The organism is Methylophilus sp. 3sh_L (assembly GCF_046766015.1).
Classification (GTDB): Bacteria; Pseudomonadota; Gammaproteobacteria; order Burkholderiales; family Methylophilaceae; genus Methylophilus.
This window is the reverse complement of record NZ_JBKOUF010000006.1, coordinates 57,672-173,014: the sequence shown is the minus strand read 5'-3', so window position 1 is coordinate 173,014 and position 115,343 is coordinate 57,672. Positions and strand designations below refer to the sequence as shown.

Sequence of the window (115,343 nt, the reverse complement as noted above, 5' to 3'; positions counted from 1 at the left end):
TCCAATAGCAAGGCGGTCGCAGATGAAAAATCAGACTCGCATTGTATCAAATTTACCCCCGGTTTGACTCGGATTGCCTTGTAATATGGCAGATTAAATTGCGCGCAATCCTGTGCAGACTCATCGCCATGAAACTGTAAACAATCCAGGCCAGCCACAGCCATCGTATGCCGTACCTCTTCAGCTGAGGCGTTCACAAACAATCCCACTTTGCTGACAAAGGGCGGTAACGCAGCCACAATAGCCTTTGCCTGCTGTGCATTTACCGCACGCGGGCTGGGCGCATAAAATACAAAACCTAGTGCATCAGCACCAGCAGCGACGGCTGCAAGCGCATCTTCGATACGGGTAATCCCGCAAATTTTAACTCTGGTTCTTCTCATGTTATTCAGTTAGGTTTAATCAGTGTTGAATACATCCCAATCGGCCTTGCATGACGGCAATTGCCAGTGCGGCTCGTACTCGACACCGGTAAAATACAAGCCATCTGGCATAAATGTCGGCGGTGACAGTGTCCGGTCCCGCTGCTGCATGAGTTGCGCAAATGCAGCAGGGCTCAGTTTACCTTGCCCGACATAGATCAAAGCGCCCACCATATTACGAATTTGGTGCTGTAAAAAAGCATTGGCCTGAAAACGGAAGATCAGGTAAGGGCCGTACTGTTTGAGTTCCGCTTGATACAACGTACGGATAGGACTACTGGCCTGGCATTCACTGGCCCGGAAGGCACTAAAATCATGTTCACCTACCAGTCCTTGCATGGCCTGTTGCATCGCCGTAAACGCCAGCGGCCTATGGTACCAGCCTACCCGCCCGTGCTGACTGGCTGGCGCCACCGGATGATTGTATAGCACATACTGATAACTGCGCGCCCGTGCGCTAAAACGCGCATGAAAATCCCCTGTCACCTCGCAAGCCCACAACACGCGTACCCAAGGGGGTAAATGCGCATTACTGCCACGCACCCAGGCAGTCAAAGGTCTGACCGCGCCCGTTTCAAAATGTGCCACTTGCATCAATGCGTGCACGCCGCTGTCGGTACGGCCTGCAGCATGTAAACGTATTGTCTCGCCCGAAACCTGCGCAATGGCATGCTCTAACGCATCCTGCACCCCAAGGCCATTTGGCTGGCTTTGCCAGCCCTGAAAATGAGCACCATGATATTCAATGCCAATCACAATTTTCATGGCGCCTAGTATAAGGGCTGTGGACAATAACGCCTAATCAAGACAGAAAAAAACAAGGCCGGAAACCCGGCCTTTGTTTATGCGATTTTATCAAGGAGCTCACGGGCTCGTTGCCGCTGGCGCTCACCGCCTTCGGCCATCACCTCTTCAATTAACTCCTTGGCACCAATCACATCTTCCATATCAATATAGGCCTGAATCAAATCCAGTTTGGTATTCACTTCTTCCGGTTCATCAACAGGCTCATCGGCAGACACAGAAGCCGCCTCACTGACATCCAGGGAGATTTCAGGAAACTCAGTTTCAGGAGTGGCTGGCTCTGCTGCTACCGGCTCATTCAAGGAAGCAACCGGCGCATCTAAATCCAGGTCTTCCAATGACAGGTCTTCATCGTCTGGCTGCGCAGCATCGTTAGGACCACCTAACTCCAGAGACAACTCTGGCAGGGACTCGAAGACTGCATCTTCATTAGACAAGGCAGGCTCACCGGTCAATGAAGCTGCAGGTGCAGCAAAGGGCGCAGCCGCCTGTTCGGCATCATCCAGATTCAAGGATGGCAGATCAAGTGACTTAGGCGTTAATTCTGGATCGGCATTCACCTCATCAGCAGTCAAAGACAGTGTATCAGGCTCTGCAGCCACCTCTTCAGCAGCAGCGATTTGCGCACGATCCACGCCTGCTAACGCAGGCGCAGGCGCGGCGTCCGCTGCCGCAGAAAATGATAGGGGCGTATCTTCCAGCGTCAATGCGTCATTCTTGGCAGGTGTTTCCGGCACGATGCTAAGATTATCGTCAGCGAGCCGTGTAGATTCAAATGCGAGCGGTTCATCGGCACCAGATTTAGCCGGGCGATCAGAAGCCGTTTCTGTTTCCAGAACCGCCTCCTCAACATTCTTGCCATCCTCCTCGCTGTCAGCCTCTGCAGAAACCGCAGCATTCGCAGACTCGAACTCTAACGCGGGCGCCTCGAAGTTAAAATGGTAGCCCTCTTCATTCTCTGCAGGAACGGGTGACTCGGCGGATCTTGCAGCAGCAATATTGCTTTCATCTGCCGCGCTGACTGGCTCGGCACTCACCTGGTATAAACTATTTTCAGGATCGAGCTTTTGCCCCATGGCAGAAACTTTTGCCCAAGTGCTATCAGCAGGCCCAAGTTTGGCATAGAGATCACTAGCCAGTGATTCAAATGCAGCCTTATTGGCGGCTGCCTGATAAATCTCCAGCAATTTAACCTTCAATTCCTGCCGCTCGGGGTCTTTTTGAATGGCATCCTTGAGGATTTCCTCAGCCTGAGCATCCCGGCCATAAGCCATGTACACCTCAGCCTCAGCAATCGGATCGACATCATGAGAGTCGATCATGCCGCCTACCCCGCTTTGCGAGAAGTCAGTCAGGAATGAGGTGTCCCCAGAAGCAGCGGCCTGCGTATCGCCGAACACCGTATTGTTTTGCATTTCGGTGGCGGGCGAAGTCACAATGACATCTTCAAAATTATCAATCTGCTTTTTGCGGCGGATACGGATCAGTGCCCAGATACAAAGCAAGACTGGCAAAGCAATCAAGGCATAAGGCAAGACCGGATTAATTGCCTTCAGGCGCGCCAGCAATACATGCATAAATGAGGGCTGGGTAGCAGCTGGTTCAACTGGGTTCGCTTCCGGTTTGTTTTCAGCAGCTGGTTTATTTTCTGCAACAGGCTTGGGAGACTCTGTGTTAGACGGCGCAACTTTGTCAGGACTGGCTTTTTCTGCATCTTTTGCAGCCTCAGGCTTGACTGGCTCAGCCGCTGGCTTGCCCTGCTGATCTGCGTTAGGTGCCGACTCTGCCTGCACAGCATTTTTCTCAGCTTGTGCCATGGCATTACTTTTCATCTCCACCAGTTTTTTCATATCGGCGACTTGCTTCTCAAGGGCGGCAGCGCGTGACTGTTCTTCCTTAATTGCATTCGCTTTAGCTGTGGCATCCTCTTGTGCAGCAGTTGCAGCGGCCTTGCCATTCGCTTTATCTGACAAAGCCGTCGATTTCTCGTCTCCGGCTGAAAGCTTCAGCACATCTTTAGTGGGTTTGGACTGTGGCAACGGTTTATCGCCAGCACTACCGATCTTACCTGCTGACTGCTGGGTGTTACCACCGGTCTGGACAGGCGCACTTTCTTTCACGACTTTGCCCAGGGTATTTTTATAAGCCAACCAATTCGCAGTGTGCTCCGCGACCACTTGCTGGGCTTGCTTACGTCCCAAACGCTCCAGGGCGGCCTGGTCTGGCAGGCGGATGATTTTACCCACTTTGAGACGGTTCATGTTCTTACCGTCAAAGGCATCCTGGTTAGATTGATAAAGCGCAGTCAGCATTTGGTCCATACTGACATTGTCAGGCTTCATCTGTCTGGCGATTGCGTAAAGCGTATCCCCACGTTCAGTGGTCAGGGTTTGTGCCTCGGTGGTATTTTCCGGCACAGGCATTTTAGGCGCTGTTTTTTTGGCAACTGGCTTGGCTGCAGGCTGTGATTTGGCGGTGGGAGTATCTGCCGGACGACTGTCTGTTTCTTGCGTTGCTTGGGCTGCCGGCTGTTTGGCTGCCGACTGTTTGGCCACAGGCGTTGCTGCCGCTTCGGCGGCATAGTTAGAGTTAAACCCAGGCGGGTCCAACAACAGGGTGTACTCTTTCACCAGGCGGCCCGTTGGCCAATCGACCTGGATCAACATGTCTAGGAAGGCCTCTGTGATCGGTTGGCTACTGCTTAATTTAAGGACAGGCTGGCCTTTAGTATTATTGCTTACCTCAATCTTAATAAAAGGATAAGCGGCTGGCTTTTCCAGCATTTGATCCTGATAGACCTGCTCACTGGCAAGTGCAGCTTGAATACTGGTCAACTCGGCAGGCGTCACCGCCAGCAGCTCAATTTCCGCATTGAGTGGTTCCCCCAGTTTTGAGCTCGACGTAATGGTACCCAATCCGGCAGCATGTGCCGACACGGCAGCGCCCAAGCTTAAGGCAAAGGCTATTTTTTTTAATTGAATTTTATGCACCGATACACCCTTTTTTCATTCATGGCGTTTGTCAAAATAGCATCATTCAGACAGCCACGCAAGCGCGTGCAGGCGGCTTGCAGGCAATAAATACACTGTTTTTAGTGTCTCACATCCATTAAACACCACCCCAAAAAAAGCAAAAGCCCGAAAAGACTATGATTTCATTGATAAATCATAGCTTTACGGGCTGCTACTTAACAAACTACTTAAGCTTCGACCAAAATTCTCAGCATACGCCGTAATGGCTCGGCCGCACCCCACAACAACTGGTCACCGACAGTGAACGCGGACAAATATTCACCGCCCATTGCCAGCTTACGCAAACGGCCAACCGGTGTGGTCAATGTGCCTGTAATCGCCGCAGGCGTTAACTCCCGCATGCTGATCTCACGCTCATTGGGGATCACTTTGGCCCAGGGGTTAGCCTCCGCCAGCATCTGGTTGATCTCATCCAACGGTACGTCTTTGCGCAATTTCAGCGTCAGCGCCTGTGAGTGGCAACGCATGGCGCCGATACGCACACACAAACCATCGATCACGATTGGATTGGCACTGCGACCCAAGATCTTATTGGTCTCAACGCCCCCCTTCCACTCTTCCTTACTTTGACCATTGCCCAAGTCTTTGTCTATCCAGGGGATCAGGCTACCGGCAAGTGGCACGCCAAAATTGGACTGCGGCAACGCATCACTGCGGATTGTATCTGCAACCTGTTTATCGATATCCAGAATGGCTGACGCCGGATCGGCCAACAATTCAGATACCGAGGCATGCACCACACCCATTTGCGTAATCAACTCACGCATATTCTGCGCACCTGCACCTGAGGCAGCCTGATAAGTCATGGAGGTGGCCCATTCCACCAGATCAGCCTTGAACAAGCCATTGAGTGCCATCAACATCAATGAAACGGTGCAGTTCCCACCAATCCAGTTTTTTCCACCATGGGCCAGCGCGTCTTTAATAACATGCATATTGACCGGATCGAGGATAATCACGGCATCCTCTTCCATACGCAAGGTAGAGGCCGCATCAATCCAATGACCATTCCAGCCTGCGGCGCGCAATTGCGGGAATACTTCGCTGGAATAATCACCGCCCTGGCAGGTGACAACCACGTCCATCTGCTTCAATGCGTCTATATTTTTCGCATCCTTCAACGCTGGGGATGCTTTACCGACATCAGGTGCCGCACCGCCCGTTTGCGAGGTGGTGAAAAACTGCGGTTCAATGTCCGCAAAATCATTTTCCTGACGCATGCGTTGCATAAGCACAGAACCCACCATGCCACGCCAGCCTACAAACCCTACCTTCAACATATTCAACCTTTATTGTTAACCGCACTTATTGTGCGGATAAACGCAGATAATTTTAACTCAACCGTTATTTGGTTGACTTTTGCACCGCTTCGCCAGCTTTCTCAATGTCTTTGCCCATACCATCAATGGTATTGCAGGCTGCCAGGCTCAATGCAGTGATTACACAAAAAATCAACGTCTTAAACATCATCCTCTCCTCACATGACCGTGCAGACAGTCATCAATCCCTAAAGTTACCAAATTTTAACGGAAAATCAGTAATACTCTTTTTCACAAACGCAATCGCTTCTTGCAAGACATCTCGCTTGGCGCCGTTCACGCGTACCGTATCCCCCTGAATACTGGCCTGCACTTTCATACCGCTGTCTTTAATCAGCTTGGTAATTTTCTTGGCCAGGTCGCTATCAATGCCATCGCGCACGCGCAACTCCTGCTTGACCTTGTTGCCAGACACCTTTTGCACATCTTTGTGCTCCAGGCGCTTGGAAGACTCAGGCTCTTTTTTTTCCATGGCTGGCAGCAGAATATCTTTCACCTGATCCAGCTGGAAATCATTATCCCCAAACAAAGTAATCACTTTGTCTTTCTCATTAAAGTCAATATTGGCCGAAGTGCCTTTGAAGTCATAGCGATTGGTGATCTGCTTGCTTGCAGCATCAATCGAGTTCTTCAAATTGACCATATCGACTTCGGATGTAATATCAAAGCTAGGCATTTTTTAAAACCTCACAAGCTATGGCAGGACAAGGCGGAAGCGCGCAGGCAGTACATTTAGACGACCAGCGCGACCAACGCAGTCATGCCGAGCAATCACGATTATTCGAAGTGGCAGACGTAGTCTACAGTTTCAATCACTTCGATATCAAAACTGGAATTACCTGGCACGGTAAACTTCTCACCGCCTTTGTAGGTCGTCCAGTTCTCTTCGCCTTTTTGACGGACTTTGCAGACCCCGTCATTAATTTCCATCAACTCCGGGGAGCCGGTATTAAAGGTCAGGCTACTTGGAAAAATCACACCCACGGTACAGCGTGTGCCGTTCGGGAACAACACGGTGTGGCTCACACATTTGCCATCAAAATAAACGTTGGCTTTCTTTTTTACACTGACGTTATCAAATTGCGCCATTTTTTAAATTCCTAATCAATACTAATTACGACTATATCTTAATATCAAGCGGACGGTATACATAGCCGACCGCTGCGTAGCCAGTTTTACATGGCCGCTACGATTTGGTCACCCATTTCAGAGCAAGAAACTTTCTTCGTGCCCTCTTCATAAATGTCGCCGGTGCGGTAACCTGCCGCCAATACCTTTTTCACCGCATTTTCAATGCGAGTGGCCGCGGCTTCGTTATCAAAGCTGTAACGCAACATCATGGCCGCAGACAAAATGGTCGCAATCGGGTTAGCCAGGTTTTTACCTGCGATATCCGGTGCTGAACCATGTGATGGCTCATATAGACCTTTTTTGCTTTCATTCAGTGATGCAGAAGCCAGCATACCGATAGAACCGGTCAGCATTGAAGCTTCATCAGACAAGATGTCACCAAAAATGTTACCGGTCACCATGACGTCAAACTGCTTAGGATTACGGATCAGCTGCATGGCGGCGTTGTCGACATACATATGGCTCAGTTCCACTTCTGGATACTCTTTAGCCACATCAATCACGATTTCTTTCCAGAACTCAGTCGTTTCCAACACGTTGGCTTTGTCCACAGAACACAATTTCCTGCCGCGTTTCATGGCAATATCAAACGCCACGTGTGCAATACGGCGCACTTCTGGCTCGCTGTAAATCATGGTGTTGAAGCCTTCGCGTACGCCTTGCTCGTTAGTGCGCATACCACGTGGTTGACCAAAGTAAACGTCACCGGTCAGTTCACGCACAATCATGATATCCAGGCCAGCCACCACTTCTGGTTTTAATGTAGAAGCATTCGCCAACTCCGGGAACAATACCGCAGGACGCAGGTTGGCAAACAAACCCAAGTCTTTACGAATCGCCAACAAACCGCGCTCAGGGCGCAGTGGGCGATCCAGGTTGTCGTATTGTGGTCCGCCTACAGCGCCCAATAATACTGCGTCGGCTTTGCGACAGATTTCTTGCGTAAACTCAGGGTATGGATGACCGTACTGGTCATAAGCCTGGCCGCCAAGCGGGGCTTCGGTAAAGGTCATGTCCAGACCTTCTTTTTTCAAGACCTCCAGTACACGCAACGCTTGCGCAATAATTTCAGGGCCGATGCCATCACCAGGCAACACTGCAATATTTAATGCCATTTAAAAATTCCTTTTATTTTTTGATGCCCCCACTTTATGTGAGAGCACACATTCCGTTAAGCAAATAACCAAGGCTGGCTTTGTTTATGCTTTTCTTCAAAAGTACGAATCTCATCCGCATGCTGCAAAGTCAGGCCAATTTCATCCAGACCGTTGAGCAAGTTGTGCTTACGGGTAGGCGTAATGTCAAAGCTGAATGACTGGCCGGATGGTGTGGTCACTGTTTGTGCTTCCAAATCCACGTTCAGTTTGTAGCCCTCATTGGCGAGGCATTCTTTAAACAGGCCATCTACCTGCTCGGCCGAAGCCACAATCGGCAAAATACCGTTCTTGTAGCAGTTATTAAAGAAAATATCCGCAAAGCTAGGTGCAATAATGACGCGGAAACCTTGGTCTTCAATCGCCCAAGGCGCGTGCTCTCGTGAAGAGCCACAACCAAAGTTGTCACGTGCCAGCAGTACCTGCGCACCTTGGTAACGTGGCTGGTTGAGGACAAAATCCGGGTTGAGCGGACGGGTACTGCAATCCATGCCAGGCTCGCCATAGTTGGTATAACGCCATTCATCAAACAGGTAAGGTCCAAAACCAGAACGTTTGATCGACTTCAAAAACTGTTTCGGAATAATCGCGTCCGTGTCGACATTGGCACGATCCAATGGACACACCAGGCCATTTAAAGTAGTAAATGCTTTCATCATGTTCTCCTCTTAAGCGCTGCGCACGTCCACAAAGTGACCGGCAATCGCAGCGGCAGCAGCCATTTCTGGGCTCACCAGGTGCGTACGGCCGCCTGGGCCCTGACGACCTTCAAAGTTACGGTTAGAGGTCGAGGCACAACGCTCACCGGGACTCAAACGGTCTGAGTTCATGGCCAAACACATGGAACAGCCTGGCTCACGCCATTCAAAACCAGCCTCAATAAAAATCTTGTCCAAGCCTTCAGCTTCGGCCTGGCGTTTTACCTGGCCAGAGCCCGGCACCACCATGGCCAGCTTGATGTTGCCAGCCACTTTCTTGCCTTTGGCCACGCTGGCCGCCGCGCGTAAATCTTCAATACGGGAGTTGGTGCATGAGCCGATAAAGATTTTATCCAGCTGAATCTGTTCAATCGGTGTATTCGCTGTCAGACCCATATATTTCAGGGCGTTTTCGATACTGGTGCGCTTGGTCGCATCGGCTTCCTGCGCCGGATCCGGCACGGTAGAACCAATAGGCAACACTTGCTCAGGTGAAGTCCCCCAGGTGACTTGCGGTGCAATTTCAGCCCCATTCAGTACCACCACAGTATCAAATGTGGCATCTGCGTCAGAGCTCAACGTGTTCCAATAAGCGACGGCCTTGGTCCAGTTTTCGCCTTTTGGTGCATGCAAACGACCTTCAAGATAAGCAGCAGTCTTTTCATCTGGTGCAACCAGGCCAGCACGGGCCCCGGCTTCAATCGCCATATTACACAGGGTCATGCGGCCTTCCATGGATAAACCACGGATGACTTCACCACCAAACTCAATCGCATAGCCAGTACCGCCAGCGGTACCGATTTTGCCAATAATAGCCAATGCCACGTCCTTCGCCGTTACGCCCTTACCCAATTGACCATCAACGCGCACCAGCATGCTTTTGGATTTTTTAGCCACCAGTGTTTGTGTCGCCAGCACGTGCTCCACTTCTGAGGTGCCAATCCCGTGTGCCAATGCCCCGAAAGCACCATGGGTAGACGTATGGCTGTCACCACAGACCACGGTCATGCCAGGCAATGTGGTACCGTTTTCAGGCCCGATCACATGGATAATGCCCTGGTCTTTGTTTTTGAATGGGAAATACACCAAGGCACCAAACTCTTTGATGTTATTGTCCAGCGTTTCCACTTGAAGACGAGAGATAGGGTCTTCAATGCCTTTGTCCCAATCTTTCGTTGGCGTATTGTGGTCAGGGTTAGCCACAATGCTGGAATTACGCCATGGCTTACGGCCAGCCATACGCAGACCTTCAAACGCCTGCGGGCTGGTGACTTCGTGTACCAAGTGACGATCGATATAGATCAAACAGGTGCCGTCAGTATCCTCACGCACCACATGCGATTCCCACAATTTGTCGTACAGCGTTTTGCCTGCCATGACAGTTCCTTTCTCACCACGCAAATATTGATAAAACCCGCGCAGAATACCTAAGTTTCAATACCCTTACAAGAAGATAGTTTATACTAGTATTAACACTACTACTTTAAGACTGTTTTAGCATGCAAGCGATTGAACCAACAGGTAAAACGATAGTGGATACCCGCCGTCAGGAACTGGCTGAATTTTTGCAAGCGATGCGTCAACGGGGCAGCCCGGAAGAATTCGGGTTCCCATCCGGTTCACGACGCCGCACCCAAGGCTTGCGCCGCGAAGAAGTGGCACAACTCGCAGGCATCAGTGCCACCTGGTATACATGGATAGAACAGGCACGCGAAGTAAATGTGTCAGCCGATGCGTTAGCCAGGCTGGCCACTGCCCTTAAATTAAGCAAGTCTGAACGCAGTTATTTATTCGATATGGCAGACCGCCGAGATCCGCAAGCGCATCATGCCGAAGTCGATACCGCACCTGAAACCTTGGTCGCCATGCTGGCCGAAATACAGATTCCCGCCTATATCATGGGCCGTACCTGGGACATCCTGGCCTGGAACCAGCCCGCAGGAACCTTATTTATCGGACTGCTGGATAAGGAGTGGCCAGCAGATCAACGCCCTAACCTGTTACGGTTTGTCTTTATCCACCCTTCAGCCAGGCAGTTTGTGGTGAATTGGGAGATGCGGGCACGACGCCTGGTGGCGGAGTTCAGGGCTGATAGCCGCTCTCGCCTGGAGGAGCCAGACGTCAAGCAACTCGTGGATGAACTCAGCAATGCCAGTATGGAGTTTGCCCAGTTCTGGAAACAGCACGATGTCCTGGAAAGACAGGGCGGACAGCGCGAATTTCAGCATCCGCAATCTGGATTCATTCAATTCCAGCAGGTCACCTTACGGCCGGTGGAACAAGAACATTTAAAACTGGTGCTGTTACAACCTGCCTGATCAGACAGCGACCAAGGGTTTAACGGTTTGTACCAGCTTGTATTCCAGCGCATCCTTAAGCGCCAGCCAGGAGGCCTGGATAATGTCAGAAGACACGCCTATCGTCGCCCAGCTGGAATGCTGGTCAGACGATTCGATCAGCACGCGCACTTTGGCAGCCGTGGCCAAGTTTGAATCGAGCACACGCACTTTGTAATCAATCAGCTTGATATCCTTGATCGCCGGATAAAACGGCTCCAAGGCTTTACGCATGGCTTTGTCCAGTGCATTCACCGGGCCATCGCCCTGCGCTGTCGCCGCAGTCTCCTGCCCACGCACACTCAGATGGATACTGACTGAGGAGTTCAGGCCATCTGCAGAAGGTTCATAGATATTGACGTTGTATTGCTTGAGGCTAAAAAATGGCTCAAACTTGCCCAGCAGTTTTTGCATTAACAGGTCAAAAGAACTCTCGGCATTTTCAAACTGGTAGCCTTCATGCTCCAGTGCTTTTAAATGCTCAAGGATATTGATAGCCGCGTCAGACTCTTTGGTCAGTGTGGGGTCTATTTGTTGCAGTTTACGTAATATCGCACCGCGACCAGCCACTTCAGACACCAGTATCTGCCGTTCGTTGCCCACCATGCCCGGATTGATGTGCTCATAGGACTTGGGGTTTTTATTCACGGCATCAATATGCATGCCACCTTTGTGCGCAAAGGCATCCTGACCCACATAAGGCGCTTTATCATTAAAAGCCACATTCGCGACTTCGCTCACAAAGCGGGCCGCGGCAGTGAGTTCTGAAAGCTGCACCTCAGAAATACAATCAAACCCGAGCTTGAGTTGCACATTAGGGATAATCGACACCAGGTTGGCATTGCCGCAGCGCTCACCTATGCCATTGATAGTACCCTGCACTTGAACGGCACCCGCCTGCACGGCCGCAACCGAGTTAGCTACCGCCATTTCGCAATCGTTATGGCAATGAATGCCAACTTGCACTGACGGAAACTGTTTAACCACGGCCTCAGTCACAGCAAATATTTCATTCGGGAACGTGCCGCCATTGGTATCGCACAAGGCCAGCACATCCGCGCCTGCTTCCACCGCCGCTTGCAGTGTTTGCATGGCGTAACCAGCATTGGCCTTATAGCCATCGTAAAAGTGTTCCGCGTCAAACACCACCTCTTTACCTTGCGCTTTCAGGTAAGCAATGGTGTCGCCTATCATCGCCAGGTTTTCGTCCAGCGTAGTACGCAGGATGTCTGTCACCTGATAATCCCAGCTTTTGCCAAAAATCGCCACGGCTTGAGTATTCGCTGACAACAACGACTGCAGGTTTTTATCCTCAGCAGCAGTAATCCCGATACGGCGGGTGCTGCCAAAGGCAATGATTTTAGCGTGCTGCAATTTCAGTTCGCCAACACGCGCGAAAAACTCCAGGTCTTTGGGATTAGAACCCGGATTGCCCGCTTCAATATAGCCTATGCCCAATTGGTCCAGACGCTGGACCACCTTGAGTTTATCCTCGACTGAAAACGAGACTCCTTGCGCTTGCGCGCCATCGCGCAAGGTAGAGTCATAGGCAATGACGCGTCGCTGGGCCATAAGAATTATTTTTTACGGTTGTGCAAGTTGGCTGCGATACGCATCCGTAAAGCATTCAGCTTGATAAAGCCGCCGGCATCTTTTTGGTCGTATGCGCCCTTGTCGTCTTCAAACGTGGCAATGGTAGAGTCAAACAGTGAATCCGTCTTGCTGTCACGGCCCACCACAATCACATTGCCTTTGTACAGTTTGACACGCACCCAGCCATTCACGGTCGCCTGTGTATGGTCGATCAGCGTTTGCAGCGCAACCCGCTCAGGGCTCCACCAGTAACCATTGTAGATCAGGCTGGCATAGCGTGGCATCAGGTCATCTTTCAGGTGCGCCACTTCGCGGTCCAGCGTAATGCTTTCAATCGCACGGTGAGCCTTGAGAATAATCGTACCGCCTGGGGTTTCGTAACAACCACGTGATTTCATACCGACATAGCGGTTTTCCACCAGGTCCAGACGACCTATACCGTGTTTACCACCGATACGGTTCAACTCAGCCAGAATTTCATGTGCTTTCAGCGCTTTGCCATTCAAGCTGACAATGTCACCATTCTTGAATTCGATATCCAGGTACTCAGCCGCATCTGGGGCTTTTTCCGGAGACACGGTCCAGCGCCACATGTCTTCTTCGGCTTCGGCTGCCGGGTCTTCAAGGTGACGGCCTTCGTAAGAAATATGCAACAGGTTGGCATCCATTGAATACGGACTGCCACCTTGCTTGTGCTTCATCTCGACTGGAATGCCATGTTTTTCAGCATAGGCCAGCAGTTTTTCACGGGACAACAAATCCCACTCACGCCAAGGGGCGATAATTTTGATGTTCGGATTAAGTGCATAGGCACCCAATTCAAAACGGACCTGGTCGTTGCCCTTGCCGGTCGCACCATGCGAAATGGCATCGGCTTTGGTTTCGTTGGCAATTTCAATCAGGCGTTTGGCGATGAGCGGACGTGCGATCGACGTGCCCAGCAAATACTCGCCTTCGTAAATGGTGTTGGCACGGAACATTGGGAACACAAAGTCACGCACAAACTCTTCACGCAAGTCATCAATGTAAATCTCGTTCACGCCAAATTTTTTGGCTTTTTCACGCGCGGGTTCCAGTTCTTCGCCCTGTCCAAGGTCAGCAGTAAACGTGACCACCTCACATTGATAAGTGTCTTGCAACCATTTCAGAATCACGGAAGTGTCCAGGCCGCCAGAATAGGCCAATACGGCTTTTTTAATATCGCTCATTGAAGTTGTATTTCCATAAAAAATATTTTTACCTCACAGCTAACGAGATAAAGAGAAAATTTGTAATAGCGCCTTTTCTCTGCGACCTCTATGTTATCTGTGGCTAACACATGTGTTTGGCGTCACGTTTGCTGTCACGCCAGTCTGGCACGCTTAATTTCAACTTCGTGTCAGAGTGAACCTATAAAAAAACAATTTTTTTGCCACAGAGATCGCAGAGGACTAGGAGAAAACCACCTTGAAACACTCGGAGTCTCTGTGGTGAAAAATCAAACCTTGCCTAATAACAAATATTCCATCAGCGCTTTTTGCGTATGCAGCCGATTCTCGGCTTCGTCCCAGACCACGCTTTGCGCGCCATCAATCACCTCGGCTGAAACTTCTTCACCGCGATGCGCAGGCAAACAGTGCATAAACACGGCATCGGCTTTGGCCACCTTCATCATGTCCGCATCCACTTGCCAATCGGCAAAGTCTTTGCGGCGCTCTTCATTTTCAGCCTCAAAGCCCATGCTGGTCCAGACATCGGTTGTCACCAAATCTGCGCCTCGTGCCGCTTCCATCGGGTCAGCAAATGACTCGAAATGATCCGTGCCATACAGGTTGGCGCGCTCTGGCTCAACCTCATAGCCAGGAGGAGTAGACACATGCACATTAAAGTCCAGCACTTCTGCCGCTTGTAACCAGGTGTTACAGACGTTGTTGCTATCGCCAATCCAGGCCACGGTCTTACCTTGAATTGAGCCTCTATGCTCAATAAAAGTAAAAATATCGGCCAGAATCTGGCATGGGTGGTATTCGTTGGTCAGGCCATTGATGACAGGCACCCGTGAATTTTGCGCAAAACGCTCAATGATGCTTTGCTCAAAGGTACGGATCATCACGATGTCGCTCATGCGCGAAATGACTTGTGCCGCGTCTTCGACCGGCTCACCACGGCCCAGTTGCGAATCGCGGGTATTGAGGTAGATCGCAGAACCCCCAAGTTGCTGCATGCCGGCCTCAAATGACAAGCGGGTACGTGTACTGGCTTTTTCAAAAATCATGACCAGCGTGCGGTCTACCAGCGGCCAGTATTGTTTATAGTTTTTAAATTGCGATTTAATCCATTTGGCACGGGTAAAGATATGCTCGATCTCGTCACGTGTCAGGTCATTAAATTGCAAAAAATGTTTAATACTCATGATGTATGGGTGCTTGTTAAATCAAGCACTTGCCTTTAAAAAATTTAAAATCAGGGGCGTTAACCTGCTTACTAACTCATCTGCTTCCTGCTTGCTCATGATCAGCGGTGGTAACAAACGGATCACTTTTTCTGAGGTGACGTTAATCAACAGTTTTGCTGCCAACGCCTGCTTGACCAGCTCGGCACATGGTTTGTCGAGCTCAATCCCAATCATCATGCCGGCATTGCGTACATTAACCACACCAGCCTCGCCTTTGAGCGCAAGCGTAAACTGTTCGCGAATATAGTCGCCAACCGTCTGTGCGTTTTCACGTAACTGTTCTTCGGCAATGATATTTAATGTGGCCAAGCCAGCAGCCGTTGCCAGCGGGTTACCGCCAAACGTAGAGCCATGCTTGCCTGGCGTAAAGGTTTCTGCAGCGACACCACGAGCCACGCACGCGCCAATCGGCACGCCTGAACCCAGACCCTTGGCCAGCGTCATCACATCCGGCAGAATGCCACTGTGCTGAAAAGCAAACCAGGTGCCGGTTCTAGCAATGCCTGACTGGACTTCATCCAGCATTAACAGCCAGCCATTGGCATCGCACAGCGCACGCAAGCCTTGCAAATAGGCTTTTAAGCTGGCAGGAATATGAATGCCGCCTTCGCCTTGCACAGGCTCAACCAGGATGGCGACCACGTTGTTTTTATGGGCAGCAATCGCTTTCACTGCTTCGATATCATCAAACGGCACGCGGATAAACCCACTGACCAATGGCTCAAAACCGGCTTGCACCTTGCGGTTTCCCGTCGCCGACAAGGTCGCCATGGTTCTGCCATGAAAGCTTTGGTCCATGACGATAATTTCAGGATGGTCTATGCCTTTGTTGTGTCCGTACAAGCGGGCCAGTTTAATGGCCGCCTCATTGGCTTCACAGCCAGAATTACAGAAAAACACGCGGTCCATACCGGACAGTTCAGCAACTTTATCCGCCAACGCCGCCTGCTCAGCAATCTGGTAAATATTGGAAACATGGATCAGCTTGGCAATTTGTGCATTGAGTGCTGCCACAAATTTTGGATGGGTATGACCCAAGCCATTCACGGCCACGCCAGAAAGTGCATCCAGATAGCGATCACCAGCAGTGTCTGTGAGCCAGACACCTTCACCTTTAACAAAGGTCACTGGCTGCCTGCCATATGTGTTCATTAAATGTTCCGAATGCATTTCAAACCCTTTATTCAAAAACAAAACGGCGGCTTAAGCCGCCGTAAACGTCTTAAACCCGCTAAAAACCTAATACGGCTCGATGACTTAATCCATTAACCATGAAAAAAATCATGGGCAAGGAAAGCATCAAGTTTGTGCGTGACGCCAGCATGGCGACACGTCTTGCTTTATTCTTGGCCGATTCATCTGCCACAACCAAGCCAAGTATCTTTTTCTGGTTAGGCCAAATCAGCACCCAGACATTAAACAGCATGACGGTTCCCAGCCAGGCACCGACGCCAATCAGCTCAAAATCGGGCCGCAAGGCAAACGCATCGGTAAAATGCGGACCGAGCAAGGCCGCCCCGGCTAACCAGGTGACTACAGCAGACCAGCGGAACCACAACAAAGCACGCGGCGCGATATGTTTGTTAATCCCCGCCGCCGTACCATCCGCCGCAGCCGCTTTCAAACCTGCCATTTGCACCAGGTTAAAATAATAAAGCAGGCCCACCCAGGTAATGCCTGCCAATACATGCATCCATCTTGCAAGTGCTGGAACCAGCTCCATCGCCTTAGCCCCCTGCCACTACAAAATTTTTGAGGAAAAAAACCAGAGCCAGCGTGAGTAACACGCCGCAAATGACGGAGCCTGTAACAGATTCCAATGGATTTTTCATATACACCCCAACGCTTTTGCGTGTTTAAGCCCGAATGATGGATGCTGGCCTCTATACTACAACCCAAGATAAACCTAAGCCAGGCTTGATTTTTTTGTGGTTTTTAACCTTTTTAACTGCATCCTCAAGCTTACCGTAAAAGCAATTTATTGACAAGTTAACCCCAGGCCTAGTGAGGTCGTTCACGAAAGCGTCAAGTTTAGATGATACGCATGGTTTTTCGATTTATAATGCGCGGCGTCAATATAATTTGCGCCCAATCTGCAGGCGCCACAATGAGGGGACTCTCGCACCATGGCAACAACAGACATCGATGTATTGCTGGTTGGCGGCGGCATTATGAGCGCGACACTGGCGTCTTTATTGCATCGACTCGACCCGACGTTAAGTATTTGCATGGTGGAGCAACTGGAAGATGTGGCGCTGGAGAGCTCTGATGCCCTGAATAATGCAGGCACGGGGCATGCAGGTTACTGTGAACTGAATTACACACCTCAAAACAGGCAGGGCGAGATTCAAATCCGCCGAGCCCTTGAGATCAACGCAGCATTTGAAATTTCGCTGCAATACTGGGCTACCCTGGCAAAAGAAGGCGCACTGCAAGCGGCCGACTTTATCCAGCGCGTTCCCCACTTGAGTGCAGTCTGGGGCGCGGATGATGGTGCGTTTTTACGTAAACGTTTTGAACTGTTACAAGCCCATCCCTTATTTGCCGAAATGCAATGGAGCAACCAGGCGGAAACGCTGAATGAGTGGATGCCGCTGATGATGCGTGGCCGTGAAAAAGGTATACCTATGTCAGCCACCCGCGTTGCCCACGGCTCAGATGTCAACTTTGGCGCACTGACACGGCAACTGGTGTCATCCCTCAAATCACAAGCCAATTTCACCTTGCTGACACAGTCCCGTGTGACCAAACTCAAGCAAATCAACAAACGCGAAAAGCATCCCTGGCAAGTTCAGGTGCAACATCAGGCGACAGGAAAAAAACAAACGCTGGAAGCGCAGTTTGTATTTTTAGGCGCAGGGGGCGGCGCACTCCCCTTGTTGCAGCAGTCAGGAATCCCCGAGGCGAATGGTTATGGCGGCTTTCCGGTCAGCGGCCAGTGGCTGATTTGTAATGAACCCTCTTTAATCAACACGCATCATGCCAAGGTCTACAGCCAGGCAGCCGTCGGCGCGCCGCCCATGTCTGTGCCACATCTGGATACGCGCATGATACAAGGCAAGCCTGCCCTGCTCTTTGGGCCTTATGCCGGCTTCACCACACGCTTTCTCAAACAGGGTTCGCGCTTCGATCTGGCAAAATCCGTCAAAGTCAGAAACATCAAGAGCCTGCTTGGCGCGGGCAGGCACAATCTGGACCTGACCAAATACCTGATCAAGGAAGTGTTTCAAACGCACGAGCAACGCATGGCTGCATTACGCGTATTTCTGCCCGCCGCCGATAGCCAGCACTGGCAACTGGCACACGCCGGGCAACGGGTCCAAATCATCAAGCGCTGCCACCAGCACTGGGGCAAGCTGGAGTTTGGCACTGAAATTGTGGCCAGTGGCGATGGCAGCCTGGCGGCCTTGCTTGGAGCATCTCCAGGCGCATCTGTCAGCGTCAAGGCCATGCTGGATGTTTTACAACGCTGTTTTGCCAAGCGCATGCAAAGCCAGGCCTGGCAAGAGACACTCAAGTCGTTGATTCCGTCTTATGGAGAATCGTTAATTGATGACGCCGAGCTACTTGCACGCGTACGTCGTGATACCTTGAGTATCTTGCAGCTGGGTTAATCACAAACACCCGAAGTGATGCGACAACTTGATAAAAAGTTGAATTTCCTCGACAGTCATGTGGTCATGTCTAGTGGACTGTATTAGAAAGCGAACTGTTTATGTATTCCAGCATAGCCGACAAAACACTATTGAATCTCTTTGGCGCAGGCCTTACCACACTGGTTTTAGCCGGGTGCCAGGCGGATGCCCATAAGGTACAAGCCACTGCCCCCGACTTTGGTGAAAACGTCTTTATCTTGGATCCACAAATGCCTGCAGAAGAAGTGCAGGCCAGGCTGGACAGCCTGTTTAAGCAACAAGAGAGTAACCAGTTTGGACCCGAACGCTATGCCGTTCTGTTCAAACCGGGCGTCTATCACAACAAGATCAAACTGGGTTTTTATACGCAGCTTATGGGCTTGGGCCGCTACCCCGATGACGTCATGTTGCAGGGTGGCATTGAGGTCAAGGCCACCTGGCACGAAGAAGACGCCACACAGAACTTCTGGCGTAGCGTAGAAAACCTGTCGGTCACGCCAGATAATGGCACCATGCAATGGGCGGTATCGCAAGCCTCGCCACTACGCCGCCTGCATGTCCGTGGCAATATGTTGCTGGATGACAATGGCGGCTGGTCGAGTGGTGGTTTTATCGCCGACAGTCTGATTGACCAGCAAGTCAACTCTGGCACCCAGCAGCAGTGGCTTACCCGCAACTCCAATATAGGCAGCTGGACCAATGCCAATTGGAATATGGTATTTGTTGGCGTCAAGCATGCCCCAGATGCAACGCATTGGCCTAATCCACCCTATACTGACGTCCCGCAAACACCGGTAGTACGGGAGAAACCATTCCTGACCCTCAGCCAATCTGGAGAATATCAGGTATACGTCCCGCCACTGCGCCAGCAGACACAAGGCATCAGCTGGCAAGATGCCCACCTGGACGGCACGACAATTCCTTTAAGCCGTTTTTATATCGCCAAAGCGGCAACAGATAACGCTGACAGCCTCAATGCGGCGCTCGCCAAAGGTCAGCATCTATTGCTGACGCCTGGCATTTACCAACTAGACAAAGCCCTCAACATTTCACATGCCAATACCGTCGTACTTGGCCTGGGTATTGCCACCCTGCTGCCGACGCAGGGAAATCCTGCCATGACGGTGCAAGATGTCGATGGCGTGATTCTGGGCGGTGTGTTGTTTGATGCAGGTGAAAAAAACAGCGAGGTGTTATTGCAGGTGGGACAAAGTAAAACGGCCACCTCGCATGTTCAAAACCCGATCAGCTTGCACGACGTGTTTTTCCGGGTAGGCGGCGCTACTGTGGGCAATGCGACGCAGAGTGTCATGATCAACAGCAATCACGTCATTGGCGACAACTTGTGGGTTTGGCGTGGCGACCATGGCAATGGCATAGGCTGGGCCACCAATAAAACCAAGCATGGCATTGTCGTGAATGGCGATGATGTCACCATGTATGGCTTGTTTGTGGAGCATTTTCATGATTATCAAACAGTGTGGAATGGCGAAAATGGTGCGGTGTATTTTTACCAGAGTGAAGCGCCCTATGACGTCCCCAACCAGGCCAGCTGGATGAATGGCAGTACCCATGGCTTTGCCTCTTACAAGGTAGCCGATCACGTCACCCAACACAAAGCCATCGGCATGGGCGTGTACTGCTTTTTTAACGAGAACCCAGAAGTCAAACTAAGCAGCGCGATTGAAGCCCCCGTAGGGGAGCACATCCAGTTTGAGCGCATGACCAGCGTCTCACTGGGCGGGACAGGTGAAATTACGCATGTCCTCAATACGCTGGGTGAGACAGCCAAACCTGGTAGCGAAGTTTCCCGCCTGCTAAAGCCTTAACGGATGACGTGGAGAGCGCCTGCTGCCATCACACCCAAGCAGGCGTTTGATGACTATCCGGCCTGCTGCTGCCCATACAGGCGCTGATAGACACTGCCGGCCTGCTGCACCAGTGTCTCATGCCGCCCTTCCTCAATAATGCGGCCACCGTCAAACACCAGCACGCGGTCAGCCTCTTTCACAGCAGATAATCTATGGGCAATGATGATGGTCGTGCGCCCATGTAAAAAGCCACGCATCGCCTGATGCAACAAGGCTTCTGTATGCGTATCCAGCATAGAAGTTGCTTCATCCAAAATCACAATTTGCGGCTGTTTCAGCATCATGCGTGCAATCGCCAAGCGTTGACGTTGCCCACCAGACAAGCGTACCCCACTGCGCCCAAGTTGTGATTCCAGGCCTTGTGGCAAATCGCGCACAAACTGCGCCAGCTGTGCGATTTCAAGCGCCTGCCATAAGTCCTCATCCGAATAAGCGGCATCCAGGCTCAGGTTTTGCCGCACGCTGTCATTAAACAGCATGGGTTGTTGCAGCACCACGCCCAGATGTTCGCGCACTTGCGCATAACCTAATTGCTCAATCGCTTGGCCGTTAAATAATATCTGCCCCTGACTGGGCGCATACAACCCCAGCAACAGTTGCACCAATGTCGATTTACCGGCACCCGAGACGCCTACCAGCGCCACTTGTTCGCCGGGCGCGATCTCCAGCGTGACATCAGCCAGAATAGGATCCCCCTCGCCATAAGCAAAGGTCACATTTTGCAGACGGATTGCGGCAGGTGACTGTACGTCCAGCGCTTGTACGACGGCCGGATATTGTGGTTCTTCATCCGCCGCCAATACCTGGTTGATCCGGCCGAGCGCCGCCCTGGCAGCATAATAAGACACTTGTACCGATAATAGCTCTTGCACCGGGCCCATCATGAACCACAAGTAGCCAAACACGGCGATCATCTGGCCGACAGACAAGTCTGAAAACACCACCATCAACATGGCGACAGCGCGAAAAATCTCAAAGCCAAATAAAAACACACCAAATGACAAGCGCGCCAGGGCGTCAGACTTCCAGCCGGAAGCGGTAGCGGCTTCCCTGACCGCCTCCGCCGCCTGTTTGGCTTTATCCAGAAAGCGGCGGTCACTATTGCTCGCCCGCAGTTGCTGCATGACTTCCAGCGTTTCCGTCACTGATTGTGACAGCACTTCAAAGGCGCCATTTTCACGTTGCTTCCAGGCTTTGACTTTTTTGCCTAGCACCATGGTGAGCGCGATGACGAACGGATTTAAAAACAAAATAATCAAGGCCAGTTGCCAGTGCATCCAGAGCAACACCACCGCTACCCCAATCACGCTTAAGATGGCGACCAGCACCTTGGCAATCGTTTCACCTAAAAACTTGTCCAGCGTCTCAATATCGGTGAGCAACCTGGCAGTCACCTGGCCAGCCCCCAAGCCTTCATAGACTTGCATGCGTATCCTGCCCAGCTTGTCCAATAAGGTTTGCCGGACGCCCAGCGTCACCTGTTTGGACAAACCGACAAAAATACGGGTGGTCGCTACGCCAAGCAGCACGCTACTCAACCGTAAGCTGATCGTGAAAAAGGTCACCACCATAATAATGGCAATCGGCCCCAGCCATTGGGCAGGGAGCAGCGCCGTCATTAATGCAGTGAGTTTTCCCGGTTGGTGTAGGAGGACTTCATCCACCAGCAAGGGCATGAGGAGCGGGATCGGTACCGCGACAACCGCACCACAAAATGCCAGGCATTGACCTAGCCATAAACGGCCAGAATGCTGACGCAGTTGCCGCCACAAATCCTGCAGGCTTAAAGTCATGTTGCGATGAGGCCGGTGAACTTAAGCGGACAGCACACGCTGGCGGCGGATCTCGTAGAGGGCAATCCCGCTGGCGACACTCACGTTCAGGCTTTGTACCGAGCCAAACATGGGGATGGTAATCAAGGCATCGCAGGTTTCCTGCGTCAAGCGGCGCATGCCATCGCCCTCGGCGCCCATCACTAAGGCAATCGGTCCTTGCAGCTTGGTATTGTGCAAGTTACCTGGGGCGTCCATGGTGGTGCCCACAATAAACACACCTGCCTCTTTGAGCTCACGCAAGGTGCGCGCCAGATTGGTGACAGCAATAAAAGGAACCGTCTCCGCCGCGCCACTCGCCACCTTGCGCACCGTGCCATTCAGGCCGACAGAGCGGTCTTTGGGTGCAATAATCGCATGCACACCCATGGCATCAGCCACGCGCAAACAAGCCCCAAGGTTATGCGGATCCTGTACGCCATCCAGCACCAGGAAAAATGGCGGTTCGTCGAGATCGGATTCCAGCACATCGTGGATATCCTTGTACGGCATAGGCGTTTCCACCACACGGGCAATTACGCCCTGATGGCGGCCATGCGCGCCAATAAATCCATCCAGACGCTGACGATCCGCCTGGATCACGCGGATATTCTGCCCTTTAGCCATCTCAAGCAAATCACGCATGCGCGCATCTACCCGGTCCTGGTCAATAATAATTTCCTGTATGCTGCCACCATGCTGACGCATGCGACTCAACACCGCATGAAAACCAAATAAAATGCGGGTTTCCGACATAATTACTCCTAAATGTTTAAGGCCTTTTGCTGATGATTTGGCAAAAGTAAAAATACGAATCGCGCAGAGGTAGCTGATATTCGCTACCCCTGCGCGACGAGACACCCCTGACGAGGCACTATTGCAACAACCGCTATTATCCCAGATTTTTCATGAGGCGATTTTTCAATCTGATTGCATGGCTGGGATTATCTGGCTCTTGCCTTGGGTTTGCCTTTGTTTTTTTGCGCCGAATGTCGGCCCTTATCTTTAGCGGAGCGGCTTCTGGCGGGTGCCGCTTTGCTTGCAGAAGGCTTTTCCGCGCTGCCACGTGACGAACCGGCGCTAGATCTGCTTGTTTTTTTCGCCGTTTGCTTCGTTGCTTTAGGCGTTTCCCACATCCTGGGTGCAGCGTCTTCTACCGGCTTTGCCTTGCTGGTAGCGTTGGTCTTTTTCGCATTGGAGGACGTACTATTCGAGGCATTAATGGTGGCCATCGCCTCTGCAGAAATACCTTCACTGACATCAGCCGCCTCGTTCTTACCGACCAGCGTAAAGTCAATCCGCGTGGTTTCGAGATCTACACGCACCACTTTCACCGTCAAGCGGTCACCCAAGCGATAGCGTACGCCGGTGCGCTCACCGACCATCTCGTGCCTGGCTTTATCATGGATAAAGTAGTCATTACCCAGATCTGTGACATGCAGCAAGCCTTCCACATAGACCTCATCCAGCGCTACAAATAAGCCAAAGCTGGTGACGCCTGCCACGGTGCCGCTGAACACCTCGCCCACTTTATCCTGCATATAAAAGCATTTGAGCCAGTTCGTCACATCGCGTGTCGCATCATCGGCACGGCGCTCGGTCATTGAGCAGTGTACGCCTAGGTGATGCCAGTCTTTAGCCTGATAGCGCTTGCCTTCTACCACGGCCTTAATCGCGCGATGGACTAACAAGTCAGGGTAACGGCGGATCGGCGAAGTGAAATGCGTATACGCCTCATAAGCCAGGCCAAAGTGGCCAACGTTATCCGGGCTATACACTGCTTGCTGCATGGAGCGCAGCATCACTGTTTGCAATAACTGTGCATCCGGGCGCGCTTTGATACGCTGCATGAGCTTGGCGTAATCTTTGGCGCGCGGGCTTTCGCCACCACCCACACCAAACCCAAACTCTCCCATAAACAGGCGCAAGGCTTCCAGTTTTTCCGGCGTTGGCCCTTCATGGATACGGAACAGGCAAGTCTGCTCGTTTTTGAGTAAAAAGTCAGCGGCACAAACATTTGCTGCCAACATGCACTCTTCAATCAGTTTATGCGCATCGTTACGCACCACCGGCACAATCTTGTCGATTTTGCCATTATCGTTAAACACCATCATGGTTTCAGTGGATTCAAACTCTACCGCACCGCGTTTTTCGCGCTGGGTCAGCATGAGCCTGAACACGCTGTTGAGGTTTTGCAAATGTGGCAACAGCCAGGCATATTCCTCACTCAGCGCCGCATCTTCGTCCTGCAATAAGGCAGCGACCTTGGTATAGGTCATGCGCGCTTTAGACCGCATGACCGAAGGATAAAACTGGTATTGCTTGACCACGCCCTGCCCGTCCACCTGCATATCGCACACCATACACAAGCGTTCAACGTCCGGGTTCAACGAACACAGCCCGTTAGACAAGGCTTCCGGCAACATCGGGATCACACGGCGGGGGAAGTAGACCGAGTTCCCACGGTCAAAGGCCTCTTTATCCAGCGCATCCCCAGGCTGCACATAAAAGCTCACGTCAGCAATCGCCACCACCAGGCGCCAGCCTTTGCCTTGCGGCTCGGCAAACACAGCATCGTCAAAGTCACGTGCAGTTTCGCCATCAATCGTGATCAAAGGTAATTCACGCAAATCCTTGCGGCCTTTGTAATCTTTAGCTTGTACGGTTTTAGGAAAGTCCTCAGCCTGCTTGAGCGCCGCAGGATTGAACTGGTGCGGCAAATGATGCTTGCGCAAGGCAATCTCAATCTCCATGCCGCTATCCGCATAATTGCCCAAAATTTCGACAATCTTGCCCATCGGGTTAGAGTGCGAAGAAGGATATTCGGTTAACTCAACCGTCACCACTTGCCCTACTTGCGCATCCATGTCCAGATGGTAAGGAATCAGGATATCCTGGCTGATACGCTTGTCTTCAGCCGCGACAATCGTCACGCCTTGGGCGCGGATCACCCGCCCGACCAGGGTCTTGTTCGCCCGCTCCAGCACCTCAACCAGCTTGCCCTCAGGCCGCCCCCTGCGGTCCAGCCCAGCCAAACGCACCATCGCGCGGTCACCATGCATGACCAAGGTCATTTCCTTAGGGCCTAAAAAGATATCTTCAGGATTTTTGGTTTTATCATCGGGCACCAGGAAACCATAACCATCGGTATGGCCAAACACCGTCCCCGCAATCAAATGGATTTTATCCGGCAAACAAAACGCACCCTTGCGGTTACGCATCAACTGCCCATCGCGCTCCATCGCGCCCAACCGGCGGTTAAAAATGTCACGCTCATCATGGCTGATGTCGAGCATCACATAAATCTGCTCAGCACTCAGGGGGATTCCCTGGTCTGACAACAACTGCAACACCAGCTCGCGACTAGGCAGCGGTGTTTGGTATAACTCAGCTTCACGCTGGGCCTGCGGGTCATTTGCACGCAGGGATTTTTTAGTTTTTCTGGTTGACAATATTTATTCTTCCTTTAAAATGCTCAGCTTCTTTAGCCCAGATGGCGAAATTGGTAGACGCGCTAGTTTCAGGTACTAGTGTTTAACGACGTGGAGGTTCGAGTCCTCTTCTGGGCACCAAAAATGGCTTATCAGCCATGCCAAATTTAGACTCCAAAGCATCGAATTTATTTTTAGTACTGATTGGTACTTTGTATTATTTGCTTTGCATGTTTTGTAAATCAACATAGAGTCAGTTTAACACCCTTTACTCTTTGATCTGGATTTAACATTCAATTTCATCAAAATCGACGCTGCCAAAGCTGAGATTATTATTTTGATGAGCACTAAAATTCGATCGCCATCGACTCATTTCTGGTGCCTTTTTTCTAGATCAAAGGCGCAGACTTGTTTCGCTACTCCTTTGAACCAAACCATCATTGAGTTGATCTTTTCAGAAAAACTACAAGCAATTGCCTTTTTTGGCTTGTCCAGGCGGGCAATGATCTTTGACAACTACACAGCCAGGTAATAAAAGGGTCAATATGACAATGGCTGCCATGATATTTTTCATTTGCTTTCCCCTTCGTAAAATTTGAATAACAAAGCTTGAAAAATCTCAATACGCTCTACTGGATATCACTGACTCTATAAGCGATGAGAGAGTAATAAGAACAGAAAGCTCAAAGCCCCAGTAACCTGAGGCTTTGGGGTTTACTCAAGCAAAAGTGTGTCTAGCGGTTATTGAAAAAACCGATATTCATCACTCTGTCATTCACAAAAGTGACTTCGGTTTCTTTGTAGGTGTTCTTTTTGTCGTATTTCACCAGGTTTTTGTAATACCACATCTCAACCTGTACAGGTTTTGAGCTGTCTTGTTGTTTGCCAATGCCTGCGATCATGCTGTTAGCGTTGGTGGGTTTGACAGATTGCTGTTTTTTAAAGGGTTGGCCGAGCTTTTCGAGCACCACCTTTTTGGATTTGCCACTAAAGCCGTTGATAAATTCGTTTTCATCATACGTTTTACCTGCCAGTGCGCTGGTAGCAGCCAGTGCGAGTGCGGCGGTGACCAAGGCGGTCATAAGATGGGTGTATACCTTCATGTTTACTTCCTGTTATCCAAAATCAAATTACTGAATTATTGTTTTGTGCAAGTATAACTGTTTATGTCTGGCTTTGGTTGACCTGGCTAATGAGCCAGTTTGCCTCAGGGCAAGATTTAAAGCCCTTGGCGCACCGTTAAAAATCAAGTTGCATGCCGTCATAACCGACCTGGACATTGGCCGGCAGCCTGGCTTGCAAAGCCTGGTATTCAAGCTCATGGGTCATATGAATGAGCACATTGCGTTTGGCACCTATGCGCGCAATCAAGGCCAGTGATTGCTCGACGTTGACATGGGTTGGGTGCGGTTTTTCACGCAGGCAATCTATGAGCAACAGGTCTACCCCCTGCAGCAATGCATAGGAGCTTTCCGGAATCTCGGAGACATCGGTCATATAGACAAAGTTAGCGATCCGGTAGGCATAGATGCGGATTTTGCCGTGCATGATGGGGATGGGAATAATGTGCTGGCCAGCTGCTGCAAACGGCCCCTCCACCACATGGGCAGCCAAAACAGGCAAGTCCCAATAAGTGGGAATGGGGTCACGTAGCGTATACCCAAATTTTTCCTGAATATGGGTAACCGCCTCGGGATAACTGTAGAGCGGGATCTGGCAGCGGTTGATCTGGCAAAACGCGCGTAAATCATCGATGCCGTGCAGATGATCTGCATGCGTGTGGGTGTATAACACGGCATCTACCCTGCGCATCTGCTGGCGCAAGGCTTGCTGGCGCAGGTCTGGCGAGGTGTCGATCAGAATCACCCGGCCGTCATCCAGCGTGACCATACTTGAGCAGCGCGTGCGCTTGTTGCGTACATTGGTCGAGCTGCAAGTGTCGCACTGGCAACCGACAGCAGGCGTCCCTGCGCTGGAACCTACGCCTAAAATGGTCAGTTGCATGGCTGGGCGTGCTTGAACAGTTTAAAAAAGTTTGCGGTGGTCGCATCCATGACCTGCTGCAACGGCTGTTCGCGCAAGCGCGCAATTTCTTCTGCCACATGCCGCACATAGGCGGGCTGGTTGGTTTTGCCACGGAACGGGATAGGCGCCAGATAAGGTGAATCGGTTTCTACCAGCATAGACGCCAAAGGCACTTTTTGCGCGACGTCTTTGAGCGACTGGGCATTTTTAAACGTCACGATGCCGGAAAACGAGATATAAAAGCCCATGGCAATCGCGGCCTGTGCCACCTCCCAGCTTTCTGTAAAGCAGTGCATGACACCCCCAACTTCAGCTGCGCCCTCCTCCTGCATAATCTTGATCGTATCTTCGGCAGCATTACGGGTATGGATAATCAGCGGTTTCCCGGTCTGTTTTGCTGCACGGATATGCGTCCTGAAGCGCTCGCGCTGCCAGGATAAATCGCCCGTCAAGCGGAAGTAATCCAACCCGGTTTCACCAATCGCCACCACGCGTGGATGGTTTGCCAGGTCGACCAGGCCTTGCACGGTAGGCTCTGTGATGTCTTCGTAATCGGGATGCACCCCGACAGAGGCATAAATATTGGGATACTGCTCGGCGATGGCCAGCACTTCAGGGAATTTATCCAGCGTCACAGAAACGCATAAGGCATGCCCTACCTGGTTGCTGCGCATGCTCTCCAATACTTGATCCATATTCTGGATCAGCTCGGGAAAATTCAGGTGGCAATGGGAATCTACTAACATATTCTTTCTGGCTTCAGGCTAAACGCTACTCAGGGCTAAACACTAAATGGTATTCGACGGTCGACTGGATTTGAGTGCCGCGCCCAAGATAGATTCAATCCGTTTTTTGGCTTCGGCGCCACCATCTTTGTCACTAAACTGAATGCCTATGCCCTGCGGTTTATTGTTGACCGCCTGCGGCGTGATCCAGATCACCTTACCCACCACTTTGAGCTTGTTTGGATCATTGAGCAACGTGAGCAACATAAACACTTCTTCGCCCATTTTAAAAGGCTTGCTGGTGGGGATAAACAAGCCGCCGCCTTTGACAAAAGGCATATACGCCGCAAACAGGGCGGCTTTTTCACGAATGGCCAGCGACAACACACCAGGTTTTGAGGCGGCAGAAGGTTGCATCTCGGTCATGACATAAGCTCCAGATGGCGTGAGCGGTTAATCAGATACACGGATAAAGACGACATGAGCCAACGGCTTGGCTGCTGGCAGATACGCTCGCCTACTCATTTACTCGGTGTTTCCTCAAATATTTTTTTGTATTGCAACAACAACTGCTCTAACTGCAGCTCTTGATTGAGCGGATGTTGTGCGGTCATTTTAAAACGATTTAACTGTTGCTGGAACGCCAAAAGCCGCGATAACTGGACCCGTCTGGCCAAACTTTGCAACGCGGCAGCCTCTGAAGGATGGTAGCGCAAGGCTTGCTGATGACAGGACAACCACAAATCCAGCAACCACTTTTGCAACACTTGTATCGCCGCCTCCATGCCTTGTTTGATCAGCACGGTTACCGCTGCAACAACGTCGATCTCGCCGCCGCGGCGTAAATGCGGTTGAAACTGCTGATACCAGGCATACCAGTCCAGATCGTCTTGCAGCACGGTAATCGGGGCGCCGCCACTGTAATGCCAGAGCCATTCAGGCTGGGCAATCCCTTGCGACTGCATCCATTGCAAGCCTTGTGACTCATTGGGCACCGGCATCTCCACCTGCATGCAGCGACTCAGGATGGTCGGCAACAACGCTTGCCGTTGATGCGAGACCAGCAGGAATTGCGTCCGTTGCGGGGGTTCTTCCAGCAATTTAAGCAAGGCATTGGAGGCCGCAACATTCATGGCCTCCAGCGGGTGAATCAAGATCACGCGCATGCCTTCCACACGGTGGCTGCTTAGCGACAAGTAATCATGCAGCGCACGAATCTGGTCGATGAGGATTTGCTGGCGTTTACGGGTTTTCTTTTTGCTGCCCTCTGCGCTATCTTCATCTTCTGGCGTGATCTCCCTAAAATCAGGATGGGCGCCTTCTGATAACCAATGGCAAGACTGGCACTGCCCGCAGGCATGCCCCTGATCAGGCTGCAAGCACAGCAAAGCGGCGGCCATCGCCCGCGCAAAAGCCAGTTTGCCGATGCCGGGTTTGCCGTGCAAGAGCAACGCATGATGACGCGATTGGCCCGCTTGCATCCATTGTGCAAACAACGCAGCCTGCCATGGGTATGCTTGGGTGCTCAACATTGCCGGATAATCTCTGCAACTGTCTGCTGCACATCCACCAGCGGCCGATTGGCATCAATGACCCGGAAACGTTGCGGATATTGGGCAGCACGGGCCAGGTATTGCGCGCGCAAGCGTTCAAAAAACGCCGCGCCCTGCGCTTCAAATTTATCCGGGGTGCGTGCGCCCGCCAACCGTTGCAGGCTGACTTCTACCGGCACATCAAACAGCAAGGTCAGGTCAGGTTGCAAGTCACCCTGCACCCAATGCTCGAGCTGCTGCATTTTTGCCATGGACAGTCCGCGTGCGCCACATTGATAAGCATAAGACGCATCGGTAAACCGGTCTGACAATACGATGGCTCCACGCTGCAAAGCGGGCAGAATGACTTGTTGCAAATGCTCGGCGCGCGCCGCAAACATCAATAGAGACTCTGTCTCTACATGCATCTCGCGGTGCAAAAGCAAGGCACGTAACTCTTCACCCAGCGGGGTGCCACCAGGTTCGCGTGTAGACACCACTTCTTTGCCGGTCGCTTGCAGCAACTGCAAAATGGTGGGGATATGCGTACTTTTGCCCGCGCCATCCATGCCTTCCAACGTAATAAACAACCCTGCCATGCCCCGATTTCCCTTTAACTTTACGACAATTATTTTTTTAACTGGTACGCCCGCACTGCCTGGTTATGCGCCTCTAGCGTCGCGGTAAACACATGCCTGCCCTGGCCATTGGCAACAAAATACAAGGCGTTGGTATTGGCCGGATGCAATGCTGCTTGGATCGAAGCCAGCCCTGGCAATGCAATCGGCGTTGGCGGCAAGCCGCTGCGCGTATAAGTGTTATACGGGGTATCAGCCAATAAATCCTTTTTCCGGATATTGCCCTGGTAACGTGTGCCCATGCCATAAATCACTGTGGGATCCGTTTGCAGGCGCATGCCCTTGCGCAAGCGGTTTACAAACACACCTGCAATCTGCGGCCGTTCTTCTTCCACGCCGGTTTCCTTCTCCACAATCGAGGCCATGATTAAGGCCTCATACATGGTGCGGTAAGGCAAGCCCGACGCGCGTTGCTCCCACGCCTGATTCAAGTGCTGCACCATTTTTTGATAAGCGCGCTTATACAAATCCAGGTCACTGCTTTGCGCATCCAGAAAATACGTATCCGGGAAAAACCAGCCCTCAGGCGGCACATTTTCGCCACTGACGGCATGCATCAACTCCGAGTCTGACAGCATCACGGTATCGTGCCGGATACCCGGCATTTGCGCCATTTTTTGCCTGAAGTCGGCAAAGGTTTTGCCTTCAGTCAATTGCAGTTTGAATTGGTCAAACGTCCCATGTTTGAGCACATCAATGAGGCCCATCACTTGCAAGGGCGTATTAAAGGCATAATCGCCAGCCTGTAGTTTATTGGCACTGCCAGTGAGTTTCACGACCAGCAAAAAACTATACGGCTCGGTGAGCACGCCGGAAGCCACCAATTGATCGGCAATCGCACGCACACTGGCCCCAGCTGGGACTTGCATGCCTATCGTTTCCGAGACCATAGGCAGTGGGCGGATCAAAAAGATGACGATCCAGGTCGCCAACGCCACCATGGCCAAGCCCAATAAGGCCAGGCTGTATTTAACAAAACGTTTAATGAACAACATAATGCAACTGGGTTCTGAGGGTACGCGCCCAATCATTGTGTGCCAGTGGCTGCGCGTCAAGCTGCGTCACTTGCAACACGCCATACACACTGTTGCTGATAATCACGGCATCGGCAGACAGCACATCCTGCACCGTCAATTGGGTCACGTTTACCGGCTTGCCCTGCGTTTTATACCAATCCAGGATTTTTTGCCGCATGACGCCAGCCACGCCGCACTGGTCCAGTACCGGGGTCATCACTTGTCCGGCCTGATCAATAAAAAGATTGCCACTCACGGCTTCGATCACATGGTCTTGATAATCCAGCATCAAGCCATCAAAAAAGCGAGGGTCTTTAAGCTCGGCACGAGCCAGCACATTTTCCAGCCGGTTTAAGTGTTTGATACCCGCTAACAAAGGCTGGCTGGCCAATCTTGTCTGGCACTGGTAAAGCGCCACCCCCTGGGTGTAAATGGCTTCTGGATAGACCGGCAAAGGGCTCCAGACAAAGACACGGCTAGGCTCGGCAATCGCCGGCGGCGCATAGCCACGGGCGCCATCACCACGCGTAATAATGATTTTGACCACGCCGGACAAGCTGGCCTCATCCTCTCCGGCAGACATCAAGTTTTTGAATTCTTGCATCAATAACTCTGCCGATGGGCACACCATCTGGATTTTGCTGCAATCGGCGACTAGGGTCTGGTAATGCAAAGGCCAGTCTTGCAACTCACCGTTTAATAGCCGCATGGTACGAAAAATGCCATCGCCATAAGCAAAACCGCGGTTGGTAGGGCTCACGCCGCTCACCAATCTCCCATTCACGCAGTAACGCACCGAACTCATGTTTCGCCATTAAATATCTGTGTTTCTAACAAGGCTGAACCTTACCATAAATCTGCACCATAAATCTGCTGGCGCTGCCGGATGGCCAGCAAAAATGCGGGTGACCACGCCTGGAAAATCGCTCACATTTAAAGAATTAAAGGGTGTTCTAAAGTTTTTTTTCGGCATGCCGTTAACAGGATAAGCAGTATTGTGGACGAAATAATGATAGAGGGGTTCGATCATGTCGATTTCTAATATACAGAATAGCAATATCTCGTCTTTGTTGAGCAAGGCTTACAACACAGATAACAGTGCAGCGACAGGCAAGGTGCAAACCACCGATAGCAAACAAGCTGAGCCCGCGCAAACCGCGGCAGAGGCTGCGGCTGAAAGTGCAAAAGTGATTCTGGGAGGTCAGCAGGCACCGCAGACCTATACGGCACAAGGGTTGATGCAACAATTGCGTCAATACCAGCTTGATAATACTTCATTAATCTTTGGCGATAGCAGCGACGACACCAGCCAGGATGCCTTGCCAGGCATGCTTAGCAATACTGCAGATGACACAGACAGTGGTAGCCAGGACTGGGCCAGCACCATCAGCAAAAACCCAAGCCAGGCAGCGGTGATGGTAGAGCGCAGTAAAAGTAATTCCTTGAACACCATTTTCAATAACAAATAGCTGCTAAGAAGGAATAGCTACGGCCCTCAGTAGCACCTTGTCGACTTTGGGCAAGCTTCTGGCGGTATTTGGCTTTTATTTAACGCCAGGTCAAACCTTCAAAAAGTCAAACCTTAAAAAGGTCAAACCTTCAACAGATTAAACCCTGAAAAAAGTTAAACCTTCACAAACTGCCCAACGGGGTGCGCACTCAACAGGGCTTGCAAGTCGCTGCCCTTTAAAGCCAGCGCATACCCCAACACCCCACTGCCAATCACCACCCTATCGTAACTCAACACGCTTTGGTCAACCAGGACGCGCAAGCCCGCGGGCAAGGCGATGGGAGGCACGGCACCAACCACATAGCCAGTGGCCTCAGACACTTCGTCATACTCTGCCATCCGGCATTTTCGCTCACTCAAGTGCGCGCGCAACAAGGCCCAATCGGCACGGCCAGCTCCCGCCACAGCAAGCAGGCTAAAGCCGGTATGCTCCCCTTTAAACACCACACTACGCACCACTGATTGTGGATCCAGGCCTTGTGCTGTTAGCAGCTCCTCTAGGCTGCGAATTGGTTTTTTATCTTCACTGAGCGGGATCTCGATCACCTCAAAGGCCATCTGTTGCTGTTCGAGCAAACGGGTTACCGGAGAATCCAAAGTCACACTCATGAGCACTCCTTCATATTAATAAAATACATTAAATAAATATATTAAATTATTGATATTCTGTATATTTAGCATTGCTACCCTTGCATTTTTCAACCGGGTATTTTTGCGCATTCAAATCAATTTTGGCGTGAGTTGCTGCAATCAGGTCTATGCCACAGACTTCAGCGATCCGCATCAGGTAAACAAAGGTATCCGCCAACTCTTGCCCCACCTTTTCACGCGTGGCGGCATCCAGCTGGCGGCTATCGTCCTCAGTCATCCATTGAAAATGCTCCACCACCTCAGCCGCTTCGACAATCATGGCCATGGCCAGGTTTTTGGGAGAATGAAACTGTGTCCAGTCACGCTCTTCGACAAACTGGTTCACGCGGGCTCGCAAGGCATCAATGCTGTCTTTCATAAGGTTTCCATATTTTTTTAATTGCAGCCACAGAGGACACAGAGGACACAGAGCGCACAGAGAAATTCCTTTTTATACATGACAAGATTTATGCATGAGAAATTGACGTTCTCTGTGCCCTCTGTGGCAAAAAAATTGTAGGGTGGGCATGATGCCCACGCGGATGTTCTAACTACAGACTTTGTAACGCGTGGGCAACAAGTTGCCCACCCTACGGTTATTCTATTATCCTACACTCACTGCGCGCTTTCAGGCGCGGCACCTTCTGTTTTTTCACGGCGGTTGCTGCCTGCCACCATTTTGATTTCAAACAGTCGGCATTCCAGCGGGCCGTTATACAAAGGTGTTTTTTTGCTGGGACTTAAACGCATCAACTTGGGCATCTGCAAATCGTTGGTGAGGAAATAGGTGTTCCAGCCAGAAAATCGTTGTTTGAGCGTGGCGGCCATTTGCGGATAGAGCGCGGCCAGCGTTTCATCTTCACCGATACGCACGCCATAAGGCGGGTTGGCGACCAACACACCACTCTCGGCAGGGGGCACTACCTGGGTAAACTCCCAATGCGTCAGTTGCACAGCGTCCAGCCAGCCAGCCATTTCCAGGTTCTGCTTGGTGACGCGTACGGCGCGTAAATCCATATCTGAACCGTAAATGCTTTGGAAAGTCACTGGTTTGACGGCTTTTGCTGCGGCATTGCGGATTTTACGGAAGGTATCAGATTCAAAGTTTTTGAGTTTTTCAAAGCCGAAATTGCGGTTTAATCCCGGCGCAATATTGAGCGCCATCATCACAGCCTCGAGCAAGAACGTACCACTGCCACACATCGGATCTAACAGGGCCTGGCCAGGCTGCCAGCCGGTGAGCTTGAGAATCCCCGCAGCCAGGTTTTCACGCAACGGCGCTTCTATGCTGTTTTTGCGGTTACCGCGCTGATACAGTGGATTGCCGGAAGTATCGACATACAGTTGATAACTGTCGCTGGTCAGGTACACATGCACACGCACCGCTGGTTCGCGGGTATCAATGTTCGGGCGGCTGCCGACGGCCTGGCGGAATTTGTCGCAAATCGCATCTTTGACACGCAGGGTAATAAATTCCAGGCTTTTAAGCGGGCTGCGCACCGCCGTGACCTTGACCATCATGCTGTGCTTCACATCAAACCAGTTGGGCCAATTGATTTTTAACGCCCCCTGATAGATATCGTCTTCTTTGGTATATTTGCCTCGCCCCACTTGCATGAGGATACGTGTCGCCACGCGCGAATGCAGGTTGGCTTGGTAACAGACCGACAACTCACCGCTAAAACTAGCACCGCCATCGGTGGCTTTGATATCACGCGCCCCGCTCTGCTTGAGCTCATCGACGAGAATGGCTTCCAGGCCACGCGGGCAGGTTGCGAAAAATTGATTCAGGAAATTAGCCACCGAGTTGAAACTCCTTGCCGTTATTGGGGTTTGCGCCTTGCAGGCGGTCTATGAGGTCTGGGAAATTGATATGGTGCGTTTGCATCGCTTCTTGTGCACGCTTGCGTAAAGTCGCCAGATCCGGAATAGGCAGTTCGCCGTTGAAGCCAAACACAATGATATTGCCGGGCTTGCCAGTGGGCATCATTAGCACACGCTGGTCAAATGTCTGCTCCATGCGCTGCATGTAGATATCAAACTTCTTGTCCGAGCCCCATAGGTTGATCGTAAACAGGCCGTTGGGAGTCAAGGCCTCGGCACAATCATCAAAAAAAGCTTGTGTACAAAAGTCTGGCGGCAAGCCATTGCTACCAAACGCATCCATCATGAGCCAGTCACTTTGCCCAGGGTGCTGCTGGAGATAGGCAATGCCATCGCCTTCAATAATCTGCAAACGCTCATCATCGTCGGGCACATAAAAATGGCTGCGTGCCACCTGAATGACCTGCGGATTCAACTCGACTACAGTCTGTTGAATCTGCGGGCAGAATTTCCATACGTACTTGGCAATGGAGCCGCCGCCCAATCCCACCAGCAGCAGCTTGCTGGCATCAGGTTTGAACAACAGGCTGCTCATCGCACCCCAGGAGTAAGCCAATACCAAGGCATAAGGGTCTTTGACCTTCATGCTGCTTTGTATGGTGGGTGAGCCCAAGTGCATGGAGCGGATACCGTCTGTTTCAGTGACTTCCACCATCTCGAAATCAGACACCGCTTTGTGAATTTTTCGGTTGAATTTAAACATTATGCGTTCTCTGCCTGTTCATCCGCGTGACTACCGGTTTCAAGTGGTGCATTGCTCTCTTCTGGCATGACTTCTTCCAGCATAGTTTCTGTGGGTATCGCTTCTTCTACCACATGCAAGAATTTGCTCTCCAGCTCCATCAGCAAGGTATCCACTTTCTGCACCGCCAACCTGACTTTAGTGCCAGGCTTGGTCGCTGGCAAACTGTGCACCTTGGTCATATACGGCAGGCCGTCAAGACGCACCAGGTTTTCACGCCAGACGGTGGCGTCGATTTCGCTGATATTTTCCTGGATCAGGTATTGCAAGCACCAGTAACGTTCCATGCGTGTCTGGAATTCGTTATAGGCATTATAGGTTTGATCAAAATTGCGCATATGGCCGACAATTTCATCGCTGTTAGCCGGATAAACTGGCGCTTCCAACGTCAACACACTGATCAGTTGCCGCTGGTTGATCAAATCCACCGCCCGGCGTAACGGCGAAGTGCACCAGGCATATTGCGCCACTCCCAGGCCCTGATGGCCTTCGGCTTTGGTGGTCATATACACTTTGCCGCCATTTTGCGCGCGGTAAATGCCGGGCACTTCGTTTTGCGCCAGTAACAGGCCCCACTGGCTATTGGCGGCAATCATCAACTCGGCCACCAGTTTATCCATGGGGGAACCACGCTGACGGTTGATAATGCTGACCTTACCCTCGCTCACATAAAAATTGTAATCCACCGGTTGTGGCCGGGTCGGGTCATATTTACCGCGCGCTTTTTCCAGGCTTTCGGCAAAGCGGAACAGGAATACCAACGACTGCCAAAGCGGATGGCCGCTATCCTGTTCCAAAGTGCTTTCATTGAAATAAGGCTCCAGCGTGTCATGACGCAGGTTCTCTATGATACTAACCTGCTCCAGCCGGCTCTGCTGGCTGACAATGCTGAAATCGGGCGCCACTTCAAGATAGAGGGACAAGGCCGGTTTCACTTGTCCGGCATCCAGGCTAAACGGACGGATCGCCGCTTCTGGCAACATGGTAATTTTATGCCCGGGCATGTAAACCGTAGACAACCGCTTCATCACCTCGTTATCCAGCGCTTCATGCGGGGAAACGCCTAAAGCGGGTGCGGCAATATGAATCCCGACCTGCGTGTTGCCATTCGCTAGCTGCGTCACAGACAAGGCATCATCAATTTCAGTGGTAGTGCTGTCATCAATACTAAAAGCCTGCACTTCTGACAATGGCAGCGACTCAGGCAAAGCAGCCAGGGTAAAGGGCGGGAATTCAGTGCCGTTGGCAAAATATTCGCGTAAAAACGCACCCAGGTGATAATCATGAATCGAGTTAATGGCACCACTGGCATGTAGCACTTGCATCGGCAGCTGCTTGAGCTCGTTGGCAGCCTGATCTAAGGCCTTCCATTCCAGGCTGTTCTTATCCGGCGCGTAAAGTAACTGGTCAAGCTTGCTGGCAAAGCCTTCTGGCAAGTGCTGTGTTTTTAGCTGTTCGACCATGTGCGCCAACAATTCAGCTTGGTGGCGCTTTTTCTCCATCCCCGCCAATGCGGCTTTCAGGGTGTCATCGGGTGCAGCCTTGTAGCGACCCTTGCCTTTGCGGTAAAAATACATGGGCGCACCATGCAGTTTGATGGCAATCGCAGCAGCTTGCTGATGGCTGGGTTTGCCACCATAGTATTCCTCGGCCAGGCTTTCAAAGCCAAACTCGTCCTCGCCACAGCATTCCCATAAAAAATCGGTATCCAAGGTCTCGGCTTCGGCCTGAGCCGCCTCCAGAAAACCGGACAGGCTCCCCTCAAACCGCATCAGAACATTGGCGGTTTTGATTTTGCTGCGTTTGCCCGAGCTCGCCTCGACCTGCATGCTGCTGTCGGCCTCGGACATGATGGAGGCGACTTTAAAGCCCCCATCTTCTTCATAAAATACGTTCATTCAACTGATTCTTTAAAATACAGTCGTAATGATACCTTAGCGCGTTTGATTCAGCGTGTAAGAAATGCCGAGATCAAAAAAAGAAAAGGGCAGATCAGAAACGCCCGAGGTTACGACGGTTCAGAAAAATGAGCATGCAAGCCATGATAACCAGCCCCCATTCAGGTAGCGTGGGCACATCAGTGGCTGTCGCTGCTTGATTGACTGGTAACGAAAACGTCACCGAGTTATCGCTCGTGTCAGCATCCGCCAAGTCAGAACTCACAGATATCACCAGCGGGGGTACATCCTGTATGTTGTTCCAGGAGAGTTGTACATTAAAACTGCTTGAAGCTCCGGCATTCAGCTGTGCAATGCGGCAAGTCAATGTTCTGGCCTGTAACTGGCAGCGCTGATCGGCACTGACAAAGTCCGCACCAGCTGGCAGAGTTAGCTGCACGGCGAGATTGGTAGCATTCGAGGGCCCAGCATTACTTACGCTTAAGGTGTAAAGATAAGGCGTGGCTAAAGCCAGCTGTTGGTTAGGACCACTAAAACCAACGGACAAATTGGCGTTCGCCTGCGTGTCCAACTGCCATAGCAACTGATAATTGCCTGCATCCGTTTGATTGGTGTTGAGGGCGATGTTGTACTGGGTATTTGCAGTCGCTTGAAAATAGAGGGGGGAATTCGCATTATCAATGCTGGCTTTGGGCGCTAAGGCGTTGATTGTTGACCCCGTATATACAGCCAGTCTGGGGTTCGCAACACTGCCACTCATGGCAAGCATCATCTGACCGGAGGCTGGTGCTGTCCACTGCAACCAGACTGTATTTTGTGCGGCCAATCCGGCATGCGCGGGCTCTCCAACTTCTGCTGTCGCGAGGATGTTAGTGCCACTGACACTGCCAGCAGCGCCAGTCATTAAGGTCGGATTGGAAAAAGCATCATTTTGTGGGCGGGCTGCCGCGCTTAAATCCAGCCTAGGTTTGACAATGCTATTACGACTGTCTGTGACAGCTTTACCAAAGCTGGATAATCGCGTTTGAATTTGATCTGCTGTTTCATTGGCAAATGCTGACCGTAAAACCGCTACCGCCCCTGCTACATGTGGAGACGCTTGAGAAGTGCCTGCCATCGTGATCCCTGCTGCGGTAATTAAGGCCCCAGGCGCCAGCAAGGTTAAATAATTGGCACTGTTTGAAAAACAAGTCACTTTGTCTGTGGCCGTGGTCGAATCGTTACAGTTGCTGTAGGCCAAGCCTCCGACATTACTGTCATACACTGCCCCGACTGAAATGGCTGCTGGCGCACAAGCGGGTGTGCTGATGCCATCCACATACCCATCATTCCCGGCGGCAACCACCACATTAATGCCAGCATCCTTTGCCCGTTGAATCGGGCTGGTAAAAGGGTTCGACTGACAAGGGCTGGTATTTTTATCAGACGCCCCCAAACTCATGTTTATGGCCACAATATTGTAAGTTGAGCGATTAGCCACCGCCCAGTTGATCGCACTTAAAATATCGCTTGTATAGGCACCGCCATTGTTATTGAACACATTGATAGCCGCGATTTTGGCCTGTGGTGCCACCCCCAACACAATGGCTGCGACATTGGTTCCATGACTGGTATCTGTGTTCACTGTGCCAGAATTGACAATGGTATTAGCCACTACCACTCGACAGGTCGCCGCGGGCGTCGCCACAGCAGTACAAGGACCAAACGCCGATTTTGTAAAGTCGATGCCATCATCAATCACGACCACGGTGGCCCCTGCCCCCTTGTAGTTGACCTGGCTGACGACAGGCTGATTGATCAAAGGCAGGCTCTGCGTGAGCACCTTGTGCATGATCCGGTCAACATACACGGCCTTGATGTTGCCACTGGCCATGAAGGTTTTGAGCGACCTGAGCGACTTGAAACGTTTTAAGCTCAAAGGCAGGTATGGATAGTCCTTCACCGCCTGGATACCCTGCTGCAGCTCTAGTGTTTTGATTTGGCTTTTAAGTGCAGCATACGCCTTGCGCTTGATTGCCAACACGTCATCGTTATCCGCCTTGAGCCGCTTTTTCAGGCGGGTCTCGACCAGGCTTTTATTCACAGACGCATCATCATATTCAACAATTAAATCCTGTGTCTGGCCCTGATTAAATCGGGTCAGGATTTCCTGCTCAATCTCTGCTGCATGAGAAAAGGTAGAAAAAATGATGAGAAAATACAGCAGTAAGTGAGGCATCGTTCGCTATCAAGCATAAATGATAAGTAGCTTACAGATGCTAATTTTTATTTATGAAAGCTTGATGAAGGCAGAACCATAGCCAGCAGGATGCTAGCAATCAAGGTACTGCCAGTACGCGCTATACACTCAAGCTGCTAGGTCAAAAAAATGGCTAAACAGCCGACCATCAACCCCAATATCAATCGACCACCGTTTTCAAGTACCTGCTGCCAATCAGTCAACATTGAAAAGTCCGGAATGGCGTAATGCGCATAAATCATTTGCCACAAGGCCGCCAGCAAGACAAAGGGCACATCGATGCACCACACCAGCAGCGTACCTAGCAAGCCGTAAGCAAGTGCCAACAGGCGTTTATGCATACGGATCCCTGGCCACGACAAAATCAGCGCGAGGCATACCGCCAGGCTTTGCCAAAGATGCATCAGCGTCGTACTGGCATGCGCAACGCCGCTGGGGTCCACTGCAATAAAATGTTTTCCCAACCAGAAAGCCTTTGCCAATCTCACCTCAAAATCGATGACTTGTGCATCGCCTACCTGCACCACTTGGGCAGAGATCACTTCAAAATGGCTATCAATCAAGGTCAATAGCCCTTTAAAAAGTGGCAGAAGTGCCTGAATACAGGGACCGAAGAAGGCATCAAGTGCCAGCCCAATGCCCAACACATAACAAAAAAACCTTAGTGCAAAGCGCATGTGGACTCATCAACTGACAGAGGTTGGCGAGAAACCGCCAGCCACCATGCATAAAATAAGCCAGTAGCCCCCAACATCAAAAATGGCGCAAGAATGCCGTGTGTTAAGTTAAAGTGCTGACGAGAGTGCTGCAACACTTCAAACAAGAGCAGTAACCGTAGTTGATTGATTAAAAATAAAAACAGTACCCCATACATGGCGCCGAGTAGCTTTTGCTTCAGGCTTAATGTTGAGCTTAACAATGCAGCCATTAGCATTAACATCATATCCACCCCATCACAGCCATTGGCAATATTCATGCTGGCATGTGCGCCTGTCAGCATGCTGCCTGCCACCGTCACTTGTTCGTCCGCCAGCCACCCTATCGTAGAAGCCAAAGTCCGGGTAATCACCTCGTTGATCCACCATGCACCTACGACGGTATCGGCAACACTCAGCCACATTTGCTGCATGACGATAAAAAGACAAAAAAATATCAGCACACCTTTCAACATTTTGATGTCTTGAAAACTGAAACCTTGCAGATGGCTCATAGGGGACAAACGACTTTCAAAAACAGTTTTGTGCGAACACTTTAAAGGCATGGGATCTGATGCGCCAGAGTTTAGCATGGATGAAAATGTTATGATTAAAGCACTATTGATGCACAGCCTTGTCCATTTCATATGCGCCCTTTAACTTTTGATAACCGTTTTGTCCGCGAACTACCGGGCGACCCTATACGCCACAACTACACCAGACAAGTCAGTGACTGCTTATGGTCTGCGGTACAACCGACGCCCGTTAAAGATCCGCAACTGATCGCCTACAGCGCGGAAGTGGCCGACATGCTGGGCCTCACAGCCGCCGACTTGCAAGACCGCGAACTGATACAAACGCTGGGGGGCAATGGCATGCTGGACGGCATGTTTACCTATGCCACCCGCTACGGCGGCCACCAGTTTGGGCACTGGGCCGGTCAACTAGGGGATGGTCGCGCCATTTTATTGGGTGAACTGGTGCATGGCGGCAAACGTTTTGAATTGCAGCTCAAAGGCGCGGGAGAGACGCCCTACTCCCGTTCTGCCGATGGCCGTGCCGTGTTGCGCTCCAGCCTGCGCGAATTTTTATGCTCAGAAGCCATGCATCATCTGGGCGTGCCGACCACGCGCGCCTTAAGCCTGGTCACCACTGGCGACCAAGTGGTCAGGGATATGTTTTACAACGGCAATCCGCAACTGGAACCGGGTGCGATTGTCTGCCGTGTGGCGCCCTCATTCACGCGTTTTGGTCACTTTGAACTGCTTGCCAGCCGCGAAGAGCTTGGGCTGTTAAAACGTCTGATTGGCTTTACGCTGGACCGGGATTTTGCAGACTGGTGGCCCTCGACCGGACTGACACTGGATGTGAACGACCCAACTCCTGAACTGATTGAAGCCTGGTTTGAAGAAGTGTGTGCCCGTACGGCAGTCATGATCGCGCACTGGATGCGTGTAGGCTTTGTCCACGGCGTGATGAATACCGACAATATGTCTATCTTGGGTCTGACCATAGACTATGGCCCGTATGGTTGGATAGACAATTTTGACCCTGGCTGGACACCCAACACCACGGATGCGCAAGGCCGCCGCTATTGCTTTGGCCGCCAACCTGATATTGCACGCTGGAACCTGGAGCGCCTGTCAGAAGCCTTGAGCACCATTCTGCCCGAAAGCCATAGTTTGGCGGATAGCCTGCGCGTATTTGACCAGGTGTATGTCCGCGAACTGACTTCAGCGCTGGCCAATAAATTTGGCTTTGACCAGTGGCGAGACGGGGATGGCGAGCTCATCAACCAGATTTTTGAAATCATGACCCGGGCCGAAATTGACCAGACGTTATTTTTTACCCACCTTGCCCAGATTGACCTGCAACAGCCGCAAGTCAGCACGCTGCAAAACGCTTTTTATACGCAAAAAGGCTGGCAGGACTTTAACCAGGATATTCAGGCCTGGCTGATGAATTATTGCCAGCGTCTGGCGCAATCCCAGCAAACAATAGAGCAACGTCAGCAACGCATGGCTGCCGCCAATCCGATCTATGTGCTGCGTAATTACTTGGCCCAAGAAGCGATTGATTTAGCCACAACTGGCGACAATAGCCGCTTGCTGGAATTGCTAGAAGTTTTACGTCAGCCGTATACCCTGCAACCCGGCAAAGAACACTTTACGCAAAAGCGCCCGGACTGGGCAAGACAAAAGGCGGGTTGCTCCATGCTGTCGTGTAGTTCATAATTTTAGCCATGGTTACCGCTGAACAATTGATGATAGAAGCCGGGTTACGCCCCACACAAGCACGAACGGCCGTGCTCACGACGCTTATTAACTCGCATACTGCCTTAAGTCAGCCTGAAATCCTCACCGCCTTGCAAGGCGTGAAAGAAATTGACCGGGTTACGGTGTATCGCGTCCTCGACTGGTTGCAGGAAAACGCCCTCATTCACAAAATCTCCACCGAAGACCGTGCCTGGAAATACCAGTTAAACAGCCCAAAACGTAGTTTTAAAACGCCGAGCACCTCATCTCCGGGCATGCTTAACAACCACGGCCACGCCCACCTGCTCTGCCAGTCCTGCGGCACCGTGTTATGCATACACGAACTCGCTGCGCATATTCCACAAGCGATTTTTGATACTTATCAGGTGTCAAATATTGAGATTAGCTTGAAGGGATTGTGTCCGGATTGCCAGAAAGCAACTGCAGTCGTACACGCTTAACCTGCTGGTGTTGTAGACGCAATGAGCACGCGAACTTGCGTGATTTTTGATGCTCATAAGTGAGTGGATTGAAGGGCTAAGACCAGCGCTTTAATCTAGCTGTATCTCTTTGAGAACTTAATCATGCGCTCACAAATGACCTTTCCGCTGACCATTTATTACGATGCCTCTTGTCCCTTGTGTCGGACTGAAATGGAGACGCTGAAGCAAGCCGATGCTGCCAATCAGCTAATACTGGTGGATTGTTCGCAGACTGCAATGCAGTTACCCGACAGCTGCCCGGTCACGCGTGAAGCCCTGATGAACAGGATTCATGCGCAAGACGCCATGGGACGCTGGATCAATGGTGTCGATGTGTTTGCCGCGGCATATACCGTGACAGGCTTCTCAAAGATGGGCAAGTTCTGGTCTAGCCGGATACTGCGGCCCATATTGAGCCGGGCCTATCCTTGGGTGGCTGACCATCGGCAGTGGCTCAGTAAAACACCCTTGCCGTGGTTGCTACACAAGCTCATCTCGAAAAACGCTCAGCGCCGCTAGTTGGCTCATCACAATGCAACTCGGAGAAACGCTCCCAGCAACCCAAAGGCATTAAGGCCATGTACGACACAGGATCTATATAACTCGTCAGCCTCATGCGAGCAGCTTCTCGCGCTTAGGGTCATAAAAAGGCAATTTCACTACCTCTCCCGCCAAACGTTTCTGTTGCCCATCCAGCTTACCTATTTCTAGGCGCGTGCCTATGCTGGAAAAATCGGGTGCCACGCGCACGATGGCAATCTGTTTTCCCATCAATGGCGAATAAGTAGCGCTAGTGACGATGCCAACCGGGAAACGCCCATGATAAACATGATCGCCATGACTGGCAGGGTCTCCCCCTTGCAGAATCATGCCGACTAGACGATGTCGGCTCTCGGGCGCTTGCCGCGACAAGGCTTCACGGCCGATAAAGTTTTCCTGTTTGCTACGTAAAGGCACACTGAAACCAGTGCCTGCTTCAAATGGAGTGGTGCTGTGGTCAAACTCGTGCCCTGCCATACTCAAACCGGCTTCAATGCGTAGGACGTCAAGTGCATTCAAGCCCATCGGGGCAATCTGAAAGCGCTGACCCGCTTGCCACACAGCATCCCATACTGCTTCGCTGTCATCGGGGTGACACCAGACTTCATAGCCCAGTTCACCTGTGTATCCGGTTCTTGAAACCATCACGGGCACGCCTGCAGCCCCTCCTAGCCGGCCAATCGTAAAGTGAAACCATTTGAGTTTTTCAACCGCGGGCTGACTATCCGGGGTCCAAATCAGCTTGCTTAACAACTCGCGGCTGTTCGGGCCCTGCACAGCGAGATTGTCTAGCTGTGCACTGGCGTTGCGGATGCTGACTTTAAAGCCTTTTTCTTGTGCCTTTTCTCTCATCCAGATACCGGTGTATTCCGCACCACAACACCAGCGAAAAGCCTGTTCTCCCATACGAAAGATGGTGCCATCATCGATCATGCCGCCGGTTTCAAGACAAATCGCCGAGTGCGCAATTTCACCGATGGCCATGCGGCTGATGTTCTGCGTTAATACATACTGCAAAAAAGCCACCGCATCTGGGCCGACAATTTCAAATTTGCGTATCACAGACAAGTCTAACAATGCCACGCGTTCACGACAGGCGAGATATTCGGCATTCTTCCCCCAGCCATCGTATTCAGTGGCCACCCAATAGCCTGCATAGTCGATAAATTTTTTGGTCAGTGCGGAAGTTCGGGGGTGAAAACCAGAAGGTTTGGTCATGCGAGGCAGCTCCTCAGAAGTGTTTCGATAGGCAATGGCGCGTGGAAAGTCTTGTGCAGCATCGTAAATACGCACATGAATATCGGTCGGATGCCAGCCATTGGCAGGGTCAATATCGTCAGGACAAGCAGAAGAGGCGCAGACAAGGTCTCGCTCAGCTCGCATTAAAATATAATCTCCCGCTCGTGACCACGGTTCATCCATCAGCACCGCGCCCGAGGCGTCAATAAAGGTGTTAAAAAACAAATTAATCGCTGGCCAGCCAGCCCGTGGTGCAATGCCATACTTAGCCAACAGTTGGTTAAAGTTGTCGGTGCAACTGGCGTGGCCGAAATAGCCACTGTCTTCGTAGTATTTGGGGGTACAAGCCAGTAGAAAACTATCGTGTCGACCCACGGTATCCTGCACCACTTCTATCATGGGTTTCAGATCCGAACCAAGGTATCGTGAGTGCAATCCGGGGACAGGATTGCTCAAACCCATCACCGTTCGGGTCGCTGTCGCATCCAGCCCCAACACGACGCCTTGTTCCAAAGCCTGCTTATCAAACGCAATAAAATCCGAGCACTGCTTGCCAGACACATCAATAATCTGGATCCATTCGCCTTTTTTGACTTCATAGGTCTGTGCCGTGGCGCGACTAACCCTCAACTCGTGCTTGATTGGCGCCAAGGGTGCGGGCAAGGGTGGTTCTGGCTGATTGGCGTAAGTCACGGTAATGTCCACTTCGGTGACTGGCGTGTGCGCTTCAACAGACATGTTTGGGCCAGCCGCGGCAATCACGACAGTCAAAGCATTTTCCGCTGTAAATTTGGCATGCTCTGCACCTGACACTGTGATTGCTTGCTGCAAAGAAGACTCATCCAGCTGCCAAGTGTTTAATTGATTACGCAACTTTTGGGAGGCCGCACCACGCTGCTGAAGTTGCTGTTGAATACCTACCGCGACGCCTGGCGGACGCTTATCCAGTAAAGCGGGTGCCAATGTGCCATGAGCATCTAATACAATCAGCTCAGTCGTTTGCGCTTGGTCTGCGCTTAGAATTTCAAGCCGGTCACCTGCACTCAGGCGTAATTGAATGGCCTGTTGTCCATCCAGACGGTACTTGCTAATAGGCTTGGTGAAGGAAGCGCCAAAATAATAGTCCTCCCCCCACTGCTGTTCTTTGATTGCTTGCATCGATTCACCATGTCTTACGAAGTGTCCAAGTTAAGAGCGTGCCTATCCTATGGATATCTATTAAGAGGTTGATATTCATTCATAGGCCGTTATCCAATGCACTAATATTGACTTTGACGGCATGAGATTCAATTACCCTCATGGCGTACCTCTTTGGTATTAGGCTTCGCCTTCACTCAGTCATGACCTCAGTGCATAAGCGCCAGCGATTCTGGTGCATCAACAAGGTCTGAGTTATGCGCGGTCATCAAAACAGACCAAAAATACCTCCAGCTACGGCCTCATCAACGTGAGGACCTCACCCTCACTTACCCAATTGGGAGTACTTCTTGATGAGGATTTTTCATCTTGGTGAAGCAGGTTACTTTAGCGACATCGCGCTTCTAAACGCGGCGCAATCTAATCAATCAGATTTATGGAGAATCCTAATGTCAACGCGAATAGCCATACTCGGCGCGGGTCCTAGCGGCCTCGCACAGCTTAGAGCCTTTCAATCAGCCCAGGCAAAAGGCGCTCAAATTCCAGAAATTGTGTGCTTTGAAAAACAAAGCGACTGGGGTGGGTTGTGGAATTACACCTGGCGTACAGGCACAGATGAGCATGGCGAGCCTGTCCATGGCAGTATGTATCGTTATCTTTGGTCTAACGGTCCCAAAGAGTGTCTGGAGTTTGCCGACTACACGTTTGAAGAACATTTTGGCAGGCCGATCGCCTCATACCCACCTCGCGAAGTGTTGTTTGATTACATCAAAGGTCGCGTAGAGAAAGCAGGTGTGCGCGACTACATTCGCTTTAACACGGCCGTACGCAATGTCGTCTTTAGTGAGGCGACTCAGAAGTTCACCGTGACGGTGCAAGATCACACCACGGATACCATTTACGCAGAAGAGTTTGATTACGTGGTCTGCGCGACCGGGCATTTCTCTACCCCAAAAATCCCGAGTTTTGAAGGCTTTGACAAGTTTGGCGGCCGCATCTTGCATGCCCATGATTTCCGGGATGCCCTGGAGTTTAAAGACAAAGACATTCTATTGGTCGGCAGCAGCTATTCCGCAGAAGATATAGGCTCGCAATGTTACAAATATGGGGCACGCAGCATCATCAGCTGTTACCGCACCGCACCGATGAATTATAAATGGCCAAAAAACTGGGAAGAAAAACCCAATCTGGTCAGAGTCGATACGGATACTGCTTATTTTCTTGATGGCAGCTCAAGAAAAGTGGATGCAATTATTCTGTGCACCGGCTATTTACATCACTTTCCATTCCTCACAGATGATTTACGCCTAAAAACCAACAATCGGCTTTGGCCACTTAACCTGTATAAAGGGGTTGCATGGGAAGACAATCCAAAATTCTTCTATATCGGCATGCAGGATCAGTGGTATTCCTTCAATATGTTTGATGCGCAGGCTTGGTACGTGCGAGACATTATTTTGGGACGTATTGAATTACCGGCAAAAGCCGAGATGAAAGCGCATAGCATGCTATGGCGTGAAAAAGAACTGGCGCTACAAACAGCGGAAGAAATGTACACCTACCAAGGCGACTATATTCAGGAGCTGATAGATGCCACCGACTATCCGTCATTTGATATTCCTGCGGTCAACAAGACCTTCCTTGAGTGGAAGTACCATAAAAAGCAAAACATCATGACTTTCCGCGATCACTCTTATCGCTCCTTGATGACGGGCACCATGTCCCCACCGCATCACACACCTTGGTTAGAAGCGTTGGACGACTCCTTGGAGGCGTATCTCTCCGATAAAAGCGAATTGCCTGCGGTGAAAGAGGCTTAAATTAACCGATATGTTCTCTAAGTGCTCACTTCATCCTATGCAAGAAGCACCCTTATTAAGCATATGATTTAACGGAAAAATACCATGGAACGCGGATATTGGATTCGAAGTAAGCCGGTCTATTCAACCTTGGTCTGGCAACAACAAGCAAACGCACATATTGTGCTGGTTGAAGGCAGTGCTGGGGGCCTGGCGGCAATGAAGTTATTCCAGCAAATGCATCCTGAGCACCCTACCAAAGTACTCTATGCGAGAAATCCCGTGGTGCACCATGATCTCAGCATCCCCTTAAGCAAGGTCGTGCCGGATGCGCTGTTGATGTTTGAAACGACAGAGGAGTCTCTCGTTGCCTTTGAGGCCCATTTATCCAATGCATGCATGGGCTTACGCATCTACGTGGCGGGCTCAGAGCGCTTTATCTGGCAAGTGGCTCAGGTGGCTGAGAAGTATGGCATTGATGACAGTGACATTCTCAAAGAGCTCGTTGGCACCTTAGCTCGGCCGATCTATTGCGTGCATTGCAAAACCATCTCTTATGAAGCGCATACCAATATCAAAAAATGTGATGGCTGCGGCAAACAACTGTTTGTCAGAGACCATTTTTCTAGACGCCTTGGTGCTTATATGGGGCTGATGGTGGACGCTGAAGACCCTGGGCAGATTCCAAGCATTGAGGAGATTTATCCTTGAGTACATTTAAAGTTGTTGTTTCAAATATTCAGCAAATCACTCCGCTGATTAAGCAGTTCTCTTTTATCAGGGAGGATGGCGCAAGTTTCCCTCCATTTTCAGGGGGAAGTCATGTGGTGGTTGCGATGAACATCAATGGCCGACTCCATCGCAACCCTTACTCACTGATGGGCTCTCCGCAGGCGTCTGATGCTTATCACATTGCCGTGCGCCTACAAGAGCACTCACGCGGCGGCTCGGCTTACCTCCATCACGAGGTCAAGGTTGGCTCTCAATTAGAAATCACGTATCCAAACAACTTATTCGCGCTGGATAAAAGAGCGCGTAAACATCTGCTTGTCGCTGGTGGCATTGGCATCACCCCATTCATGTCGCAGATTGAAGATTTAATCAGGACCAAAGCCAATTACGAATTACATTACGCCTATCGCTCTAAGGATCACGCGGCATTCACGTCTACCCTGAAAGAAAAATGCGCTGAAAGAGTCCATGTGTATGTCGAGAGCGAAGGGCTCAGCATTGATCTAAAAGCGCTATTAAGTAAACAACCCCTGGGCACCCACGTCTATGTGTGTGGACCGAATGCGATGGTAGTGGCTTTAATTGAAACGGCGCGATCACTGGGTTGGCCAGAAAATCATATCCATAGCGAACAGTTTTTAGCGCCGCCTTCAGGTGAACCATTCAAAGTGAAATTGGCAAAATCTAACATTGAAGTTCATGTCCCCGCAGAAATGAGTATGTTGGAAGCCATTGAAGCGGCAGGGGTGGATGCGCCCTACTCTTGCCGTGGCGGGGCATGTGGCCGCTGCGAGCTGGAAGTCATCCGAACTGATGGCGTGCTGGTGCATCAAGATCACTATTTATCAGAAGCAGACAAGGCAGCTGGCAAAAAGATTATGCCTTGCGTCTCGCGCGCAAAATGCCACTCCTTAGAAATTAATCTTTAACAGGAAATGCTATGAGCTTAGCTTTTAAAAAAGAAACCTTTCGTGATGACTATACCTACCAAAACTCAGCCGAAGCCATTAGACGGTTTCCATTTCCGTTTGCAGAAGACAGCTACATGTATTCAGTGAATATTGAGCCTCACACCAAAGGGCCGGTTGGCGCTGTGACTGAATTTGCCTTTGATATTGATGAGCACTACGTCGCTGAATGCGAAGATAAAGCCAAAACATTAGCGCTAGATGCGGGACGGTACCAGGCCTTGCCACACATGGCGGAGGCGCAATGGGATTTTCTAGAGCTGACGATGGAAAGTTTATCGAACGACTATCCTGACCTATTTTCGCTCAAAAAAGACGGCCTATTGTGGACCTGGGAAAATAAACCGCTTGGGATTAAAAACACGTTTACCTTTGGAGATAGCACCTCGTTTGGCATGGATCCAATGGAGTATATGGGGAGACAGGTGCAAGGTGACTTTGTGCTATTGGATCAACGCAACGGTACCTTGTACGCCGATGCTGGCTTTATCACCAGCCAAGCAGATTGGTCGTTGGCCTTTGATGTGGGCATGTCGTGGCATGAGTGGCACGGCCCTGTCCCGCAAGTGACGAAACTAGGTGTGATGGACCGTGCGTTAAAATTCCTCATGGCCTTGCAATTGGGCGCCCCCGTACGGCGTTTAAATTGGACCATGACAATCAACCCAAGGCTAGACACTTCGCCAGAAAACTATCCCTTGTGGGGCGGTGACCGTAATAAAGTCACCATAGACAATGTGGGCGAGCTGGTACATTTACGTGTTGAGTTACAAAGCTTATTCAGATTGCCACGCAGCAATGCCATACTGTTCAGTATCCGCTGCTATTTAATCAATATGAATGAGTTAAGCACTTCCGCACGCTGGGCAAAACGCTTTCATCGGGTGCTGAAGTCATTACATCCGGATTTGGTGGAGTACAAAGGCTTAACCAAGTTTAAAGATTTAACGGTGCAATGGCTGTCGAAAAAGGATGATGGCACAGAAGTGGCGTTAGGGACACACCCATAACGCTGCATAGCCTTTGTCTCTGGTTGCCGAAGGTTTAACAGGCAACCCTTGAAAATCACATGAAATACTTTTGTAAACTTTGTATGGCCTGGGATCCATCTTCTTGAGCCACATCGGTAATGAAACCTTCAAGTGCTAACAACTCTCCAGCACTTGAAAATACCCCTTTACCCTGCTCTAGTACCCATTTAACCGCGCCAGAACGCGTATAAATACGATAAAGTAATTGGAATTTTTGTTGATGCCGGATTTTCTCTTGCACATGATCCCACGCGATATTGCGGTCCTCAGGATGAATAATCTGGGCATAGGAAAAGTTGGGATTGCCTATCATTTCATACGGCTCGTAACCGGTAATATCCACCGCGCCTTCACTGACAAATTCAAAACTCCAGTTTTTATCATTTTTACAACGATAAATCATGCCAGGCGTATTGTTAATGAGCGCGTTCAGCAGATGACGATGGCTTCTCTTCGTAGACTCCGTGAGCTTCATTTGGCTGATATCGGTCAGGGTGCCGATGATGCTGGATCGTTCGCCTTTGTATGCGGTTGTATTTTTCGCACGCAACTCCACCCAATGAGAATCGCCATTTCTGGCAATCAGACGAAACTCGACAACGGTTTTATTGCGCTTTCCTTGAATCAGAGAAGTGATTCTCGCCTCAGCCAACGGTTTATCTTCTGGATGCACATAAGTAAGTAAGGTTTTATTGAGACATTCTTGTACCTTGTAACCTAACATCGATTCCCAAGAATGATTCAAGAATATGATTTCTTGATTCACTTTAAGATAAAACACAATTTGTTCTATGTGATTGATGAGTTGCTCATGTATTGCGTTTTCAAACTCACTGGACGCTTCCATCTTTTGTGAAAGGCTGGAAGAGAACTGAAGTAAATTGACCACAGATCGACTGTCTTCTTGTAGAGGCGAAATGGAGATGTGCGTCGGTAAAATGCTGCCATCCAAACAAAGCAGACGAATGCGTAAGTGATTTTTTTTATCTTGTGTCGCAGTTGTCTTTGCAAATAAAGATGCCAGCAGCTGATGGTCACCAGGATGAATAATATTGGTCAGCGGCATCCCGACCACTTGCTCCTGCATGCTTAACATGCCAATTTCCATCAGAAATGCTTTGTTCGCAAACTTAACAATATAGCCATCAATGACAGCGGCTGGCGTAGAAAGATTGCTTGACACATCGTTGGCCCAAGTCACAGTATGATCCATCGATGAATTGGGATGACGCGTATAATGTTTACGAAAGATGGGGTAGATTGCAATCAACAACAAGGAAGTCAATGCGGTGGTTGCAGCGATCATCAATGCAGATAAATGTGTGTTAAATGAGGCGCCAGTCACCCACCATGCGTTAAAGACGATAAAAAAAATGACACTCAATATTAGTGTGCTAAAAACAAACAAACTCATCTAAGCGCCTTTCACGGGAAATTTCAATTCCGGAGTCATCCTTGAGCATTCAATTTGCAAACCTGATCAAAAGCATCAAAGATCTGACAATACACACATTGTATGCAAAGCTTATCATATTAATTTTTTGTATTGCTTCCAGCTTGATACTCATGCAAGCTGGCTCTCTCTTTTTGCTCGACTACACTGCTAATAATCAAAAAGTCATTCAAGACATCACCAAAGAGCAGATGTTCTGGCAGCATTTTTCTGACACCGCCATCGGGGAAGCACCCGAGAAATTGACCGAAGCAATCCTTAAGGCCGATCCCCATTTACGCTTTGATCTCGGCAACATGGTGGCACAGATTAACAACCATGATGCCACGCAAGTCAATCCACTGTTGCAGAAACTCAGAGAAGCTAGAGAAAAAATCAGTGACAGCCACTTTCAACAAGCGTCCATCACCTCGCAACGACTCACGGTTCAGACCTTAATCTCAAGTTATGAGCAATTGGTCGCGCTATTGTTGCAAGAGGTCGAGGCAAAGCAATCAGTGATTTCACTGCTGCAGCTGCTGAGTATTTATTTAGCCATCAGTGGCTTGATCACCATCGCGTTTAGCGCCAGAAAGCTTCTGGTTCATCGCCTGGACACGCTGGTCAGCTTTGCTGGTCAAGATACGCAAAATGAACAGCGCGGGCAGGATGAAGATGAGTTTGTCAAAATTGAACGCCTGGTCTACGAAACCACGGCAAGACTAGAAGGATTTAAAGCAGAAAACGAATGGTTTAATCAAAATAGCAGTGAACGCCTGCGTCGATTAATTAGATCACAAGACTTTCTGCATGAATTTGTAGAATCTATCAACAACACTTTATTAAGCGAAACGGTCTTACGCAAAAGTTTATTCTCGCTGGAAAAAGCCTTAAACAGTTTAAATGTCTCCCTCATTTTTACCGAAAATGACTTGGGCATTTCAACAGAACGCGTTTTATTTTCCAATCACAAACCAGAAAAACTCAGTGACGCCATTTTAGAAGACCTCACCACAACCAATCTGGTGAGATTCTGTAGCAATGACAATTCGCCACATGGCGATGGCTTTCAATGCATTGCAGTCGGCTTCGTTACTCCCACGGGGGCATTGGGCGTGTTACAAGTCGAGGCGGATCTTGAGCATGTGTTTGATGAAACAGAAACGCAGTTGATCGAACTGACGGCACATTTACTTTCTATGGTGATGGGTTTCCAAGGACGGGAGCAAGAGGGTCGGCGACTGGCATTGTTAGAAGAGCGTGCGGCCATTGCCCGTGAATTGCACGACTCTTTGGCGCAATCACTGTCATTCATGAAAATTCAAATTTCGCGGCTGCAAAGTGCAAGTAACAACCAGTTAGAGACGAATGAATTTCGCGGCATTGTCAACGAATTGCGCGATGGCTTGAATACGGCTTATCGGGAGCTACGCGAATTATTGGCAACCTTCCGCGTACATATGGATGTGCGCGGATTAAACTCGGCAATTCAAACTGCCATTGATGAGTTTAGCCAACGCTCCAACCTCTCCATTTCTCTGGATAATCGTTTGATAAACTGTCGCTTGACTGTCAATGAAGAGTTTCATATTTTACATGTATTGCGTGAGGCACTCTCCAACGTAGTGCGCCATGCAAACGCAAGTAGAGTGGAAATCTCTCTTAATTTTCAAAGCAGTGGCACCATCATTGTCATCATTGATGATGATGGGATTGGCTACACCGCCACTGAAGCGTCTGGCCATTATGGACAGAGCATCATGCAAGAGCGGGCAGAAAGCCTAGGCGGAAATGTTGCGGTTCTCAGACGCAAACAAGGGGGCACGCGAGTGCGCTTGATTTTCACGCCACAGTTGCCTCAATCATAGAAAGTAATCTAAAAATGATACAGACCCAATACAAAGTGTTCTTGATTGATGATCACGCCCTCTTCCGCAAAGGGGTAGGACAAATCATAGATGCAGACCCTGCATTTAAAGTGATCGGTGAAGCCGCATCAGGGCAAGAGGGCCTAGATACTGCCATTGGCTTTAAACCAGACATCGTGTTGATAGACCTTAACATGAAAGGAATGAATGGCATAGAGACCTTACGCCAATTTAAAGCCTTAGATCTCACTGCCAAATATGTGGTGCTGACGGTGTCTGATGCTGAAGACGATCTATTAGAGGCCTTGCGCGCAGGGGCTGATGGCTACTTGTTAAAAGACATGGAGCCGGAAGACCTCTGTGCCAACTTAAAAAAAGTCGCTAACGGCATGACGATTATTCAAGACACACTCACTGAAGTGCTGAGAACAGCGCTTTTAGAGCCCAAACCTCAACGTAAAGATGAGCAGGCTTCGCTCACTGAGCGTGAAAGAGAAATATTGCAATGTCTCAGTGACGGGCTCAATAACAAAACCATTGCGCGCAAACTTGGCATTAGCGACACCACCGTGAAAGTGCATATCAAACATTTACTGAGCAAACTTAAACTTAGTAGCCGCTTAGAAGCCGCCGTCTGGGCACACAATCAAAAATAATGTGTACTAGCACAGACCTCGTGCCTTTTTAGCGCTCAGCAAAAAGGCCTTGCATATCTTGGCGTAGGCGCAAAGTTACGCATACGTACCTATCAACACGCTCTAACGCTCCCCTTCCAACACTCCTTTGAAATCTTCACCAGCTACCCCTTAAGGAGTAATCCGTAGTGAGAATTTAGTAAACAGCTGCAAATCATCAAAATAGATTCCATTGTGGATGTATTGACTTAATCCCATGTGCAGTTGATATCTGATTGTCATTGAACGTTGACCTTCTTATTAGCCTTTCTTGAAGTCAGTAGATAGGTGAAAAAAAGAAGGCTTTTAGGGAAGGGAAAATAAGGTGAGTATTAATTCTTCGATTGATATATCTCAAGCCGGCTTCGCTGGTGGAGCTGAAAGCAAGCACACGTTGCATCGCAAGATTGGTTGGCAAGGTGCCTTTTGGGTCGTCAGTGGTGTGCCAGCGCTTGTATTGTTTTCTATGGGCGCCATTTCGGCAACGGTAGGCAAACCGGCTTGGTTGGTATGGGCGATTTCTATCACATTTGGTTTTATTCAAGCATTTACCTATGCAGAAATTGCAGGCTTGTTTCCACATAAATCTGGCGGTGCATCAGTATATGGCGCGGTTGCATGGGTAAGATACAGCAAGTTTATCGCGCCGGTGTCAGTGTGGTGTAACTGGTTCGCATGGTCTCCAGTATTGGCTATCGGCTCTGGACTCGCTGCAGGCTACATTTTAAGTGCCTTATTTTCCCCAGATGCCGCCATCAATACCTGGCAAATTACTCTCATGGACTTGAGTGCCATTAAAGCTGGCTTAAGTCTGAGAATTAACGCAACCTTTATTCTCGGAGCTGCTGTTTTACTCACCGTGTTTTCGATACAGCACGGTGGTATTTTACGTTCTGCCAAAGCAACCATGATCCTGGGGGTCACCGCGTTAATTCCACTCATGCTCATTGGCTTGGTGCCTATCCTCACCGGCGACATGCCTATGGCGAATTTCTTTCCCTTAGCACCTTTAAGTTATGACACGGCCGGCAATGTGATTGATGGTATTTGGAATATTGAAGGCTGGAAATTAATGGCAGCAGGCTTGTTTATTGCTGCCTGGTCAACATATGCCTTTGAAACTGCCGTCTGTTACACACGAGAATTCAAAAACCCTAAAACAGATACTTTTAAGGCCATTTTCTACTCAGGTTTGTTGTGTATTGCAGTGTACACACTGGTGCCCATCGCTTTTCAGGCGCATTTAGGCTTAGGCCATTTGGTGACGCCAGCAGTGACAGATGCCGCTGGGAACGTGACGACTGCCGCGGTATACGATGGGATGTTGGCACCTGAGATTTACAGTGGCATGGGCGTTGCCGGGGTGTTGTCGAGTATGTTGGGCGGCTCCGAGCTGATTGTGACCATATTGATGATTATGCTGGTTTTGGCGCTTTTGCTCTCAATCATGACCTCCATGGCCGGTTCTTCTCGCACACTTTATCAAGCCTCGGTCGATGGCTGGCTGCCCAAATACTTGTCTCAAGTCAATGAGCATGGCGCGCCTACCAAAGCGATGTGGACAGACTTGTGTTTCAACCTGCTGTTACTGCTGATGTCAGACTATGTGTTTGTATTGGCTGCCTCCAATGTGGGCTACATCATTTTTAACTTCCTCAATCTGAATTCCGGCTGGATACACCGCATGGACAGACCGAACTGGGACCGCCCATACAAAGCGCCTACTATCCTACTATTTTTAGGCGGCTTGCTCGGTTTTGTTAACCTGGGATTGATGGGATTAGGCGCTGACGTCTGGGGGGCAGGCACGCTCAATGCCGGACTGCTTTTTGCAACCTTGATTGTGCCGGTATTTATTTACCGGCACTTCATCCAGGATAAAGGTGTATTTCCAGCAGCCATGCTAGAAGATATGCAACTAGACAATGCGAAGGATGGCGTCATGAAACGCGCTGGCGTGCTCCCTTATATCGCGTTGCTAGCGGGCGTCTTCATTGTCTTCTGGCTGCATAGCATTTAGTTCAAATTGGGACGCGTGGCCTAAGCAAGGGTGAGCAAGTTTGATTGCTCACCCTTTTTTAATACCTGCTCTGGGAGGCTCAACTTTTTGAAGCTGTCACTTGAAGACAACTTTACTTCTTAAGTAGTACATCCTAAAGAGAGTGTTGAGCAAATCTTAAATTTTATAGTATTCGGAATCATCAATTTAATGGGAGAAAAGTCATCATGTCTAGAAACTCAGTACTCAATATTCGACACCGGGAATTAGGATCAAATTTAGATGGCGACACCTGGAACAATATGCCTATTCCTTGGGGCTATCATACGGATGTCCATGATGAAGTGGTCGCGGTGAGGAGTCGTGCTGGCTTATACGATGTGTCTGGCTTAAACATCATCAATGTGGATGGCCCAGATGCAGAAAAAGTCCTGGATAAGCTAGTGGCAAAGGACATCACCAAACTCGAACCCGGCCACAGTGTCCTGGCTGCAGAAACGGATGAATCCGGTGCCATTTGTGATGACATCATGATTATCAGAGACAGTGCAAACAGCTTTCGGCTCTCCCACGGCTCAGGCAAAACACCGGAAAACTTAAAAATGCTTGCGGCGGGCAAAGACGTGACCATCGCGCCCGATCTTGATGCGCATATTTTATCTTTACAAGGCCCTCAGTCCTTAGCGATATTAGCGCCGCATGTCATCGACTTTGACCTGGCAAGCTTGGATTATTTTAAGCACAAGCCCACCAGCCTATTTGGTAAAAATGTCGTCATTGCTCGTGGCGGTTATTCCGGGGAACGTGGCTACGAAGTCTATTGTAAAGGGCAAGATGCCATTGAGATATGGGATAAGATTTTAGAGGTTGGCAAGCCTTTGGGCGCGATTCCAGCCTCCTGGAACTCACTTGAGTTGACGCGCATTGAAGCAGCGCTGTTGTTTTTTCCATTCGAAATGCCTGAAGGTGATACCACACCCTGGGAGATCAACATGGGCTGGGGCGTGGACCTGGATAAAAAGGGAGACTACATCGGCAAAGCGGCTGTATTGGCATCCAAAGGCAAAGAGCGGGTGAAACAAGCTGGTTTAATTTGCAAATCAGCAACGAGTGTTGAGGCTGGCGCAAAAATAGTCAAAGATGGGGTAGAAATCGGTGTCGTCACCAGCGCCTCTTTTAGCAATTATTTAATGCAGTCTTTAGCTATGGTGCATTTAAAGCCTGAATACACAGCGATTGGTACGGCTGTTGAAGTGTTGTGCAGCCATCAGAAGGTGTCCGCCTATGTGGCACCCACCCCCTTTTATGATCCCATGAGACTGAGGACGCACGCTTGATGACGATAGCGCGTGCGGTATCAGGCTGGCGATGTTGCATGCGCATTTAGTGAGGATGAGGTCGTAAAAATACGTATTGCCTAAATAGCAGGTGCCTAGGAGTGGGATGCCTGCTTTTTTTACACCCAAAATTGCAACATTGTTGCAATTAAATCCACCACCCTTTAAAATGCAACAAAATTGCATTTTAAAGTTCAAGCATGTTATTCCCCAGTTTAATGCTGGCTTGTACCGCCGGTGGTGTGGTTTCGGTACTGATCGCCGGTTGGTTATCCAACACCCTCTTCGCCAATCATGCGCGACGCATGGTGGCATTTGCCGTGGGTGTACTGCTCGGGTTTGCTTTCACGGATTTATTACCGGAAGCCTTAAATCAAGGCATCCACCTGACCAACGCAGGCTGGATGCTGGTGGCAGGCATGTTGCTATTCTTCATTCTGGAGAAGCTGGCATTGTGGCGGCATTTCCATCATGCCGACGCTGCCCCTGTTGCTACTCATCCTGCAGAACAGCAGTCTGGTGGCCAAGTGGCCATTATTCTGCTGGGCGATGGCATCCATAATTTTGTTGATGGCATCTTGCTGGCGGCCAGTTTCCTGACAGATATCAAGTTGGGCTGGGTGACGGCATTTGCGATAGTCGCGCATGAAATCCCGCAAGAGATTTCTGATTTTATGGTGTTGATCAATGCGGGTTTGAGTAAGCCCCGTGCGCTCCTGCTTAATATGCTTTCGGGTTCAGCCATGATTGTCGGTGGTTTGGTTGGCTGGTTGAGTTTTACGCATATTGCCCCGCTGATTCCCTACGCCTTGTTATTGGCCGCCGCCAGTTTTATCTACATCGCCCTGGCAGACTTAGTGCCAACGCTACAAACGCAATACCGCCCACAGGATTTACTGGTGCAATGCCTGTTGATTGCTTGTGGTCTCGGCGTGGCCTGGATTTCACCGTTTATTCAGCAACAGATCATGACACTTTGGGGAACCGCATGACGCAAGCCACACCCAGAATACCCGTCACAATTTTGACCGGCTTTTTAGGCGCAGGTAAAACCACCCTGCTTAACCGCATTCTGCAAGAACAACATGGCCAGCGCATTGCCGTGATTGAAAATGAGTTTGGCGAGACCGGCATAGACGGCGAGCTGTTGATTCAGGGTGACGAGCAAATCGTAGAAATGAATAACGGTTGCATATGCTGCAGCGTGCGTGGCGATCTGGTGCGTATTCTCGGCGATCTGGCGCAAAAACGTGCAGCGCAGGAAATTAGCTTTGACCGCGTGATCATCGAAACCACGGGCCTGGCTGACCCGGCGCCCGTCGCACAAACTTTTTTTGTTGAAGATGACGTTTATGCCAACTATCACCTGGATGCGATTATCACGGTGGTGGATGCGGTGCATGCGATGCAACAACTGGATGCGCATCACGAGGCGCAAGAGCAAGTCGGGTTTGCTGACCGTATTCTGCTATCGAAAACCGATCTGGTCACACCAGAAGCAGTCACCGCCCTCTCGGCAAGACTACACAACATCAACGCCAGGTCCACCATACACAGCGTGCACTTTGGACAAACCGACCTCAGGCAGATTCTGGATATTGATGGATTTTCACTGGATGCCATCCTCGAAATCGAACCAGACTTTTTGCGTGATGTGAGTCACGCGCATGATGACGACGTCACCTCGTTTGTGTTTAGCAGCGAGCGGCCATTTGACCTGCAAAAACTGGAAATCTTTCTCGAAACCATGATCAATGATTACGGCCCGCAGCTACTGCGTTACAAAGGCATTGTGCATGCCTACAACGATCCACAACGCATTGTTTTTCAAGGCGTACACATGCTCATGAGTGGTGACCATACCACGCAATGGCAGCCTGATGAGCGCAAAGTATCTACGCTGGTATTCATCGGTACCGACCTCCCTCAAGAATTTTTTATGCAAGGACTCAATTTATGTCTGGTTTAAGCGCGTCTCACCTCAAAAAACTCCCTGTCACCGTACTCTCCGGCTTTTTGGGCGCGGGGAAAACCACGCTGTTGAATCATGTACTCAATAACCGCGAAGGCAAGCGTGTCGCGGTGATCGTCAACGACATGTCTGAAGTCAATATCGATGCCCAGCTGGTACGCGACGGTGGGGCTGAGCTGTCACGCCAGGAAGAAAAACTGGTCGAAATGAGCAATGGCTGCATCTGCTGCACTTTGCGAGAAGATTTACTGGTGGAGATCACTCGCCTGGCCAAGGAAAACCGTTTTGATTACCTGCTGATTGAAACTACCGGCATTTCAGAACCCTTACCGATTGCCGAAACCTTCACCTTTGCCGATGAAGAAGGCGTTTCTCTGGCGGACGTGGCTCAACTGGATACCATGGTCACGGTGGTGGATGGCTACAATTTTCTCAAGGACTACAGCTCACAGGAAAGCCTGACCGACAGAGGGGAGTCCCTGGGCGAAGAAGATGAACGCACCGTGGTTGACCTGCTGGTTGACCAGATTGAATTTTGCGATGTGCTGGTGTTGAACAAAACAGACCTGATGACGCTGGATGAAATTGCCCGTCTGGAAGGCATCCTCAAAACGCTTAACCCGCGTGCACAGATCTTGCACAGCAGTTTTGGCAAGGTGCCGCTGGACCGCATAATGCACACCGGCCTGTTTGACTTTGACCAGGCTGCCGAAGCACCGGGCTGGCTGCAAGAGCTACGCGGCGAGCATGTACCAGAAACCGAGGAATACGGCATCTCCAGCTTTGTTTACCGTTCACGCCTCCCGTTTCATCCCCAACGCTTATGGCAGTGGTTGAATAGCGAATGGCCAGGCGTGATCCGCTCTAAAGGCCGCTACTGGATTGCCTCGCGCCCTGAGTTTTGTGCCATGTGGTCACAGGCTGGGGCGGTCACGCGCACTGAACTGGCGGGCATCTGGTGGGCAGCGACGCCGGCCGAGTATTGGCCGCAGGATACAGACAGCCTGCAACACATCCGTTCGCGCATGCAAGCGCCTTATGGTGATCGTCAACAAGAGTTGGTCATTATTGGCATGGAGATGGATAAAGCCGCGCTGACGGCAAAATTTGATGCCTGCCTGCTGACAGAAAGCGAGCTTGCATTGGGCATGGCGGCCTGGCGCCAATTGAATGATCCGTTCCCGCACTGGTCGGTAGAAGAAACGATAGAAACTGAAAATGACTTGCCTGTGCTGGAAAGCGCCTAATATGCTGACAAGTACTTCTACCGCAAACAAGATCAACCGCCCTGCATTGGCGCACGCGATGCCACCAGCGAGCCCACGCTTGAGCTTTGACCCCATGCAGATGCTGACGATTTTTGAGCCAGCGCAACAACTCTGCCGCATTCCGCGCGCGCCGCAAACCGAGATCAGTGACTACCTGCAACAGGTGGCGCTCAAAATCGCCCCAGGCCTGCGGAATGTTGTCTCCTTAACACAGCCACTCGCACCACAACTTGAGGGCTTATTGCCAGCACAGCTTGGTCGCGAGGCGTTTATCCAAGAAGTCGAGCAATTGGTGATGGTTTTTGCAGAATTGCTGGACTGCCAGACCGTTGGACTGCGGTTGGAGGTGTTGCAAAAGGCCATGTGTCCGCAATTTCACGTGGATCATACCGGGATCAGGTTGTTATGCACCTACCTGGGACCAGGCACCGAGTGGCTGGAAGAAGCATTTGCCGACCGTCGTTATCTCAATAACCGCAGTGCAGACAACAGCCACCAGCGTGCGGGTGTGGTCATTGATACGCGCGGCATCAGGCAGGCAGATAGCTTTGATATCGTGCTGCTGAAAGGCAGTCGGTGGCAAAACAACACCACAGGCGGCGCCATACACCGCTCACCGGCCGTCCCGGACGGGCAGGTTCGCGTCGTGCTCGCCCTGGATGCCATGAGCAATTAATGCGCTTTGTCATCAAGACGTCTTATCAAGCCCAGTATACTGTTATCCAAACAATCCACGGACTTTGCGCTCGCAACACGGCATGCTAGATCATCCTAAACGCATACAACTGAATCATGGACTGCTCGCTTTATTGCTGGCAGTCTTGCTGTTGTTTGTCTTTGCCGAGCAACAGATCCTGAAGCATGCAATCTCTCACCTATCAGACGAGATTAACCACAGCCTCAAGCACGACAAAACTGGCCAAAATGACTTGTGTGAAGAATGTTTATGCCTGGACAATCTCACTGACACCCTGTTACCTGCGCAGGCGCTATTGCTGCATTCGCCAGAAATGGCGCCTGAAGTTGTCAGCAGTCCTCCAACCTTCTATTCAAAACTGTCCTATCACCGCTACGCAGCGCGTGCCCCGCCTCTTTTCGTTTAAAACTGAGCCCCAAAGACAATCAGACGAAGAGGACCTCATCCTGAGGCCAAGAGGACAACTTTATGTATATCAAACGTATTATTTCTGTGGCAGTGGGCGGGCTGTTTGCCAGCTACCCGGCAATTTCCGCACTGGCGGAAACAGTAGATGACAGCGCGCTGGAATTGGATAGTGTGCAAGTCACGGCAGAACGCTTTAGCAAAATCCGCAATAGTTTATCGCCAGACACGGGCGGCAGCGTCTACCGGTTTGACCAAAAAGATATCAGCAACATCCCTGGCGGTGAAAACAACAGTTTTAACCAGATCTTGCTGCGCGCACCCGGGGTGGCGAATGACTCCTATGGTCAACTGCACATCCGCGGTGATCACGGCAATATCCAATACCGGATTAACGGCGTGATTCTGCCAGAAGGCATCAATGGTTTTGGTCAGATTCTCGATACGCGGTTTGCCGATAAAATCAATTTAGTCACTGGCGCACTCCCTGCGCAATATGGCTACCGGACGGCGGGCGTGATTGAGATTGAGACCAAGAAAAACTTTAAACCCGGCGGCAATGTCGGCTTTTATGGCGGCACCAGTGATACCGTCAACCCAAGCATACAGATGCACAACTCAAGTGGCGACTTCAGTTACTACGTGACGGGCTCTTATCTCTCCAATAACCGTGGCATCGAAAATACTACCGACAGCTACAACCCGATCCACGATAACACCCAGCAAACCAAAGGGTTTGCCTACATGTCGTATTTGATCAATCCTGAAACGCAACTTGTGGCGATGCTGGGCTCCTACTATGGCAATTTTCAAATCCCCAACAACCCGGCACAAACGGCTGACAGTGGCTATCTCTCTGCCTTAGGCTTGTCTGGCTATAATTCCTCCAGCCTCAGAGACCACCAAAATGAACGCAATCAATATGGCATTTTGGCCTTACAGAGCTCCATTGGCGCGGATTTTGACTACCAGATTTCGCTATTCACACGCTATACCAGCACCACTTATACGCCCGATATCACAGGTGGCCTGGCATTTAACGGTGTCGCTTCCCGCGTATTTAGGGACAGTTTCAGCAATGGCTTGCAAGCGGATGGCAGTTACCACTGGGGCGATAGCCATATCATCCGCATGGGCATGTTTACCAGCACCGAAAACATCACCAGCGACAATACAGCCAATGTCTTTCTGACCGCAGGCGGCTCGCCAACCAACACCCAGGCCACCATTGTTGATAACAATCGCAAAAACGGCAACACCTTGCTGGGGCTTTACCTGCAGGATGAGTGGAAAATCAATAACAGCCTAGTGATGAACTATGGCGTGCGTGCTGACAAAATGAATGCCTATGTCAGTGGTGGCCAGCTCAGCCCGCGCGTCGGCATGGTATGGAATGCCACGCCGCAAACCACCTTCCATGCCGCGTACTCAAGGTACTTTACGCCCCCCCCCACCGAATTGGTTGGGACGAAAACACTGGCCTTATTCAGCAATACCACCAATGCTGCGTCCAGTGACCTCAATGGCGCAGTCAAACCCGAGCGCTCACATTATTTTGACGTAGGTGTCAGCCACCAGTTAACGCCAAAACTCACCTTGGGCTTCGACAGCTACTACAAAATTGTCCAGGACCTGATTGATGAAGGCCGTTTTGGTGAAGCCTTGGTGTACACGCCGTTTAATTATGCCAAAGGCAGAATTTATGGCTTTGAATTGACGGCAAGCTATAAAGACGAAGCCTTCTCAGCCTATGCCAACCTCTCACGCTCAATGAGCCTCGCCAAGAATGTCGTCTCGGCGCAATATAATTTTGAGCAGGATGAGTTGGATTACACCGCTAACCATTGGGTGCATACCGACCATGACCAGCGCTATACCGCGTCAGCTGGTGTCGGTTATTTATGGCAAGGCTATCAACTCAGTGCCGATGCCTTTTTTGGTAGCGGGCTGCGCCGCGGCTTTGCCAATACCGAACATATGCCAGCCTACACGCAGGTTAACCTGGGCGCGACCACCATGATCAATGCTGGCGCCTTGGGCAAACTTGAAACCAGGTTAGCCATCATCAACCTGTTCGATAAAAAATATGAATTGCGGGATGGCTCGGGCATCGGTATTGATGCGCCGCAATTCGGACCACGCAGAGGTGTCTTTATTGGCCTGAATAAATACTTTTAATCTGAGATGTGATGGACCTTTGATGCCGCGGCTATCGGAGGTCCATCACACCGCAAGCAGCATAAAAGTGACAATTTGCCACACCTGTTTTTCACAGCAACCCTGCTGTGTTTTTTTCTAAATAACTATCGTGCTTTTTTAAGGAGAAGTCGCATAGATCACCTTATAATGATTCTTATTTAATAGCATTACCACAATAACAATAAAATAGTTTGCCTAAGCTACTTGATGCGATCAGGCACAAAGAGAACACACTGAACCAGATTGACCAATACGCAGACTCACAGGGAAAAATAAATCATGATGTACCCAAAAACGATTGCTAGCCTGCTGGCAGTCATGTTGTTCCCGGCGGTGACAGTTTATGCTGAAGATGCCGTTGAACTGGAACCCGCCAAGCAAAATAGTAAACCCAAGAACAATCAAGCGACAGAACCCAGTGTCGAGCTCGATAGTGTCGTTGTTCTGGGCACCAAAGAACAAGCTTCGGCGACCGATAAAGGCCTGGCCGGCTCGGTAGATGTCATTACACGTCAAGAGCTGGAATATGAACATGTCACCGATACCCTGGAGTTGTTTAGCAAAACGCCTGGCGTGGTGCTGTCCCGTTTTAGCCAGGGCATTGTCAATACCGAAGTCTCTATCCGCGGTTTTAGTGGCAATGGCGAAACACCGAATGCCAAAGTGCTGGTGGATGGCATTCCGTCTAATTTGTTCTCTGGTCTTAGCGAGCTGGATTATCTGTTCCCCACCAACATTCAGAGCGCCCAAGTGTTTAAAGGGACCAGCGACGCTTCGACCGGCCTGTTTGCGACGGCAGGCAACTACAAGGTAGAAACCCGTAAAGATATCGGCAAGCAATTGCAATTTGGTTATGGCAGCTTTCAAACCCGGGAAATGCAAGGCTACTATGCTGAAAAACAAGGCGATTTCACCCAAAACTATGCAATCGGCTACCGCAAAGGCAATGGCTTCCGCGCCCATACCGAAAATGAAAAAATCGCTTTATCCGGCCGTTGGCAACTGGATTTCGAGCAGTCCAGCCTGGCATTGAGCGCAAAGTATGGCAAATATAACTCCCCGGAAGCGCCAGGGTTTATGTCTAAAGAACAAGCGCGTGATGACCGCAGAGGCGTAGCGCCCAATGCACTCAACGACAGCGGTGAGAAAGAATTCAAGCATTTAAGCCTGCATTACGATTACTTTTTTAATAACGATCTCGATTTAAGCCTGAAAGCTTATTGGCAGAACTTTGATCGTGAACGCAATGTCCGCTTTTTTGGTTCCCCAGGCCTAGAACATCGCTTGGAAGACCAGACTTCGATCGGTTTGGTGAGCAAGTTAAACTGGAAAATCAATCCCAGCTGGGCTTTTGAAACTGGCTACGATATTGAACACCAGCATGTCGATGAATTCCGTCAACGTTTGACCACTATCCGGCGTAATGCCCAATACGACTTCACGGCACAAGGCATTTACGCCAAATTTGAAAACACGCCGCTGGACTGGTTACGCTGGAACCTGGCCTATCGGGTGGATTATTTGAACAGCGACCCGAGAAACCAGTTTGTGATTAATGGCAGCACGCTCAGGACACGCATGCTGGATAACCAGACCATCGTACAGCCCAAATTCAACTTATTTGCTAACCTAAGTGCGCAGCAAACTTTATTTGTAAATGCCGGACGCAGTTTTCAAACACCCACTGGCGTTAACCTTAATCTCTATAGCACCAATGGCCCGACCAACGTCAAGGTTGCGATCAACGATGGCTGGGAATTAGGACTCAAGAGCCAGTGGCATCCTGCTTTGAATACGCGTCTTTCTTATTGGCAACAAAAAGCTGAAAACGAATTTATTAATATCGACAACTTTAACCAACTCATCGGCGCCACCCGCAGGCAAGGGATCGATGCCAGTTTTGACTATGCGTTAGACGAGCAATGGCACTTTTGGGGCAATGTGTCACGGGTAGAGGCCATTATCGTGAAACCGGATGCATTACACCCGCAATTCAAGGATAACTCGGTCCGCAGCATCCCCTCTTACACTGCCTCGCTGGGCCTGCAGTTTGTGCCCAATGCAAACTGGATTGCACGTGTTCACGTGGATAGCCAAGGCGACTACTACGTCAATGAAAGTAATCAAGGCGGCAAATATGGCGGCTATACCCTGACCAATGCCAATATTGACTACAAAACCAACTGGGGCCGAGTCAGCTTGTTAGCCAATAATATTTTTGATCGCTACTATGAGTATGTGTATGACTTTTCATCCACAGGTGCGACCAACCAGCTTAACTTCGCCCCCGGTGCTGGCCGTAACTTTATGCTCACAGCAACGGTGGATTTTTTATGACTGCATTGCTATCGATTCAACAGCTCAGCCTAAGCTTTTCCAAACGTAAAATCTTAAATCAGCTTGAGCTCAACTTACAGGCAGGTGAAGTCGTCTCTGTACTGGGCAGCAATGGCGCCGGTAAATCAACGCTGCTGAAAAGTATTTTAGGCCTACATGCCAACGCCGAGCAAACAGGCAATATCCTGATTGCCGGCATTGATATCGCACAGGACCGCCAGCGGGCGCTATCGCACCTTGCCTACGTGCCAGAGCACCCTGCCGTATACGGACATCTCTCTGCGATAGCGAATATCCGTTATTTCTTAAGCCTGGCCGATATAGATCATGGAAAGGATATTGCCAGCTGCCTGACCATGGCTGGCTTACCGGAAACAGCCTGGCATCGGCCTTGCAGTGAATATTCCAAAGGCATGAAACAAAAGGTGATGCTGGCATTTGCGCTGGCCAAACAGGCAACATTGCTGTTACTAGATGAGCCTAACTCTGGCCTGGACCCGCAAGCGACCGAAGATTTAAATCAACTGATTGTGCAATGCAAAGAAAGTGGCATGGGCGTGCTGGTCGTCACGCATGATGTGTTGTCTGCCATTGGTTTTTCTGACCGTTTGCTGATGCTGACCAATGGCCAGTTGCAAGCGGTAATTCTGGACCAAGCAGCACTGACAGTGGATAGCCTGAAAAAGCTGTACCAGGGGCAAGTATGAGCGCATTGATCTGGAAAATCTCCTGCAATGAATGGCGCAGGTTATGGCATGCACGGGTTCCGGCATTGCTTTTGATGGTGCTGGTGACATTGTGGGGCATTGCCGCCCTGGCCGCCCATCACCACTGGCAAGATCATGCACAGACGGTGGCCGAGGTGACGGCGCGTAGCCAGCATGACTGGCAATCGCAACCCGACCGTCACCCGCACAGGGTCTCGCATTTTGGCGATTTCGTCGCCAAACCGGTCCATCCGCTCAGTGTGATCGAACCCGGCATCCTCGACCAGTCTGGCCATCTGGTGTATCTGGAAGCACATCGCCTGAACAGTGCCAACTTCAACCCGGCGACTGAAGCCACTACGCTGGGCCGCTTTTCATTGATTACACCGGCCATGATTGTGCAATGGTGGATGCCACTGTTTTTGATCATGATTGCCTATGCCACCGTCACTGCCGATAAAATCACCGGCATCCTGGCCTTCATGCGTGGCAATGGCACGCCTGGCTGGGTAATTGCCGCCGGAAAATGGCTGGCATTGTTTTTACCGCTGCTGTTACTTTTGTGCCTGCAGGCACTGTTGACGCTGGCATGGAGCTGGCACAGTGATCAGTTATGGTCCAGGCTGGGGATCATGTTGCTGGCGCAAGTGCTGTACATTGGCGGCTGGTGTCTGCTGGTCGTCACCGTGTCCTGGTACAGCCGGCAATTGCATAGTGCCTTGCTGACTTTATTGTTGTGCTGGGTCTGTATCTGCATTATTTTCCCGCGCGGGCTGGCAAATCTGGCTCAGATCGCCTATCCCACACAACCGCGCGTCGAGGCTGAATTCCATGCGGAAACCAAGCTGCAAAGCATAGGCGACAGCCACAATCCTGACGATCCGCATTTTGCCACCTTTAAACAAAGCATTCTCGACCAGTATCATGTCAGTAGCGTGGAAGAGCTGCCTGTCAACTACAATGGCCTGCTAATGCAGGAAGGCGAGCGTCTGACCACAGCAGTCTACCGCGAACAACAGGCACTACATGATTCGCAGCTGGCAAAACAGAATGAAAGTATCCGGCACTGGTTATGGCTGACACCGGCCTTGGCGCTGCAATATATACAAATGGCGGCTAGCGGCAATGACTTGCCACATCACCAGGCTTTTATCCGGCAGTCTGAAGCCCGGCGATATCAATTAATCCAATATCTGAACCAGATCCACACTTACAAAGTGGATCAGCATGACGATAAGAACACGCGTGTTTCTGCAGATTTGTGGAAGAAGGCCCCCCGCCCTCCGGTGAATCTGCCACCGATGGCCGTCAGCCATGCCAGCCTGACTGCAGCTTTTCTGGTGTTAATTGGCTGGCTGTTACTGCCCGGCTCCTTGCTTGTGAGGGTTTCGCACCGACTATGAAACATGAACTCACCCTGCTGCTCAAGCAACGCAGCATGACGCTGTTACTTTGGCTAAGCCTACTACTGGTTAGTTTTAGCCTGTTAAATGGCTGGCAAAATATCCATCATATCCAGTCCCAGATCCAGCATGCGCAACAGGAAGAGATCCTGCGCAAGCAGGACTTTATCCAGCGCTTCAGCCATGAAGGGACCCTGGAGGCAGGCGAAGTTGGCTATTACCTGTTCCACAATGTCTATTACCAACCTGGCGAATGGAGCTTTATTGCGCTAGGCAACCGGCTGGTAGTGCCGTATGTGCAACGGATACGTTTACTCGGTTTGCAGAGCCAGCTTTACGATGGGGAGTCACATCACCCTGAATATGTGATGCTGGGGACCTTTGATTACACATTTTTGCTGGTATTTTTTGCCCCTTTGCTCTGTATCGCCCTGTTGCATGACCTGAAAGCGAGCGAGCAACAGGCGCAACGTTTACTGTTTTTGCACAGCCTGGTAAAAGCGCCTGGCCAGTTCTGGCTTAAACGCGTGTTATGCCGCTGGCTGCTTGTCACGCTTGTCTTCATATTGCCGGTTTTACTGTTTGCCTGGCTACACTCGCTTTCCTGGTCACCGCTGTTACACGTGCTGACCATTACAGCCTTATACACGTTTTTATGGTCTGCATTGTGTAGTGCAATCAGCCTGCGCAGACGGGCACTCAACGCCAACTTCAATGCCATGTTACTGAGCAGCATTTGGGTCATGTTATGCGTGGTCTTACCGAATCTTTGTCAGCTATGGCTGCACGCCCGTTATCCCTTGCAAGACGGTAGCCAGTTGGCCATGCAGCATCGGCAATTAGTGCATGGCGCCTGGGATTTACCCAAAGATGAGACGCTGCAACCCTTCTACGCTTTGTATCCACAATGGAAAGACACGCCGCCCGTCACAGGCCGCTTTCACTGGAAATGGTACTACGCCTTTCAGCATATGGGGGATGTCCAATTGCAAGCACAAGTGGCTGCACGGACACGCGCCTTACAACTAAGGGCAGAGGCGACAACAAAGATGGGGTGGTTGCCCACGGTCTGGGCGCAGTCGCAACTGGAAGCCGTCGCATGCAGCGATGTTCGCCATCTGCTTGTACACAGACAGCAGATAGCGCAATTTCACACCCACCTACGTGAAGCCATCTATCCATTCTTGTTTGAGGAGCGGGCATTAAACCGCAAAGATCTCGAGTCCATGCCCGTCTTTGGCGCAGACGATGCTGGTAAGTAAAGTCCGCATCCTGTCGTTAATGGCTAATGCGTCTTCAACACACCAATGGATAAGGTGACTTCGCCTGCGCGTATCGGTGGCGTGGCATTTTGAATCAAGATGCGCCCGGCCACGGGCGCGCGCAAGGTTTCAATATTGTCGCCAAAATAATCCGTCACCTCGCCTACCACCTGCCCCGCTGATACCCAATCGCCGATGCTGGATTTAGCCGTAAACAAGCCGGTTTGCGTGCTGCGTACTTCAATCAGTTTGCTGTAATAGTGAATTGGCGAGGCCACCTGTGCGGTGTCTGGTGTGCTGATAACTATGGTCTCTGGCGCATCAGTCATCCCCAAGCCATGCATGGCCCGTGCACACGCTTGCATGATCATGGTCACAAAAGCGGCATCACTTTGTGCAAACTGCCCGACTTCAAGTGTTAATCCAGGCTTGCCCCGGGTCTGTGCCGTATTCGGGTAAGAAATGGAATGATCAGGATCATTCGGCCTGCCATCATAAAGCACGATCTCTGGCGATCCTAGACTCTCAGCAAACTGCTGTGTTCTGGCATCCAGCGCTGGCACATGCGACACCGGCGAATACACATGTGGCAATAAATGCTGGTTGGCACTGCCTGAATGGATATCGATCAGGTAGTCGGTTTTGCTAATGACTTGTGCCGTTAGAAAAGCGGCCACTTGTTCAGTCAGCGTGCCTTGTTCGCTACCGGGAAACACACGATTCAGATTTTTTTCATCCACCGGGCTGAGCGCAATACGCCGCGCATGAAACCCCTCAAGATTCGCCAAATGAACCAGAATCACGGTGCCTTTCAAGTGTTCGGGTTGTATCTGTTTGCGCAATTGCTGCAGGGCAAGAATCGCAGGAAACTCATCGCCATGGATGCCTGCTGTCAGGGTCAATACCGGTCCTGGCGTTTGCCCATGAATCACCGTCACTGGGATCGCCGTTGACGCCACGGTCATCGTCCATGACGAGACGGTGCCTGGCGCAAGTTGCTTGCCCGCCAATTCAAAGGCTTCCCTTGCATGCACGCTTCCCCAACACAACCACAGCATGCAAACCCAGCAAAAACGCATTTTTTCCTCCTCAATAATGTGCAACATTGTTGCGTATTAAGCCATACCTGTAAAGCGTTAGATCAGCAGTCATCCACTAACAGCAATGGCTGTGTTAACCGTTAAATGGCAAGGCTAGGGAAACTAATCGCTGACAGGTCTTACTAAAAGATTGATGCACATGATTTAAACGCCTATGATCTGCTTTCTAATTTATGGCTTATTGTTACACCGCTTTTTAATGGAGTCCCGCATGCATATATTCACCCTCACCGCTCTTTTGATGTTGACCTTAAGCGAGCCTGCCTTCGCACGCAATATCAGCAATGAACAATCAGAAGCCGCCAGTGCCCGTGATGCCGTGGGCGATGCCATGAGCAAATTGAGCGATATCGAGCAGAAAATCCAGCGGCAACAAGCGCTACTGACGCAAGAGCAAGAAAAACTGAAGCAATATCAGGCTGAAAAAGCCCAGACCGAAAAAGACCTGGAAGCAAAAAAAGCAATTTTTGAGCAAAAATCCAAATTGCTGGATGAGGCCTGGAAACAGCGTACCGACTACTAATTTCATTCACTGTCCCACCACCCCAACACCAGTCTGCGGACTGGTGTTCTTTTATCTACTCTAAAACCTGCCTAGGTAACTAAGGTTTACCTGGCCAAACATTGCACCATTCCAACGACGATTGCCAAATCATTTCAAGTTGACCTGCGTCAATACCTGACATGAGTTGCAGACCTACAATGGCTCCAAGTTCAATGCACTAATGGAGTGATCACAATGAAAAAAACCGCAATCAGTTTAATGTTGGCTGCTTTATTGCCAGCCCTCAATGCTCAGGCAGAGCAAGGCGACTGGGTCGTCCGTCTGCGTGCCACCAATATCAGCCCGAACGAAAGTAGCGATCTGGGCAAATATGTAAACAAAAATATTGCGGCAGGCGCGATGTCTAGCGGTGCAGAATTAAAGGCTGACAGCAATACTATTCCTGAGCTGGACATCAGCTACTACTGGACCAAAAACATTGCGACAGAACTGATCCTGGCCTTGGGTTCCAAGCATGATGTGAGTATTACCAAAGAGCCAGGCTCTACCGTGCCTAATCAATTATTGGGCAGCATTGATGCATTGCCCCCGACCTTGACCGCCCAATGGCACTTTAACCCTGATCAAACCTTTGACCCTTATGTAGGTGCCGGCATTAACGCAACCTTTATGCTGGACCGCCGTCTGGACCTGCGCCAAGGCCCATTAGCCGGTCAAAAAATTAAAATTGACCGCGACAGCTTTGGCCCAGCTTTGCAAGCAGGCCTGGATGTGAACCTCAAAGATGGCTGGATGCTGAACGCCGATGTGAAATACATCTGGATGAATACCACCGTCAAAATGCAAAACCCGCTCAACGGCAATGCCTGGACAAAAATTGATGACCTGGATATTGATCCATGGGTGATCAGCCTGGGCTTTGGCAAGCGCTTCTAACACTCAAAGCGCATAACGTCTCTTCCCTGGGGCAATGTATTAGCTCCATTCACCTCTGATACTCTCCCAGTGTCAGAGGTTTTTTTATCTGCACTTGGTCAATCAGCGCTTAAAAAATGATTGCTAAAAATTAAACCGGCTGGCAAGACTGGTGAGATGCAGTTGCTCCAGCAACTGTAATCCGCGTTCACGTGCACTGCGTTTATGCTGGCCAGTATATTTGGCAATGATCAATTCATTTTTCATCGAATGCTCCCACCCTACCAATTCTGTCACAGTCACTTGATAGCCATGTGCCTCCAGCTCGAGGCAACGTAATACATTGGTCACCTGGCTACCAAACTCACGGGTGTGGATGGGATGACGCCACAATTCACTTAAAAAGGTTTTTGATAAAGCCTCAGCCTTATGTTGCCTTAGCGCTTCGGCCACTTCGGCCTGACAACAAGGGACCAATACCATGAACTGTGCTTTCTTTTGCAAGCCAAACGCAATCGCATCATCGGTGGCAGTATTGCAGGCATGCAAGGCCGTCACAATATCAACCTGTTCCGGCAATTGCGCGGACTGCATGGCTTGGGCGACGGTCAAATGCTCAAACTGCATACGCTCAAATTGGCAGGCTTGCGCCAGTTGACGCGACTTTTCAATCAACTCGCCCCGGCTTTCGATGCCGATTACTTGCCCTGTATCATGTTGTTTGAGCAATAAATCATACAAAATAAACCCCAGATAGGACTTGCCAGCGCCATGATCGACCAATGTGGGATTAGCATTTTTTGCCATCACCGCCTGCATCAGCGGCTCAATAAAGTTCACCAGATGATAAACCTGCTTGAGCTTGCGACGACTGTCCTGATTGAGTTTACCGTCACGGGTCAGGATATGTAAGGCCTGCAACAAGGCTACAGACTGGCCAGGCTTGACCTCGGGCGGCAATAATGTTTGGACCATACTTCTGAGTGCTTTAAAATCTGAATATGCCAGTTTAACAGTTCAATGGTTGCACAGCACCATTGAGAGATGGCGAGCGTGAACAGGATCAGCCCTGGTGCAGATTAAAAACAGCAGCGGTAGCCCTATGATATACAGGATTGAGGGAACTCACAGGCTGTTTTTGTAATCATGTTTAATACAGGGTAGCAAGTTTTATTAAAAAACACCCACCCTTTGCCGCTAACAAGCCGCACTCAATCCGCTGCCCGGCAGCGCAGTTGTTCAATCGTTTCAGGGAGTAGTACCTATGCCGCAATCATGCCTTTTTCAGCCCTACCGACCTCCTTCAGGCTCGCCATCATTTCGCCTCTGGTCAATTTGCCTGGCGCTATGGCTCACGTGGTTTATGACGATGAATATGGCACTCGCAGATACGGTATGGCTCAAAAATGGAGACAAAATCACCGGCACGCTGGGGGTAAAAATCTCAAACAAGCTCACGTTTAAAACCGCTTATGCTGATGAAATTAAAATCAACTGGAATGATATCAAAAGTATTGATGCCGATAAGCCTATCCTGATGCAACTTTCGGATGGCAGCATCGTGAATGGGCGCCTGATCCATTCAGCGGATGGCCAGGTGATCCTCGATGAAGAGACCAATACACCGATGGTGGACACTGAACTGAGTGAAATTCACTACATCAACCCTACGGTGGACCTGATAGGCGAAGGTTATGTCTGGACCGGCAACATGAGTCTGGGTGGCGCCTTTAACAATGGCAATAGTACTAACCGCAATATGCAGTTTAACGGTGAATCCGTATTGCGCGGGTTTGATAATCGTTACACGGTGCAGGGGTACTACTACTGGGCAGAAGACAATGATCAGCAAACGCAGAATAACGCGCGGGTCCGCGGTCAGTACGATAACTTTTTTACAAAAAAATGGTATGGCTACGTCAACACGATTCAGGAAAAAGACCGTTTCCGGGATATCCGCTTGCGTAGCACCTACAGTGTGGGTACCGGTTACCAGTTTTTTGAAAGTGAAAAACGTAATCTGTCACTGGAAGGCGGTCTTTCATACATCACCCAGGATTATTACGAAGAACACGACGAAAATCATGCAGCCCTGCGCTGGGCGGTTAACTATAACCAATACCTGTTCGACTCCTTTGTGCAGGCCTTCCACCGTCATGAGCTTACTTATACGCCGAGAACCCCTTCGCAAATCCTGTTGTACAGTTCAACTGGCTTACGCTTCCCCTTTATTTTTGGTTTGAGCGCCTCCACACAAGTGGACTATAACTACGACAGCCGTCCGGTCGACGACAGACGCAAAGGCGATACACGCGCCCTGTTTACTCTAGGCTACAGTTGGAAATAAGCCTGTCCTGCGTGTATAGATTTAGTCCTGGCCCGCTTAAATGTTAAAATAACGTTTTGATCGCGGGATCATATTGCTTATAAAATCAATATGATCCCGCGATCTTAGGTACGGCTGAGACATTGAATCCGTATTTTTTGAGTTAAGGATGGAGCAAAAATATGGCGATACAATGGTTTCCGGGGCACATGACTTCTGCCCGCAAGAAAGCAGAAGAAACGCTGGAACACATCGATGTTGTCATTGAAGTGCTGGATGCGCGCGTCCCCGCCGCCAGCCATAACCCCATGATTGAGGAAATGCGCAATTTCCGCCAACGGCCTAACCTTAAAATCCTCAACAAGGCCGATTTGGCAGACCCGAATATCACACAAGCCTGGCTGAATTACTTTAACAGCCTACCCAATACCAAAGCGGTTGCCCTCTCCTGTAAAAAACCGGGGGATGCAAAAAAAATCCCTGGCCTGTGCCGCCAACTGGCGCCGCATCGGGGCACACCGCTTAAACCTTTACGCATGATGATTATGGGGATTCCTAACGTGGGGAAATCCACCCTGATGAATGCCCTGCTCAACCGCCGTGCAGCCAAAGTCGGCGATGAGCCAGCCGTGACCAAAAGCCAGCAACGCTTTGATTTAAGTGACAGCCTCAATATCACCGATACACCTGGCATGATGTGGCCCAAAATTGAACATACTTCAGATGGGTATATGCTGGCGGCCAGCCATGCGATTGGCCGCAATGCGGTCATTGATGAAGATGTAGCTGAGTTTTTGGGCAATGTATTGTTAAAACAATATCCTGCGCTCATGAACACCCGTTACAAGCTGGACGTCATGAAGCTCAATGTGGCCGAAATAGATGGTATAGACTTACTGGAGGCGATTGCCAAGCGTAGAAGCTATAAACGCAATGATGGCGAGTGGGATATGGAGCGCACAGCCATGGCCCTGCTGACCGACTACCGCAGTGGTGCGATTGGCCGCGTCAGTTTGGAATCCCCGCAAAGCCGTGCCGAGATGTTGGCTTTAGCGGCTGCGCAACAAAAAGCCGCCAGAGAAGAAGGCGCATCCAGTGAAGAAAAGTCAGAGCAGGACACAGAGCAAGACTAGCTGCGTTTTTCACAACATGCACTAGCGTGGCCTATGGCTCGCTCTAGGCAATGACGCTGGCATGCCGTTTAGCTGGTTTAACCGTGCTGGTGGTTTTATTCAGCACCTGGTCGATATTACTCATAATGCGGTTACGGCCATTTTGTTTGGCGCGATACAGATTCTGGTCAGCAGCCGCAAACATGGCATCAATCACATAGCCTACAGTTTCTGAACTTACTGCCCCCACACTCACAGTACACTTGATCGCCTGGGTTTCACTACTCATGCTCTCTACACCAGCGATACTGACCGGTGTCACTTCAATAATCCGGCGGATACGCTCAGCCAGCACCATGGCTTCCTGCTCACCGGTATTGGGCATCAGGATGCAGAACTCCTCGCCGCCGTAACGACCAATGACATCACCGCCACGCAAGGCGGCCCGGATGGTTCCGGCGCAAGATTTGAGCACCACGTCTCCTACCAAATGCCCGTAGACATCGTTCACCTTCTTAAAGTAATCGAGGTCGACGATTAACATGCCCATCGGCAATTGGATCCGTTGCGAAACAGCCTGCATGCGCGCAGCCGCCTCTTGCAGCCCACGGCGGTTGAGTACGCCGGTCAGCCCATCTAACGTGGCGATGGCTTGTAAGCCCGCCTGCGCCTTCACATGCATCACCAGCAACAGCAAATTCAGGACTGAAGTCATCGCCAGCATCACAAAGCTCACCAGATAGGCATGAATCGTCCACTCGGCAAAGCGGTCCAGCGCCGACTGCTCAGCCAGCATGACCTTCACCGCGACCACCGCCAACATCAAACCGACCATGGCAAATAGACTGCAGCAGAGCCAAAACACATTGGCGACAAAATCTTTTCCATGCCCCATCAAGCTGCGGCTGCCATAGGCAAATATCCAGAGCAATACCGCCACATTGCTGAGCAGCAGCCAGCGATTGGAGATGTGCATATTCAACATGATGGCATTACAGGCGAGCAAGGTCGTAATGACTAACAACGTCCAATAACGGTAGACACGATAGCCCCTGAACATACGCAATCCGTTTACCAGTTGACTGAGCCCATAGGCCACCATGGTCACCGCCGCCGCAATGTAAATACTTTGGGGGCCAATAATCAATGACGTTTGTGAAATGAAATAAACGGCCAGCCCTAAGCTAAAAATGAGCAAGCCACGCACCCAATACATAATCAGGCGGCGTTGCTGATAGGCGCCAAAAATCATCAAGACCAGAACCAGCGTTAGGGTGAGTCCAATTGATGATAGAATGACACTGTTGAGATCAAACACAGGGACGGACAAAATTAGTTAACCTGAAGCACATCATACTATGGTATCTAGGACTATACCCATATAAATGAAGGGGTTAAATAGTCCATCCAGGCTAATTCATCTCCGCTTTCTGATTACTCTCCACTTGGCAGTGAAACACGTGTAAGAAGTCCCCCGCATGCAGCATTTATTAAATCCACCCCAGCGTGAAGCGATTCACTATCTCGATGGTCCCTTACTGGTGCTGGCAGGGGCTGGTAGCGGTAAAACCCGTGTGATCACCCAAAAAATTGCCTATCTGATTAATCAAGCAGGCTATCAGGGCAACCAGATTGCCGCGATCACCTTTACCAACAAAGCTGCGCGTGAGATGCAAGAACGTGTCACGCCACTGTTAGAAGGCAAAAACGGTAAAGGACTGACGGTCACTACGTTCCACTCCCTGGGCTTGCAGATTCTGCGCCAGGAAGCCGCCCTCCTCGGCTATAAACCCCAATTCTCGATTCTGGACGCCTCGGACAGCTTTAAAATCCTCAGCGATATTTTAGCGACCACTGACAAGCAACTTTTGCGCAAAACACAATGGCAAATCTCCAGCTGGAAGAATGACTTTATCAACCCGGATCAGGCCAAATCGCAAGCGGATGAAGAACTCACCCATGCGGCCGCCCGGGTCTACCAGTTATACCAGCAAACCTTACGCGCATATCAGGCAGTGGACTTTGACGACCTGATCAAGGTCCCGGTAGAGTTGTTTGATCAACACAGTGAAATGCTGGATAAATGGCAGCGCAAGTTGCATTACCTGCTGATTGATGAATATCAGGATACCAACGCCTGCCAGTATAAACTCATCAAGCAGCTCACCGGCTTGAGGGCGCAATTCACCGCCGTGGGCGATGATGACCAGGCGATTTATGGCTGGCGTGGTGCGGATGTGGAAAACTTGCGCCAGCTGACTAAAGACTTCTCCAAACTCAAAGTCATCAAACTCGAGCAAAACTACCGCTCCACCGTGCGGATTTTGCGCGCGGCCAACCACGTCATTGCCAACAACCCCAAGCTGTTTGAGAAAAAACTGTGGAGTGAGCTGGGTACCGGCGACCTGATCCACGTCACCGCGACGCAAAGCGAAGAACACGAAGCAGAAACCGTGGTGATGAAGCTGCAAGCGCACAAATTTGAGCATCGCACCACCTACAAAGATTACGCGATCCTCTATCGCAGCAATCACCAGGCACGCATCGTCGAACAGTTCCTGCGTAACCACAAAATCCCTTATACCATTTCTGGCGGCCAGTCTTTTTTTGACAAGGCAGAAATCAAGGACATCATCAGCTACTTGCGCCTAATTATGAACGAAGATGATGATCCGGCCTTTATCCGCGCGGCCACCACGCCCAAAAAGGGCATAGGCAATACCACGCTGGAACGTCTGGGCGAATACGCCAGCGCGCACAAAATGTCACTGTTTGCCGCAGCCTTTGAAGGCGGCTTTCAACATGAAGTCGGCAACAAACAATTAGATGACCTGCTCACCTTCTGCCGCTTCATCCAAACGCTGCAAGGCCGTGCTGTCAAAGATCCGGCTAACGAAGTGCTCAATGACTTGCTCACTGCGATCCAGTACGAAACGTATCTGTATGACGGCGAAGAAGCCAAATCCGCCGAAACGCGCTGGGGCAACGTACAAGAATTCGTCGCCTGGCTAAGCAAAAAAGGCGAAGCCTCAACCGAGTTTGGCCATGAATCCGACGGCAAAAACCTCATCGAACTCACGCAACTGGTTTCGCTCATCACCATGCTAGAAGGCCGCGAAGACGGCGAGCCAGACGCCGTTAAACTTTCTACCCTGCACGCTTCCAAAGGTCTCGAGTACGGCCATGTCTTTTTAATCGGCTGCGAAGAAGGCATCCTGCCACACACCAACTCCATCGACGCCGACCAGATTGAAGAAGAACGCCGACTCATGTATGTAGGCATCACCCGTGCCCAAAAGTCACTCAACATCACCTGGTGCAAAAAACGCAAACGTGCGGGAGAGATGCAAGCTTGCGAGCCTAGCCGTTTTATTAGCGAATTGCCTAAAGATGATGTTAAACACTTTGGCAATCCATTTAATGGGCCAGATCAAGTGCTGAGTAAAGATTATGGGAAGAGCAAGATGGCGAATATTAAGGCGATGCTGGCTAAAAACACTATTGCAGAATAAAAAACGAGAGTATCTTCAATACAAAAAAGGTATTTGTTAAAACAATGCGCAATCATTTCAAAATTATTATTTTTGCTGCCATCTGGCTAGCACTTTTCTGCGAATTGATTTTCGATGCGGAATTAAAGCAAAGCCTGCATACTTATCTTGAGTTGCATCCTGTAATGGCGCCCATTTTACTTATTTTGTTACAACTAACCTTTACAATATTTGTATTACCATGCTCGACATTAACTATACTTGCTGGCATTTTGTGGGGGGTAAAGTTGGGGATAATCTACTCCACCTTAGCTACCCTGATGTCTTCCAGCCTCACTTTCTTTCTTGGTAGATACTCGTTTCTTAATACAAAAATCATTAACAGCTATTCAAGTCACCAGTGGGGAGCCAAAATCAACCAGCTGCTATCTAGATTTAATCTTTGGGCATCTGCGCTGGCACATGTAAACCCGCTTTTTCCGGGGAGTTCTCTTGGCTATATCTTTGGCACGACTAACATCAGTTATGGCGCATTTATTTTAGGGGCTGCAATTGGCACGATGCCACTGCAACTAATGATGGTTTTGATCGGTGACTTATCAATTAAAGCCTTTTTGAATACAGCAAAAATACAATCCCTAGCAATCATTGCTCTTTTGGTTGCAATCTTGGGAATATACTTGATTATCCTGCCAAAGATATTAAAGAAAAAGACAGTCAAAAATGATGACAACTCACTGAGCTCATGAGTACAGAAGCACTCCAATGAAGACCATAAAGCAAAATGATGCATTCCAAAAAGATTATAAGTAACTCAGTAATAAACCTGCTAGGGCAAGTAATCCCCTTTTTGACTGCATTGTTATGCATCCCCTTAATAATCAAAGACTTGGGGGTTGACCGATTCGGAATACTTAACCTAATTTGGATAATTGTTGGTTATTTTAGTTTTCTGGATTTGGGACTCGGCAGGGCCATCACTCAAGTTATTTCATCTAAGAACGATTTGTGGCCCCATGAAAAGATTGTAAAAACTGTCTGGGCGACGATTTATCTTATCAGTACACTTAGCATCACCGTTTCCTTTGTACTTCTATTTTATTCATCTGAAATAGCAAACAAACTACCCAATATTCCTTCCTCGCTAATAGAAGAGACCATTCTTTCAGTAAAACTGATCGCCCTTACCATTCCACTGGTTGTTATTTCATCTGTTCTAAGGGGTGTACTTGAGGGTTTTCACGCGTTTAAAGAGATTAACTTAATCAGAATTCCTTTAGGAGTTTTCACTTTTGCAAGTCCTTTGATTATCATAGCCACAACACCAGCTCTCCAGTACGCTGTAGGACTAATACTTTTTAGTCGCTTTTTAAATGTGCTTGTGATGATTAAAATGTCTAGCAAATATCTGCCCTTTGACACAAGATCAATTAAATTATTTGATTTTAGCGACACTGCTAACCTTATTAAACAAGGGGGTGCTATAACCATATCAAATGTGATTGCCAATCTTATCGTATACCTAGATAAATTTGTTGTTGGATATATTGTTTCGGCAGCCGCAGTTGCATATTATGCAACCACCTATGAAGTTGTTACAAAACTTTGGCTTATTCCTGCTGGATTAACAGGCGTACTTTTTCCAGTTTTTGCAAAACTTGCTGCAAAAGACCAACATAAATCCAACAAGATATTTATCACGTCACTTAAAACTATTATCATTTTTACTTTACCGTTTGCGCTTTTACTAGCTTTCTTTTCAAAAGAAATTTTGACATTATGGATTGGTTTAGAATTTGCAAAAAAAAGTTTTGAAGTAATACAAATACTTTGCATAGGCGTATTTATTAATTGCCTTGCACATATTCCTTTTACATATATACAAAGTCAAGGTCAATCGTACAGAATTGCACTATTACATACGGTTGAATTAACGCTATATATTCCACTTGCTATCTTCTTAACTCAAAAACATGGAATCATAGGAACTGCAATCGCTTGGAATATTAGATCGATCCTTGATTTTATTGCGCTAATCTTCATTTATAAAACCCTGCATGAAAAGCAACCATCTTTCAAAAAACAGCATATTTTGACTATTACATTAATGTCATCCACTTTAATGATGCCATTAGTGATCGAACTTAATAGTCTCCTTAAAATATCATCATTCGTTTTAATTGTTCTTGCTATTCTATTTATATCTTGGACAAAACTTCTTGATAAAGATGAAAGATATATTTTCAGAAAAGCATTCAATCGGAATTAACATGCAGAACTTGCAAAAAATCACCACCTCGACTAAGCCTAAGTGCATGGTTTGTGGCACTGAGGGCGGACTCAAATATGCAAATCTAAATGATAGATTATTTGGAGTAGCGGGCGAATGGTCGTTGAAAAACTGTCTCAACTCGGAATGTAATTTATTGTGGTTAGATCCTTCGCCTGATGAGGCAACGATCCATTTTGCTTATGAAAACTATTACACTCATCATTATGAGCCTGGAATATCAACTTTTCTTAGTCGTTTATATGCGGCCGCAATCTCAGGCTATTTAGATATATGCTACGGATATCGTGTTAAAAAAACTAGGTATCCGAAACTACTACTTGGGGCTTTATTTTTTCTTCAAAAAAGTCGTAGGGATGCAGCTGACTTTAGAGTTATGTGGCAGAAATTTTCTTCTAACAAAAACAAACTGCTTGAAATAGGATGCGGAAATGGAGATGCATTAGTTCGAATGCAGAGTCTTGGTTGGGAGGTAACAGGTATAGACTTTGACCCCAAAGCTGCTGAGACTGCACGAAAACGTGGAGTAAATGTATTTACTGGTGCACTTCAAGAACAGAACTTCATCTCAAATAGTTTTGATGTAATCACTTTGAGTCATTTAATAGAGCATGTTCATAACCCGCTTCAATTAATTGAAAACTGTTATGACTTACTTAATAGCCAAGGGCGAGTAGTGATATTAACTCCTAACAGTCAGAGCTTCCTTCATCGAATCTTTAAAAGAGACTGGAAGGCCTTAGAGCCTCCTCGACATCTGCATATATTTAATAGTAATAATCTTGCCCAATTAGCAAAGAAGGCAGGTTTTAAAACTATGACTGTAAAAACTATTACTCGAGATGCTAAGGGTATTTTTATGGGAAGTATGAGTCTTAAAAGAAATCAAAAGTACGATCCAACGGTTAAAGTATCTCTTTCAATCAAAATAAGTGCCCTTATTATTCAATTTATTGAATCGGTTATACATGTTTTTAATAGAAAAGCTGGTGAAGAATTAGTTTTAATTGCAATTAAGGAATAAAGCTTTGTTGGCAAAAAAATTGAGAATCTCCATTGCATGCTGCACATATAATGGCAGTGATTATATCCTTGAACAGCTTGTAAGTTTCGCAAAACAAACTAGGCTCCCAGACGAATTAATAATTTGTGACGACAACTCATCTGATAATACGCTTGAAATATTAGAAGCATTCGCTAAAACAGCACCTTTCCAAGTGTCTATTTATACTAATAAAGATAACTCTTTGGGCTCCACAAAAAACTTTGAAAAAGCTATAGGCCTTTGCAAAGGAGAAGTAATTGCGCTTTCAGATCAAGATGATGTTTGGTTCCCCACTAAACTGGAAAGATTCGAGCACGAGTTCCAACAAGGTGCAGAATTGATCTTTTCAAATGGGGACATTGTTGATAATAAACTACGCCATAAGGGATATACTCTATTTGAAAGCTTAAATATTACTCCCACAGAAATGAAGCTTATTCAACAGACAAAACTCAAAGAGGTTTTAATACGAAGGAATTTGGTGACTGGTGCTGGCTGTGCGTTTAAAAGTAAGCATAATCCACTAATCCTTCCAATTTCAGAAAACTGGATACATGATGGATGGATCGCTATATTGATTTCAACAATTGGAAAATGTGTGATGATAAATGAATCGTTATTCCAATATAGACAACATGATAAAAATCAAATAGGAGCAGGAAAACCTAATATTTCCGAAAAAATTAAAAAAGCGAGACTACTAGGTAGCAGGTATTACAATAAGCAGTATCAAGCGTTTATTGACCTTAAGGTCAGACTTAAATTAGCCGACCTTAAAGGCATAAATAATGAGACTTTTCTTAAAAAACTGGAAGGAAAAATTCAACACTTAAATAAAAAGTGTCAAATCCCCAATGGCTCATTTTCAACTTTTTACACATTAATATTAATGTTGATTAGATTTGAATACCACAGATACTCTCGAGGATTGATAAGTTTTAGCAGAGACATTATCATGACTTGGATTTTCTTAGTTGAAAAGTATACACGCTAGAGTTTTACGACTATAAACCTTCAACGCTGGAAAATGATATTACTAGATTTGATCCGCAAGCAAATTTCATTTTATTACAATCAATCTTAAATCTCTTAATCGATGGCTTTTCTTTAGAAGTCTTCTTAAAATAATCAATAACGTCTTCATTATTGAAAATCATCGGTTTGATCATAAAGCCTACCTCCCCCATTAGAGGTATATATTTTTTTCTGACTGAACTACCATCATCAAATTCAAGTGTAATTTCGTATCTTGGCGGTTTGTAAAAAAATGCCACCACCCTTGACATAATTGATTGTTCAATTTTAATTCTCACCCAAACTGGATGATTGTTAAGAAAATCGGGGATTGATATCCATGAGTCATGATGGCTTGAGACATCACCGACTTTTGTAAGGTACCAATCATTTTTTATTGTTTTACTTCTTCTCATCAAAACATAACGTTTGTTTTTAATAACTGGCAGATATTGATGCAATATTTCCATCTGTGCTAAAGCATCATCTTGTGCGATTAATTTATTATCTATTGTCTCAAACTCAAGATAAACTATAGGAGGAGCTTTATTGATATCACGATAGAAATCACGATTTTTATTCATGATCCATGTATTCCAAGATGCAAAATTAATATTTGATGGCGCCGATGAATACTTTAATGCTTGATAAGCAAAAATGCCTGGAAGCATTCCCCAGTATCCAGTTGCTTTTATCCCCCCATCTATTGGGACATTCAATATTTCATTTTCTTGCTCTAAGGTTTTTTTAAGCGAAGTAGCAAGACGAGATGAATAACTATTATAGTTGAGTAAAGACTGAGCATTCTGGTTAACAGTTTCAAGCCCTCTCCTTAAAACTGTAAGAGGTGAGCATTGATAAATCTTACAACTACCAGCAGTAACAAAAACAATCACAAAAAAGTAAAACAGCCAACCAAATTTGGTTCTATAGAATTTCTTATTGGAGGGGAAGATATAAAATGGTGCTACCAGTAGACAAAACTGTAAGAAAATAAGCATATGTGCGTCTGCTCTTACAAAGCCATGCTTCCATGCAATAAAAAGTGTAAGAAGCAGCATTAAGGCTTTTGAATATTTTCTATACCAAGCATCCTTAGCCTGAATCACATAATTTTTGATCACAAAAGAACTATAAGTAATTAGCAATATTAGAGCGATTACAGTCAAATAATGCTTCTCATAGATAGCCATCGCCTCGTTATAACCACTTGAAAACGAAAGCATTGCAGAGATAAAAGGTAAAATATTATTAATAGATTGCTGACAAAACACCCAAATGATGAGAAAGAATGCACAAAAAATCCCGACTTCTAATATGCTTCTTTTATATTCCGACTGAAAAAGAAGCGTGCACACTCGCAAAAAAACAACGATGAAAGCCCAAATTAAAAGAGTACCTTTAGTTAGTGATAATACTGTAAGAAGCAGTAAACATATGGATTGTTTCCATAATGAGTTAGTTGGTTTATCTATTATCGCTAGGGCCAGCAACAATGCAAAAGTATAATATAGAGCATCATATGTAGACCCCAATATGACTACAAATAACGATAAAATGAATATCAGTATCTGTAGAGCAGGTAATTTCCTCAAATAAATATAAAAAGTCACTGCCATGGAAATGGCCATGAATACTAAAACAAAAGCTTTTATATTTGGTAAGAACCCAGTATAGATACTAGGATAAAAAATAAATCCTAAAGGCCCTATATTTTGGACAATATCTTTGCCAAATTGAAAGTAGTTACCTAACCAGTACTCATAAATAACTTGGCTTCCTAAGTCATGAGAGTTAGTATCAATAAATTGATTAGGAAGCTTTAAAATTAGCAAGAACAGACAACATATGGAAAATCCAGCGATCCATTCGTTGCCAATTTTTTTTAATATATGAGTGCTTAACAAATTAATGACGCTCTAATATCTCTTTAATAATATATTTAGGGCGTCCTTTAACCTCATTATAAATTCTAGCCAAATATATCCCTAATAGCCCATTACTTAATAAAACTGCCCCACTAAAAAAAGCAACGGCGATTAATATTCCTGAAACACCAGGTGCAGCGACTCCTGATAATTTAGTAATAATGGCATACAGAATCAGTAACACTGAAATAAATGTTGTACATAATCCTAATATAAAAGAAAGATATAACGGAGTAGCTGAAAAAGACGTTAAACCACGGATAAACTCTCGAACTGGGCCCTTGCCTAGTAGTGGAAAGTGTGTTTCCCCACTGAACCTAGCCTCTCTTCTGTAATAAACAAAATCCTGTTTAAACCCAATCCAAATTGACAATCCTCTCATGTACGGATCAGATTCAGGAAGGCTCAATATATGTTGAACCACTTTTCTTGACAGCAATTTAAAGTCACCAGTATTCTCCGGCAAATGAATATCTGAAAAGAGATTGATAGTTTGGTAAGCCTTTTTGGTCAACCACATTTTTGCAGCACTCTCACCATCACGATGCGTCCTTGTCGTATGAACAACTTCGACGCCCTGCCTAAACCTCTCTACAAGTTTAGGAATTAACTCTGGAGGATCTTGTAAGTCAGTATCAAGATAAACAACTGCATCCCCTTTCGCATTTGAAAAACCAGCTAGCACACAAGGAGTAACTCCAAAACGCCTAGACATATTAATGATTCTGATTGGTAAAGAGTTCTGAAAACCCACCAAAACCTCTAATGACTTGTCAGTGGAGTCATCGTTCACAAAAATCATTTCATATTCAGTATCTTCTACTTTTTTCATAGTTGCATCTACGCGACGCACTAGTTCTGGAATATTTTTTTCTTCGTTTCTAAAGGAAAATACAATTGAAATTAGCATATATTTAAAACTCAAAAATGAGATGGGAGAAAATTTAAAGGCATTTTTTTGATTTTTGTTGTGTCAATCAAAATACAATTGGTACATTTTTTTATATCTTGTGGCGGAATATAGTTATCTTTATAGACTCGGTTTAATACCCTAATCCTATATGCATCTCGACGAATATGTTGCTGATCGGCTATCATATATACAACAGCCTCCATCAACCCAGAATAATTGGTCGCGGTATAACTGAGATCATAAGGTAAGCTGTAATTCACGAAAGGCTCGAATCTTTTAGGCAATGTCACGAAAATGTTAATAGGTTGTGCCCCTTGTAAGGCATGGTCAGTTAGCCTTGGCAAATTTGCCACTTGCTCTTTAAAGTACAGATACTCTAACCGAGAGTTTTGAGTCATAGCTGTCACTGTAAAAAATGTACAAGCAGTAAATGAAACCAATATCAATGAACCTAAACGTCTACTGTCAAACTTAAAATAAAGCCGTAAAACATTAATACATGTTCGATATGCAAATATAGTCAAAACAAAGCAAAATATAAAAAAAACATACAGAATTCTATAAGCAACGAAACCATTTGGTGTTAATAGAATTGGAGATAGAGAAACTGCAAGAAAAGCAACTATGATGAGAACTCTTTCTTTTAGCTCTTTATGAGATAACTCGGTGAAATTATTTACTTTAATAAGCGAACTAATAATTAATACAGATATAAAAACTATTAGTATATTAATGAGTGATAAATAATACTTTTCAATATTAGTGCTGTATATACTAAATCCTGTCGTCACAGCCTCTAGTAATAATTTGAATAGATTTTGATTAATTGCGAAGCTAAACTTATATGATACTGGATCATAGCTTTTAAATTCTGAGCCAAATAAATGAGAGAAATATTTAAATAAAAATAATTTATGGATCAATACATATGAGATCAATGTTATTGAAAGAAACGCCAGAGCGAACAAAGCATTATGCTTTACCTCTGACCAATGATTTTTATCAAACACTACCCTGACAAATGGTATGAAAACAAAAAATAATGCTGTCGCAGGATAATTTAAACAACTAGCGAGCAAGGTCAAATATGAAAAAAACAATCCAAAATACCTTACCTCCCTACTTGTATGTTTAATTGAATGGTCAAACAATAGCCAGGCAAACAAAGAAAGCAATAGATTTAAAGATCCAGGTACGTAATTAGAAATCCAACAAACATATAAATTAGCCGAAGGTATACTTAAAATACCGAACGCTATAATTAATAGCCAGACATTTAAATACTTAAGTTTTTGGTGCAACTCCAAATAAGTTATAAATGAAATAAGAATTAACGTCGCAAGTGAGATATATCTAGCATATCTGAAGTCTTCAATGGTATGAATTAAGGACTGCTGAAAATTGAACAAAATAGCATTTAATGGACGGCCTATATACATTAAATGCATTGATTCCATATGTTTCAAAACACCATGCCATCCATCAAAAATATTAATAGAGTAATGTTGAATATCGAAAGCTCGATAATCATTATGAATTGCAAACTCTGTTGTCAACGCTGAACTATATGCAATGATCGTAAGAGCAATTAATATCAGCCACCGTAAAACACTATTCTTTTTTAACAAAACCATAATTTGTATCAATAAGTGGGGAAATTACTCATGCCCCAGTATTTCTGTTAATAATTTTTGATTACTTGCATCAAGTTCAGCGTGGGTAGGCTGTTTACCTAGTTTCAACGACAGTTTTGCAAGTTTTATGGCAACCATATCATCGCCAATTCTGAGAAAATATTTTGCGAGTGAGTTTGCCAACACAGGATCGTGGAAACCATCTATTAAAGCGTAGATTACACCTTCATCTTTTATCGATGTCGCTATCCATTCATGAATCTCCGTTTTTTTTGTAACTAACGATTCTGAAGCGGCATCTAGCACTACATGGGCTACTTTATTTATTGAAAAATAAAATACAAACATGACTAACATTAACTTTATAAAAAATGTCAAAAGTTGCTTTGGCATACTTGTTTCCCTTACCGAAATAATCGCTTGTTGACTGAACTCATCAATATCATCCCTATTAAAAAACTTCTTGATGGACGATACCAATTCCGACTCAAAACGAGATCGTATTCTTTGTTTTCTATTCATTGTTATCAATTAATAATTCGGCTACTGCTTCGTAAAGGTTATCGTAATATGCTAGTGTTGAAGCAGCGTCATTTTCAGAAGCCTTTCCATAACCAGTTCTGACTAGAGCTGGCTTTACACCTGCATTAATAGCAGCTTGAGCATCAATCAACTTATCTCCAATCATATACGATCTGTCAAAATCTATTTTGAAATCGGCTTGAGCTTGAAGAAACATTCCTGGATGAGGCTTCCTACAGTGGCAATTGCCAGGATTTCCGAACTCGGGGTGATGAGGACAGTAATAGTAGGCATCAATTTTTGCATCGAACTTTGCCAACATGCGATCGACTTCTACATGAAGAGTCTGTACATCATTGTCAGTATAGTAGCCTCGCGCTATCCCAGCTTGGTTAGATACTACAATTGCAAGATATCCAGCATTATTAATCAATTTAATTGCATCAATTGCTCTTGGTGTCCATTCCCAATCTTCAACTTTAAAAAGATAATTCTTTTCGACGTTAATCGTGCCATCTCGATCCAAAAAAAAAGCTCGTTGAGACATTTCGCTCTTTCAATCGGCTAATTAATATTTGCTGTATCAACAATAAATTCAGCAAATGCAAAAGAGCTAGTGAACGCAGGAGATATTGCATTTAACACATGCAATGAACTCTCAGTCCCCTGAAGAATGTAGTCCATCTCAAGCGTCTTTGTTTTATTATTAATAAGCTGTGGACGAATACCAACTTTGTCACTAGGAACCAAATCGTCCGACTGAATATCATGCATCAGTTTTTGGGCTGCTTGTACAAACCATGGTTTAAGATACTTCTTGACTTCAGTATGTACCAATAAACGAAAATTCTGCTTATTTTCCAAATACATACTGATTAGATCTTTACCAATCTTGAAGCTCTCCTTAAATTCCACGCCTTTTAAAATCCCATAATTTTCGCGTCCTAAAGCAGGGATCGCAGTGGGACCAACATAAATGTCTCCACTGACTACGCGGGTGAGATGTACGCCAAGAAATGGTAAGTCTATGTCTGGAACAGGATAAATATTACTTTTCACAAGATAGTCGCGTTCAGCACGGACTTTGTAATAGATACCTTTAAAAGGCACCAAAGTGTAATCTTGAGCAAGGCCGAATTGCTTTGCAACCAAATCAGCCCCAGCTCCGGCACAATTAAATAAAAAGCCATAAGAAATCTGTTTGCCATTTATTTTCAATGCTTTCTTTTCAGAATCATACGCAATATCTTTTGAATTGAAAAAAAAGATGGAACCATACTTGGTAAGCATTTCGAACAGTTTTCTTATCACGGCCTTACTGTCTATCACTGCAGTATCCGGGCTGTAGATACCCAACTTGTATGGGCTGGCATAGGGTTCGATTTTTTTTATCTCAGACTCAGTTAACAACTCTGCGCGCACATGATTGTCTTGCGCATTTTTCATCAATCTTTCAATTGTTGGTAAATCACGCTCCGAAGTTGCAATAATTACCTTGCCAGTTTTATGGCAGGCAATTTGATGTTCAGCAGCAAACTCACGCATTCTTTGCGCACCTACAGAACAAACTTTTGCTTTAAGGGTGCTGTTACCATAATAAACACCGGAATGCATGACACCGCTGTTGCGACCACTCGCATGAAGGCCGACCTCGGCCTCCTTTTCAAGGATCGCAATAGTAGCAGTGGGGAATCGTTTTTTTAGTTCAAGGGCTGTTGTGAGGCCGACAATTCCCGCCCCTATAACAAGGTAATCAAATGCGTTTGCGGTCATACCAGTCAAAACTAAACATTACCATAACGGGTATTTTTGATCATGGTATAGCCCTTGATCAAGTCAGCGATACCGGCACTGAGTGAGTGTGATGTTTTAAAGCCTGTGGCCTCAATTTTCGCATTGGAGACGATGTAATTACGTTGATCTGGATCTTTGCCAACAGCTGCTTCAGGGAAAATAAACTCTGGAATATGCTTTTGAATTTCTAAACACAACTCCATTTTCGATACATTTGCTTCAGACAACCCAACATTGAAGATTTGACCTTTCATTGTTTCGAAATTGTCTATGCCATGCAAAAATGCACGTGTAACATCACGCACATGCACATAATTACGTTTGAAATGAGGCTCAAACAGAACCACGAATTTGTCATACACTGCGCGGTAAGTAAAGTCATTTACCAACAGATCGATACGCATACGTGGCGACATGCCAAACACTGTTGCCAAACGGTAGCTGATAGTATTTGAGTGACTCATCAATGCCTGCTCGATTTTGACCTTTTCGATCGCATATTGTGAAATTGGACGAAGTGGTGATTCTTCGGTACAAAAGTTATTTTCATCCCCAGTCCCGTAAGCGCTATTCGTGGTTGGCATGAGTACCCATTGATCTTTGCTCAAGTTTTTGATCATCATCTCAATAGCATCGTGATTTACGGTTGAGGCACCAACCGGATCTTTGGAGCACAGAGGGGCTCCCACATAGGCAGCCAATGGGATAATCACGTCTGCTTTTTTCATTAATGGCAGCATCGTGGATTCAAGACGAATATCACCCCTGACAATATTGAAATTTGGGTGATGGCAAACATGGTTAAGACTGCTTTGGCCATACATAAAATTATCCACCACTGTGACTTTGTGACCAGCCTCTAGCAAAGCAGGCACCATGGTAGATCCTAAATAACCTGCACCACCCGTAACTAATATATTGTAAGACATATAACTTGTGTTCCTAAAAATTAATAACTATTTAAACAACTCGGCTTCTACACAACCACAAAGTGTATGGCCTAATACAATATGAATCTCTTGAATCGTAGCGGTTTCACCGCCACTGGCGATCACACAATAGTCAGCAAGAGCATTTACCTTGCCACCATCATGCCCGGAAAACACAATACTTTTGATTTGCTTCTTGCGACACTCCTCCAATGCTCTGACAATGTTTTGTGAATTACCCGAAGTAGTGATTCCCAAGAACACATCATGGTCACGCATTTTACCGATGACTTGTCTGGCAAAGACCTCATCGTACCCATAATCATTGCCAATCGCCGTCAGAATTGAACTGTCTACTGTCAGCGCCTCTGCCGCCAATGGAGCCCGGTCTTTTGCAAGTTTACTCACAAATTCCGCGGCAATATGCTGTGCATCCGCAGCTGAACCACCATTACCGGCAATATAAATACGCCCACCACGTCGATAAGCGTCTACAAGCATCTCCACCGCAGACTGAAACACCTGCTGCTGTTGGTGGTTATTCAAAAAGGCCTGTTTAGCCGCAATACTTGCTTGCAAGTTATCTTTCAACGTTTGTATATAATTCATATTATGCTCACTAAATCAACATCATCGCTGCACGTTGGTAATCTTCAGGTACACCAATATCGATAAAACGCCCCTGAGAGACCAATCCACCAATTTTATGATTTGACTGTCGAATATATTGAAACAAATCATCCTCCAGTGACAACTTTTCACCAGGCTGCCATGGCAAATCCTTGAATGCATCCTTACGCATAATATAAACGCCACCATTTGCCAACTGGCTCAAGCCTGGCGTAACCTTGAACTGTTGAATATCCCCATCATCGCTCAATGCAATCCCCATATAGCGATCATTGAGACTGACATTGAACAGGGCAAGAGTAACATTTGCAGCTTTTTGCTGATGAAAGGATTGCAGCGCGGCCAAACTCACCTCAAAGAAAGTATCGCCATTCATTACAATAAAATCTTGCTCCCCAATTAGCTGCTGATACGCAAGTAACAAGCCACCACCTGTTCCCAGTGGCTCGGTCTCTTCCGCATAAACGATAGGCACGCCTCGATACTCATTTGCAAAATGCGAGATGATTTTTTCTCGCATATAGCCCACAGAAATAATGAATCTCGATACCCCTTGATGGATCCAGTAGTCCATTTGATGCTCAAGAAAAGGCTTACCATTGATGGGGGCCATAGGCTTTGGTAAATCAGGAACTGTGGCACGTAGCCTTGTCCCCAATCCACCAGCAAGAATGATTGCTTCAAGCATGTTTAGGCTGCATTAATAATGGCGCAAATTTGGTCAATTTCTTGATCTTGCAAATCAGGGAAGTTCCCGATATAAAACCCAAAGAAATGGATATGGTCAGTAACTGGAAAATCTTTATAGGCATCCTCAGCAACAATACCTTTCAAATAAGGCTGTCTGACCTGATTGCCACCACCGGCGCTACCACGTCTAAACTCAACGCCTTCTTCACGCAGCTTGCGCATCAATCGCTCAACCAACGCATGATCTGGTTCTTTCAGGATCAAATTAAACGCATAATTACTGCTGCCTTCCAATTCGAAATCAGTTTGATACCTTGTACCATCCAGCTTGTTCAAGAACCGCTTCAAATTGTGGGTACGACGCTCTACCACAGCATCCAATCTTTTTAGCTGTTTTAAACCCAGAATGCCACCAATCTCAGTATTACGAACATTGTAAGCAGGATAGGCAAAAATGAAATCCGGGTTTAATTCCGGGAACTTTTGCAAATATTCAGTTTTAACCGCTGGGTCATTCGCCTCTCGGACCATGCCATGAGAGCGTAACATGCGAACCTGTTGATAGACTTCGGGGTCATTGGTACATACCATACCACCTTCAATCGTACTCATATGATGCGCATAGTAAAAAGAGAAATTGGACATCCAGCCAATACTACCGGCCTTTTTACCCTTGTGCGCAGCACCATGTGACTCGCAGACATCCTCAATAATCGGAATATTACGTTGCGCAAGCGCATCAATCAGTTCATCAGTTAAAGCATTAAATCCTTGTATATGACTCAAAAACACCGCACGTGTCTTATCCGTAACTTTTTCCAAAATTTGCTTGGTATCCATTCCTAGGGTACGAGGGTCAATATCCACAAATACTGGCGTGAAACCATTTTGCAATACTGAGGCCACATCAGAAATCCAAGTTAAGGGTGGAACAATGACCTCACCCCCCTCAGGGTGACGTATCTTTAACACTGCCATCGATAGTAGATTTGCAGAAGCACCGGAATTCAAAAACACACTGTATTTGACGCCCAACCACTTAGACCACTCAGCTTCAAACTCCCTCACTTTTGGCCCATTGGTTAAAATAGGATCGTCTTGCTTGAGATGCTCAATTACAGCATCCAAATCTTCACGCAAAATATTGTTTCGCATTAGCGGGAATTTCATTATCTGGTTCTTTCTTATTTAATACTTTTCAAAAAATTACTGACCTTGCTTGTCACAGTCTCTACACCAATACCAACTTGTTCGTGCAACGTCTGGCGCTCACCAATTTCAAAACGATAGGTACCAGTCACGCCAATATTTAACATGCGAATATTTAAGTGATTTCTGGCAATAAAATCAAACATCATAGCATCTAACCCGCCACGAGCAGAAAACCCCTCCTCCATCGTGACAACCGCTTGATAGGATGATAACAATAGAGTAAGTTTCTCTTGACTGAATCGACTCAAGTCAAGCAAATCTACAACACCCACTGAAACACCTAGCGATTGAAGCTTATGCGCCACTTTTAAAGCCGTATGTACCATGTAGCCAGTCGCCAGCAAACAAACATCATGACCAGACTGATGCTCAAAGAAGCCTTGTGGCAAATCAAAAGTGGCGTCCGAATATATAACCGGTAGCACTTGGGCATCCAGCCTGATATATTTGGGGCCATTATTTTGCAAACACTTTTCTGGCAATTTGGACGCTGCAATCTGATCAGCCGGTGACATGACATGCATATTGGGAATCGCACGCATTAAGGTAATATCTTCATAGCATTGATGCGTGGGTCCTGAAACAACATAACTATACCCTGCCCCCACACCAACTAGGCTGACATTCATAGGCCGGACTTCTGACAGCAACCCCAAATTGACACGAATTTGCTCGAAACATCGCATTGTAATGAATGGTGCAATTGCATAGGCGAATACCTTAAAACCCTCCAGGGCCAATCCAGCAGATACATTGATCAAGTTTTGCTCAGCGATCCCGACGTTTACAAAACGTTCTGCACAATCTGCCCTAATCTTGTCCAGCACTGGAGAGCCAAAATCTGCAGAAACAAAAAACACATTCGGATCTTTGAGCATAATCTCATAGACCGAAAGTAAAAAAGTATCACGCATTGCCTTGGGAGCAATCATGGCTGTTGAACTCATAGGCCGGCCTCCAGCAACTGATCAATCAACTCAGGCTTAATAGCCGTGATATGTGATAAGGGTGCATTGGCAAGACCAGGGACACGGTTACCCTTGCAGGTATTACAAATAATCACTTTTGGCTTGCCCTCTTTGGCAGTCTTTGCATTGGTCATTGCATTAAAAATCTCACTAACGTCATGCCCGTCGCTAACCTGATATACAAACCAGCCAAAAGCTTCAAACTTTCTTGCCAAATCCAAATGCGAAACGATTTCATCGGTGTTACCCAGCATGCTGATATGATTGTTATCTATTAACACCGTGAGATTATCAAGGCCATGCTGCGCGGCAAACATGAAGGCTTCCCAATTGGAGCCTTCATGCAGTTCGCCATCACCGGTCAATACATAAACCTGTTGGTCTGCCCCACGTTTCTTGAGTGCGAGTGCCATGCCTGAGCCAACACCTACACCATGACCCAAAGAGCCATTGACAGTTTCATATCCAGGAATAACAGGGTCAGGTATTCCCCCCAGAAAACTGCCTTCCTGACAAACGCGATTCAACTCATTCATTGAAAAATAACCTAAATCTGCCAGCATTGGATACATGCAAAGCGATCCATGACCTTTGCTAATAATGCAGCGATCACGCTCAGGCTGACGTGGGTTAGACGGTGTTTGACGTAAAAAACCGCCGTAATACAGGGTTACCAGCATTTCAATGGGGGACAATGATGATGCCACACGTGTTTCAGGAGAGCGCCGATGAATTTTCAGCGTTTCCTCCCAAACCCAGCGCGATTTGATGCGCAAATCCTCAACGGACAATATTGGCAAGGTACCATTCATAGGTAATCTTCAATCCTTCGTTCAATTTAACATTGGCTTGCCATCCATAATCGTTTATTCGACGGCTATCTAACAATTTTCTTGGTGCACCATCAGGTTTTGAAGTATCCCAATCGATCTCTCCCTGATAACCGGTAATTGCGGCAATGTGATGGGCAAGCTCTTTGATGGAGTAATCCTCGCCTACCCCAATATTTACTGGTGTATCAATAGTCAAGCTTTCATTCTCAAAAATGAAAATGCAAGCGTCCGCAATGTCGTCTGAAAAAACAAACTCCCGCCTTGGCGAACCTGTTCCCCACAATGTCACTTTATCAACACCACTGACTTTTGCCTCATGGAAGCGATTCATCAGTGCAGACAACACATGACCTGATTTCGGGTCAAAATTATCATACGGACCATACGCACTATTGGGAATCAAAGAAACAAAACGTTGACCACCATATTGGCGATTGTAAGCTGCGCATAACTCAAGCCCCGCAAGCTTGGAAAGTGCGTAAGCAGAACTGGTTGGTTCAGGCTTGCCAGTAAGCAAGATATCTTCCGCCATCGGTTGTTCACAGACTCTTGGATACATGCAGGATGATCCAAACAAAATCAACCGTTTAACCCCAACGGAATGTGCAGATCGCAGCACATTCAATTGTATATAGAGATTCTCGTTAATAAAGTCCGCAGGGAAAGTTTTATTCTCGACTATGCCACCAACTCGACCTGCTGCAAGTATCACATAATCAGGCCTATGCTCATTGAAAAATTGCTGCGTAGCTTTGGAATCCGTCAGATCGAGTTCCTCATGCGTCACGCACAACAAATTATGATAACCTAAGCTGTCAAGACGCCTACACAGGGCAGAGCCTATCAGACCTGTGTGTCCAGCAACGAATATTTTTTCTTGTTTGTTCAACGCTTACAGTCCATTTGGTTGATAAAGTACTACTCTGCTACCAGAGTTTTCGAATTTGAATGGTACATGCACTAGGTGAGCGAGTGCAGATTTAACCTCCGCTTGTAGCTCAGGTTTCACAAACAGCAACAAAAAGCCTCCTCCGCCAGCGCCCAGCAATTTCCCACCGATGGCACCAGCCTGCATGGCTTTTGCATACAGTTGGTCAATTTCTTGATTGGAGACCTTGTCGGATAAAGAGCGTTTAAGTTGCCAGCTTTGATCCAGCAAATGACCAAAATCCTCGATAGACTGATGCTGGTTTTGCAAGATGCCAATTGCCTCATCCACCATCTGATGCATACGATTGAGCTCTAATTCGCGCTGATTCAGATTTGCAATCTTAGATTCAGCGACTTCAGATGCAATACGTGAAAGACCAGTGAAGAAAAGCATCAAATGTGACTCAAGCGCAGACTTTCTTTCATTTTTCAAAATGATAGGCTCAACATCGAAGCTGTCGTCAGCGTTAAACACTATTTTATTGAACCCGCCGAAAGCGGCCGAAATCTGATCTTGTGACCCAACATTTTCGCGTATGATGTTTTGCTCAATGTGAATGGCATCCTGAGCCAATTGAGATTTGCTTACAATACTTCCATCCAGTGCGGCCAGTGCGTTAATTAAGCCAACCGTAAAAGCTGAGCTTGAACCCAACCCGGACCGAGCTGGCAAATCACCATCATGATGGATCTCAAGACCGCTCTCTACAGCCGCCCAACGCAAAACCTCGCGCACAGCAGGATGCTTGATTTCATCCAACTCTCGAACACTCTCAATCACTGAATAGACAATGCGGTGCTTATGCTCGAAAAACTGAGGCAAATGCCGACAACTGATATAGCAATATTTATCAATCGTTGTTGCTAAAACAGACCCACCGTATTTTCTGAACCACGGTGGATAATCGGTCCCCCCCCCAAAAAAAGATACTCTGAATGGCGTTCTTGTGACTATCATTTGAAAAATTTAATTGATTTAATTGTTAGATTTTTTTAAACAAGCGATTTTATCTTAAGTCTCAAAAGCCACAAAGCAAAATTCAAAGTAATTTAGTATTTAGCTAAAAATACAGAGAAAATATGGATCACAATTGTCATGTAATTATCTTTGCGCCTCAAGCTACAAAAACACTCAGAAAAGCTTAAAATTAATTATTCTTGACGTAGACGCCCTCATGAAAAAAGTTTGCATTCTTTTAGCGAGTTATAATGGCCATAACTGGCTTACTCAACAAGTTAACTCTATTTTAAATCAAAGCTATACCCATATTGATATTTATATTGCGGACGACAACTCTACAGACTTAACACTGTCAGTTATTAAAGATCTCCTTGCTCATCATCCGACTATCAACCTTTTACCAACAACTAAAAAATTTGGCAATGCTGCCCAAAATTTTTTTAGATTATTGAGAGACGTCGAAATAGACCAATATGAATATATTGGATTTTCAGACCAAGACGACATATGGGACAGAGACAAAATATGGTTGGCAATTAGGTCACTTGAATCAAGTAACGCTGATGGCTACTCAAGTAATATTACAGCACTTTGGGCGGATGGTAGAACCAAACTCATTTCCAAATCACAACCTCAAAAAAAATATGATTACATGTTTGAATCAGCCGGCCCGGGTTGTTCCTTTGTGATTTCGCAAAAACTGGCGCTGGCAATTCAAGAATTGCTCAGAAAAAAACAAACCGAACTAAGTGCTGTTGCTTTGCACGACTGGTTTATTTATGCATTTGCAAGATGTAACAACTATAAATGGTATATAGATCCCACACCTACAATTTTATATCGTCAACATGCTACAAATGTAGTTGGAGCTAATACTGGCATGAAAGCATTTATAGCGAGACTATCGAAATTAAAACAAGGATGGTATTTGCAGCAAATCCTCTTAATTGCCAAAGAACTTGGTTATCAGGAAGCTGAACCTATTAAAAAAATGATCAACCTATGCATTTGGGATCGTTGCTACCTCGCAATATTTGCCCATCAATTTAGACGACGACTACGTGATCAGCTGGGCTTTGCCTTTTTTGTTTTGTTTTTAGCCAAAAAATCATGAATTTATTGATTACTGGTGCCAATGGATTTGTGGGTGCATCATTGAGCAAAATGCTCGTCAACCGCAAGCACGACGTCACAGCATTGCGTCGGGATTTTAATCTAGCAGAATTACCTTTTGATTATTACGAGTGCCTAATTCATCTTGCAGGACGTGCACACGTCATGCAAGAAACCACAGACGATATTTACTTAGCTTATAAAGCAGTGAATGTAGACTACACACTTAAGGTGGCTGAGTTAGCGAGATCATTGGGAATAAAACGTCTTATTTTCTTGAGTTCTATTAAAGTGAATGGTGAGGTTACAAACGTACCATTCAACGAGTCTGATACACCGGCACCGTTGGACGCATATGGTCAAACTAAATTAGAAGCTGAGTTATTATTAAAAGTTTTTTGTACCGAGCATGAAATAGAGTTGGTAATTATTAGAGCACCTTTGATTTATGGGCCAGGAGTCAAAGCTAACTTTAAATCATTGATTCAACTCTGTAGGAAACCAGTTCCGCTACCGTTTGGATCTTTACGCAACAAGCGTAGCCTTGTGAGTTTAGATAATTTGAATAATTTTATTGAGTTATGTTGCATCCATCCAGTAGCAGCTAATCAGACCTTCCTAATTTCTGATGATCAAGATATTTCAACTAAACAACTTGTCAATACGATAAGAGCAGCATTAGGACAAAATTCATGGCAACTTCCGATACCAGCATCCCTTTTATCTATTTTTTTTAATCTCTTAGGTAAACATTACCTGAATGAACGTTTGTTAAGTAACTTGCAGCTGGATATAAGCAAAGCAAAACGACTTCTTAATTGGAGGCCAGTTATAAACTTCGAAGATGGCATTAAACAAACTGTGGCAAATTATGTGGATTAAGAGAGTTTTAGATATCGTACTGACTTTGATCGCAACAGTCTGCTTAAGTCCATTTTTATTCATCACTTATTTATTAGTGAAACTAAGCTCCAAAGGCCCCGCGTTATACTGGAGTAAGCGAGTCGGTCAGCAAAACAAGCTTTTTAGCATGCCAAAATTCCGGTCTATGTGTGTTGGAACTCCTCAAATTGCCACTCATTTGATGAATCAGCAAGCGGATCCCAATGCATTCTTAACACCGGTAGGAAGTTTTATCAGAAAAACCAGCCTGGACGAGTTACCGCAATTATGGAGCGTGCTGAAAGGGGATATGTCTGTTGTTGGTCCGCGCCCTGCGCTTTTCAATCAAGACGATTTAATCGCATTACGCACTGAAAAGAACGTTCATACACTTAAACCAGGCATCACTGGGTGGGCGCAAGTAAATGGACGGGATGAAATTCCCATTCCACAAAAAGTGGCGCTGGACGAATACTATCTAAAGCATCAATCAATTTGGTTGGATATTAAGATTATCTGCATGACAGTGATCAAGGTCATCCGGCGTGATAACATCACACATTAATTGATTATTTGATTGCTATGCTCAGGCTACCGGCACGCGTTTTGTCTTTTTTTGCGTTTACTCATGATGTGGTCGTTGTGATCGCGGCATGGGTATTTGCGTTCTCATTACGCTTTAACTTCCAGATACCGTCCAATTTTGTACAGTATATCTGGCAGACATTGCCTGTGATTTTTGCCATTCATGCGATCTGTTTTTATAGCTTTGGGCTGTATAAAGGACTTTGGCGGTTTGCCAGTCTGCCCGATTTAAAACGGATTATGCGCGCGGTCGGCTTTGCTGCATTACTGAGTGCGGCTTATGCCCTGTTGGTGCACCCTGGCATCATCATCCCCCGCTCTGTGTTGATCATGAATCCTATGTTACTCATTTTAGCAATGGGTGGCAGCCGTTTTTTATATCGGGCCTGGAAAGAGCGGCGCTTATTTAATGCGGTCGCGCTGCAAGGTAAGCCGGTAATTGTGATCGGGGTTGAGGATGCTTCTTTTAACCTGATCAAAGAGCTCAGTAAAAATCCGGAATGGCGTGTAGTGGCGATGATAGATCCTGCGAACAAGCTGATTGGCCGGGAAATTATGCATACCAAGGTCGAGGGGTGCTTGGAGGATATTCCGGCGATTGCTGCACGTTACAGCTGCCAGCACTGCATGATTGCAATGCCAAGTAGCCGGCACCAGAAGCGTAGATTGGCCGTAGAAGCCGCGCGAAAAGTGCCTGCAATGGAAGTATTAACCCTGCCCGCCATGTCTGACCTGATTAGTGGCCGGGTGAGCCTTTCTCAAATTCGCAAAATTGATGTGGAAGACTTGCTGGGCCGCGATGTGGTGCAACTGGACACCCATGGCTTGAGCTTGATGTTGGCAAACAAAGTGGTGTTGGTCTCTGGCGCAGCGGGCTCGATTGGTTCTGAGCTGTGCAGGCAAATTCTGAGCTTTCACCCGGCGCAGTTAATTTGTCTTGATATCTCGGAGTATGCGCTGTATACCTTACAGCAGGAATTTAGTCAGTCAGTCACAAACACCGAGTTAGTCTATCTGGTCGCGGATGTCAAAAATCAAAGCAGGATGCAACGCATCTTGCAAACTCATCAACCCGAGGTTGTGTTACATGCCGGGGCTTACAAACATGTGCCTATGATGGAGCATTTTAATGTGGTGGAGGCCTTGCAGAACAATGCCTATGGCACCTACCAGATTGCAGCAGCCTGTCAGGCGGCCAACGTGCCTACCTTTGTGCTGGTCTCAACCGATAAAGCAGTGAATCCAACCAATGTCATGGGCGCCAGCAAACGTCTGGCCGAGCTGATTTGTCAGGGCTTGCAAAACAAGCAAAGTCATACCCGCTTTATTACGGTGCGCTTTGGCAATGTGCTGGGGAGTAGTGGAAGTGTGATCCCCAAGTTTCGCGAGCAAATCGCCCATGGCGGCCCAGTCACGATTACCCATCCCGAGATCACCCGCTACTTTATGTCTATTCCTGAAGCAGCACAATTGGTTTTGCAGGCCGCGATTATGGGCAATGGCGGTGAAGTATTTGTGCTGGACATGGGTACGCCGGTCAAGATCGTTGATCTGGCACGCGATATGATTAAACTCTCTGGTTTGCAGGAACAAGAGATACGCATTGAGTTTACCGGCTTGCGTCCTGGTGAAAAGCTTTATGAAGAATTGCTGGCAGATGATGAAAACACCTTGCCGACCAGCCATGAAAAATTGCGGATTGCCCAAGCCCGCAGCGCGGATATTATTTGGCTAACACAATTACTGGAATGGCTTGCTGCTGTCCCACATTTATCAGAAGCTCAAATCAAGCAAGATTTGCAGCGTTGGGTTGAAGAATATCAACCTGATACCCGTCCTGCGCCTTCTGCTTCGCACAGCGCCTCATTGTCAACGTTAGAAAAACTGCCCTCCCCTTCGCAACAGATACACTGATATGCCCTTAATCACACTCAAACAGGCCAGCCTGGCCTTTGGTCATGTGCCATTGCTGGACCAAGTCAATTTTCAGCTGGATAACAAGGAGTGTGTCGGCATTATTGGCCGCAATGGCACCGGAAAATCCAGCATGCTGAAAGTGGTGGCCGGCTTGACCAAGCTGGATGATGGCGAACTTTGGCGCGACCCAGGGAGCAAGATTGCCTATGTGCCGCAAGAGCCAGCCCTGGATGACAGCCATGATGTGTTTACCGCCGTTGCACAGGGGTTGGGTGCAGTCGTGACTCAACTTAAGGAGTATCACGAACTGTCAGTGCAGTTGTCACACGCGCAAGAGACGCAAGCCCTGCTTGATCGCATGCAAGTATTGCAACACAAGCTGGAGGCTGAAAACGGCTGGGCGCTACAATCCCGCATTGAGTCTGTATTATCCAAGCTTGGGCTAGAAGCCGAAACACCGATTGCAACACTCTCTGGCGGTTGGCGTAAACGCGTCGCATTGGCTCAGGCATTGGTGCAAGCGCCCGATGTCTTATTGCTGGATGAACCGACTAACCACCTGGACCTCGAGGCCATCGTCTGGCTGGAAGAGTTGCTGCTGGGCTTTCAAGGCAGTGTGATGTTGATTACGCACGACCGCCGCTTTCTTGACCGTCTATCTACGCGCATTGTCGAACTCGACCGCGGAAACTTAACTGAATTTACAGGCAACTATAGCCAGTATCAGATCAAGAAAGCAGAGTTGCTGACCGTAGAAGCGCAGCACCAGGCCAAATTCGACAAGTTTTTAGCGCAAGAAGAAGTTTGGATCCGCAAAGGCATAGAAGCCCGGCGTACCCGCAATGAAGGCCGCGTCAGAAGACTGGAACAATTGCGGCTTGACCGTGCAGCACGGCGTGACCGTCAAGGTCAGGTGCATTTGCAACTGGATGCGGGCGAGCGCTCTGGCAAATTGATTGCCGAACTGCAAGATGTACACATGGCGTTTGGCGAAAAAGTGCTGATCAATCGCTTTAGTACCCGCATCATGCGTGGCGACCGCATAGGCCTGCTTGGTCCGAATGGAGTGGGTAAATCTACGCTGCTCAAGCTCATCCTGGGTGAGTTAGCGCCTAGCGCGGGCACGGTACAACTGGGCACCAATATCCAAGTAGCCTACTTTGACCAGATGCGTGAACAACTCAATCCGGAAGCGACCTTGATGGACACCATCAGCCCAGGCTCCGAGTATGTACAAATCGGAGAGACACGCACGCATGTCATTGGTTATCTCGAAGATTTTCTGTTTGCCCCTCAACGTGCACGCTCCCCGGTGAAATCTTTGTCTGGCGGTGAACGTAATCGTTTATTGCTGGCCCGTCTGTTTGCCCGCCCAGCCAATGTCCTGGTGCTCGATGAACCGACCAATGACCTGGATATTGATACGCTGGAACTGCTGGAAAACCTGCTGCAGGATTATGCTGGCACCCTCTTTTTGGTCAGTCACGACCGGGCGTTTTTGGAAAATACAGTCACCCAGGTAATCGCGTTTGAAGGCCAAGGAAAATTAACTGAATTTAGTGGCGGCTATGATGACTGGCTACGTTTTAGCCAGCAACGTGAGGCTGCAAGCAAACCAGTTGAAAAACCGTTAGCGGCTGCTAGCCAACCCACCAGTGCAACGACGGGAGGGAACTCACCCGCCCGTAAAAAATTGAGTTTTAAGGAACAACGTGAACTTGAAGCGTTGCCGACAGAAATCGAACAGTTGGAGCAGGAACAAACGGCAATCCAGGCACAATTTGCACAAGGGGATATTTACAAGCAAGCGCCGGAACAGGTAAAACTACTGCAGGAAAGACTGGATGCAATCGAGGCGTTGATTCTGGAAAAGCTGGAGCGCTGGGAGTGGCTGGAAAACCAATAAGCTCAACTATTCAGATTGTTGAGTCAGTCAAATGCATCGTGCGTGCAGGCATGTGTTCTAGCGTCTGGAGACGCTAGACGGCAAAGCTAGTGCGTGAGCTATGTCCAGCATGGGTTTGACCATTCTTGCCATAAAATTGCATGGCATTAGGCGACTTGCCCTGAATAGCGTCTAACTTTTCCTGATTACGTTGAAAATGCTTGGTGATGAGAATACCGTTAACGCGGTTAAGCTCTTTGGCCTGAGCCAGTTTTTTTTGAAACTCTGCCCATGCTGCATCCATGACATTACCGTAACGCAACTCCAGCCATTTGGCCATGCCTTTTTCATTGGCTTCGAAGCCAGCGGCGGATAAGGCAGCGTAGCGCTGCTTTGCTGCTTCACCCAAGGCTTGCAGCAGCGATACCCGTTTATCAATAATCTGTTCGATGGTGTTTAGGTCTGCTTTCACCAAAGCTTTTTGTTCATTCTGCAAATCATCAATCAATGCTTCAACCAGATTGGCATCCGCTTCAAAACTAATCTGAGGGATCGCGTTACGATTTGCAGTATTCATACCTATCAACCTTTTTTCGAATGGATTAAGTCCTTAACGGTTTGTAATAAGCCGTCAGCCACTTTGCCCGTGTCTACCGTAAAGTCTCCACGCGCAATTGCACTTTTAATTTCATCCACTTTGCTGGTATCAAACACCTCTGTCGAGGCGATGCCAGCTTCAATGGACTGCATCTGCACCGAAGCCGCGGACAACGTTACATTGTCTTTGCTGGCAGGTGTTGCCGATGCGGTGGTCTTTTCGGCACTTTTGCTACTGGTGCCTTTATCTAATACTGGTTTATCTACACCAATCCCAAGTTTCTTAATCGAGTCTGAAATGTTCATGCTATCCCTCTGCCTTGATATATGAGTTTGTCGGGTGACTAAACCCTCATTGATTAACAGTTCTATCGGCATAGTTTAAGCGAACTTTAGTTCTTAATATAGTTTTTATCTCAAGATTCTGATCGAGAAGCGTTTTTTCATGTTTAGAGTAGCCAGTCTCACTAATATCTAACGTCTACTTTTCCACTAGACAATGCAACGCCTTTAATCACCTGACCGCTGCTGACTTTCACATCCACTACCTGGCCAGCATTGGCTGTTTGTAATGCAGTTCCGTCAGCGCTCACCACAAATCCCTCACCACGGCTGTTTAACTGTACGGTCTGACCCTGCATAATCACAGGTCTCGATTTGAGCAACTCAGGCCGTAACACTGTTCCAAGTGGCATGTTCAACGCAGCTTGCTTACCTTCAAGCATCGCCACGTCAGTGATAATTCCCGCTGGCAGTTTGCTGAGATCCCCGGATTGCAACACCACGTCATTCGGGCTCAGTAATGCACCCTGGCTAACGGGGACGGCAGTGACAGCATATTCCGCCCATACTTGTACATCTGCTTGCACGTAGAGCGTCCACAATTTGCTCTCTGCTTGCAGACAACGCACCCCTATGTGGGTTTTACCCCACAAGCGCGAGCCCGGCACAGTAAAGCCTTCCATCATGTCACAAGCAGCAATCCGCACGCGACTATCCAATGGCTGGATATCAACATTGACTTTGCCCGGATAACCTTGCGTCTGGCTTTGCACATATTGCACAGCTGTTTGATAGACGCGGCTGTGCATGTCTGCGGACACAGGTTCAGTTGCACGCTGGTTAGCAATCGTCGCAGCGGTAGCCGTGCGGTCAGCTGCCAGCAAGGCATGGTTGAAGAACCCTGTCAGGGTGATCAACATGGCACACAAAAATGTAAGCAGACGAGGTTTCATGAGCACTCATTCTACGCACAACGTCCAGTACTAAATGCTCAAATAAAGGGGATTTACCGCATCTAATTCAGAAATTGTTCATAAATGTGCGGCGTACACTAGGCATAGCTAGTAAAAGTGACTCAACCAACAAGATGTAACGAGTTATCAGGATTAACGGCAGTCTCTTGCAAAGCTTTAGGATTTTTTTGAATAAAGATGTTTGGGGCCAAGCGATAACTACCGCCAACCCAAGATTAAAGCCAGAGATTAAGGCAAGTGAAAGGAATCAACGATGATCAACAAATTAGACGCCGCACTGAATTTTCATCAGACGGCATTGCGTGTGCGCAATGAACGTCAAGAGCTGTTGGCATCAAACATCGCTAATGCGGATACACCGCAATACAAGGCGCGCGATATCGACTTTAAGTCTGCCATGCAAGCGGCCTTGCAACCCAGCAGTAGCGCAGGGACAGAAACACGCGGACTGCAAAAAACCGACTCAGGACATATGCAAGGCCAACCGAATCAAGGCTATGCAGGCCCTGGCGACCCATTGTTCCGTTCTGTGACGCAAGCTTCTGTAGACGGTAATACGGTGGATATGGATGCTGAGCGTAATGCTTATGTTGATAACGGCATCCGTTACGAAGCAAGCTTAACCATGATCACGGGCCAGATCAAAAAAATGCTGACAGCAATCAATGGCCAGTAATTGAGTAAGGAGTACTGACATGTCTTTATTTAATGTATTCAAGATTTCCGGCTCTGCCATGAGCGCACAATCCATGCGTCTGAATACCGTAGCCAGCAACCTGGCTAACGCGGACAGTGTGGTTAGTTCTGATGGCAAACCCTACCAGGCCAAACAGGTCGTGTTCAAGGCCGTACAAGATGCAGCCAACCAGAACGCCAGTACCGTCGCGGTTGACAGCGTGATTGAAGACAACCGCCCGGGCAAAATGGTCTACGACCCTAAACACCCGATGGCAAATAACGAAGGCTATATCACCATGCCAAACGTCAACGTGACGGAAGAGATGGTGAATATGATCTCCGCCTCCAGAGCTTACCAAAACAACGTGGAAACCATGAATGCGGCCAAGACCATGTTGCTTAAAACACTCAATATTGGTCAATAACCTGCAGAAAGGAATTTCGTATGACCACGGTGAATACTAACAATCAAGTACCCCAGGACTTATTGAATACGGTGAACAATCGCCAGACAGCCTCAAATACAGATGATGCGCAAGACCGTTTTATGAAGCTGCTGGTGACACAAATGAAAAACCAGGACCCGCTAAACCCCATGGATAACGCGCAAGTCACCAGTCAGATGGCGCAACTGAATACGGTCACCGGGATTAACAAACTGAATGATTCCATGACCAGTCTGATCAACAATGTGCAAATGGGCCAGTCTTACCAGGCCACCAGCATGATAGGCCGCAACATCTTGTCTGCAGGCAACAGCATGGAACTCGGGGAAAAAGGCGCATTATTTGGTGTGAATATCCCCAATGGAGCCGACAGCATGACCGTGACCATTAAAAACGGCGCCGGTGCCGTAGTACAAACACTCACCCTCGGCAAACAAGCCACTGGCATCAATGCCTTGTCCTGGGATGGAAAAGATGCCAGCGGCCAGCCTGCCCCTACTGGCACCTATACGTTTGAAACAACCGCCACACTGGGCGATGCGAAAACAACCAGCACCCCACTCAGTCTGGCCCAGGTGCAAAGTGTTTCCCAAATGAATGGCACATCCAAGCTGAACTTAAGTACCGGCAAAGACGTCGCGCTGGCTGATGTGCTTGAAGTATTCTAAAGCCCCACAGAATGTAATCTTACGCAAGGAGAAATAGCATGAGTTTTCAACAAGGTCTTAGCGGTTTAAATGCCACCTCGCAACAACTGTCGGTAATTGGTAACAACGTTGCCAACGCCAACACTGTGGGCTTTAAGCAATCCACCTCCAAGTTTTCGGATGTGTATGCCGCCTCATTGAATGGTGGCGGTGCGACGCAAATCGGGATTGGTACCAAGCTGGCCAAGGTGGCTCAAGAATTCACGCAGGGCAATATCACCAATACCAACAATACACTGGATGTTGCCATTAACGGTAACGGCTTTTTCATTATGAGCCAGAACGGCGTCGTGACCTACACACGTAATGGCCAGTTTGAGATGGATAAAGATGGGTATATTGTCAACAGTGAAGGCAAGCGCCTCAGAGGCAACAGCGCTGACAACTTGGAAGGCTCTTCACCAGTGGATATTCAAATTAACACCAGCGACCTGCCGCCAAAAACATCGACCCAGGTCACCGGCAAGCTCAACCTGAACTCAGACAGCGATGTCATTGATCAAACAGTCAAGCCATTTAACCCTTCGGATGCCAGCACTTATACCAACTCGACTTCGATCACGGTCTATGATGCCTTAGGCAATAGCCATACAGTGCAGAATTACTTTGTTAAAACAGCTGCCAATACCTGGACAACATACACCACTGCTGACGGCAGTGTGGTTCCGCCCAAAGCCAATGCTGCAGACCCATATACTGCAACGGGCACGATTAAATTTACCACCTCAGGCGCTTATGACACGACCAACTCTAGTGCCCTGAATGTGAGCTTTACGCCTGCAAGCGGTGCCGGTGCTGTCAACCTGAAACTGGATTACACCGCCAGTACACAATACGGCTCTGGTTTTAGTGTCAACAAGTTAGCCCAGGACGGTTATACCTCAGGCCGGATTGCTAACTTCAGCATTGGTAGCGACGGCATTATTGTGGGCCGTTACAGCAATGGTCAATCGCAAGCCCTGGGCCGCGTGGTGTTAGCCAACTTTGTCAACCCGAATGGCTTGCGCTCACTGGGTGGCAACCAATGGCAATCCTCCTATGATTCAGGCGAAGCCTTGATTGGCGCGCCTGGTAGCAGCACCCTGGGGGTATTGCAATCCTCCGCGGTGGAAGACTCTAACGTCGACCTAACTGCCGAATTGGTCAACATGATTATGGCGCAGCGCGTCTACCAGGCCAACTCACAAACCATCAAAACGCAAGACCAAGTGCTGCAAACCCTGGTGAACATGCGTTAATTGAGTGTTGATGGCTGAATATTGACTGAATGAAGGAGTCGCTATGGACCGTCTGATTTACACCGCCATGACTGGCGCTAAACATATCCTGGAACAGCAGGCGACCACTGCGCACAACCTAGCCAACGCAAGTACCACCGGGTTTAAAGCGCAGATTGACAGCTTCAGGGCGGTCCCGATTCTGGGCGATGGCCTACCCACCCGTGCCTTTGTGGTGGATGCTACTGTAGGCACCAATTATGCCGCAGGCAGCATTCAGCAAACCGGACGCGACCTCGATGTCGCCGTGCAAGGCGAAGGCTGGATCGCGGTACAGCGCGCCGATGGCTCAGAAGGTTATACACGTAACGGCTCCCTCAAAATCAACCAAAACGGGCAATTGCAAACCGAATCCGGCTTAAATGTCATGGGCGATGGTGGCCCGATCAGCATTCCGCCAGATGTCACCATTACCATTGCCAAGGATGGCACCGTCTCCAGCGTCAATAACCTGACCGCACCTGGTGCCACCAATATCATTGGCCGGATCAAGCTGGCCAATCCCCCAGAGTCTAGTCTTAAACGGGGTGCAGACGGCTTGTTTGTGACCACCAATGGTCAACCTGCCCCGGCAGATGCCAATGTCACGCTGGTTGGCGGCGCCCTTGAAAGCAGCAATGTCAATGTCGTCGATACCATGGTCAATATGATCAGCCTGGCGCGGCAGTTTGAGATGCAAATGAAGATGCTCGATAACGCTCAAAACAACGCCGGAAAAGCGGATCAACTCTTTGGTTTGAATGGCTAAGTCCAGGACTAAGATGACACTATGAACATGGCTCAATGCCCAAGGAGTGAACGATGATACGCTCATTATGGATTTCCAAAACCGGTCTCGATGCACAACAAATGCAGATGGACGTGATTTCAAACAACCTGGCCAACGTCAGTACCAGTGGCTTTAAAAAATCACGCGCTGTATTTGAAGACTTGCTCTACCAAAACCTGCGTCAGGTCGGTGCACAAACCTCGCAGCAAAGCCAGGCGCCAAGTGGGTTGCAGCTAGGCACAGGCGTTAAGCCAGTGGCTACTGAGCGCATTTTTACTCAGGGCAACTTGCAACAAACCGGCAATGACAAGGATGTTGCCATTCAGGGCCAAGGGTTTTTCCAGATTCTGTTGCCAGATGGCACCACGGCTTATACCCGTGACGGTTCTTTCCAGGTAGATAGCCAAGGGCAGCTGGTGACCGCCAGTGGCTATCCGGTACAACCGGCGATTAGCATTCCGGCCAATGCACAAAGCCTGTCCATCGGCCGTGACGGCGTGGTCTCAATTACCACCCCTGGCTCGACCGCAACCACACAGATTGGCCAACTTCAGCTGGCGACATTTATTAACCCGGCTGGCTTGCAGGGCAAAGGCGAAAACCTGTATGTGGAAACGACCGCTTCTGGTAACCCTGGCGTAAACACGCCAGGCACCAATGGCGCGGGTTTATTGAATTCAGGCTATGTAGAGACTTCGAACGTCAACGTGGTGGAAGAACTGGTCAGCATGATCCAGACACAACGCGCCTATGAGATTAACAGCAAGGCAATCACGACTTCGGATCAGATGCTGCAAAAACTGGCGCAGCTTTAATCCCTTTTGAGGGTGACTGAAATGATGAATAGAACGATCATGAGCTTATTACTTTGTCTGGCATTTTCCCAGTTGTTGAATGGCTGTTCCATTACACCATCCACCATTGTCCAAAAGCCCGAAACGCCACGGGTCGCAGCAGTACGTCCTGATACCCGTACCGAAGGGGCCATTTTTAATAGCGGCGGCTACCGCCCACTGTTTGAGGACCGCCGTCCACGCTATGTCGGCGATATGGTGACCGTCTTGATTACAGAGAACACCACTGCCAACAAGGCCACTGACAATGAGCAGACTAAAGACGGTGCCACTACAGCTGGCGTCACTGGTTTATTTGGGCACAACGTCCCTAAAGCTTCATTTAATGCAAGCTCTGCCCTCTCCTTTAAAGATAAAGCGACTGCAGATGCGAGTAATACTTTCAGTGGTTCTGTGACGGCGACCGTCGTGGATGTCTTACCTAACGGTTACCTGGTCATCAGCGGCGAAAAACAAATTGGCTTTGACAAAGGCACCGAGTATGTCCGCTTCTCTGGCGTTGTAAACCCAGACATGATTACGATTGGTAACCAAGTGGTGTCAACCAAGGTCGCCGACGCGCGGATCGAATACCGGACCAATAGCAAAATGGATGCGGCAGAAGTCTTGTCGATGTTTTCCCGCTTCTTTCTTAGCATGATCCCGCTGTAAGGGGCACACATGATGAAACAAACACGCCCCCGCAACGCACGCACGCTGTTACGGTCATTTTATGACTACAGAAAAGAACTGTTGTGCATGCTGTTATTGCTCAGCGCGACCATCGTCAACACCGATAATGCCCACGCAGAACGGATCAAAGACATCAGCAACATCCAGGGCGTGCGTAGCAACCAGCTGATTGGCTATGGCCTGGTTGTTGGCCTGGATGGTACCGGTGACATGACCGTACAAACCCCATTTACCGTCCAAAGTATTATCAGCATGATGAACCAGCTCGGGGTCACCATACCGCCAGGCACTAACCTGATGCTGAAAAACATTGCTGCCGTGATGGTCACCAGTGCCCTGCCCCCTTTTGCACAACCTGGACAAACCTTGGATGTGACCGTTTCCTCAATGGGTAACGCCAAAAGCTTGCGTGGCGGCACCCTGTTAATGACACCGCTCAAAGGGGCGGATGGACAGATTTATGCCATGGCGCAAGGTAACCTGGTAGTCGGTGGTGTCGGTGCCTCTGCCAACGGTAGCCAAACGCAGATTAACCATTTAAGCGTAGGCCGGATCTCTGAGGGCGCGACGGTAGAGCGTGCTTTGCCCAACACCCTGCTCAGTCAAGATATCGTCCGGCTAGAGCTGAAAGAAAGTGATTTTTCAACCGCCAATAACGTCGTGGAAGCCATCAATAAAAAATTTGGCCCGATGACCGCACAAGCAGAGAGTGGCCGCGTGATCCAGGTGCGTCCTCCAGAAACCATGAGCCGCGTCTCATTTCTGGCTAATCTCGAAACCATTAATGTGGCGCTGGCCGCAACGCCTGCCAAGATTATCTTAAATGCACGCACGGGCTCGGTCGTCATGAACAAAGCGGTCACACTGGATAGTTGCGCCGTTTCGCATGGCAACCTGTCTGTGGTGATCAACACTTCACCGGTCATCAGCCAGCCTGGCCCGTTCTCCAATGGCCAAACCGTGTCGACCGCCGTGTCTGAAATCAACATTAATAAAGAGCCTGGCAAAGTGCTCAAGCTCAATAACGGTGCCAATCTGGCGGATGTGGTCAAGGCGCTTAATGCGATTGGCACCACACCACAGGACTTGCTGGCAATTCTGCAGGCCATGAAAGCGGCCGGTGCATTGAATGCCGAGCTCGAGGTGATTTAAACGGGACGCGCTCATGCAACCACGTGTCGATCCAAATAGCCTGGCCATAGACGGCAATTCGCTGAATGGTCTCAAGCGAGCCAAGAGTGACTCGCCTGAGACTATTCGCGCAGTCGCACGTCAGTTTGAAGGCATTTTGATGAACATGATGCTCAAAAGCATGCGCGATACCGTCCCCCAAGAAGGCTTTGCCGATAATGAACAAAGCAAAATGTTTACCGGCATGCTGGACCAACAACTGAGTACGCATTTAAGCCAGAAAGGCTTGGGGCTGACGGATGTGCTGGTCAGGCAATTGAGTAAGTTCAGCGGGCAACCAGTCGACACGAACACCGCTACCCCTGGCAATGACGCAGGTAAGGCGAACAAAGGCACAGACAAAATTAGTAGCGCAACCGTACCTGCGAGCGCGAAAGCGGTGCTTGCCCAAGCCACGCAAAAAATACGTGAGGCCTATCAACAATGGGATGAATCAGAATCAAATCCTGTGGGAACGCAAACGGACACCGCCTGGGCAAGAGGGATACCAGAACTGCCACCATTGATTGAAGAAACACAAGCCAATGTGCAAAGCTTTACTCTACCCCAAGCGCCGTTGGCGACTGCAATGCGTGAGGTCGCTGGTAAAACCCAGCAATTTATTCAAAGTATGTTGCCACATGCGCAGGCCGCCAGCAGTGCTTCTGGCATTCCTGCTAAATTCATGATCGGCCAAGCTGCATTGGAAAGCGGCTGGGGCAAACATGAAATCAAAACCGATAATGGTGTGAATAGTCATAACCTGTTCGGGATCAAGGCCGATGCCAGCTGGAAAGGCAAAGTGGTAAGCAGTACGACCACTGAGTATGTGAACGGCGTCAAACAAACCAAAGTGGAGAAATTCCGCGCCTATGATAGCTACAGCGATGCCTTTAAGGATTACGCCAAAATGATTTCGCAAAATCCGCGTTATCAACAAGCCATGAATAACACGCATGATGCCAGCGCTTATGCCCACGCCCTGCAGCGTGCCGGCTATGCAACGGATCCGCAATATGGCAAAAAATTAACGCAAGTGATCAATCATTTGCGAAGTTGAAATTAAAGAACTTGAAAACATTGCCGTTAGGCAACTTAATTGCGATGTTGATGACCGTTTTTGATCGGTCATCCATCCGCTTGCCCGAAAGGTCTATAGCATATGAATGTATTAAACGTTGGGAAAAGTGCACTGACGGTGGCTCAGCTAGGCATTGCAACCACGGGACATAACATTGCCAATGCATCCACGCCTGGATACAACAGGCAGTCTATTGTTCAAAAGGCAGCCGCCGCACAAAGTTTTGGTAACGGCTACCTTGGTCAAGGTGCCGAGGTGGGGACGATTGTACGTTCTTACGATGACGTGCTGGCTAAACAAGTGATTAATACAACCAGTAACCAAAGCTCAAGCTCGGTCTATTTACAAGGCATTAATGAGGTGAATAGCCTGCTGTCTGACGACAAGGCGGGCGTGAGTGCCGTCATGACAGAGTTTTTTAGATCTGTCAGTGCAGCTGCGGCGAACCCTTCGGATATTGCTACCCGGCAAACAGTCATTTCTAATGCACAATCATTGGTGAGCCGCTTTACTGCAGTCAATTCGCGACTGGATGAAATGCGTTCAAATATTAACACGCAAGTCTCGACCAGTGTGGCAACCATTAATAGCTACGCCAGCTCGATTGCGGATTTGAATGAAAAAATCAAACAAGCGTTTAGTTCGACTGGCAACCCACCCAATGACCTGATGGATCAGCGCGACCTGCTGGTCACAAAAATCAGTGAGCAAATCAAAACGACAGTCCTGCCGCAGTCGGACAATACTTACAATGTTTCTATTGG

General features: G+C 48.3%; 106 protein-coding genes and 1 tRNA gene (2 of these 107 cut by a window edge). 50 read left to right on the top strand and 57 right to left on the bottom strand.

Annotated features, from left to right (window positions below; translation table 11 throughout):
- The 10 genes from ACIDF8_RS12140 to leuC all read right to left on the bottom strand — a co-directional run.
- Positions 1-383, bottom strand: partial view of a phosphoribosylanthranilate isomerase gene (locus tag ACIDF8_RS12140; RefSeq protein ID WP_412010872.1) — the 5' portion only. It extends 265 nt beyond the left edge of the window; only the first 383 of its 648 coding nucleotides appear in the window; its start codon is at positions 381-383; its stop codon lies beyond the left edge, outside the window.
- A gap of 15 nt (positions 384-398) precedes the next feature.
- On the bottom strand, positions 399-1,187 hold the full coding sequence (gene truA, locus ACIDF8_RS12135) for a tRNA pseudouridine(38-40) synthase TruA (RefSeq protein WP_412010871.1): 789 nt from the start codon (positions 1,185-1,187) through the stop codon (positions 399-401).
- A gap of 77 nt (positions 1,188-1,264) precedes the next feature.
- The gene (locus tag ACIDF8_RS12130; RefSeq protein WP_412010870.1) at positions 1,265-4,216 is read right to left on the bottom strand and encodes a FimV/HubP family polar landmark protein; all 2,952 of its coding nucleotides are present in this window, start codon (positions 4,214-4,216) and stop codon (positions 1,265-1,267) included.
- A 209-nt stretch (positions 4,217-4,425) separates the two neighbouring features.
- Positions 4,426-5,538, bottom strand: coding sequence for an aspartate-semialdehyde dehydrogenase (gene asd, locus ACIDF8_RS12125; RefSeq protein WP_412010869.1), 1,113 nt, complete (start codon positions 5,536-5,538; stop codon positions 4,426-4,428).
- A gap of 64 nt (positions 5,539-5,602) precedes the next feature.
- Complete coding sequence (locus tag ACIDF8_RS12120; protein ID WP_412010868.1) at positions 5,603-5,725, bottom strand: entericidin A/B family lipoprotein; 123 nt, start codon at positions 5,723-5,725, stop codon at positions 5,603-5,605.
- Between the two features lie 33 nt (positions 5,726-5,758).
- Positions 5,759-6,253, bottom strand: coding sequence for a YajQ family cyclic di-GMP-binding protein (locus tag ACIDF8_RS12115; protein WP_412010867.1), 495 nt, complete (start codon positions 6,251-6,253; stop codon positions 5,759-5,761).
- A gap of 101 nt (positions 6,254-6,354) precedes the next feature.
- Positions 6,355-6,666, bottom strand: coding sequence for a pyrimidine/purine nucleoside phosphorylase (locus ACIDF8_RS12110; RefSeq protein WP_412010866.1), 312 nt, complete (start codon positions 6,664-6,666; stop codon positions 6,355-6,357).
- An 86-nt stretch (positions 6,667-6,752) separates the two neighbouring features.
- The gene (leuB, locus tag ACIDF8_RS12105) at positions 6,753-7,823 is read right to left on the bottom strand and encodes a 3-isopropylmalate dehydrogenase (protein WP_412010865.1); all 1,071 of its coding nucleotides are present in this window, start codon (positions 7,821-7,823) and stop codon (positions 6,753-6,755) included.
- A gap of 56 nt (positions 7,824-7,879) precedes the next feature.
- The gene (leuD, locus tag ACIDF8_RS12100) at positions 7,880-8,518 is read right to left on the bottom strand and encodes a 3-isopropylmalate dehydratase small subunit (protein WP_412010884.1); all 639 of its coding nucleotides are present in this window, start codon (positions 8,516-8,518) and stop codon (positions 7,880-7,882) included.
- 12 nt (positions 8,519-8,530) lie between these two features.
- Positions 8,531-9,937: a 3-isopropylmalate dehydratase large subunit gene (gene leuC / locus ACIDF8_RS12095; RefSeq protein WP_412010864.1), complete on the bottom strand. Its 1,407-nt coding sequence runs from the start codon at positions 9,935-9,937 to the stop codon at positions 8,531-8,533.
- Positions 9,938-10,059: 122 nt separating this feature from the next.
- Between leuC and ACIDF8_RS12090 the strand changes: the two genes are divergently transcribed.
- Complete coding sequence (locus tag ACIDF8_RS12090) at positions 10,060-10,878, top strand: helix-turn-helix transcriptional regulator (protein WP_412010863.1); 819 nt, start codon at positions 10,060-10,062, stop codon at positions 10,876-10,878.
- Here ACIDF8_RS12090 and cimA read toward each other — a convergent pair whose 3' ends face one another.
- The 5 genes from cimA to ACIDF8_RS12065 all read right to left on the bottom strand — a co-directional run bounded on the left by cimA (position 10,879) and on the right by ACIDF8_RS12065 (position 16,646).
- The gene (gene cimA / locus ACIDF8_RS12085; RefSeq protein WP_412010862.1) at positions 10,879-12,468 is read right to left on the bottom strand and encodes a citramalate synthase; all 1,590 of its coding nucleotides are present in this window, start codon (positions 12,466-12,468) and stop codon (positions 10,879-10,881) included.
- Between the two features lie 5 nt (positions 12,469-12,473).
- Entirely contained in the window at positions 12,474-13,697 is a 1,224-nt protein-coding gene (locus ACIDF8_RS12080; RefSeq protein ID WP_412010861.1) for an argininosuccinate synthase, read from the bottom strand.
- 269 nt (positions 13,698-13,966) lie between these two features.
- Positions 13,967-14,881 carry an ornithine carbamoyltransferase gene (gene argF, locus ACIDF8_RS12075; protein ID WP_412010860.1) on the bottom strand — a complete coding sequence of 305 codons (915 nt, stop codon included), beginning with the start codon at positions 14,879-14,881 and terminating at the stop codon, positions 13,967-13,969.
- A 21-nt stretch (positions 14,882-14,902) separates the two neighbouring features.
- A complete protein-coding gene (locus tag ACIDF8_RS12070; protein ID WP_412010859.1) occupies positions 14,903-16,075 on the bottom strand; it encodes an aspartate aminotransferase family protein in 1,173 nt (390 codons plus the stop codon).
- A gap of 79 nt (positions 16,076-16,154) precedes the next feature.
- Entirely contained in the window at positions 16,155-16,646 is a 492-nt protein-coding gene (locus ACIDF8_RS12065) for a urate hydroxylase PuuD (RefSeq protein WP_412010858.1), read from the bottom strand.
- A 403-nt stretch (positions 16,647-17,049) separates the two neighbouring features.
- On the opposite strand from ACIDF8_RS12065, the gene mqo reads away from it, so the two are divergent.
- Together mqo and ACIDF8_RS12055 are read left to right on the top strand one after the other, a co-directional pair.
- Positions 17,050-18,537, top strand: a complete 1,488-nt coding sequence (gene mqo / locus ACIDF8_RS12060; protein ID WP_412010857.1) for a malate dehydrogenase (quinone) — start codon at positions 17,050-17,052, stop codon at positions 18,535-18,537.
- 101 nt (positions 18,538-18,638) lie between these two features.
- Complete coding sequence (locus tag ACIDF8_RS12055) at positions 18,639-20,387, top strand: adenylyl cyclase (protein ID WP_412010856.1); 1,749 nt, start codon at positions 18,639-18,641, stop codon at positions 20,385-20,387.
- A gap of 53 nt (positions 20,388-20,440) precedes the next feature.
- Here the strand turns inward: ACIDF8_RS12055 and ACIDF8_RS12050 are convergent, their stop codons facing one another.
- From ACIDF8_RS12050 to rnr, 3 genes are all read right to left on the bottom strand, one after another.
- Positions 20,441-22,222 (bottom strand): ABC transporter ATP-binding protein, encoded by a 1,782-nt coding sequence (locus ACIDF8_RS12050; protein WP_412010855.1) that lies wholly within the window; start codon positions 22,220-22,222, stop codon positions 20,441-20,443.
- Positions 22,223-22,243: 21 nt separating this feature from the next.
- On the bottom strand, positions 22,244-22,996 hold the full coding sequence (gene rlmB, locus ACIDF8_RS12045; RefSeq protein WP_412010854.1) for a 23S rRNA (guanosine(2251)-2'-O)-methyltransferase RlmB: 753 nt from the start codon (positions 22,994-22,996) through the stop codon (positions 22,244-22,246).
- Positions 22,997-23,184: 188 nt separating this feature from the next.
- Positions 23,185-25,692: a ribonuclease R gene (rnr, locus tag ACIDF8_RS12040; RefSeq protein ID WP_412010853.1), complete on the bottom strand. Its 2,508-nt coding sequence runs from the start codon at positions 25,690-25,692 to the stop codon at positions 23,185-23,187.
- A gap of 35 nt (positions 25,693-25,727) precedes the next feature.
- Between rnr and ACIDF8_RS12035 the strand changes: the two genes are divergently transcribed.
- A tRNA-Leu gene (locus ACIDF8_RS12035) sits at positions 25,728-25,812 on the top strand.
- A 593-nt stretch (positions 25,813-26,405) separates the two neighbouring features.
- Here ACIDF8_RS12035 and ACIDF8_RS12030 read toward each other — a convergent pair.
- The 9 genes from ACIDF8_RS12030 to ACIDF8_RS11990 all read right to left on the bottom strand — a co-directional run bounded on the left by ACIDF8_RS12030 (position 26,406) and on the right by ACIDF8_RS11990 (position 32,637).
- On the bottom strand, positions 26,406-26,774 hold the full coding sequence (locus ACIDF8_RS12030) for a hypothetical protein (protein ID WP_412010852.1): 369 nt from the start codon (positions 26,772-26,774) through the stop codon (positions 26,406-26,408).
- Between the two features lie 136 nt (positions 26,775-26,910).
- On the bottom strand, positions 26,911-27,675 hold the full coding sequence (locus tag ACIDF8_RS12025) for an MBL fold metallo-hydrolase (protein ID WP_412010851.1): 765 nt from the start codon (positions 27,673-27,675) through the stop codon (positions 26,911-26,913).
- Positions 27,666-28,442 carry a TatD family hydrolase gene (locus tag ACIDF8_RS12020; RefSeq protein WP_412010850.1) on the bottom strand — a complete coding sequence of 259 codons (777 nt, stop codon included), beginning with the start codon at positions 28,440-28,442 and terminating at the stop codon, positions 27,666-27,668. Before ACIDF8_RS12020 ends, ACIDF8_RS12025 begins: the two co-directional genes overlap by 10 nt.
- 42 nt (positions 28,443-28,484) lie before the next feature.
- Positions 28,485-28,847, bottom strand: coding sequence for a PilZ domain-containing protein (locus ACIDF8_RS12015; RefSeq protein WP_412010849.1), 363 nt, complete (start codon positions 28,845-28,847; stop codon positions 28,485-28,487).
- A 95-nt stretch (positions 28,848-28,942) separates the two neighbouring features.
- Positions 28,943-29,953: a DNA polymerase III subunit delta' gene (gene holB / locus ACIDF8_RS12010; RefSeq protein ID WP_412010848.1), complete on the bottom strand. Its 1,011-nt coding sequence runs from the start codon at positions 29,951-29,953 to the stop codon at positions 28,943-28,945.
- Positions 29,947-30,552, bottom strand: coding sequence for a dTMP kinase (gene tmk, locus ACIDF8_RS12005; protein WP_412010847.1), 606 nt, complete (start codon positions 30,550-30,552; stop codon positions 29,947-29,949). Before tmk ends, holB begins: the two co-directional genes overlap by 7 nt.
- 29 nt (positions 30,553-30,581) lie before the next feature.
- Positions 30,582-31,586, bottom strand: a complete 1,005-nt coding sequence (gene mltG, locus ACIDF8_RS12000; RefSeq protein WP_412010846.1) for an endolytic transglycosylase MltG — start codon at positions 31,584-31,586, stop codon at positions 30,582-30,584.
- Complete coding sequence (pabC, locus tag ACIDF8_RS11995; protein ID WP_412010845.1) at positions 31,573-32,412, bottom strand: aminodeoxychorismate lyase; 840 nt, start codon at positions 32,410-32,412, stop codon at positions 31,573-31,575. The genes mltG and pabC overlap by 14 nt, the downstream gene beginning before the upstream one ends.
- Positions 32,413-32,421: 9 nt before the next feature.
- Positions 32,422-32,637: a hypothetical protein gene (locus ACIDF8_RS11990; RefSeq protein ID WP_412010844.1), complete on the bottom strand. Its 216-nt coding sequence runs from the start codon at positions 32,635-32,637 to the stop codon at positions 32,422-32,424.
- Between ACIDF8_RS11990 and ACIDF8_RS11985 the strand changes: the two genes are divergently transcribed.
- Positions 32,636-33,076 (top strand): hypothetical protein, encoded by a 441-nt coding sequence (locus ACIDF8_RS11985; RefSeq protein ID WP_412010843.1) that lies wholly within the window; start codon positions 32,636-32,638, stop codon positions 33,074-33,076. The genes ACIDF8_RS11990 and ACIDF8_RS11985 overlap by 2 nt on opposite strands.
- A 155-nt stretch (positions 33,077-33,231) precedes the next feature.
- Here ACIDF8_RS11985 and ACIDF8_RS11980 read toward each other — a convergent pair whose 3' ends face one another.
- The 8 genes from ACIDF8_RS11980 to ACIDF8_RS11945 form a co-directional block, all read right to left on the bottom strand.
- Positions 33,232-33,726, bottom strand: a complete 495-nt coding sequence (locus ACIDF8_RS11980) for an aminoacyl-tRNA deacylase (protein ID WP_412010842.1) — start codon at positions 33,724-33,726, stop codon at positions 33,232-33,234.
- Between the two features lie 46 nt (positions 33,727-33,772).
- Positions 33,773-34,126 (bottom strand): nucleotide pyrophosphohydrolase, encoded by a 354-nt coding sequence (locus ACIDF8_RS11975; RefSeq protein ID WP_412010841.1) that lies wholly within the window; start codon positions 34,124-34,126, stop codon positions 33,773-33,775.
- Between the two features lie 236 nt (positions 34,127-34,362).
- Entirely contained in the window at positions 34,363-35,550 is a 1,188-nt protein-coding gene (locus ACIDF8_RS11970; RefSeq protein WP_412010840.1) for a THUMP domain-containing class I SAM-dependent RNA methyltransferase, read from the bottom strand.
- A complete protein-coding gene (locus ACIDF8_RS11965) occupies positions 35,543-36,334 on the bottom strand; it encodes a polyamine aminopropyltransferase (protein WP_412010839.1) in 792 nt (263 codons plus the stop codon). Before ACIDF8_RS11965 ends, ACIDF8_RS11970 begins: the two co-directional genes overlap by 8 nt.
- Entirely contained in the window at positions 36,334-38,271 is a 1,938-nt protein-coding gene (locus ACIDF8_RS11960; protein ID WP_412010838.1) for a ribonuclease catalytic domain-containing protein, read from the bottom strand. The genes ACIDF8_RS11965 and ACIDF8_RS11960 overlap by 1 nt, the downstream gene beginning before the upstream one ends.
- Before the next feature lie 94 nt (positions 38,272-38,365).
- The gene (locus ACIDF8_RS11955; protein WP_412010837.1) at positions 38,366-40,489 is read right to left on the bottom strand and encodes an IPTL-CTERM sorting domain-containing protein; all 2,124 of its coding nucleotides are present in this window, start codon (positions 40,487-40,489) and stop codon (positions 38,366-38,368) included.
- Between the two features lie 137 nt (positions 40,490-40,626).
- A complete protein-coding gene (locus ACIDF8_RS11950) occupies positions 40,627-41,187 on the bottom strand; it encodes a hypothetical protein (protein ID WP_412010836.1) in 561 nt (186 codons plus the stop codon).
- Positions 41,172-41,852 (bottom strand): hypothetical protein, encoded by a 681-nt coding sequence (locus ACIDF8_RS11945; RefSeq protein WP_412010835.1) that lies wholly within the window; start codon positions 41,850-41,852, stop codon positions 41,172-41,174. Before ACIDF8_RS11945 ends, ACIDF8_RS11950 begins: the two co-directional genes overlap by 16 nt.
- Between ACIDF8_RS11945 and ACIDF8_RS11940 the strand changes: the two genes are divergently transcribed.
- From ACIDF8_RS11940 to ACIDF8_RS11930, 3 genes are all read left to right on the top strand, one after another.
- Entirely contained in the window at positions 41,853-43,439 is a 1,587-nt protein-coding gene (locus tag ACIDF8_RS11940; protein WP_412010834.1) for a protein adenylyltransferase SelO, read from the top strand.
- A gap of 8 nt (positions 43,440-43,447) precedes the next feature.
- Complete coding sequence (locus ACIDF8_RS11935) at positions 43,448-43,921, top strand: Fur family transcriptional regulator (RefSeq protein WP_412010833.1); 474 nt, start codon at positions 43,448-43,450, stop codon at positions 43,919-43,921.
- A 123-nt stretch (positions 43,922-44,044) separates the two neighbouring features.
- Positions 44,045-44,461 (top strand): thiol-disulfide oxidoreductase DCC family protein, encoded by a 417-nt coding sequence (locus ACIDF8_RS11930; protein WP_412010832.1) that lies wholly within the window; start codon positions 44,045-44,047, stop codon positions 44,459-44,461.
- A gap of 93 nt (positions 44,462-44,554) precedes the next feature.
- Here the strand turns inward: ACIDF8_RS11930 and ACIDF8_RS11925 are convergent, their stop codons facing one another.
- Positions 44,555-46,879: a DUF1989 domain-containing protein gene (locus ACIDF8_RS11925; RefSeq protein WP_412010831.1), complete on the bottom strand. Its 2,325-nt coding sequence runs from the start codon at positions 46,877-46,879 to the stop codon at positions 44,555-44,557.
- Between the two features lie 332 nt (positions 46,880-47,211).
- Between ACIDF8_RS11925 and ACIDF8_RS11920 the strand changes: the two genes are divergently transcribed.
- The 4 genes from ACIDF8_RS11920 (at position 47,212) to ACIDF8_RS11905 (ending at position 51,367) form a co-directional block, all read left to right on the top strand.
- Positions 47,212-48,678 carry an NAD(P)-binding domain-containing protein gene (locus ACIDF8_RS11920; RefSeq protein WP_412010830.1) on the top strand — a complete coding sequence of 489 codons (1,467 nt, stop codon included), beginning with the start codon at positions 47,212-47,214 and terminating at the stop codon, positions 48,676-48,678.
- 84 nt (positions 48,679-48,762) lie between these two features.
- The gene (locus tag ACIDF8_RS11915) at positions 48,763-49,368 is read left to right on the top strand and encodes a dimethylamine monooxygenase subunit DmmA family protein (protein ID WP_412010829.1); all 606 of its coding nucleotides are present in this window, start codon (positions 48,763-48,765) and stop codon (positions 49,366-49,368) included.
- Positions 49,365-50,318 (top strand): PDR/VanB family oxidoreductase, encoded by a 954-nt coding sequence (locus tag ACIDF8_RS11910; protein WP_412010828.1) that lies wholly within the window; start codon positions 49,365-49,367, stop codon positions 50,316-50,318. The genes ACIDF8_RS11915 and ACIDF8_RS11910 overlap by 4 nt, the downstream gene beginning before the upstream one ends.
- 11 nt (positions 50,319-50,329) lie before the next feature.
- Positions 50,330-51,367 (top strand): heme-dependent oxidative N-demethylase family protein, encoded by a 1,038-nt coding sequence (locus tag ACIDF8_RS11905; RefSeq protein ID WP_412010827.1) that lies wholly within the window; start codon positions 50,330-50,332, stop codon positions 51,365-51,367.
- 55 nt (positions 51,368-51,422) lie between these two features.
- Here ACIDF8_RS11905 and ACIDF8_RS11900 read toward each other — a convergent pair whose 3' ends face one another.
- Complete coding sequence (locus tag ACIDF8_RS11900) at positions 51,423-52,802, bottom strand: PAS domain-containing protein (protein WP_412010826.1); 1,380 nt, start codon at positions 52,800-52,802, stop codon at positions 51,423-51,425.
- 41 nt (positions 52,803-52,843) lie between these two features.
- On the opposite strand from ACIDF8_RS11900, the gene ACIDF8_RS11895 reads away from it, so the two are divergent.
- The 14 genes from ACIDF8_RS11895 (at position 52,844) to ACIDF8_RS11830 (ending at position 70,948) form a co-directional block, all read left to right on the top strand.
- Positions 52,844-54,688, top strand: coding sequence for a histidine kinase (locus tag ACIDF8_RS11895; RefSeq protein ID WP_412010825.1), 1,845 nt, complete (start codon positions 52,844-52,846; stop codon positions 54,686-54,688).
- A gap of 14 nt (positions 54,689-54,702) precedes the next feature.
- Positions 54,703-55,344, top strand: a complete 642-nt coding sequence (narL, locus tag ACIDF8_RS11890) for a two-component system response regulator NarL (protein WP_412010824.1) — start codon at positions 54,703-54,705, stop codon at positions 55,342-55,344.
- Positions 55,345-55,693: 349 nt separating this feature from the next.
- Entirely contained in the window at positions 55,694-57,382 is a 1,689-nt protein-coding gene (locus tag ACIDF8_RS11885) for an APC family permease (protein WP_412010883.1), read from the top strand.
- Between the two features lie 206 nt (positions 57,383-57,588).
- Entirely contained in the window at positions 57,589-58,698 is a 1,110-nt protein-coding gene (locus tag ACIDF8_RS11880) for an aminomethyltransferase family protein (protein WP_412010822.1), read from the top strand.
- Between the two features lie 200 nt (positions 58,699-58,898).
- Entirely contained in the window at positions 58,899-59,690 is a 792-nt protein-coding gene (locus tag ACIDF8_RS11875; protein ID WP_412010821.1) for a ZIP family metal transporter, read from the top strand.
- Entirely contained in the window at positions 59,687-60,667 is a 981-nt protein-coding gene (locus ACIDF8_RS11870; protein WP_412010820.1) for a CobW family GTP-binding protein, read from the top strand. Before ACIDF8_RS11875 ends, ACIDF8_RS11870 begins: the two co-directional genes overlap by 4 nt.
- Positions 60,655-61,917, top strand: coding sequence for a zinc metallochaperone GTPase ZigA (gene zigA / locus ACIDF8_RS11865; RefSeq protein ID WP_412010819.1), 1,263 nt, complete (start codon positions 60,655-60,657; stop codon positions 61,915-61,917). Before ACIDF8_RS11870 ends, zigA begins: the two co-directional genes overlap by 13 nt.
- Before the next feature lies 1 nt (position 61,918).
- Entirely contained in the window at positions 61,919-62,614 is a 696-nt protein-coding gene (locus tag ACIDF8_RS11860) for a DUF1826 domain-containing protein (RefSeq protein WP_412010818.1), read from the top strand.
- Positions 62,615-62,696: 82 nt separating this feature from the next.
- Positions 62,697-63,041 (top strand): hypothetical protein, encoded by a 345-nt coding sequence (locus tag ACIDF8_RS11855; protein ID WP_412010817.1) that lies wholly within the window; start codon positions 62,697-62,699, stop codon positions 63,039-63,041.
- Between the two features lie 62 nt (positions 63,042-63,103).
- A complete protein-coding gene (locus ACIDF8_RS11850) occupies positions 63,104-65,218 on the top strand; it encodes a TonB-dependent receptor (RefSeq protein WP_412010816.1) in 2,115 nt (704 codons plus the stop codon).
- Positions 65,219-65,518: 300 nt separating this feature from the next.
- On the top strand, positions 65,519-67,576 hold the full coding sequence (locus tag ACIDF8_RS11845) for a TonB-dependent receptor (RefSeq protein ID WP_412010815.1): 2,058 nt from the start codon (positions 65,519-65,521) through the stop codon (positions 67,574-67,576).
- On the top strand, positions 67,573-68,283 hold the full coding sequence (locus ACIDF8_RS11840) for an ABC transporter ATP-binding protein (RefSeq protein ID WP_412010814.1): 711 nt from the start codon (positions 67,573-67,575) through the stop codon (positions 68,281-68,283). The genes ACIDF8_RS11845 and ACIDF8_RS11840 overlap by 4 nt, the downstream gene beginning before the upstream one ends.
- A complete protein-coding gene (locus ACIDF8_RS11835) occupies positions 68,280-69,686 on the top strand; it encodes a DUF3526 domain-containing protein (RefSeq protein ID WP_412010813.1) in 1,407 nt (468 codons plus the stop codon). Before ACIDF8_RS11840 ends, ACIDF8_RS11835 begins: the two co-directional genes overlap by 4 nt.
- Positions 69,683-70,948 carry a DUF3526 domain-containing protein gene (locus tag ACIDF8_RS11830; RefSeq protein ID WP_412010812.1) on the top strand — a complete coding sequence of 422 codons (1,266 nt, stop codon included), beginning with the start codon at positions 69,683-69,685 and terminating at the stop codon, positions 70,946-70,948. The genes ACIDF8_RS11835 and ACIDF8_RS11830 overlap by 4 nt, the downstream gene beginning before the upstream one ends.
- Before the next feature lie 23 nt (positions 70,949-70,971).
- Here the strand turns inward: ACIDF8_RS11830 and ACIDF8_RS11825 are convergent, their stop codons facing one another.
- Positions 70,972-72,027, bottom strand: coding sequence for a succinylglutamate desuccinylase/aspartoacylase family protein (locus ACIDF8_RS11825; protein ID WP_412010811.1), 1,056 nt, complete (start codon positions 72,025-72,027; stop codon positions 70,972-70,974).
- Positions 72,028-72,259: 232 nt separating this feature from the next.
- Here ACIDF8_RS11825 and ACIDF8_RS11820 point away from each other — a divergent pair, with 232 nt between their 5' ends.
- Positions 72,260-72,571: a hypothetical protein gene (locus ACIDF8_RS11820; RefSeq protein ID WP_412010810.1), complete on the top strand. Its 312-nt coding sequence runs from the start codon at positions 72,260-72,262 to the stop codon at positions 72,569-72,571.
- Between the two features lie 216 nt (positions 72,572-72,787).
- Positions 72,788-73,489, top strand: a complete 702-nt coding sequence (locus tag ACIDF8_RS11815) for an OmpW/AlkL family protein (protein ID WP_338657474.1) — start codon at positions 72,788-72,790, stop codon at positions 73,487-73,489.
- A 123-nt stretch (positions 73,490-73,612) separates the two neighbouring features.
- Here ACIDF8_RS11815 and ACIDF8_RS11810 read toward each other — a convergent pair whose 3' ends face one another.
- Positions 73,613-74,443 (bottom strand): class I SAM-dependent methyltransferase, encoded by an 831-nt coding sequence (locus ACIDF8_RS11810; protein WP_412010809.1) that lies wholly within the window; start codon positions 74,441-74,443, stop codon positions 73,613-73,615.
- A gap of 400 nt (positions 74,444-74,843) precedes the next feature.
- Between ACIDF8_RS11810 and ACIDF8_RS11805 the strand changes: the two genes are divergently transcribed.
- Both ACIDF8_RS11805 and ylqF read left to right on the top strand, forming a co-directional pair.
- Positions 74,844-75,815: a DUF481 domain-containing protein gene (locus ACIDF8_RS11805; protein ID WP_412010808.1), complete on the top strand. Its 972-nt coding sequence runs from the start codon at positions 74,844-74,846 to the stop codon at positions 75,813-75,815.
- 161 nt (positions 75,816-75,976) lie between these two features.
- Positions 75,977-76,927 carry a ribosome biogenesis GTPase YlqF gene (gene ylqF, locus ACIDF8_RS11800; RefSeq protein WP_412010807.1) on the top strand — a complete coding sequence of 317 codons (951 nt, stop codon included), beginning with the start codon at positions 75,977-75,979 and terminating at the stop codon, positions 76,925-76,927.
- Positions 76,928-76,970: 43 nt separating this feature from the next.
- Here ylqF and ACIDF8_RS11795 read toward each other — a convergent pair whose 3' ends face one another.
- Entirely contained in the window at positions 76,971-78,158 is a 1,188-nt protein-coding gene (locus tag ACIDF8_RS11795; RefSeq protein WP_412010882.1) for a GGDEF domain-containing protein, read from the bottom strand.
- Between the two features lie 226 nt (positions 78,159-78,384).
- On the opposite strand from ACIDF8_RS11795, the gene ACIDF8_RS11790 reads away from it, so the two are divergent.
- Genes ACIDF8_RS11790 through ACIDF8_RS11770 form a run of 5 tightly spaced genes read left to right on the top strand, consistent with a single transcriptional unit; the run spans position 78,385 to position 84,726 of the window.
- Entirely contained in the window at positions 78,385-80,418 is a 2,034-nt protein-coding gene (locus tag ACIDF8_RS11790; RefSeq protein WP_412010806.1) for a UvrD-helicase domain-containing protein, read from the top strand.
- 44 nt (positions 80,419-80,462) lie between these two features.
- On the top strand, positions 80,463-81,146 hold the full coding sequence (locus tag ACIDF8_RS11785; protein ID WP_412010805.1) for a TVP38/TMEM64 family protein: 684 nt from the start codon (positions 80,463-80,465) through the stop codon (positions 81,144-81,146).
- Between the two features lie 35 nt (positions 81,147-81,181).
- Positions 81,182-82,666 carry a flippase gene (locus ACIDF8_RS11780; protein ID WP_412010804.1) on the top strand — a complete coding sequence of 495 codons (1,485 nt, stop codon included), beginning with the start codon at positions 81,182-81,184 and terminating at the stop codon, positions 82,664-82,666.
- Between the two features lies 1 nt (position 82,667).
- Positions 82,668-83,711, top strand: a complete 1,044-nt coding sequence (locus tag ACIDF8_RS11775) for a class I SAM-dependent methyltransferase (RefSeq protein WP_412010803.1) — start codon at positions 82,668-82,670, stop codon at positions 83,709-83,711.
- A gap of 7 nt (positions 83,712-83,718) precedes the next feature.
- Positions 83,719-84,726, top strand: coding sequence for a glycosyltransferase family 2 protein (locus tag ACIDF8_RS11770; protein ID WP_412010802.1), 1,008 nt, complete (start codon positions 83,719-83,721; stop codon positions 84,724-84,726).
- 10 nt (positions 84,727-84,736) lie between these two features.
- On the opposite strand, the gene ACIDF8_RS11765 is transcribed toward ACIDF8_RS11770, so the two are convergent.
- The 14 genes from ACIDF8_RS11765 to ACIDF8_RS11700 are packed head-to-tail and all read right to left on the bottom strand — an operon-like array spanning position 84,737 to position 98,687.
- The gene (locus ACIDF8_RS11765) at positions 84,737-86,653 is read right to left on the bottom strand and encodes a hypothetical protein (protein WP_412010801.1); all 1,917 of its coding nucleotides are present in this window, start codon (positions 86,651-86,653) and stop codon (positions 84,737-84,739) included.
- Position 86,654: 1 nt separating this feature from the next.
- Complete coding sequence (locus tag ACIDF8_RS11760; RefSeq protein WP_412010800.1) at positions 86,655-87,584, bottom strand: glycosyltransferase family 2 protein; 930 nt, start codon at positions 87,582-87,584, stop codon at positions 86,655-86,657.
- Positions 87,585-87,595: 11 nt separating this feature from the next.
- Complete coding sequence (locus ACIDF8_RS11755; protein WP_412010799.1) at positions 87,596-89,221, bottom strand: hypothetical protein; 1,626 nt, start codon at positions 89,219-89,221, stop codon at positions 87,596-87,598.
- A 24-nt stretch (positions 89,222-89,245) separates the two neighbouring features.
- Complete coding sequence (locus ACIDF8_RS11750) at positions 89,246-89,743, bottom strand: hypothetical protein (protein ID WP_412010798.1); 498 nt, start codon at positions 89,741-89,743, stop codon at positions 89,246-89,248.
- On the bottom strand, positions 89,736-90,290 hold the full coding sequence (gmhB, locus tag ACIDF8_RS11745; protein WP_412010797.1) for a D-glycero-beta-D-manno-heptose 1,7-bisphosphate 7-phosphatase: 555 nt from the start codon (positions 90,288-90,290) through the stop codon (positions 89,736-89,738). Before gmhB ends, ACIDF8_RS11750 begins: the two co-directional genes overlap by 8 nt.
- Before the next feature lie 17 nt (positions 90,291-90,307).
- Positions 90,308-91,516: an L-2-hydroxyglutarate oxidase gene (lhgO, locus tag ACIDF8_RS11740; protein ID WP_412010881.1), complete on the bottom strand. Its 1,209-nt coding sequence runs from the start codon at positions 91,514-91,516 to the stop codon at positions 90,308-90,310.
- Positions 91,517-91,527: 11 nt separating this feature from the next.
- Positions 91,528-92,466, bottom strand: coding sequence for an NAD-dependent epimerase/dehydratase family protein (locus ACIDF8_RS11735; protein WP_412010796.1), 939 nt, complete (start codon positions 92,464-92,466; stop codon positions 91,528-91,530).
- Between the two features lie 27 nt (positions 92,467-92,493).
- On the bottom strand, positions 92,494-93,075 hold the full coding sequence (locus ACIDF8_RS11730; protein ID WP_412010795.1) for a D-sedoheptulose-7-phosphate isomerase: 582 nt from the start codon (positions 93,073-93,075) through the stop codon (positions 92,494-92,496).
- A gap of 10 nt (positions 93,076-93,085) precedes the next feature.
- The gene (locus ACIDF8_RS11725) at positions 93,086-93,784 is read right to left on the bottom strand and encodes a sugar phosphate nucleotidyltransferase (protein WP_412010794.1); all 699 of its coding nucleotides are present in this window, start codon (positions 93,782-93,784) and stop codon (positions 93,086-93,088) included.
- Positions 93,785-93,786: 2 nt separating this feature from the next.
- Positions 93,787-94,956, bottom strand: a complete 1,170-nt coding sequence (locus ACIDF8_RS11720) for a DegT/DnrJ/EryC1/StrS family aminotransferase (protein WP_412010793.1) — start codon at positions 94,954-94,956, stop codon at positions 93,787-93,789.
- Between the two features lie 14 nt (positions 94,957-94,970).
- Positions 94,971-95,945, bottom strand: coding sequence for a transketolase family protein (locus tag ACIDF8_RS11715; RefSeq protein ID WP_412010792.1), 975 nt, complete (start codon positions 95,943-95,945; stop codon positions 94,971-94,973).
- Complete coding sequence (locus tag ACIDF8_RS11710) at positions 95,942-96,778, bottom strand: transketolase (protein WP_412010791.1); 837 nt, start codon at positions 96,776-96,778, stop codon at positions 95,942-95,944. Before ACIDF8_RS11710 ends, ACIDF8_RS11715 begins: the two co-directional genes overlap by 4 nt.
- Positions 96,747-97,688 (bottom strand): GDP-L-fucose synthase family protein, encoded by a 942-nt coding sequence (locus ACIDF8_RS11705; protein WP_412010790.1) that lies wholly within the window; start codon positions 97,686-97,688, stop codon positions 96,747-96,749. The genes ACIDF8_RS11710 and ACIDF8_RS11705 overlap by 32 nt, the downstream gene beginning before the upstream one ends.
- Before the next feature lie 3 nt (positions 97,689-97,691).
- On the bottom strand, positions 97,692-98,687 hold the full coding sequence (locus ACIDF8_RS11700; RefSeq protein WP_412010789.1) for a hypothetical protein: 996 nt from the start codon (positions 98,685-98,687) through the stop codon (positions 97,692-97,694).
- A gap of 217 nt (positions 98,688-98,904) precedes the next feature.
- Between ACIDF8_RS11700 and ACIDF8_RS11695 the strand changes: the two genes are divergently transcribed.
- From ACIDF8_RS11695 to ACIDF8_RS11675, 5 genes are read left to right on the top strand one after another with little or no spacing between them, the layout of a single operon-like run.
- Positions 98,905-99,804, top strand: coding sequence for a glycosyltransferase (locus ACIDF8_RS11695; RefSeq protein ID WP_412010788.1), 900 nt, complete (start codon positions 98,905-98,907; stop codon positions 99,802-99,804).
- A complete protein-coding gene (locus tag ACIDF8_RS11690) occupies positions 99,801-100,685 on the top strand; it encodes an NAD-dependent epimerase/dehydratase family protein (protein WP_412010787.1) in 885 nt (294 codons plus the stop codon). The genes ACIDF8_RS11695 and ACIDF8_RS11690 overlap by 4 nt, the downstream gene beginning before the upstream one ends.
- Positions 100,648-101,250, top strand: a complete 603-nt coding sequence (locus ACIDF8_RS11685; RefSeq protein WP_412010786.1) for a sugar transferase — start codon at positions 100,648-100,650, stop codon at positions 101,248-101,250. The genes ACIDF8_RS11690 and ACIDF8_RS11685 overlap by 38 nt, the downstream gene beginning before the upstream one ends.
- A 17-nt stretch (positions 101,251-101,267) precedes the next feature.
- Positions 101,268-103,184 (top strand): polysaccharide biosynthesis protein, encoded by a 1,917-nt coding sequence (locus ACIDF8_RS11680; protein WP_412010880.1) that lies wholly within the window; start codon positions 101,268-101,270, stop codon positions 103,182-103,184.
- Between the two features lies 1 nt (position 103,185).
- Positions 103,186-105,093, top strand: a complete 1,908-nt coding sequence (locus tag ACIDF8_RS11675; protein WP_412010785.1) for an ATP-binding cassette domain-containing protein — start codon at positions 103,186-103,188, stop codon at positions 105,091-105,093.
- 73 nt (positions 105,094-105,166) lie between these two features.
- Here ACIDF8_RS11675 and ACIDF8_RS11670 read toward each other — a convergent pair whose 3' ends face one another.
- The 3 genes from ACIDF8_RS11670 to flgA all read right to left on the bottom strand — a co-directional run bounded on the left by ACIDF8_RS11670 (position 105,167) and on the right by flgA (position 106,904).
- On the bottom strand, positions 105,167-105,649 hold the full coding sequence (locus ACIDF8_RS11670) for a flagella synthesis protein FlgN (RefSeq protein WP_412010784.1): 483 nt from the start codon (positions 105,647-105,649) through the stop codon (positions 105,167-105,169).
- A 5-nt stretch (positions 105,650-105,654) separates the two neighbouring features.
- Positions 105,655-105,975 carry a flagellar biosynthesis anti-sigma factor FlgM gene (gene flgM / locus ACIDF8_RS11665; protein WP_412010783.1) on the bottom strand — a complete coding sequence of 107 codons (321 nt, stop codon included), beginning with the start codon at positions 105,973-105,975 and terminating at the stop codon, positions 105,655-105,657.
- A gap of 161 nt (positions 105,976-106,136) precedes the next feature.
- Entirely contained in the window at positions 106,137-106,904 is a 768-nt protein-coding gene (gene flgA / locus ACIDF8_RS11660; RefSeq protein WP_412010782.1) for a flagellar basal body P-ring formation chaperone FlgA, read from the bottom strand.
- Positions 106,905-107,178: 274 nt separating this feature from the next.
- On the opposite strand from flgA, the gene flgB reads away from it, so the two are divergent.
- The 10 genes from flgB to flgK form a co-directional block, all read left to right on the top strand.
- The gene (flgB, locus tag ACIDF8_RS11655; RefSeq protein WP_412010781.1) at positions 107,179-107,601 is read left to right on the top strand and encodes a flagellar basal body rod protein FlgB; all 423 of its coding nucleotides are present in this window, start codon (positions 107,179-107,181) and stop codon (positions 107,599-107,601) included.
- 19 nt (positions 107,602-107,620) lie between these two features.
- Positions 107,621-108,028 (top strand): flagellar basal body rod protein FlgC, encoded by a 408-nt coding sequence (flgC, locus tag ACIDF8_RS11650; RefSeq protein ID WP_412010780.1) that lies wholly within the window; start codon positions 107,621-107,623, stop codon positions 108,026-108,028.
- Positions 108,029-108,048: 20 nt separating this feature from the next.
- Complete coding sequence (locus ACIDF8_RS11645; protein WP_412010779.1) at positions 108,049-108,717, top strand: flagellar hook assembly protein FlgD; 669 nt, start codon at positions 108,049-108,051, stop codon at positions 108,715-108,717.
- A gap of 38 nt (positions 108,718-108,755) precedes the next feature.
- Positions 108,756-109,994: a flagellar hook protein FlgE gene (gene flgE / locus ACIDF8_RS11640; protein WP_412010778.1), complete on the top strand. Its 1,239-nt coding sequence runs from the start codon at positions 108,756-108,758 to the stop codon at positions 109,992-109,994.
- A 43-nt stretch (positions 109,995-110,037) separates the two neighbouring features.
- The gene (gene flgF / locus ACIDF8_RS11635) at positions 110,038-110,781 is read left to right on the top strand and encodes a flagellar basal-body rod protein FlgF (RefSeq protein WP_412010777.1); all 744 of its coding nucleotides are present in this window, start codon (positions 110,038-110,040) and stop codon (positions 110,779-110,781) included.
- Positions 110,782-110,834: 53 nt separating this feature from the next.
- Complete coding sequence (gene flgG, locus ACIDF8_RS11630) at positions 110,835-111,617, top strand: flagellar basal-body rod protein FlgG (protein WP_412010776.1); 783 nt, start codon at positions 110,835-110,837, stop codon at positions 111,615-111,617.
- A gap of 39 nt (positions 111,618-111,656) precedes the next feature.
- Complete coding sequence (locus ACIDF8_RS11625; protein ID WP_412010775.1) at positions 111,657-112,307, top strand: flagellar basal body L-ring protein FlgH; 651 nt, start codon at positions 111,657-111,659, stop codon at positions 112,305-112,307.
- An 87-nt stretch (positions 112,308-112,394) separates the two neighbouring features.
- Positions 112,395-113,480, top strand: coding sequence for a flagellar basal body P-ring protein FlgI (locus ACIDF8_RS11620; protein ID WP_412010879.1), 1,086 nt, complete (start codon positions 112,395-112,397; stop codon positions 113,478-113,480).
- A gap of 13 nt (positions 113,481-113,493) precedes the next feature.
- Positions 113,494-114,558 carry a flagellar assembly peptidoglycan hydrolase FlgJ gene (flgJ, locus tag ACIDF8_RS11615; protein WP_412010774.1) on the top strand — a complete coding sequence of 355 codons (1,065 nt, stop codon included), beginning with the start codon at positions 113,494-113,496 and terminating at the stop codon, positions 114,556-114,558.
- 102 nt (positions 114,559-114,660) lie between these two features.
- On the top strand, positions 114,661-115,343 hold the 5' portion of the coding sequence (gene flgK, locus ACIDF8_RS11610; RefSeq protein WP_412010773.1) for a flagellar hook-associated protein FlgK. The gene runs 961 nt beyond the window's last position; 683 of the gene's 1,644 nt are visible here — the first part of the coding sequence; it begins with the start codon at positions 114,661-114,663; its stop codon lies beyond the right edge, outside the window.

Excerpts from the sequence above, each read along its gene's own strand:
- truA (WP_412010871.1), bottom strand. The coding sequence starts at position 1,187 with ATGAAAATTGTGATTGGCATTGAATATCATGGTGCTCATTTTCAGGGC.
- asd (WP_412010869.1), bottom strand. The coding sequence starts at position 5,538 with ATGTTGAAGGTAGGGTTTGTAGGCTGGCGTGGCATGGTGGGTTCTGTG.
- ACIDF8_RS12120 (WP_412010868.1), bottom strand. The coding sequence starts at position 5,725 with ATGTTTAAGACGTTGATTTTTTGTGTAATCACTGCATTGAGCCTGGCA.
- ACIDF8_RS12115 (WP_412010867.1), bottom strand. The coding sequence starts at position 6,253 with ATGCCTAGCTTTGATATTACATCCGAAGTCGATATGGTCAATTTGAAG.
- ACIDF8_RS12110 (WP_412010866.1), bottom strand. The coding sequence starts at position 6,666 with ATGGCGCAATTTGATAACGTCAGTGTAAAAAAGAAAGCCAACGTTTAT.
- leuB (WP_412010865.1), bottom strand. The coding sequence starts at position 7,823 with ATGGCATTAAATATTGCAGTGTTGCCTGGTGATGGCATCGGCCCTGAA.
- leuD (WP_412010884.1), bottom strand. The coding sequence starts at position 8,518 with ATGAAAGCATTTACTACTTTAAATGGCCTGGTGTGTCCATTGGATCGT.
- leuC (WP_412010864.1), bottom strand. The coding sequence starts at position 9,937 with ATGGCAGGCAAAACGCTGTACGACAAATTGTGGGAATCGCATGTGGTG.
- ACIDF8_RS12090 (WP_412010863.1), top strand. The coding sequence starts at position 10,060 with ATGCAAGCGATTGAACCAACAGGTAAAACGATAGTGGATACCCGCCGT.
- cimA (WP_412010862.1), bottom strand. The coding sequence starts at position 12,468 with ATGGCCCAGCGACGCGTCATTGCCTATGACTCTACCTTGCGCGATGGC.
- ACIDF8_RS12080 (WP_412010861.1), bottom strand. The coding sequence starts at position 13,697 with ATGAGCGATATTAAAAAAGCCGTATTGGCCTATTCTGGCGGCCTGGAC.
- argF (WP_412010860.1), bottom strand. The coding sequence starts at position 14,881 with ATGAGTATTAAACATTTTTTGCAATTTAATGACCTGACACGTGACGAG.
- ACIDF8_RS12070 (WP_412010859.1), bottom strand. The coding sequence starts at position 16,075 with ATGAACACATATGGCAGGCAGCCAGTGACCTTTGTTAAAGGTGAAGGT.
- ACIDF8_RS12065 (WP_412010858.1), bottom strand. The coding sequence starts at position 16,646 with ATGGAGCTGGTTCCAGCACTTGCAAGATGGATGCATGTATTGGCAGGC.
- mqo (WP_412010857.1), top strand. The coding sequence starts at position 17,050 with ATGGCAACAACAGACATCGATGTATTGCTGGTTGGCGGCGGCATTATG.
- ACIDF8_RS12055 (WP_412010856.1), top strand. The coding sequence starts at position 18,639 with ATGTATTCCAGCATAGCCGACAAAACACTATTGAATCTCTTTGGCGCA.
- ACIDF8_RS12050 (WP_412010855.1), bottom strand. The coding sequence starts at position 22,222 with ATGACTTTAAGCCTGCAGGATTTGTGGCGGCAACTGCGTCAGCATTCT.
- rlmB (WP_412010854.1), bottom strand. The coding sequence starts at position 22,996 with ATGTCGGAAACCCGCATTTTATTTGGTTTTCATGCGGTGTTGAGTCGC.
- ACIDF8_RS12030 (WP_412010852.1), bottom strand. The coding sequence starts at position 26,774 with ATGAAGGTATACACCCATCTTATGACCGCCTTGGTCACCGCCGCACTC.
- ACIDF8_RS12025 (WP_412010851.1), bottom strand. The coding sequence starts at position 27,675 with ATGCAACTGACCATTTTAGGCGTAGGTTCCAGCGCAGGGACGCCTGCT.
- ACIDF8_RS12020 (WP_412010850.1), bottom strand. The coding sequence starts at position 28,442 with ATGTTAGTAGATTCCCATTGCCACCTGAATTTTCCCGAGCTGATCCAG.
- ACIDF8_RS12015 (WP_412010849.1), bottom strand. The coding sequence starts at position 28,847 with ATGACCGAGATGCAACCTTCTGCCGCCTCAAAACCTGGTGTGTTGTCG.
- holB (WP_412010848.1), bottom strand. The coding sequence starts at position 29,953 with ATGTTGAGCACCCAAGCATACCCATGGCAGGCTGCGTTGTTTGCACAA.
- tmk (WP_412010847.1), bottom strand. The coding sequence starts at position 30,552 with ATGGCAGGGTTGTTTATTACGTTGGAAGGCATGGATGGCGCGGGCAAA.
- mltG (WP_412010846.1), bottom strand. The coding sequence starts at position 31,586 with ATGTTGTTCATTAAACGTTTTGTTAAATACAGCCTGGCCTTATTGGGC.
- pabC (WP_412010845.1), bottom strand. The coding sequence starts at position 32,412 with ATGAGTTCGGTGCGTTACTGCGTGAATGGGAGATTGGTGAGCGGCGTG.
- ACIDF8_RS11985 (WP_412010843.1), top strand. The coding sequence starts at position 32,636 with ATGTCGATTTCTAATATACAGAATAGCAATATCTCGTCTTTGTTGAGC.
- ACIDF8_RS11990 (WP_412010844.1), bottom strand. The coding sequence starts at position 32,637 with ATGATCGAACCCCTCTATCATTATTTCGTCCACAATACTGCTTATCCT.
- ACIDF8_RS11980 (WP_412010842.1), bottom strand. The coding sequence starts at position 33,726 with ATGAGTGTGACTTTGGATTCTCCGGTAACCCGTTTGCTCGAACAGCAA.
- ACIDF8_RS11975 (WP_412010841.1), bottom strand. The coding sequence starts at position 34,126 with ATGAAAGACAGCATTGATGCCTTGCGAGCCCGCGTGAACCAGTTTGTC.
- ACIDF8_RS11965 (WP_412010839.1), bottom strand. The coding sequence starts at position 36,334 with ATGTTTAAATTCAACCGAAAAATTCACAAAGCGGTGTCTGATTTCGAG.
- ACIDF8_RS11960 (WP_412010838.1), bottom strand. The coding sequence starts at position 38,271 with ATGAACGTATTTTATGAAGAAGATGGGGGCTTTAAAGTCGCCTCCATC.
- ACIDF8_RS11955 (WP_412010837.1), bottom strand. The coding sequence starts at position 40,489 with ATGCCTCACTTACTGCTGTATTTTCTCATCATTTTTTCTACCTTTTCT.
- ACIDF8_RS11950 (WP_412010836.1), bottom strand. The coding sequence starts at position 41,187 with ATGCGCTTTGCACTAAGGTTTTTTTGTTATGTGTTGGGCATTGGGCTG.
- ACIDF8_RS11945 (WP_412010835.1), bottom strand. The coding sequence starts at position 41,852 with ATGAAATGGACAAGGCTGTGCATCAATAGTGCTTTAATCATAACATTT.
- ACIDF8_RS11940 (WP_412010834.1), top strand. The coding sequence starts at position 41,853 with ATGCGCCCTTTAACTTTTGATAACCGTTTTGTCCGCGAACTACCGGGC.
- ACIDF8_RS11935 (WP_412010833.1), top strand. The coding sequence starts at position 43,448 with ATGGTTACCGCTGAACAATTGATGATAGAAGCCGGGTTACGCCCCACA.
- ACIDF8_RS11930 (WP_412010832.1), top strand. The coding sequence starts at position 44,045 with ATGCGCTCACAAATGACCTTTCCGCTGACCATTTATTACGATGCCTCT.
- ACIDF8_RS11925 (WP_412010831.1), bottom strand. The coding sequence starts at position 46,879 with ATGCAAGCAATCAAAGAACAGCAGTGGGGGGAGGACTATTATTTTGGC.
- ACIDF8_RS11920 (WP_412010830.1), top strand. The coding sequence starts at position 47,212 with ATGAGGATTTTTCATCTTGGTGAAGCAGGTTACTTTAGCGACATCGCG.
- ACIDF8_RS11915 (WP_412010829.1), top strand. The coding sequence starts at position 48,763 with ATGGAACGCGGATATTGGATTCGAAGTAAGCCGGTCTATTCAACCTTG.
- ACIDF8_RS11905 (WP_412010827.1), top strand. The coding sequence starts at position 50,330 with ATGAGCTTAGCTTTTAAAAAAGAAACCTTTCGTGATGACTATACCTAC.
- ACIDF8_RS11900 (WP_412010826.1), bottom strand. The coding sequence starts at position 52,802 with ATGAGTTTGTTTGTTTTTAGCACACTAATATTGAGTGTCATTTTTTTT.
- narL (WP_412010824.1), top strand. The coding sequence starts at position 54,703 with ATGATACAGACCCAATACAAAGTGTTCTTGATTGATGATCACGCCCTC.
- ACIDF8_RS11880 (WP_412010822.1), top strand. The coding sequence starts at position 57,589 with ATGTCTAGAAACTCAGTACTCAATATTCGACACCGGGAATTAGGATCA.
- ACIDF8_RS11875 (WP_412010821.1), top strand. The coding sequence starts at position 58,899 with ATGTTATTCCCCAGTTTAATGCTGGCTTGTACCGCCGGTGGTGTGGTT.
- ACIDF8_RS11870 (WP_412010820.1), top strand. The coding sequence starts at position 59,687 with ATGACGCAAGCCACACCCAGAATACCCGTCACAATTTTGACCGGCTTT.
- zigA (WP_412010819.1), top strand. The coding sequence starts at position 60,655 with ATGTCTGGTTTAAGCGCGTCTCACCTCAAAAAACTCCCTGTCACCGTA.
- ACIDF8_RS11860 (WP_412010818.1), top strand. The coding sequence starts at position 61,919 with ATGCTGACAAGTACTTCTACCGCAAACAAGATCAACCGCCCTGCATTG.
- ACIDF8_RS11855 (WP_412010817.1), top strand. The coding sequence starts at position 62,697 with ATGCTAGATCATCCTAAACGCATACAACTGAATCATGGACTGCTCGCT.
- ACIDF8_RS11850 (WP_412010816.1), top strand. The coding sequence starts at position 63,104 with ATGTATATCAAACGTATTATTTCTGTGGCAGTGGGCGGGCTGTTTGCC.
- ACIDF8_RS11845 (WP_412010815.1), top strand. The coding sequence starts at position 65,519 with ATGATGTACCCAAAAACGATTGCTAGCCTGCTGGCAGTCATGTTGTTC.
- ACIDF8_RS11840 (WP_412010814.1), top strand. The coding sequence starts at position 67,573 with ATGACTGCATTGCTATCGATTCAACAGCTCAGCCTAAGCTTTTCCAAA.
- ACIDF8_RS11835 (WP_412010813.1), top strand. The coding sequence starts at position 68,280 with ATGAGCGCATTGATCTGGAAAATCTCCTGCAATGAATGGCGCAGGTTA.
- ACIDF8_RS11830 (WP_412010812.1), top strand. The coding sequence starts at position 69,683 with ATGAAACATGAACTCACCCTGCTGCTCAAGCAACGCAGCATGACGCTG.
- ACIDF8_RS11825 (WP_412010811.1), bottom strand. The coding sequence starts at position 72,027 with ATGCGTTTTTGCTGGGTTTGCATGCTGTGGTTGTGTTGGGGAAGCGTG.
- ACIDF8_RS11820 (WP_412010810.1), top strand. The coding sequence starts at position 72,260 with ATGCATATATTCACCCTCACCGCTCTTTTGATGTTGACCTTAAGCGAG.
- ACIDF8_RS11815 (WP_338657474.1), top strand. The coding sequence starts at position 72,788 with ATGAAAAAAACCGCAATCAGTTTAATGTTGGCTGCTTTATTGCCAGCC.
- ACIDF8_RS11810 (WP_412010809.1), bottom strand. The coding sequence starts at position 74,443 with ATGGTCCAAACATTATTGCCGCCCGAGGTCAAGCCTGGCCAGTCTGTA.
- ACIDF8_RS11805 (WP_412010808.1), top strand. The coding sequence starts at position 74,844 with ATGGCACTCGCAGATACGGTATGGCTCAAAAATGGAGACAAAATCACC.
- ylqF (WP_412010807.1), top strand. The coding sequence starts at position 75,977 with ATGGCGATACAATGGTTTCCGGGGCACATGACTTCTGCCCGCAAGAAA.
- ACIDF8_RS11795 (WP_412010882.1), bottom strand. The coding sequence starts at position 78,158 with ATGATTTTTGGCGCCTATCAGCAACGCCGCCTGATTATGTATTGGGTG.
- ACIDF8_RS11790 (WP_412010806.1), top strand. The coding sequence starts at position 78,385 with ATGCAGCATTTATTAAATCCACCCCAGCGTGAAGCGATTCACTATCTC.
- ACIDF8_RS11785 (WP_412010805.1), top strand. The coding sequence starts at position 80,463 with ATGCGCAATCATTTCAAAATTATTATTTTTGCTGCCATCTGGCTAGCA.
- ACIDF8_RS11780 (WP_412010804.1), top strand. The coding sequence starts at position 81,182 with ATGATGCATTCCAAAAAGATTATAAGTAACTCAGTAATAAACCTGCTA.
- ACIDF8_RS11775 (WP_412010803.1), top strand. The coding sequence starts at position 82,668 with ATGCAGAACTTGCAAAAAATCACCACCTCGACTAAGCCTAAGTGCATG.
- ACIDF8_RS11760 (WP_412010800.1), bottom strand. The coding sequence starts at position 87,584 with ATGCTAATTTCAATTGTATTTTCCTTTAGAAACGAAGAAAAAAATATT.
- ACIDF8_RS11755 (WP_412010799.1), bottom strand. The coding sequence starts at position 89,221 with ATGGTTTTGTTAAAAAAGAATAGTGTTTTACGGTGGCTGATATTAATT.
- ACIDF8_RS11750 (WP_412010798.1), bottom strand. The coding sequence starts at position 89,743 with ATGAATAGAAAACAAAGAATACGATCTCGTTTTGAGTCGGAATTGGTA.
- gmhB (WP_412010797.1), bottom strand. The coding sequence starts at position 90,290 with ATGTCTCAACGAGCTTTTTTTTTGGATCGAGATGGCACGATTAACGTC.
- lhgO (WP_412010881.1), bottom strand. The coding sequence starts at position 91,516 with ATGACCGCAAACGCATTTGATTACCTTGTTATAGGGGCGGGAATTGTC.
- ACIDF8_RS11735 (WP_412010796.1), bottom strand. The coding sequence starts at position 92,466 with ATGTCTTACAATATATTAGTTACGGGTGGTGCAGGTTATTTAGGATCT.
- ACIDF8_RS11730 (WP_412010795.1), bottom strand. The coding sequence starts at position 93,075 with ATGAATTATATACAAACGTTGAAAGATAACTTGCAAGCAAGTATTGCG.
- ACIDF8_RS11725 (WP_412010794.1), bottom strand. The coding sequence starts at position 93,784 with ATGCTTGAAGCAATCATTCTTGCTGGTGGATTGGGGACAAGGCTACGT.
- ACIDF8_RS11720 (WP_412010793.1), bottom strand. The coding sequence starts at position 94,956 with ATGAAATTCCCGCTAATGCGAAACAATATTTTGCGTGAAGATTTGGAT.
- ACIDF8_RS11715 (WP_412010792.1), bottom strand. The coding sequence starts at position 95,945 with ATGAGTTCAACAGCCATGATTGCTCCCAAGGCAATGCGTGATACTTTT.
- ACIDF8_RS11710 (WP_412010791.1), bottom strand. The coding sequence starts at position 96,778 with ATGAATGGTACCTTGCCAATATTGTCCGTTGAGGATTTGCGCATCAAA.
- ACIDF8_RS11700 (WP_412010789.1), bottom strand. The coding sequence starts at position 98,687 with ATGATAGTCACAAGAACGCCATTCAGAGTATCTTTTTTTGGGGGGGGG.
- ACIDF8_RS11695 (WP_412010788.1), top strand. The coding sequence starts at position 98,905 with ATGAAAAAAGTTTGCATTCTTTTAGCGAGTTATAATGGCCATAACTGG.
- ACIDF8_RS11690 (WP_412010787.1), top strand. The coding sequence starts at position 99,801 with ATGAATTTATTGATTACTGGTGCCAATGGATTTGTGGGTGCATCATTG.
- ACIDF8_RS11685 (WP_412010786.1), top strand. The coding sequence starts at position 100,648 with ATGGCATTAAACAAACTGTGGCAAATTATGTGGATTAAGAGAGTTTTA.
- ACIDF8_RS11680 (WP_412010880.1), top strand. The coding sequence starts at position 101,268 with ATGCTCAGGCTACCGGCACGCGTTTTGTCTTTTTTTGCGTTTACTCAT.
- ACIDF8_RS11675 (WP_412010785.1), top strand. The coding sequence starts at position 103,186 with ATGCCCTTAATCACACTCAAACAGGCCAGCCTGGCCTTTGGTCATGTG.
- ACIDF8_RS11670 (WP_412010784.1), bottom strand. The coding sequence starts at position 105,649 with ATGAATACTGCAAATCGTAACGCGATCCCTCAGATTAGTTTTGAAGCG.
- flgM (WP_412010783.1), bottom strand. The coding sequence starts at position 105,975 with ATGAACATTTCAGACTCGATTAAGAAACTTGGGATTGGTGTAGATAAA.
- flgA (WP_412010782.1), bottom strand. The coding sequence starts at position 106,904 with ATGAAACCTCGTCTGCTTACATTTTTGTGTGCCATGTTGATCACCCTG.
- flgB (WP_412010781.1), top strand. The coding sequence starts at position 107,179 with ATGATCAACAAATTAGACGCCGCACTGAATTTTCATCAGACGGCATTG.
- flgC (WP_412010780.1), top strand. The coding sequence starts at position 107,621 with ATGTCTTTATTTAATGTATTCAAGATTTCCGGCTCTGCCATGAGCGCA.
- ACIDF8_RS11645 (WP_412010779.1), top strand. The coding sequence starts at position 108,049 with ATGACCACGGTGAATACTAACAATCAAGTACCCCAGGACTTATTGAAT.
- flgE (WP_412010778.1), top strand. The coding sequence starts at position 108,756 with ATGAGTTTTCAACAAGGTCTTAGCGGTTTAAATGCCACCTCGCAACAA.
- flgF (WP_412010777.1), top strand. The coding sequence starts at position 110,038 with ATGGACCGTCTGATTTACACCGCCATGACTGGCGCTAAACATATCCTG.
- flgG (WP_412010776.1), top strand. The coding sequence starts at position 110,835 with ATGATACGCTCATTATGGATTTCCAAAACCGGTCTCGATGCACAACAA.
- ACIDF8_RS11625 (WP_412010775.1), top strand. The coding sequence starts at position 111,657 with ATGAGCTTATTACTTTGTCTGGCATTTTCCCAGTTGTTGAATGGCTGT.
- ACIDF8_RS11620 (WP_412010879.1), top strand. The coding sequence starts at position 112,395 with ATGCTGTTATTGCTCAGCGCGACCATCGTCAACACCGATAATGCCCAC.
- flgJ (WP_412010774.1), top strand. The coding sequence starts at position 113,494 with ATGCAACCACGTGTCGATCCAAATAGCCTGGCCATAGACGGCAATTCG.